The following is a 113,659-nucleotide window of genomic DNA, read 5'->3' on the forward strand; positions in this document are numbered from 1 at the left end:
CCGGAAGCGATCGTTCGACGCGGAATGCATGAACGGCAGCTCGCAGCCTGAAGCCGTCGTTCAACCGCCTGCGGTGGCCTACTACTGACGCACAGGCCTTGAACAGCTGAACTGCGAAGAAACCAAAACAGGTGAGGTTGCCCTCGCAATTCGCTGCAAAGCCCCTTATTCAACACGTCCCTGCACCCTTCATCCACCACGCCTAAGTAACCGCTTTGGGCAGCTCCCGCGCGCCCACACCTGCTACGATCCCCCCGGTGCTCAACACACCTTCATAGGCGGAAGTCACTCCCGAAAGTCAGTGGCGTTTCGTCCATACGCTTTGTCTTGCCTTGCAATCCAGGGCAAGTCTTGTTTATGGCCGGGCTGCCCGCCGCTGCATAAAGCCATTGCGGCAAAGACAGACGGGCAACCCTATGACCGTGTTGACATAGGAGGCCATCCATGGCTTTGCGATCCCTCTCCCGTGCCGTCCCTGCAGACGACATCACCCCCCAAACCCTCCACTTCGGCGACATCCCGATCCGCACGTTCCTCAGGCACGGCGTGACTTGGTTCCTTGCCAAAGATGTGTGCATCGCTCTGGGAATCTCCCGCCACAAGCTGGCGACCAGCAAACTCGACGCAGACCAGCGCTGCATAGTCCGCCTTTCCAGCGAGCCCAGGCGCGAAGCCTTGGCGGCCGTCAGCGTGGAGGGCCTGTATGCACTGATCCAGGCCAGCCCCTCACCTGAAGCCAAGCGCTTCAGGCGCTGGGTGCAACGCAAGGTGCTGGGTGGCATGGATGCATCTGCCAAAGACAACAAAACCAAGAACAAGACCAAGCCCAGGCGCGATGCCAAGCACCCGCCTCAGAGCCTGATCCCGGGGCCTGCGCCCAAGGTCTTGCGCGGCATCCGCACCTGCGATGACCTGTCTTTCACACGGCGCAATGCGAAGGGGGAGCGCATTCAGTGGTTTGTGCCGCCGCGCGTAAACAGCGGGCATGAGCACTACGGGATTGGAGAGATCTGGTTCAGCGAGGTGGTGGAGCTGGCCCGCCACAACCCCAGGCATGCCTATGACGCCATGCGGTTTGCGGGGCCTGAGATGGCGCGGTACTGGAACCATGGGCACCCTGACGGGTTCTTTGACCGCATGGCGCGTTGGGCGCTGGGGTCCATTCTCGCCAATGCGCAGGAGCCCGTGCTGCCGTTCGAGCTGCCCTGCCTGGGCTTTGCGCCGCTGGAGGGCATGGAGGCCATGCTGGCAACGGCTGCGCCGCCCCAGCCGTTGCCGGATCATGTGCAGGATGCCATCGACAGGCAGGCCTGGCAGGAGGCGGCCGAGTGCCAGCGGCACTACTACGAGCGCCGCCGCCGTGACCTGATGGCGCGGCACGACTGAGGCGGGCGCGGCGCCTAGAAACTGTCCCAGTCGTCATCGGCCGTGGAGGCCATGGCGATGGGCTTGGCGGCAGCCGGTTTTGCCGAGACAGCCGACGCGGCCGGGGTGGCAGGCTTGGCAACGGCAGGCGGGGCGGCTTGGGGCACAGATGCCTTGGCCGCGCCGGGCGCCAGCGACGGTGCACGGGGCGCCGCCTGTGCCTGGGCATTGCTGCCGCCCTGCAACCGGAAGACCGAGACCACGCGCACCAGTTGATCGGACTGGTGGCGCAGGCCTGCGGCGGCGCCGGCCATTTCCTCGACCAGGGCGGCGTTCTTCTGCGTGGTCTGGTCGATGTGGGTGATGGCCTCGGCCACCTGGGCGACGCCGCTGTTTTGCTCGGCGCTGGCGTGGCTGATGTCCGAGATGAGCTGGGTGACCTTGCGGATTTCCTCCATGGCCTGTTCCATGGTTTCCCCGGCAAACGCGGCCTCCTGGTTGCCGGTGTGGATTTCAGCGACGCTGTGGCTGATGAGCTGCTTGATTTCCTTGGCGGCCTCGGCGCTGCGGCCTGCCAGGGCGCGCACTTCCTCGGCCACCACGGCAAAGCCGCGGCCGTGCTCGCCCGCCCGGGCCGCTTCCACGGCGGCGTTGAGGGCGAGGATGTTGGTCTGGAAGGCAATGCCGTCGATGACGCCGATGATGTCGGCAATCTTCTTGCTGCTGGCGTCTATGCCCTGCATGGTCTGCACGACCTTGCGCACGGCCTGCCCGCCTTCGGTGACGACGCGCTGGGCCTCGCGCGTGATGCGGTCGGCCGATTGCGCGTGGTCTGCGTTGTGGGCCACGGTGGAGCCCAGCTCTTCCATGGCGGCGGCGGTCTGCTCCAGCGCGCTGGCTTCGCTTTCGGTGCGGGCGGCCAGGTCCTGGTTGCCCTGGGCGATTTCCGCGCTGGCCAGGGCCACGCTGTGGGCCTGTTCGTTCACGCTGCCAACCACGCGCGTCAGGCCCGTGCTGGTGGTGTTCATGGCTTCCAGCAGGTGGCCGATTTCATCCTGGCGGTCGCTGGCGATGCGCACGGTCAGGTCGCCATCGGCAATGGCGTAGGCCATGTGGCTGGCCTGCTTCAAGGGGCGCACGATCATGCGGCGGATGAGCCAGAACCATGCCGCCGACAGCAGCAGCACGGCGCCCAGGCCCATGAGGGCGAACTGCAGGACCAGGCTGCGGGTCTCGGACACGGCTTCGTCCACGTAGGCGCTGGTGGCAATGACCCAGTTCCAGGGTGCGTATTGGCTGAAGACGACCAGCTTGTCCCGGGCCTGGGTTTCGCCCGGATTGGTCCAGGGATAGGCCATGCTGCCCTGCTTGCGGTCCAGCATGTCGCGGATGAAGAAGCGGCCATCGCCGTCCTTGGAATCGCTCATGTTCTGGCCTTCCAGGGCGGGATGCACGACCAGTTGGCCGCGCTGGGGGCCGTCTTCGGCATTGAGCACGTAGTAGTAGCCGGTCTGGCCCACCTTGAGCGCGCGGATGGAGTCCTTGAAGTGCTCCAGCAGTTGCGAGAAGTCCTGGCCCACGAAGGCAATGCCCACGGTGGCGCCGGAGGCGTCCTTGAGCGGGCGGTACTGCGTCATGTACTGGCGGCCGAACAGGTGGGCCAGGCCCATGTAGCTTTGGCCGGCCTGGATGGCGGCGTAGGCGGGATGGGCGCGGTCCAGCCGGCTGCCCAGCACGGCCGCGCTCTGGTCGCCTTTCTCGTTTTTGAGCGTGGTGGCAATGCGCACGAAGTCGCCCTGCCCCTGGGCCGCAAACACGGTGGCCACGGCGCCGGTGCTGCGCGTGAAGGCCTGCAGGTGCGCATCGTTGCCGTTGAGCGGCTGGCCGTCCAGGCTCAGCACGGGTTCGCCGCCGCTGGTGTCCAGGCTGAGCGTTCCCTGCAGGCTGCGCGCCAGGCTGTCGGCCAGGAACTGGGTGCGCTGGCGCAGCTCCTTGTCGGTGGACTCGACGAAGTTGTGCAGCATCTGGACGCCCTGCTGCATCTCGTTGTGCATTTTTTTCTGCAGGGACTTGCTCACATCCCAGGCGATGCCCAGCACCAGCAGCGCCAGGATGGCGGCGACCCAGACAAAATTGGTGAGTGACAGCTTTGCGCCCAATCCTTGGCGGCGCCAGAAACGTTGACCGATGTGCATTGATGCATCTCCTGTGCGGCGTTGTGCGCCGCTGTTGTGCGCGCACAGGCGGGGAATGCCTGCGTGCCAAGCCATGCTGACCAAAGTCAAGCCCTGGTGATTCATGGGCCGAAGCGTATCGACGCTGCCGCATGCGGGATTTGAGATGGGTCAAGGAAGTAACCAAGTGTTGCAACGACAGCGTCCGGCCCATCGCGCCCGGCTTCGGCTGGGTGCGTCGACAATTCCGGTTCCACCGCTTTGTCTGCCGTGTCCCATGTCCAATGCCCGCCTCCCCTCCTTCCGGTTCCTGATCGGCTTCGAGGCCGCAGCCCGCCTGGGCAATTACTCGCGCGCGGCAGAGGAGCTGTGCATTTCCCAATCCGCCGTGAGCCACCAGATTGCGCAGCTGGAGCAGCAGTTGGGCCAGCCGCTGTTCCGCCGCAAGGGGCGCGGCGTGGAGCTGACGGTGGCGGGCCGGCTGCTGCTGGACAGCGTGGGCAAGTCGCTGGACCAGATCCGCCACGGGCTCAGCCGCATAGAGACCTACATGGACGACAGCCTGGTCACCGTCGTCTGCCCCGCCCCCGTGGCCAGCGGCTGGCTGCAGCCGCGCCTGGACGGCCTGCTGCAGCGCCACCCCCAGCTGTGCCCCATCGTCTCCACCGACGAGACAGCGCGCTACATCGACGAGCTGGATGTGGACATCGCCATTACCCGCGAGCCGCTGCGGCAGACCGATGTGCTACAGGTGCCGCTGCTGGCCGACGAGCTGGTGGCCGTGCGCGCGCCCGGGCCGCACACAGGCGCCGGCCTGCTGTGCCTGGAGGAAGACCTGACCAGTGACCGCACCGGCCCCTTCATCCGCCAACACCTGGGCCGGCTGCGCAAGACCGCCATCTACGACGACGCACGCCTGCTGCTGGACGCGGCGCTGCGCGGGCGTGGCTGCGCCGTGGTATCGCGCCTGCTGGCGGACGAGGCACTGGGCACGGGCCGGTTGCAGTTGGTGGAAGGCATTCCACCCTTTGCGCTGGGCCGCCTGTGGATGTCGCGCATCGAGGGCGAGCCGCGCATGGCGCTGGTGCGCGAGGTGTTTGACTACCTTGTGGAGCAGGCAGTGCCGCTGGCCAAAGCATGAGCTGGGTTGATTGATTACGGCAAAAGATATCAATTTTCAGAATGAATACGGGCTCGGACAATCGCAGCATTCCCCCAAGCACCTGCTGAAGACACCATGCCTTACGCCCTTTCCCGCCGCTGCCTGCTGAACTGCCTGGGCCTGTCGCCCATGGCGGCCCTGGCCGGCACCGCCGCCGCCCGCTCCACGGAAGCCCGTGCCGAAGGCAGCCGCCAGGACCCGGGCAGCCTGGAGACCTGGCACATGCCCGACGAGGGCGACCCGCACCAGTCCACCTGGATGTCCTTCGGCCCCAGCGAAAGGGTCTGGGGCCGCCGCCTGCTGGAGCCCGCGCGCGAGCACCTGGCCGGCATTGCGCGCGCCATTGCCGCCTTCGAGCCCGTGAACATGCTGGTGCGCGAGCGCGACTACGACCTGGCAGCGCGCCTGTGCGGCAACCGCGTCAAGCTGCATGTGCAGCCCGTGGATGACCTCTGGATGCGCGACACCGGGCCGGTCTTCGTGCGCCAGCTGGGCAGCGGCACTGGCAGCAGCAAGGGCGAACTGGCGGGCGTGGATTTCAACTTCAACGGCTGGGGCGACAAGCAGGCGCATGACAACGATGCCGAGGTGGCAGGCTTTGTCACCGAAGCCGCCAACGTGCGCTACCTGGAGACCGCGCTGGTGCTGGAGGGCGGCGGCATCGAGGTCGACGGCCAGGGCACGGCCCTCATCACCGAAAGCTGCGTGCTCAACCCCAACCGCAATCCAGGCCTGTCGAAAAGCGCCTGCGAGGCCGAACTCAAGCGCCTGCTGGGCCTGCGCAAGATCATCTGGCTGCCCGGCATTGCGGGCCGCGACATCACGGACGGGCACACCGACTTCTATGCGCGCTTTGCCTCGCCCGGCGTGGTGGTGGCGGGCCTGGACGACGACCCGGACTCCTACGACTACGCCGTCACGCGGCGCCATCTGGACATACTGCGCCAGGCCACCGATGCGCGCGGGCAAAAGCTCAGCGTGCAGGTGCTCAAGGGCCCCTCGTCGGTGCGCAGCAAGCTGGAGTCCAGGGAGTTCGCGGCCGGCTACATCAACTTCTATGTGTGCAACGGCGCCGTGATCGCCCCGCAGTTTGGCGATGCCCGTGCGGACGCCAACGCCCGCTCCCTGCTGCGCGAGCTGTTTCCCCGCCGCGAGGTGGTGCAGCTGGACATCGACGCGATTGCCGCCGGGGGCGGCGGCATCCACTGCACGGCGCAGCAGCAGCCACTTTGATGCGCGCCGTACGGCAATAAGAATCGTCTTAACCTTGGCTGCGCAAGGCCGGGCAAGACTGGAGAGCGGTACATCGATCCGTTTTTTCCAGAAATGCAGCCAAAGAGAACGTCCCAGAAACTGTGCGACCCATGCTACGAATTGCTGAGCAATACATCCCTGTCCAAGCCGCACCCCGGACTGAGGTTTCGCTTTTACTCGCTGGAGCAGGATGCCAATTTCGTGAACTATGGCTGCGTGCATTGCCAGGCGCCCCTGGCGATGAAGACAAGCCGGCGCGGGGCACTTCTGGGGTTTCGCCTGATGCCGTCCGAACCGCACTATCGCCTGGGCGAGGTGGACGCCGAGGGCGGCAGCCAGGCGCAAGGCCAGGCGCTGGAAGGTTGACCGGCTGGTGCAGCCCGCAGGCCGGTCAGTCGAAGAGATGGTGCTCGGCGCAGAAGGCGGCCAGGTCCTGGTTGCTGTCCACGTTCAGCTTGCGCATGGCGGAGTTCTTCTGGAGGCTGACGGTCTTGACGCTGCGCCTCAGGCGTGCGGCGATTTCCGTGATGGATTCCCCCTTGGCGAAATGCCTGAGGACTTCGAATTCGCGCGGCGAGAGGTTGTTGGCGCGTTCGCTCAGGAAAACCGTCCTCTCCTGCCTGGGCGTGCCTGCCTGGAACGACGGCGAGTAGTAGCGCGTGTTGAGGCGCACGCATTGCAGCGCCGCCATGATCTGGCTGAGCGGGTCTTCCTTGAGCAGCACGCCGGCGACGCCCGCGTCATACAGGGCCGAGATGATCATGGGGTTGGAGACGGTCGTCAGCACCAGCACTTTGATGTGCGGGAAATGGCGTATCAGGTAGTCCACGTAGCGCAGGCCGTCTCCGTAGAGGTCATCGCCCGGCATGGAGTAGTCGGTCAGAACCACGTCCAGGGGGTTCGATCTGGCGTATTCCATCAAGGACGACGGGGTATCGAACGTGGCCACGACCTGGAGGTTGGGATCCTGCTCCAGGAAGTCCTTGACGCCAAGCAGGACCACGGCGTGGTCGTCCACAACGGCAATGCGCAGTTTCAGTTTCATGGGATCGCAAGCAAAGGGTTAGGGCTGGGGCAATTGCGCCATCATGGCGCGAAGGTCGGCCAGGAGGTCGTCCAGCAGGACTGACAGCGCGGCCTGCAGGCCGGGCTCCGGGGCGCCGTTCAGGAGCCGCTCCTCCAGCGCCTGGGTGCGGGCGGCAAGCTCCTGCATCCTGGCCAGCAGCAAGGCGCCGCGCATGCGGTGCAGGGCCTGGGCGGCCAGGTCGGGCCGGCGCTCCTGCAGGCCGCGGGCCAGCATTTCTATGTCGTCGTTCATGCACTGCACGAAGACCTGCCTGTGCGTCTGCAAAACGTTGGGCTCCGACAGGGCCGGGGGCGGGGGAATGTCCGCCGCCGCAGCGCCGGCCTGGGCAGGCGCCGGACGCAGGCGTTTTCTCGGCGCGAACTTCTCCAGGGTGCGGACCAGCGTGCGCAACTGGATGGGCTTGACCAGCCAGGCATTCATGCCGGCGTTCAGGCAGCGGTTTTCCTCGTCCAGCATGGCATTGGCGGTCACGCCGACGATGGGGCAGGCAACCCCCTCCGAACGCAGCCGCTCGGCGAGTTCGTAGCCGTTGAGGTAGGGCATGTTCACATCCGTCAGCACCAGATCGTGCGGGCTGATGTCCCACAGCGCCAGCGCCTCCTCCCCGTCGTCGGCGACCGTGACTTCGCAGCCCAGGCTCTCGAGCTGGCCGCGCAGCGTCACCTGGTTGACGGGATTGTCCTCGGCGACCAGCACGCGCAGGTCGAACAGGGGCAGATCGGTGCCGGCGCTGGCAGAGCGCTGCGCACCGCCAAGCACCTGCGCAATGCCCTGGCCGATGCTCAGGACGTTGTGCCCGTCGATGCCCCGGTTGTCCGGCGAGGACAGGTTCAGGTGCCGCCCCTTCCACTGCGGCGCGGGGCTGTCCGCCGGCAGCAGGACATCCAGCAGCAGCTCATCGTCATGGGCCGCCACCGGGGCGGCTGCCGCCGCGCGGGCCTGGCCGCCCCAGCGCCGCAGCCAGGCGCAGATGTTGTCCGCCAGTTCCGGGTGGGGGGTGCGCACCGCGATCCGGGCGCCCTGCAGCGCGGGAGCCTCCTCCTGCTCCGGCCCCTGCTCCTGCGCGACGGTCTCCAGCCCCAGCTCGAACCAGAACCTGCTGCCCAGGCCGGGCTCGCTCCAGACCTCGATGGAGCTGTACATCATCCGGGCCAGGCTCCAGCAGATGGACAGGCCCAGGCCCGCTCCCCGCGCCGTGCGGCTGCTGTTCTTGACGAGATAAAAGGGCGTGAAAAGCTCGCCATGCAGGGATTTCTCTATGCCCACGCCCGTGTCGCAGACCTCGAACACCAGCCGGGCCTGCGAGGCCGGGCCCGGCATGCTGCGCAGGCGGACGATCACATGGCCGGCCTCCGTGAACTTGATGGCGTTGCTGATGAGATTGCCCAGGATCTGGCGGATGCGCACCGCGTCGCCCAGCACCGACTCGGGCACCTGCGCGTCCACGCACGAAAACAGCAGCAGGCCGTTTTGCTGCGCCATGGCGGCGTAGGAGCTGGTGCAGTTTTGCACCAGCTCCCGGGGATTGAACGGGGCCTTTTCCAGCTGCAGCTGGCCGGCCTCGATCTTGCTGGTGTCCAGGATGTCGCTGATGATCTGCAGCAAGATGGACGAGGACGCTTCGATACGGTCCACGTATTTGCTCTGCAGCTGGGTGAGCTCGGTCATGCCCAGCAGCTCCAGCGTGCCCAGCGCGCCATACAGCGGCGTGCGGATTTCGTGGCTCATGGTCGCCAGAAAGGTGGACTTGGCCTCGTTGGCCTCGTCCGCCGCGATTCTTGCCCGCTCCAGGTTGCTTTCGATCTCCGCGCGCGCGCTGACGTCGGCAAAAATGCACAGCGTCACATCCTGGCCGAGGTAGCGCGTGGGCGCATAGGCCACATGAAGCGTCCTGCCCTGCTCGGTGACCAGGCGCTCCATGGTGCCTGCGGCCCGGGCATGGACAATCTCCTCCAGCGCCGCCTTGTTCTCCGGCGAGCCGGGACGCAGGTAGCCATCGGCCGAGTGCAGCCACTCCTGCACCAGCGAGTTGCTGAAGATGATTTTCCCGCTGCCGTAGGCCACAAGGCAGATGGCCACGGGAGCGGTTTCGATCAGCGTCCTGTTGAATTCATTGCTCTCGACGATGACCCGCTGCGCCTCCTGCGCGGGCGCAATCACCTTGCGGTTGAACCACCGGGTATAGGCCACGCCGGCCAGCAGGCTGAGCAGCAGGGCCAGCACCAGGCCGGCAGAAGGGGCGAACAGCCTGCCCTGGAAAAAGGTGGCGTAGTCCACCTGGTAGTAGCCGGTCCACCGGCCGGAGGCATCCTCGGTCTTGAGGATCAGGCCATTGCGCGTGTACTGCATCCCCGTGTCGTCCACCTGCGGGACGGGGCCGGTGCCCATGAGCACGCCGAAGTCCCGGTGCTCCAGCCAGAAAAGATGCCTGGGCAGCGTATGGATGGTTCTTTCTATCGCGCTGATGCGCTGGCGGCTGAAAAGGATGGCGGCGTAGATCGGGCTTGTGGCGGCTTCGTCGCCGGCTTCGATATGGCTTGAAAAGCCGGCGGCGACCATGCCGATCATCTTCTCCGGGAACTGGGGCGACCGGAACCAGACGATTTCCTGCGCCGGCGCCGGCGCCGGCGCCGTGGAGCCGGCGCTCGGCCGGGCATCGGCGGCCCTGGCCCGCAGATGCGCCTTGACGGCGGCAATCGTGCTGTCGAACATTTCCTGCGTGACGCTCTCGTTGCCGATGGGCACGTCGATGGCTGGCACGCCGATGCTGATCGCCCCGTCCTCCTTGGTGAAGAAGGCAGCGGCTGCCGGGAAGTAGGAGCCTGCCCAGAAGGAGGAATAGCCTGCGGCCAGGGAGCTGCCCAGCGAGAAAAGCCGGTCCGGGAGCGTGTCGCAGGCCACGCGCGCAGAGCATTGCAGTGAAAAGGGAATGCCGCCGATGGCCTCGCGGCCACGGAACATGCGGTAGTCCGCCTGCGCAGGTGCGGGTACGTCGACGATGGTGGCTATCCTCTGGTCCGGCAGCGCTTTCCAGGACTCGTTGCGGCCCTTGAGCCGCCGAAGGAAGATTTCCTGCTCCTGCAGCGAGCCGACGATGGCGGAGAAGTTCAAGGCCAGGCGCCCCTGCTCCTGCTCGAAGATCCTCTCCGAGCCCCACAGCAGCACGGCGATGAGGAAGATCGCCAGGGGAAGCGCTCCAAACAGTACCCGGTTCTGCCAGCGTGTGGTGCGTGTGATCTTGCTGAACGGGGAGTCGGGCATGGACGCCTTGCGTGCTTAGGTCAGGTGGGGTTGCCTTGGTGCCGGGGTTCGGACACCAGCATAAGGGCAAATTCAACCGCAGGCACCGCGGCGGACAGCAGATAGCCCTGCACGCAATCGCATCCGATGCTGCGCAGCAACTCCAGGTCCCGGGTGGTCTCCACGCCTTCCGCCGTCACCGTCAGGCCCAGCTGCCGCCCCAGTTGCACCGACGACGTCAAGGCCGCAGTCCGCACCTCGTCACCTGCCGCACCGGCCACGAAGGCCCGGTCGATCTTCAATTCGGTGAAGGGCGTGGAGATGAGGCTGTACATCGAGCTGTATCCGCGCCCGTAGTCATCCTGGGCCAGGCCGAAGCCCTTGAGGCGCAAACGGCTCGCGCTCATGTAGTAGTTGGCGGGTATGCCGACGGCCTGGTCCTCCAGAAGCTCGAACGTGATGTTCTCCGCAGCAATGCCGCACCGGGCCGCCATGCCGTGCAACTCGTCCGGCAGGCCGATATCGTCCAGCAGCGGTACCGGCAGGTTGACGGACACAGGCACGACATGTCCGGCACTGCGCCAGGCCAGGTGCGCCGACATGGCGTCTTCCATCATCCGCACCAGCAAGGCATGATCCAGCCCATGGAACCGGATGGCGGACATGAACGAGCCCGGCATCATGAAGCCGAACTGCGGATCGTTCCAGCGCGCCAGCGCTTCCACGCCGACGATGTGGCCCGTGAGCAGGGATTTCTTGGGCTGGAACCAGGCCTGTATGGTTTTCTCCTGCAGCGCCTGCACCAGGTGGGCCTTGGCGAAAATCGGCCGCTCCCTGATGCCGGCAGCGGCTTTCCCCTCGTTTGCATGGACGGACCTGAGTTGGCTGACCAGCGCCTGGACATGGTCCGTGCCGAACGGCTTCTGGAACATCCCGATGACGGAAAAGCCGGACTCCTTGGCCATGAGACTGACGCTGTTCATCAGCCGGCGCGAGCAGGAGGTGGATATCACGAGCATGGGATGCAGGTCGCGCCGGCTCAATTCATCGATGAACTGCAGGCCGTCCATGTCAGGCATCTTCAGGTCGGTGATGACGAGATGGAATCCGCCGTCGCCCAGCTTCTCCAGGGCCTCCCGCGCGTTGCAGGCCATGTGCGTGTCCGTGAGTCCCGCCTCCATGAGCAGGCTGCGCGCGTGCTCGCAGCACAGGGGATGGTCGTCCAGGATGAGTACTTTGAATGGGGCCAGCATGGGTTCAGGTCCTGCCTTGCTTGATGTTGTTCAAGGTGGTGCGCAGCACCGCCAACGTGAATGGCTTGCACAGCAGGCTGTCGAAGCCGGCCGGCAGTCCGTCGCCCTGCCCCTGCCCCTGCCCCTGCCCCTGCCCCTGCCCTTGCGATTGCTCTTGCGCCTGCGTCTGGGTCTGCGGCTGCGGCTGCGGCTGCGGCTGCGCATTGGCCGTCAGCCCGACGATCGGGCGGACATACCCGCGCTTTCTGAGCGCACGCGCCAGGGCCGGGCCGTCCAGCAACGGCATGTGCAGGTCGGTGAGAACGGCATCGAATTCGAGCAGGCCGGGCAGGGACAGCGCGTCCTGTCCATTGCTGGCCTGCTGGACCTCGCAGCCCAGCAATTGCAGCTGCTCTCGCAGGATGATCCTGTTGATGGGGTTGTCCTCGACGATGAGCACCCTCAGCCCCAGGGGCTCGTGGACCTGGGCGGCGGCGGCATACAGGTCGGGGCGCGCACCCGGCGCAATGCCCTGCTGGGCCAGGCCCAGCGCATGGCCCACTGCCGGCACGCCAGGCGCGCTGGCCTCCCACACGCAGGCCTGCACGGTCTCGCGGGGGCTCTCGCCCGGCGCCAGCGCCAGAACGCACTTGCCCGTCCATTGCGGACGGCGCAGCGACCGCGGCCAGGCTTGCACCAGCACGGCCTGCTCATTGGGACCCTGCACCTGGTCCCGGTAGGGCTGGGCCATGGCGCCCCAATGCCGCAGCCAGGCGCACAGGTTGTGCACGACTTCCGGAATGGCGCCATCCACGTAGACGGTGTGCGGCAACAGACTGGGCACTGCCTCATAGCCTGCCGCGCTCTCGCGCGGCAGGCGCAGCTCGAATGACACGCAGGTCCCCAGTCCCGGCTGGCTGGCGGCCGTCAGCCGCCCGCCCATCTCCTGGCTGAGGCGCAGGCAGATGGACAGCCCCAGGCCCGCGCCCTGGACCTGCTGCTGGGTGGCCGCATGGGCACGGAAGTACGGGTCGAACAGGAAGGGCTGCTGCTCCGGGTCGATGCCGATGCCCGTGTCCTGCACCTGGAACCGCAGGTCGGTGCCTTCCTCGCTGTCGCCCATGACCTGCAGGCGCAGGGCCACGTGGCCGGAGAACGTGAACTTGATAGCATTGCCCACCAGGTTGTCCAGGATCTGCCGCAGCCGCAAGGCATCGCCCACCAGCAGGGGCGGCGTTTTCACATCGGAGACGGCATACAGCTGCAGGCCCTTTTGCTCGGCACGCGACAGCAGGCCTGCGGCCACGCTGTCGAGCAATTCGGTGGCCGAGAACGCCTGGGCTTCCAGCTGCAGCCGGCCCGCCTCGATGGCCGACAGGTCCAGGCTGTCGTTGACGATGCGCAGCAAGGAGGCCGATGCCTGCTGCATGGCCCCCAGGTAGCGGGTCTGTTCGGAAGGAACCCTGGACAGGGCCAGCAGCTCCAGCGTTCCCAGGATGCCAAAGAGCGGTGTGCGTATTTCGTGGCTCATGGTGGCCAGAAACTGCGTCTTGGCCTGGCTCGCCGATTCGGCGCGCTGCTTGGCATCGACCAGCGCTGCCTGCGCCTGCCTGAGCGCCGTCACATCGCTGACCAGGCAGAAAACCACCGGTTCGCCCCCGTGGGTCGTGGGCGTGGTGCGGACCTCCACCCATCGCCCGTCCCCCAGCGCCAGCTCACGCGGGCCCTGCTGCGTGCCCCCGGCCACGGCGTGCTCGAACCAGGAAGCATCACTGCACACCCACTGCCGGGCCAGCGCATTGGACAGCAGCAGGCTGCGATCGCTGCACCGCACCAGCGCCAGGCCCACGGGTGCCGTGTCCAGCAGCTTTCGGCAGAGTGCATCGCCGGCGGCGCAGGCGCCTGCCCGGCTCCAGGCCGAAGCCGGCACGCCGCGTCGCAGCCGGCGCACACACCATGCAAGTGCAGCCATGAGGGCAAGTCCCAGCGACACGGACCACAGCAGCAGCCAGGCGTGGGCCCTGACCAGTTGCCGCACGGGCTCCCAGCGGTCTGCAAGCCATGCGGCGTTGTTCACGGATTTGCGCAGCAGCAGCGATTCGGGAAGGCCCCGGCCCACATGCATCAGCGAATACAGCGGCACGAGGTGGTCCTGCGGTGCGCTGGTGCGCCACGGCCATGCCAGACCGGCCTGGGAATGGACGGCCGCGCGGGTCGCGCCCACGGCAGCGTCCAGCAGCAGGAAATACCGGTCCATGAAAAACAGCTGCATGTCCCCCACAGGCACATGCGCGCGGCTGCGGGATGGCGGCGCCGGGGCGGCATCGTCCCTGCCGCTGTGCAAGGCGCAGGCCAGCATGGCCATGATTGCCAGTGCAAATACCGTCCAATCACGCAGCGACGCCATCCAATCGCGCAGTGCCATGGACGGGCACCACCCGTGCCGAGTCGAGCGGGAAGAAAACAGAAGGTCTTGAAACTGGCGCATTGCCAAATCATAGGAATCGGATGAAGAAACAGGGCTAAGAATTTTCTTAATTCTGCAAACCCGTGCACGCCGCTTCAACCGGGAATATCGCCCGCCTCGCTTCGTCATCAAAGACCTCGTCCGATCTCTTCAGCGATTTCAGCAGTCTTGATGATTTAAGAAAATTCTTAGACCCAAACTCGGATGCCCCGGGGATCATTGCAGGCTTGATTCATCAACAAGGGCTGCTTCATTTTCTTGGGTCAGGCCCCGGGATATTCCACACAGATGCCGCACATGCGAAATCGCAGCGCCCTTTCCAGCAATTGCGCAATCAATGCCCGCAAGGCGTTTCGGCAGTCCATTTCAGGGAAAGTAAAAAGGCAATGAGCATATACAGGCAACGATTCACTCCCACGGCGGCACGCAGGCCCCTGCGCCTGCTCGCCCTGGCATTGCTGTCGCAAGGCTGCATCGCCACGGCCCACGCATGGACCGTCGTGGTGGACAGCGCCGCCGACGCAACCGGCCCGTGCGCCAGCACCGGCCTGGGACCCTGCACGCTGCGCGATGCCATCACCTACGCCAACGCCAACCGCAACCAAGGCGGCGACAACCGCATCGAGTTCCGCATCGGTGCGGGGGGAGAGCAGACCATCGTCACCCAAAGCAACTGGAATGGCAGGCTCATGCAGCCCATCGCACCGGCCACATCGCTCACCGTGGACGCCAGCACGCAGCCCGGCTATGAGGACCACTTGCCACGCCGCCCCCTGATCACGCTGCAGTCAGGCAGCCCCGAGTTCGGCATAGGGCTCGAGCTGGCAGGCGCCATCACGGTGCGCGGCCTGGCGATAGGCGGCTTCAATACGGCCCTGGCGGTGACCGGCGACGGCAACACCGTGCTGGGCTGCCATATAGGCGTTGACGCATCGGGAACGGTTGCCATGGGCAATCGCAGCAACATCCTTGTCCACTCCGGCAACCGCAACCGCATCGGGAATCTGGATATTGGCGGGCGAAATGTCATTTCCGCGGCGGAAAATTCCGGAATATGGCTTTCCTGGCCAGGCGCGGGTACAGGAAACATCATTCAGGGAAACTACATAGGCACCGATATCACCGGCAATGTGGCCCTGGGAAACCAGGGAAACGGCATCAGCGTGGCATCCGACTTTACCGGCACGCTGATCGACAGCAACCTCGTCTCCGGCAATGTCAGGGAAACAGGCGGCTCCTCCGCGATTTCCATTTCCGGCGCCCACACGCTGGTGACCCGCAACCGAGTCGGAACCAATGCAGCCGGCACGGCCATGATTCCCAACAATGGGCCAGGCATTGCCGTATTCTTTTCGTCGGAGGGCGGACATCGCATTGGCACAGGCCCTGAGGACGGCAACCTGGTTGCCGGAAACAAGGAAACGGCCATTGAATTGAATGGAAACTACGGCGCACGCAACTCGAATACCCTGATTGCCGGGAATATCGTGGGAACCAGCCTGGATGCCAGCACCATGCTGCCCAATCAATGGGGCATCGTCATCAAGGATTCGGACGAGGTGACCGTGCGCGCAAACATCGTCGGTGGCAGCAAGGCGTCCGGCATACAGTTCCAGGGCGCCAGCAAGAACAACCTCGTGCAGGGCAACTACGTGGGCGTCAGTCCCCAGGGAACCGCCCTGCCCAATGGGGAAGGCGTTTCCTTTTTCCAGAAGGCCCATGACACCCTGGTCGGCGGTGACGACGCGGCACATGCCAACGTGATTGCGCACAACAGGCTGTTCGGCGTGGGATTGCGGGGGGACGAAATCAAGGGCGTCTCCATGCTCGGCAATGCCATCTACGGCAATACCGAGGGAGGCATCGCACGAACCAGCCTGGCCAACGGAGATCCTGCCGAGCCGGTGCTGCTCACGGTGACGCCCGACGGCCTGTCCGGCACGCTGGACAGCGTCGCCAACGAGAGCATGCGCATCGAGTATTTCTCGACGCCCAGGCTGCCCGACGGGCTGGTGGAGCGCGCCGCCGGCAAGGTTCTGCTGGGCTCGCAGACCGTGACCACCGATGCCTCCGGCCATGCGCCCTTGGTGTTCAAGGGCGCCATGCCCCCGGGCGACCAGGCCGCGGTCACGGCGACCGCCACCCGGATTTCCACCGGTGACACCTCGCGCTTTTCCAACGCGATGGCGGCCAACGCCGCCCCCGTGGCCCTGCCGCAAGCCGTCACGACCCCACAGGATACGGCGCTGTCCATCACCCTCGCTGGCACGGACTTCGAGTCGGACCCGTTGCGCTTCGAGATCACCGCCGGCCCCGCCCATGGCGTCATCAGCGGCTTCGATCCCCAGACGGGTACGCTGGTCTACACGCCGGCGGCCGGCTACTCCGGGCCCGATACCTTCGCCTTCACGGTATCCGACGGGCACCAGAGCGCTGCCGCACCGGCATCCGTGACCATCGAGGTGATCGCTGCCGATCCTCCCGACCCCGGCCCGGGCACCGATCCCGACCCCGGTCCGGGCACGGACCCAGGACCCGGTCCCGGCCCCGGAAATGTCCAGGCCGTTCCCGGCCTGGGCCAGGGTGGCATGCTGGCGCTGCTGTGCGGCATGGCCTATCTGGCCAGCCGCAGGATGAGGAAAAGGCAGGCCTGAGCCCGCAGCGGGCGCAGGTGCCGCGCATACGTCAGGCCGGCAGCCAGCGCAGCCAGCTCGGCCGCCAGGTCAGGGTGAAGGCAATGGCCAGGGCGGCGGCTGCCAGCGTCATGATCCAGACCAGGGAGGCCATGGAGGCATGGTCCACCGCCAGGCACAGGCCCAGCGAGGCGGCCAGGCCTGAGGCGCCCAGCCAGCGCAGCAGCCTGACCTTGCCATCGGGCTGGGGCATGTCGCCGTGCACCTGCTCCCAGTGCACGTCCTTGGCCAGCGCAAACCAGGCCATGCCCAGCAGCGATGCCGCAAAGGCGGCGGCCAGCAGCAGTGCGTCCATCAGTCCCTCAGACATGGGCCACCTCCGCAGCGCGCGAGGGCATGGCGGGCGCGGCGCGCGTCTTGAGCTTGCGCGCCACCACCACGGCCAGCACGGCGCTGGCCAGCATGAACAGGTCCACGCCGGCCACCGGCCAGTAGCCCGCGCCCAGGGTCTTGAACAGGTGGTCGCCCGTGGTCAGCCAGTTCAGCAGCACGGCCACCACGGCCATGGCGGCCACGGCCCAGCACTGCTCGCGCCAAGCGGGGTTGGGCAGGCCCCGGGCCACGGGGGCGCTGCGCACAAAGGCATGCGCCATGGCCAGCAGCCAGGTGGCCCAGAAGAAATAGCGTTCCATGTCGCCCCGGCCCGGCCAGCCCTGGGGCATGGCCTCGGGCAGCAGGCGGTTGGCGATCAGCATGCCCAGCGTGGCCACCAGCATGCCGGTGACCGTGGTGACGGCCAGGGCATCGACCACGCGCGCGCCCTGCACACCCTGTCTGGCGTGCTGCTTCTTGCGCTTTTCCACGAAGAAGACAAAGCCGGTGGCAATGCACACGCAGCCGGCCAGGCCGCCCAGCACGTACAGCCAGCGCAGCAGCCAGTGGCGGAAGTGCTGCAGGTGCAGGCCGGTGAGGAAGGTGTTGATGCTGTCCACGGCCGTGCGCGGAGGATCTTCGCGCAGCAGGGCGCCCGTGCTGGCCTTGAAGTGGATGCCCTCGCCCGTGAGCGCGATGCGGTCGGTGCCGGCGCGGTAGACGCTGACGTAGCCGTTGGCATCGCCCACATGGGTGACGGACAGGAAGCCCACATCGCCGGCCATGCCCTTGGCGGCCCAGCGGCGCTGCGCCTCGGCCACCATGGCGTCCACCGAGGCCATGGGTGCGGCCACGCCGGCGCGGTCGTGCGGCAGGCCGGTTTCCTCGGCCTCCATCTTCTCGTGCAACTCGTGCAGGGGCTCCAGCTGGGTATGGGTGATGGGGAAGTAGATGCCCGCAAAGATCACCAGGCCCGTGAAGGCGAAGAAGAAGTGGAAGGGCAGCGCCACCACGCCGGTGAGGTTGTGCAGGTCCAGCACGCTGCGCTGCGTGGCCTTCTTCGGACGGAAGGTGAACAGCTCGCGGAAGATCTTGCGGTGCATGACCACGCCGCTGACCAGGGCCACCAGCATGATGAGCGCGGCAAAGCCCACGATCCAGTAGCCAAGGTTCATCCAGTTGAGCGTCAGGCTGTAGTGCAGCGGGTAGAAGAAGCGGCTGCCGATCTTGAGGTGGTCGTCCGGCAGGGATTCGCCATTGCGCGGGTCGATGGTGCGCATGGCCCAGATCAGGGTCTCGGGCTTCTTGGCGTTGGGTACCTCGTAGCCGGCGAACAGGCCCAGCACGGGATCGCGGTGGGTGGTGTAGGCGCCCCAGCGCTGGGGCGTGTCGAAGCGCTCGGGCAGCGGGCCGTTGACCTCGCCGCGCATGGCCTCGCGCGCCTGGGCGTTGGGCTGCATGGACTCGAAGACCGGCTTGAGGATCTGGTCGTACGAGGGCATGGGCGTGGGCTCGAAGCGCGAGGCCGGGATGGCCCAGCGGTCGATCTCGCGGTCGAACACCGACAGCGCGCCGAAGAAGAAGGCGGCCATGAGCACGAAGCCGAGCGCAAGCCCGAACCAGGTGTGCAGCCAGGCCATGGAGAGGCGGAAGTTCTGGAACATGGGGCGTTCTCCGGATTCAGGGCAGCAGCATCTGCTGGAGCAGCGATGCGCAACCGGTCATGACAATGCCGCCGCCGGCCAGCACGGCCCAGACGCGCGGGAGGCTCTGCGCCGCAAAGGCCCAGAGGAACACCGTCAGAAACACCAGGAAGCCGAGGATGTAGCCCAGATGCTCGGCATCGTGGAACTCCATTCCGGCGGCAAACATCAGCGCCACGCCCAGGGCGATGAAGCCCCAGGTGAAGGCATAGCCGCCGAAGACGGCAGCTGCAATGCGAACCAAAATAGTTTTCATTTACAAAGAAAAATACAGTCGTGGACCAAAGTGCTCGGGGCGCATTATCCCCGAGCGCCGTCAAAACCCGTGATCGGCCGTGGTGTCCCTATGCGGGCTGGCCTGCCGCCTGCGCCTTGGCCTGCGGTGCCGAAGGCTTGAGCGTGGGCGGCACGAACTGGAAGGTATCCGCGCGCGCCCCTGGCCAGTAGAGCTTGAACACGTTGTGCTGCTTGTCCAGCGGCCCCAGCAGAGCGCCGGGCTCCACGCGCAGGACCAGGTTGGCGAGCTGGCGCACCTCGGTGTCGGAGATGCGCCGCACGATGTGGTGGGCCGTGATGTCGCAGGGGTGCTCCAGGCCCGCCGCCTGCACCAGCTCCTGCAGCGCATGCAGGGTCTTGTCATGGAAGTTGGCCACGCGCGTGGCCTTGTCGGGCACGACCAGGGCCTTCTGGCGCGCCGCGTCCTGCGTGGCCACGCCCGTGGGGCAGTGGCCGGTGTGGCAGTTCTGCGCCTGGATGCAGCCCAGGGCCATCATGAAGCCGCGCCCGGCGTTGCACCAGTCGGCGCCCAGCGCCATCATGCGCGCGATGTCGAAGGCCGTGATCACCTTGCCGGCCGCGCCGATCTTGATGCGGTGGCGCAGGCCCACGCCGATCAGCGTGTTGTGCACCAGCAGCAGGCCTTCCTGCAGCGGCACGCCCACGTGGTCGGTGAACTCCACGGGCGCCGCGCCCGTGCCGCCCTCGGCGCCATCGACCACGATGAAGTCCGGCGTGATGTCCGTCTCCTGCATGGCCTTGACGATGGCGAACCACTCCCAGGGATGGCCCACGCAGAACTTGAAGCCCGTGGGCTTGCCGCCCGACTTCTCGCGCAGGCGGGCGATGAAATGCATCATCTCCACCGGCGTCCTGAAGGCGCTGTGGCTGGAGGGGCTGATGCAGTCCACGCCCACGGGCACGCCGCGCGCGGCGGCGATCTCGGGGGTGACCTTGGCGCCCAGCAGCATGCCGCCGTGGCCGGGCTTGGCGCCCTGGCTGAGCTTGATCTCGATGAGCTTGACCTGCGGGTCGGTGGCATTGGCGATGAACTTCTCTTCGCTGAACGTGCCATCGTCGTTGCGGCAGCCGAAGTAGCCCGAGGCCACCTCCCAGATCAGGTCGCCGCCGTGCACGCGGTGGTGCTGGCTGATGGAGCCCTCGCCCGTGTCGTGCGCAAATCCGCCCATCTTCGCGCCCTTGTTCAGCGCCAGGATGGCATTGGCCGACAGCGCGCCAAAGCTCATGGCCGAGATGTTGAAGATGCTGGCGCTGTAGGGCTGGGTGCAGGGCGAGACACCTTCATCGGCGCAGCCGATGGTGATGCGGAAGTCATGCGAGGCCAGCCTGGTGGGCTGCATGGAATGGTTCACCCATTCATAGCCCTGGGCCGTGACATTGAGCTGCGTGCCCAGCGGGCGGCTGTCCGGGTCGCCCTTGGCGCGCTGGTAGACCAGGGAGCGCTGGGCGCGCGAGAACGGCAGCGCCTCATGGTCGGACTCGATGAAGTACTGCCGCATCTCGGGCCGGATGAACTCCAGCAAAAACCGCAGGTGGCCGATGATGGGGTAGTTGCGCAGCACCGAATGGCGCACCTGGGTCATGTCGCGCACGCCCAGCAGCGCCAGCGCGGCGCACACGCCAAAGCCCAGCCACCACCACAGCCCTCCCCACACCAGCGCCGCCACCAGCAGCCCCGCGCTGCCGACCAGGCTCAGGCAGAACGTGGTGTAGCGCAGCGGCACCCATGCGGGCAGGCGATGAACGGGAGATGCAGACGTTGACATGGCGTGGGTCCTCGGAACGAGTTGACGATCTTGTGCATGCCGCGCCGTCGAGGGCGCGCTATGCACAAGGGTAACGCAGCGACGCCGCGAATTCCCCGGCATGGCCGGCATCCTGGGCCGGAGCCGCCGACACACCTCAATTGACAGCAGGAATCCCCATGGCGTTGAGCGTGGGCGTCGTCATCGTGCCGGTTCTCTGCAGCCCCTTGAGGTCCTGGAAGTAGCGCAGAGCCGTGCGCGTTCCCTCGTTCATTACCCCGTCAATCGGCCCGTCATAGAGACCAAGGTTCTTGAGTTTGATCTGCACCCTCATGATCTGAAGCCGCAGCTTCTCGGGGTGCGTCAATTCCTCGCGTGACGACGCTGCCCCGGTAGTGCCTGGATAGGTCTGTGGTGCTTTGCTGGCGCCCGGAGTGTCCACCAGATGATTGGAAGTGGTGCCTGAGGATGGCGCATAGCGAGAAGGAGCGGGTGCCGAGTAAGCCGGTGCAGGCACAGGGCTGGGCGCCACATACGCCGGAGCCCGGTAGCTGGAGCTGCTGCCGCCAGAGCCTGAGTAGTGCGAACTGTGGCTTGAATGGGAACGATGGCTTGAATGCGAGCGGTGGCCCGCAAAGAGATTGTCCATTTCCCTGTTCAATGGGCGCAGCGGAACAGCGCCAGGGCCTTCCAGAGGCTCCAGCTCAACCGCCGTTGCAGGCGCGGCCGACAGGCTCTTGGTTGCCAGCAGCGGCAGTCCCGCGACGAACAGCGAGATGTTGCGGATAAATTTGCTCATGCGGTTACCTCGATAGCGTCCAACGCCTTCAGCGGCGCTGGCTTCCAGCCTTTCTCATGCCATGCAAACAGACCCGCGCAGCGGGACTTCACTGCGCATTCCGTGCACTCCGGGGCATATACGTTCTTCCAGTCGGAGATGCTGCGATGCGCGAGCGGCCACAGCGGCCTTGGCAAGACACAGAGCGGCAAATTCATGAACAGTTGGGGGACGCCATGCCGGCGAAGCACACGCGACGATTGCTCAAGCGTTGCGCCCCAATCGCTTAGATCCACTTCGCACAGCTGTCGATTGGCCAATGCAAAACCTGTCGGCTCGCAGCCCATCCATGCCAGTTCATTCACGAACGGCAGGTTGCGACCGATGAAGCCTGCCAACTCGGGAAGGATCTCCAGCACGGGCTCTATCAGTACGGTTCGCAACTGCACCTGTTGTCCATGGTCTTGAAGCGCCAGCAGGCCCGCGATTGTTTCGTCGAATGCGCCAGGAGACTGCACCACGAAATCATGGACAAAGTCCGCGTGCCCATAGAGTGGAATCAACCAGCGCACGGTCGTGTCCAGGCCATCCAGGATGCTCGCTGCGGTTTGTGCATTGCTGAACAAGCGTCCATTGGTCAGGACTTCCACGCGCGTTTCGGGCAAATGGGCAGCAATGGCATCCAGAACACGCCTAAGGCCATGGCCCAGCAGCAGCGGCTCCCCTCCCGTCAGTCCCAACACCCTTGGGGCGCGGCGCAAATGGCGGATGGCGTCAATCGCCTCATCCACCAGCCAGCTGTCATCCGCTGTTGTCGGCGGCTGCGAGCACATGAGACAGTAGCTGTTGCAGCGGTTGGTCATGAACAGCGCATGGTGCGAGTCTGCCTCTCTCAACAGCACCACAAGCTCGGCTCTGCTGGCATGCGGGACCACGACATCTCCGGCCTGCAGATCGCAGGCCTGCACCCAGCAAAGATTGGACAGGCCTGACTTTCCCAAGTCATCCACGCGGCGTCGCTCCTGCTCCGACTGCACAAGGACGAGAAAGCGCAAATGCGGCAACCACTGTGCCGCCACATCGTTGAAGCTCACCACCCGGTGTACCACAGGCTCGCAGCCCGGCTGCAGCAATGCCTTTATCCGGCGCATCAGGCCGCCCCCTCGCCGACAGGCTGTGCCCAGCGGTGCAGCAGATCCTGGCATGGCTCATCGGCGCCATGCAAAAGCCTGAACATGGCGTCGAACAAACCCATGTGACGCTGGCAATGCTCGGTGTCCTCGGCCGGCACCAACAACTTGCCGAACTGCGCCTGTGCGTCCACAGGATTGGGCGCACAGAACATGCTGTAGGCGCATTCGCGGCACGCCGCCATTGCCTGTGTCTGGCTGGATTCGACAAGGCTGCGCCGCACCTCGGTCTCCAGCAATGCGCTCATTGGCGTGCCTATGCGCCCCATGCGCAACGATGTATCGCCAGTCTCTGCAAGCATGCGCGCCTCATCGCTGGGATAGACATGGCCGTCATAGTTGTAGACCAGCACACTGCTGCCTGCGCCTGTGGGACTCTGCAGATCGACGTAACCTGCGTCGAAGGTGGAAAGAATCTTGTTGAGCAGGATGCTGGCATACACCTCCCTGATCTCGACTCCTTGCGCGTTCCAATGCAGAACGCGCGACAGGCCTTGTTGATAGAAGCGGAAGAACTCGCCCATGGAGTAGCCCAGCAAGGCCTGATTGCGCTTGGCAAAGCCATAGCTGCTCAATGGCCGCAGGAAAATCTCCTTGAAACCCAGCCGCACGTACTCGTCAACAATGGCATCGGCATGTGCCAGCGATGCCTTGGTCGTGGTCATCAATGCGGATACTGAATCAGGCCCGATCAACCGTCTTGCCATCGCCACCCCGGCAAGCGTGCGCGCATGGGCGTTGCGCCCAGGAATTGGCCGATTGCGGTTGTGAATGCCAGGAGGCCCGTCGATGCTGGTGGAAAGGTATACGCCGTGCGTCTTGAAAAATTCACACATCGCCGGATCCAGCTGGTGCAGCGTCGAAGCGATGACAAACCGGATCTGGCGCCCCTCGGATGCATTGCGCTGATGGATGCGCACGATTGCGCGCTGGACCAGGTCGAAACGCAGCAGAGGATCACCCCCCTGAAACTCCACGGTCAGGACACGGGAAGGACTTTCAAATACGGTGTCGCAGGCTGCATCCAGGTCAGGCACCGACATGGTGTGGCCCTGATCGTCCAGAGCGCGGCTGACTTGGCAATAGCGGCACGAGTGAGCGCATTGCAGCGTGGGAACAATGATGTGCAGGGCGGGCCCGCTGGAAACCGTCTCGCGCTTGGCTGCCCTGCGCGAAGCCAACAGCCTGCGCATACCCTTTGCGGAGTCGTTGCTGCCCAGCAAAAATCGGGCCCGCAACTCGGCTTGGCGGCGCAAGGGCAGCGTTGATGGCCTTTGGTTAAATTGCTCGAATTCCGCTGCCGAGAAGAATGCATGGTCACCGCTATCTGCCGTAGCCACGATCACATCATCGGACAGGCGCCGGCTGCGAAACGCGAGGACTTGAGGTGCATATACTGCACCGTATGTGCCGCTATGGGACATGGCAAATTCGCATGCACGATGCCTGCTGTGCATTGGTGCTTGCCAATGACCAAAACCTTGAATTGATGCTCATCGCCACGGCGTCTCCTTGTCAGTTTCTTTTTTCACACCATGAATAAACATTTTGCAACATCCAGGTGCAAGAGGTTTTTTCTCAGGAATTGGCAACGCAATGGATTGCGTATTGCCCGATTCCCATTCATGGATTGCGAAACTGTCAGAGACCTTGATCTGCCATGTGCTGGCCTCCGGTTTCCCGGACGCAATGGCCCATCAGACAGCGCGTGGCTTTGCCGCCGGCAGCACGAACCGGAAGCTCGCCCCCTGCCCCGGCGGATCCACCAGTTCGATGCGGCAGCCGTGCAGCTCCAGCATGCGGTGGACGATGCGCAGGCCCAGGCCGCCGCCGCGGCGGGCGCCGCCCACGGTGAAGGGCCGCTCGAACAGGCCTTCGCGCAGATCGGCCGGGATGCCGGGGCCGGTGTCGGCCACGGTGACTTCGACGGCGTTGCCCGCCGCCGCCAGCGCCACCTGGATGCTGCCGCCTTCGGGGGTGTGGCGCAGCGCGTTGTCCAGCAGGTTGCCCAGCACGCGCTCGATCATCCCCAGGTCGGCCTGGACGACGGGCAGGCGGGCTGGGAAGTCGGCCCGCAGCGCCACCTGTCGCGCCTCGGCACGCAGCTCGAATTTCTGGAACACGTCCTGCACCAGGTCGGGCATGGAAAACGGCTCCGGCTCGGGCTGGACAAAGCCGTATTCCAGGCGCGCCAGCTCGAACAGGCTTTGCGCCAGCTCGCCCACCTTCTGGCTCTGGGCCAGGGCAATGCCCAGGTAGCGGCGGCGTTCGGTGGTGTCGAGCACGGCGTCCTTGAGCAGCAGCGTTTCCAGGTAGCCGTGCAGGGAGGACAACGGCGTGCGCAGGTCGTGCGAGACGTTGGCGATGAGTTCGCGCCGCTCCTGGTCCTGGCGCGTGAGGGCGCGCCACTGCTCGCCGATGCGCGCCACCATGCGGCGGTAGGCCGCGTCCAGCACGGCGATCTCGTCGCGGCTGTCCTGCGCGGCACCGGGCTGGGGGGCCGGCAGGTCCGGGGGGGTGCCATGGATGTCGAAGCCGGCCACCTCTTCGGTGAGCCGGCGCAGCGGCCGCGTGATCAGCGCAAAGGCCACCAGGCCGGCCACCAGGCACAGCAGCGCCACCAGGCCGATGGACCACAGCGCCGTGCTGAGCACCGAGTTGGCCGAGCCCTGCGCCACCAGCTGGTCATGCGCCTCGCCCTGCAGCACCACGTAGATGAAGCCCACTTCCTTGCCGTTGACGCGCAGCGGCGCCGCGCTGAAGACCTTGCGCCCTTCGGTGCTGCGCGGGTCGTCGCCCAGGATGGGCAGGGTGCCGCCTTCCAGCAGCCGGTGCACGGGCGCCAGGTCCACGCGCTCGCGGCGCACGCGGCCGTCGGGGGCGGCATGGCCGGCAATGCGGCCGTCGGCGTCCAGCAGGTAGACCTCCACGCTGGGGTTGACCAGCATGAGCTGGTTGAAGAAGCTGCGCACGGCGCCGGGCATGAGGCCGTTGGCGTCGGTCAGCTGGGCGTCGCGCGCAATGCTTTCGGCCACGTCGCGCGACAGGCCCTGCACCACTTCCAGCTCGTGCATGCGGCTGGCGCGCAGCTGCATCCAGGCCGAGGTGCCGCTGCACACCAGCAGCAGCACGGCAAAGACCAGGGACAGGCGCTGGGTCAGTGTCAGGCGCAGTTTCATGGTCATGCGCCCTCGCCCGCTTCGGCGAACTTGTAGCCGCGCCCCCAGACGGTGAGGATGCGCGCGGGCTGGGCCGGGTCGGCTTCGATCTTGGCGCGCAGGCGGTTGATGTGGGTGTTGACGGTGTGCTCGTAGCCCTCGTGCTGGTAGCCCCAGACGGCGTTGAGCAGGTCCATGCGCGAGAACACCTTGCCGGGCTGGCGCGCAAAGAAGTACAGCAGGTCGAACTCGCGCGGGGTCAGGTCCAGCCGGGCACCATGAAGCCGGGCATCGCGCGCCACGGGGTCCATGGCCAGGCCGTCAATGGACAGGCTGCCGGACTCCAGCCGCGCGTTCTGGGCCAGCGCCTCCACGCGGCGCAGCAGCGCCTTGACGCGCGCCACCAGCTCCAGCACCGAAAACGGCTTGGCCAGGTAGTCGTCCGCGCCGATCTCCAGGCCCAGGATGCGCTGCACCTCGCTGGAGCGGGCGCTGATGATGATGATGGGCGTGTAGCGCGCCATGGCGCGGGCGCGGCGGCAGATCTCCAGGCCGTCCACGCCGGGCAGCATGATGTCCAGCACCAGCGCGTCCCAGCCGCCGCGCTCCAGTTGGCGCAGGCCGTCGTCGCCACGCGCGCAGTGCATGACTTCCAGGCCTTCGTCGCGCAGGTGCAGCGTGAGCAGGTCGGCGATATGGGCGTCGTCCTCGACGAGAAGTACGCGGCGCGTGGCGGTCATCGGATGCGGTTTCCTGGAAGTGGCGGGAGTGGCTGCCATTGTGCGCAATACCGGGGCCGGGAGTTATCACGAATCTTTGAACTCTGCGTGAGGACTTCGGGAGGCCGGCGCCCTAACCTGACTGGCATCGCATCGTTTTCAGACGCACGCAACCTTCAGGAGCACACCATGACCACCAGACGCCATCTTCTGTGGACTGCAGGCGCCGGCACCACCGCCGTGCTGGCGGCCAGCCTGTTCCCGCGCCGCGCGCCAGCGGCCGCCTCCAGCGAGGTCTTCGAGGTCAGCTACACGGATGCCGAGTGGCGCGCCCGCCTCACGCCCGAGCAGTACCGGATCCTGCGCAAGGAAGGCACGGAGCGTGCAGGCTCCAGCCCGCTGAACAAGGAGCACCGCGCGGGCACCTTTGCCTGCGCAGGCTGCGCGCTGCCCCTGTTCTCGTCCAAGACCAAGTTCGACAGCGGCACGGGCTGGCCCAGCTTCTGGCAGCCGCTGGACAAGGCCGTGGCCACGCGCCAGGACCGCACCTACGGCATGCTGCGCACCGAGGTGCATTGCCGCCGCTGCGGCGGCCACCTGGGCCATGTCTTCGACGACGGCCCCAGGCCCACGGGCCTGCGCTACTGCATGAACGGGCTGTCCCTGACGTTCACGCCCCAGCCAGCCTGAACCCGGGAGCCACGCCATGCTGCTGATCGTCCTGGCCTATCTGGGCGGGGTGCTGACCATCGTCAGCCCCTGCATCCTGCCGGTGCTGCCCTTCGTCTTTGCACGCGCCGACCAGCCCTTCGCCAAAAGCGGCCTGCCGCTGCTGGCGGGCATGGCGCTGACCTTCGCCCTGGTGGCCTCGCTGGCCGCCGTGGGCGGCGGCTGGGTGGTGGCCGCCAATGAATACGGCCGCTGGCTGGCCCTGGGCCTGGTGGCCGTGTTTGCGCTGACCCTGCTGTGGCCCGGCCTGTCCGAGCGGCTGACGCGGCCGCTGGTGGCGGCGGGCTCGCGCCTTTCCGAGCGTGCCCAGGGCACGGACGGCGGCGCCCGCCCCGGCGCCTCGCTGCTGCTGGGCGTGGCCACGGGCCTGCTGTGGGCGCCCTGCGCGGGCCCCATCCTGGGCCTGATCCTCACGGGCGCCGCACTGCAGGGCGCCAACACCACCTCCAGCCTGCTGCTGCTGGCCTATGCGGCCGGTGCGGCCACCTCCATGGCGGCGGCCCTGCTGCTGGGCGGCAAGGTGTTTGCGGCGCTCAAGCGCATGCTGGGCGCGGGCGAATGGGTGCGGCGCGGGCTGGGCGCGGCCATGCTGGCGGGCGTGGGCGCGATTGCGCTGGGGCTGGACACGGGCGTGCTGGCGCAAGTGTCCACGGCCTCCACCGGCGGCCTGGAGCAAAGGCTGGTGGACCGCCTGAGCGGCAGGCCCGAGGGTGGCGCCATGGCCATGCAGGCCGGTCCCGCAATGATGGCCGCCGTGGATACGGACTCCGGTGCTGGCCCGGCCATGATGGCCGCAGGCGGCGCCATGCGCATGGCCGGCGGCCCGTCCCGCGCCGCCCTGCCGGACGAAGGGCTGGCCCCTGCGCTGGACGGCGCCACCGACTGGCTCAACTCCACCCCGCTGACGGCCGAACAACTGCGCGGCAAGGTGGTGCTGGTGGATTTCTGGACCTATTCCTGCATCAACTGCCTGCGCACCCTGCCCTATGTGAAGGCCTGGGCCGAGAAGTACCGCGACCAGGGCCTGGTGGTGGTGGGCGTGCATGCGCCGGAGTTCGCCTTCGAGCGCAAGCTGTCCAACGTGGAAAAGGCCGTCAAGGACCTGGGCATCGGCTACCCCGTGGCCGTGGACAACGGCTACAAGATCTGGCGCGCCTTCAACAACCAGTACTGGCCGGCGCACTACTTCATCGATGCCCAGGGCCGCATCCGGCACCACCACTTTGGCGAAGGCGGCTATGCCGAGTCCGAGCGCGTGATCCAGCAACTGCTGCAGGAAGCCGGATCGAAGCAGGTGGACCAGGGCCTGATCGACGTGCAGGCCAAGGGCGTGCAGCAGGCAGCCGACATGGCAGCCGTGCGCTCGCACGAGACCTACCTGGGCTATGAGCGCGCCGAGCAATTTGCCGCCACGCCTGCCGCCGTGCACAACCAGGCCACCGCCTATGCCACGCCCGAGCGCCTGCCGCTGAACGCCTGGGGCCTGAGCGGCCAATGGACTGTGGGCCCGGAAAGCGCCACGCTGGACGGCGCCACCGGCCGCATCACCTACCGCTTCCAGGCACGCGACCTGCACCTGGTGCTGGGACCCGGCAGCGATGGCAAGCCCGTGCGCTTCAAGGTGCTGATCGACGGCAAGGCGCCCGGCGCCTCACGCGGCATGGACGTGGCCGCCGACGGCAGCGGCAACGTGACCGCGCAGCGCCTGTACCAGCTGGTGCGCCAGGACGGCGGCGCAGCCGAACGCACCTTCAGCATCGAATTCCTGGATCCCGGCATCTCCGCCTATGCCTTCACCTTTGGCTGATCCCTGACCGCTTCACTTTCACCGGAGAGACACCATGACCAACGATTCCCCCCTCGCCACCGCATCCCGCCGCCGCGGCCTTCTCCAACTGCTGACCGGCAGCGCCGTGCTGCTGGGCGGCGCCCTGCTGTGGCAGGGCAGCGACCTGCAGGCGGCCGAGCAGGCCGTGCGCATTCCGCCACCCGCGCAGGACATGCCGGCCACGGGCCAGGGGCCGCAGAAAGCCATCTTTGCGGGCGGCTGCTTCTGGGGCGTGCAGGGCGTGTTCCAGCATGTCAAGGGCGTGCAGCGCGCCGTCTCGGGCTACAGCGGCGGCACGGCGGCCCAGGCCTCGTATTCGGCGGTGAGCAGCGGCCGCACCGGGCATGCGGAGTCGGTCGAGATCACCTATGACCCGGCCCAGGTCAGCTACGGGCAACTGCTGCAGATCTACTTTTCCGTGGCCCATGACCCGACCCAGCTCAACCGCCAGGGGCCGGACACGGGCCCGCAGTACCGCTCGGCCATCTTCGCCACCGACGCCGCGCAGCTCAGGACCGCCCAGGCCTATGTGGCCCAGTTGGACGCGGCCAAGGTCTTCGGCAAGCCCATCGTGACCCGGCTGGAGGACAAGCCCAGCTTCTTCCCGGCCGAGAACTACCACCAGGACTTCATGACCGAGAACGCGCGCCATCCCTACATCGTCATCAACGACCTGCCCAAGGTGCAACAGCTCAAGCGCCTGTTCCCGGACAGCTACCGGGCCGAGCCGGTGCTGGTCAAGCAGGCCGCGCGGCAGATGTAGCGCCTGCGCAGCGCGGGTGCCTTCAGGCATCGGGGGCGGCTGCCGTATGAGACATTTGCGGCATGCCCTCCAGCCTGCAGACCACACCCAACCCGCCCGCGCCCCCGCCCCCTGTGGCCCCCACCCGCGCCGAAGCCCTGCGCTACTGGCTGAAGCTGGGCTGCATCAGCTTTGGCGGGCCGGCCGGGCAGATCGCCATCATGCATGAGGACCTGGTGGAGCGGCGGCGCTGGATATCCGAGGGCCGATTCCTGCATGCGCTCAACTACTGCATGCTGCTGCCCGGCCCCGAGGCGCAGCAGCTGGCCACCTATATCGGCTGGCTGCTGCACCGCACCTGGGGCGGCATCGTGGCCGGCGGGCTGTTCGTGCTGCCCTCGCTGGTGCTGCTGATCGGCCTGTCCTGGATCTATGTGGCCTTCGGCCATGTGCCGGCCATTGCCGGCATCTTCTATGGCATCAAGCCGGCCGTGACGGCGCTGGTGGTGCAGGCGGCCTGGCGCGTGGGCTCGCGCACCCTGCGCAACGGCTGGCTGTGGGGCATTGCCGCGGCGGCCTTCGTGGCCATCTTCGCGCTGAAGCTGCCGTTTCCGCTGATCGTGCTGGCGGCCGGCGCACTGGGCTACCTGGGGGGCAGGCTGGCGCCGCGCCACTTCGCCCCTGCAGGCGGGCACGGCCACGGCGGCGGCAGCCACGGCCCGGCCGTCATCGACGATGACACGCCCGTACCGGCCCATGCACGGTTCAGCTGGCGTTTTTTCAGCCAGGTGCTGGCGGCCAGCCTGGGGCTGTGGGCCCTGGCGCTGGGCCTGCTGACCGCCGCCTTCGGCTGGCAGGGCGCGCTCACCCAGATGGGCTGGTTCTTCACCAAGGCGGCATTGCTGACCTTTGGCGGCGCCTATGCCGTGCTGCCCTACCTCTACCAGGGCGCCGTGGACCACTACCACTGGCTCACGGCCACGCAGATGATGGACGGGCTGGCCCTGGGCGAGACCACGCCGGGGCCGCTGATCATGGTGGTGTCCTTCGTGGGCTTCCTGGGCGGCTGGAGCACGCAGGTGTTCGGCCCCGATGCGCTGCTGCCTGCCGGCGCCGCCGCCGCCCTGGTCGTGACCTTCTTCACCTTTTTGCCGTCCTTTGCCTTCATCCTGCTGGGCGGCCCCTTCATCGAGTCCACCCATGGCAGGCTGGGCTTCACCGCGCCGCTGACGGGCATCACGGCCGCCGTGGTGGGCGTCATCGCCAACCTGGCCGTGTTCTTTGCCTGGCATGTGCTGTGGCCACGGGGCTGGGCGGGTCCCTTCGACTGGCCGTCCGCACTGCTGGGCCTGGCTGCGGCGGCCGCGCTGCTGCGCTGGAAGGTGGGCGTGATCCCCGTGGTGGTCGGCGCGGGGCTGGCCGGCCTGGCGATCACGCTGGCACGCCAGGGTGGGTAGGAAAGGCTGCGGCATGGTTTCGACCACGGATGGGCATTTCAGCTGGCTGCGCTGCCGCACCGCAGGCGTGGAGGCCGTGGCCGCCGACACGGCGAGGCACTTTGGGCGGCATACCCACGAGCAGTACGGCATCGGCCTGATCGAGCGTGGCGCGCAGAAGTCCGCCAGCGGGCGAGGTCTGTACGAGGCCGGGGCCGGCGACCTCATCATGGTCAACCCCGGCGAGCTGCATGACGGCATGCCCCTGGGCGATGGCGGTCGCGCCTGGCGCATGCTCTACCTGGAGCCCTGGGTCGTGGCCGGGCTCATGGCGGACATGGATGGCGCAGGGCCGGCGGCCGGCTTCGAGTTCCGCCAGCCCGCCGTGCGCGACCCGCGCCTGGCCGCGTGTTTTCAGGCTCTGTACCGCAGGATGACCGGCAGCGGCGAGGCAACGGACGCCCTGGACCTGGACGAAGCCCTGCTGCAGCTGCTGGGCGGCATGCTGCAGCGCCCTGCCCCGGCGCCCCGCGCACCGGCCCCCATCACCCTGGCCCGCGCCCGGATGGACGACGATCCCGGCGCGCCCCTGACCCTGGGCGCCCTGGCCCAAGAGGCGGGCCTGAGCCGCTACCAGTTCCTGCGTGCCTTTGCGCGCGCCACAGGCATGACGCCCCATGCCTATCTGCTGCAGCGGCGCCTGCACCAGGCGCGCGGGCTCATCGCCAGCGGCGTGCCGCTGGCCGAGGCCGCCGCGCACAGCGGCTTTGCCGACCAGAGCCATATGACGCGCCTGTTCGTGCGCAGCTTCGGCATGGCGCCCGGCTTCTATGCCAGGGCAGCAAGCGCCTGCGCTGCGTGACGCGCTGCAATTTCCTTCAAGACCACGCAAACCGGCCTGGCGAGGATGGGGATCACATCCCCTCTCCACTCACAAGGCCAGATCTTGCCGTTCTCCTACGCACCCTCCATCCCCCGCGACTTTCCTGAACTGGCCACGCAGACCTTGCTGCTGCGCGGCCTGTCGCCCGACGTGCCCGCACACGCCGTGATCGCCCCCTTCATGGCACAGGCCAGGCAGAACCTGGCCTGCACCCCGGAAAGCGAGATGCCATCCATCCAGGCCTGGCGGCGCGGCTTTGCCAGGATGGGCCTCAAGCCCACGCAATACCGCTGCGCCGCCGAGGCCCTGCTGCGCCGCCTGCGCAAGGAGGGTGATCTGCCGGGCCTGCATCCGCTGGTGGACCTGTGCAATGCGGCCTCGGTGGCCTTTGCCATTCCCGTGGCCGTCTTCGACCTGGACCGCATCAGCGGCTGCCTGCAGGTGCGCCCCGCAACCGGCAGCGAGGTCTACGAGACCTTCTCGGGCGAGATCGAATATCCCGAGCCCGGCGAAATCATCTTTGCCGACACGGCTGGCCGCGCCCACGCCCGGCGCTGGTGCAACCGCCAAAGCGGCCACTCGGCAGTGCGCGAATCCACCGTCAACGCGCTGATCGTGACCGAAGCGCTGCACGCCACCGGCAAGACGGATACGCAGCAGTTGGTGCAAGCCTTGCAGGCGGCGGCCGGTCGGCTGTGGCCCGAGGCCGTTTCACACCCAGGCAACCCCTTGCAGGCCGCCCAGGCCTGAGGCGACCGGGGCCGTTGGCGCCCCGGCACGAAGAGGGCTATCACGCTGCGCGGACTTCCCGCAAGCAAGACCGTACGCGTATCGCACCGCCCTGCACATCGACCCGCAGGTCCCTTCAAAACAAGCTTCTACGCTATCAAATTGATAACAATGCGTTGCATGCTACATACAAATGAAAAGAAAAAGAAATCATTCCCATTGTCATTCTAGAATCCGCACCCGCCATGACAGGCTGCGCTGCTGGCCCCAGGGCCGGCAGCAGCGCCGACGCACCCAGAGCACGCCCCACGGCACAGGTTTCCCAGCTCTCGACCATTGACCATGCTTACCCAAAGACTCTCGCGCACGGCAGTTGCGCATGCCGCCCTGCTTGCCCTGTGCGGCGCAGCCCACGCACAGGCCCAGCCTGACAAGGTCCCCGAGGCCACGCTCGCCCCGGTCACCGTGAACGCAGGCACCGAGAAGGAAAATCCCACCGGCCCTGTGGTGGGCTTCACCGCCAAGCGCGCCATCTCGGCCACCAAGACCGACACGCCGCTGATAGAGACGCCCCAGGCCATCAGCGTGGTCACGCGTGACCAGTTCGAGGCCCAGGGCGTGCAGACGCTGCGCCAGACCACCGCCTACAGCGCCGGCGTGGTGTCCAACTATTTCGACAGCCGGGTGGACAGCTTCTCGGCACGCGGCGGCAGCGTGAGCCAGTACCAGGACGGGCTGCTGCGCACCTACGGCACCTACAACACCAGCCGGCCCGATCCCTACACGCTGGAGCGCGTGGAATTCCTGCGCGGACCCTCTTCCGTGCTCTACGGCCAGGGCAGCGTGGGCGGCGTGCTCAACCTCACCAGCAAGCGCCCGCAGGCCGAGGCGCTGCGCGAGGTGCAGGTGCAGGTGGGCAACTACGGGCGCAAGCAGATCGCCGCCGACCTGACCGGCGCCGTCACCGAAGACGGCCAGTGGCTGTACCGCCTGGTGGCCGTGGGCCGGGAAAGCGGCACCCAGGTGGACCATGTGAACGACGACCGCCTGGTGATCGCGCCCAGCCTGACCTGGCGGCCCAGCGCCGATACCTCGCTCACGCTGCAGGCGCTCTACCAGAAGGACAAGAGCGGCTCGCTGATCGGCTTCTTCCCCTGGCAGGGCACGCGCCTGCCCAGCCCCTACGGCCAGATTCCCACCAGCACCTTCATCGGCGAGCCCGGCTGGGACTCGTTCGACACAGAGAACAAATCCTGGGGCTACCTGTTCAGCCACCGCCTGAACGCGGACTGGACCGTGCGCCAGAACCTGCGGCGCACCATCAGCGACGTGGACTACCGCTCCATCTACACCAGCTTCACCGCCATCCCCGGCCAGGGCCGCCCTGCGCGCCCGGTCTTCAACCCCGACAACCGCAGCGTCTACCGCGATGCCTCCTGGCAGGTCAACGGCGGGCGCATGCTGGTGATCGACACGCAGCTCGAAGGCAAGCTGCGCTGGGGCACGGCCGAGCACACCGTGTTGGCCGGCATGGACGCACAGCGCAACAGCACCAGCCAGTCCACCTGGCGCGGCCTGACCGCGCCGTTTGACGTCTACAACCCCGTCTACGGCAACTTCACGCCGCCCACGGCCTCGCAGCTGGTGCGCCAGCCGGGCGTGTCGCAAAAGCAATTGGGCTTCTACGCCCAGGACCAGATCAAGTGGGGCCGCTGGACCGCCACCCTGGGCCTGCGCCACGACAGCGCGCAGACGGACACCGAAGGCCGTCCCGCCTCCGCCGTGGACGAGAAGGCCTGGACCAAGCGCGCAGGCGCCACCTACCAGATGGACGGTGGCTGGGCGCCCTACCTGGGCTACTCCGAGTCCTTCCAGCCGCTGGGCGGCGTGAACGTCTACGGCACGCCCTACAAGGCGCAGCGCGGCGAGCAATGGGAAGCCGGCGTGAAATGGCAGCCGCCGGGCCAGGGCCTGTCGGCCTTTGCCGCCGTCTACACGCTGCGCGAGAAGAACCGCAAGACCACCGACCCCGCCAACCCGCTCAACAGCCTGCAGATCGGCGAGGTCAAGGTCAACGGCTTCGAGGCCGAGCTGACCGCCAGCCTGGCCCGCCACTGGGACGCCACCCTGGCCTATGCGTACACCGACGCCGTCATCTCGCGCAGCAATGGCGGCGACCAGGGCCAGCGCGTGACCAGCGTGCCGCGCCACACGGCGTCGGCCTGGCTGACGCACCGCTTTGCCAGCGAAGGACGTGGCGGCTGGAGCCTGGGCGCGGGCGTGCGCTACACGGGTTCGCAGTGGACGGGCACCAGCCTGGTAGACACGCCTTCGGCCACCCTGCTGGACGCCATGGTGTCCTATGACGCCGGCCCATGGCGCCTGGCCTTCAACGTGGTCAACCTGACCGACAAGGTGCAGATCACGCAGTGCCTGGCACGCGGCGACTGCTTCTACGGCCAGCGGCGCACCTTTGCGGTGACGGGAACGCACCGCTTCTGAGGACCGCCGCAGCGCGCCTTGCACAGCCCAGGCATTTCACGCAGCGCAGGCAGCTCAGGCAGGCAGCTGCCTGAAGCTCCTTCGGTCCGCCGTGCTGCCAAACGATGCGCAGCCTGACAGCACGGCGGGCGAAGGCGCGGTGGTCGACAGCGCCTCGCTGCACAGCCGGGGCAGTTGGCTGTGCTCGTCTTCCAGGGCCTGTGTCTGGATCATGGGGGCCATGGCCACCACGTTGCCGAAGATGGTGGCAAAGGCCACGTCGGCCGCGTCACGGCCCGTGCCAAAGCGCATGAAGCCCATGGGAATGGCCGTGCCCGACGCATCGAACAGGTACCACCTGTCGCCCAGGTAGGCTTCCACGTAGGCATGGAAATCGGGCGGGCCCAGCGCAGGGTCGGCACCGTAGTCCGTGCCGGTGGCGATGCGGGCGGGAATGTTCAGCGCGCGGCACAGCGCGATCATCAGGTGCGTGAAATCGCGGCACACGCCCACCTGCTCCACCAGGGTATCGACGGCCGAGGTGGACGAGTTGCTGGTGGCCGAAGCGAAGGTCACCAGCTCCTGCACCCACTGCTGTATGGCCAGCACGCGCGAATAGCCGGGCGCCAGGTGGCCGAAATTGCGGAAGGCCAGCTGCATCAGCCGGTCGGACTGGCAGTAGCGGCTGGGGTAGATGTAGGGCAGCACCTCCAGCGGGATGCAGCGCACCGGAACCTCGCCCAGCGCCGCCGGATCCTCGCGGTGGTGCGCGATGCAGACGGTGGCCGTGTAGGTCAGGTGCAGGGGGCCGGGGTTGGCATGCAGGCGCATGAAGCGCGTGGAGGTGGCGGGCTCGGTGGCAATGTCGGGCTCCACCGGCTGGCTGAGCACCAAACGCTCGTTCTCCACCGTCTGGTGCGAGGTGTGGGCCGCATGGATGTTGAACACGAAGTCGGCCCCGGCCGGATCGCGGATGTCATAGGCAAGATCCACCTGGATCTGCAGCCTGATTCCTGGTTGGGCCATTGTTTTTCCCTGGTTGGTCTGTCGGATCGGCATCCATGGTGGGATCAAGAGTCTCCGCCGGCCGTAGGCCCCTGCTGAAAAGCCTGTAGTGCTTGGCAGGGACAGCGCGTGCGCCCGCCCGGCGGCCCGCAGGGGATGCAAACTCGGCTAACATCGGCGCCGCCCCGCATGGCGCAATACCTGTGGCGGGGGCATCCACCAGCCAGGAACAGCCAAGGAGACCGCTAGATGGCGGAGATCATCGAGATATCGCGGGCGGCGCTGCACGAGCAGGTGGCGGACCGTTTGCGGTCCATGCTCATCGAGGGGCGCATCGCCCCGGGCGCCAAGCTCAACGAGCGCGAGCTGTGCGAGCAGTTGGGCGTCTCGCGCACGCCGCTGCGCGAGGCCATCAAGCTGCTGGCCGCCGAAGGCCTGGCCGACCTGCTGCCCAACCGCGGCGCCATCGCCGTCAAGCTGAGCGAGGCCGATGTCATGCACGCCTTCGAGGTGCTGGCCGGCATCGAGGGCCTGTCGGGCGAACTGGCCGCCCAGCGCATCACCGACCAGGAATTCGCCGAGATCCGCGCCCTGCACTACGAGATGATGGCCAGCGTGGCACGCGCCGACGTGTCCGCCTACTACCGGCTCAACGCCGCCATCCACGCGGCGCTGAACAGCGCCGCCAAGAACCCCGTGCTGACGGAGACCTTCCAGCGCATCAACAACCGCGTGCAGTCGCTGCGCTTTCGCACCAACCTGGACACGGCCAAGTGGAAGCAGGCCGTCAAGGAGCACGAAGCCATGATCGAGGCCCTGGGCGCACGCGACGCCACGGCCCTGCGCGAGCTGCTGGTCACCCACCTGCACCACAAGCGCGATGCCGTGCTGGCCATGCTGCGCGCCGAGGCCCTGCAGCCGCGCAAGGCGCGCTGAAGCCCAGGGCCGCTAACGCTGCGGCGCGGCCCCCAGCGCCGCAACGCCGGCCCGCGCCACCTCCGCATCCTCGGCCGGCTTCACCCCGCTGACGCCCACGGCGCCCAGGCAGTGGCCCTCCCTGGTGATGGGCACGCCGCCTTCCAGCAGGCCCTGCAGCGCGGGCACGCTCAGGTAGGCGGTACGGCCACCATTGATCATTTCCTCATAGAGCCGGCTTTCCTTGCGGCCCAGTGCTGCGGCGTGGGCCTTGGCCGGCGCGATGTGGGCCGAGGCCGGGGCCGCGCCATCCAGGCGCTGCAGCCACAGCAGGTGGCCGCCGTCATCGGCGATGGCGATGCTGACGGCCCAGCCGCGCGCCGTGGCATGCGCCTCGGCGGCCTGGGCGATGGTCTTGATGTCCTGGAGGTCCAGGCAGGGTTTGTGCTTCATGGGAGTGCCTTGTCTTGCGCGGGAGGGAGGATGGCAGTCAGCGGGCATCCAGCAGGCTTTCCAGCAGCCGCGCCACATGCACGGCTTCGCGCGCCGCGCCGTCGGCGATCTGGTGGCGGCAGCTGGTGCCGTCGGCCACGACGATGGCCTCGGGGCGCTGGCGTATGGCCGGCAGCAGGGCCGCCTCGGCCATGTCCATGGAGACCTGGTGGTGGCTGGCCTCGTAGCCGAAGCTGCCGGCCATGCCGCAGCAGGAGCTTTCGATCAGCTCGGGCTGGGCGCCGGGAATCAGCCGCAGCACGTCGAGGATGGGGCTGACCGCGCCAAAGGCCTTCTGGTGGCAATGGCCGTGCACGAGGATGGGCGCCTCGGCCGCACGCAGCGGCAGCGCAAAGCGGCCGGCCTTCACTTCACGGGCAATGAATTCCTCGAACAGTAGGGCCTGGGCGGCAACGGCCTGCGCAGGCTCGCCCAGACCCATGACCAGGGCTTCGTCGCGCAGGGTCAGCAGGCAGGAGGGCTCCAGGCCGACGATGGGGATGCCGGCGCGGGCCAAGGGCGCCAGGGCGTTGATCAGTGCACCGGCGCTGGCCTTGGCCTGCTCGACCATGCCGGTGGCCAGGTAGGTGCGGCCGCAGCAGTGGTGGCCGCCGCCCTCTTTGGCGGACTTGCTGGCGGTATGCAGCGCATAGCCGGCCGCCTGCAGCACGCGCGCGGCGGCCAGGGCGTTTTCGCTCTCGAAGGTGCCGTTGAAGGTGTCCACGAAGAGCACGGCCACGCGCTCGCCGGCCGCCGCGCGGGCCAGGGCCTGGTCGCGGTCAAGAAGGGTATGTGCTTCGGGCGCGCGCCAGAAGGTGTCGCTGCGCCAGGCCGGCAGCGAGCGCCTGGCGGACAGGCCCAGCAGTTTTTCGCCCAGTTGGCGCAGCACGGGCAGGCGGTTGCGCAGGTTCAGCAGCCAGGGCATGCGGCTGGCCGTGGCCGCGTAGCGCGGCAGATGGGCAACCAGCCGGTCCTTGAGCGTGTGGCCATGGCGGGCCTTGTAGTGGGCCAGGAATTCCACCTTCATGCGGGCCATGTCCACGCCCGTGGGGCAGTCGCGCCTGCAGCCCTTGCAGCCCACGCACAGGTCCATGGTGTCGTGCATGGCCTCGCTGGTGAAGGCGTCCGGGCCCAGCTGGCCCGAGATGGCCAGGCGCAGGGTGTTGGCGCGGCCCCGCGTCAGGTGCTGCTCGTCGCGCGTGACGCGGTAGCTGGGGCACATGGTGCCGGCGTCGAACTTGCGGCAGTGGCCGTTGTTGTTGCACATCTCCACGGCCTTGGCAAAGCCGCCGGTGACGTCGCCGCCCGTGCCGGGCGCCGTGGTGACCTCGGTGACCGGGTCGGCCTGCACGTTCCAGGCAGACCAGTCGAGCACGGGCGTGATGGGAATGCGCCGGTAGGGCCGGGGCGCATCGGCGGGCGCAAAGCGGAACAGCCGGCCATCGTCCATCTTCGGCGTATCGATGATCTTGCCGGGGTTGAACAGGCCCTGGGGATCGAACTCCTGCTTGATGGCGCGCAGGGCCTCGGTGATGGCGGGCCCGAACTGCCAGGCAATCCACTCGCCGCGGCACAGCCCGTCGCCGTGCTCGCCGCTGAAGGCGCCCTTGTATTTGCGCACGAGTTCGGCCGCTTCCTCGGCAATGGCGCGCATGCGCGCCGCGCCGTCGGTGCGCATGTCCAGGATGGGCCGCACATGCAGCGTGCCCACGGAGGCATGGGCGTACCAGGTGCCCCGGCTGCCGTGGCGCGCGAACACTTCGGTGAGCGCGTCGGTGTACTCGGCCAGGTGCTGCAGCGGCACGGCGCAGTCCTCGATGAAGCTCACGGGCTTGCCGTCGCCCTTGAGGCTCATCATGATGTTCAGCCCCGCCTTGCGCACTTCCCAGAGGTTTTTCTGGGCCGCTTCCTCGGGCATTTCCACCACGCTGCCGGGCAGGCCCAGCTCGCCCATCAGCTCCACCAGCTGGCGCAGCCGCGCCAGCAGCGCGGCGCGGTCGTCGCCGGCGAATTCCACCAGCAAGATGGCAGCCGGGCGGCCGATGAGCGCGGTCTCTATGGTGGGCTTGAAGGCCGGGTTGGCCAGGCCCAGCTCGATCATGGTGCGGTCCACCAGCTCCACGGCCGTGGGTCCCAGCTTCACGATGTGCTGGGCCGAGTCCATGGCCGCGTGGAAGGTGGGGAAATTGACCACGCCCAGCACCTTGGCGCGCGGCAGCGCGCTGAGCTGCAGGGTGAGCGAGCGCGTGTAGGCCAGCGTGCCCTCGGCGCCTATCAGCAGATGGGCCAGGTTGACGCTGCCGTCGGCCGTGTAGGGCCGCTCGCTCTGGTTGTCGAAGATGTCGAGGTTGTAGCCCGCCACGCGGCGCATGACCTTGGGCCAGTGGGCGTGAATGTCCTCGCGGTGCTGTTGCGCCAGCCCGTGCACGAACTGCGCAATGCGCGCCGCGCGGCCCGTGGCCTGGGCGACGGGGCCGAAGTCCAGCAGCTCGCCATCGGCCATCCAGGCGCGGGCGCCGCGCACGTTGTGGACCATGTTGCCGTAGGCAATCGAGCGCGAGCCGCAGGAGTTGTTGCCCGCCATGCCGCCCAGCGTGGCCTGGGCGCTGGTCGATACGTCCACCGGATACCACAGGCCGAGCTTCTTGAGCCGGGCGTTGAGGTGGTCCAGCACCAGGCCGGGCTCGACCTCGGCCGTGCCTGCATCGGGGTCCACCGAGAGGATGTTGCGCAAATGCTTGCTGTTGTCGATCACCAGGGCCGCGCCCGTGGTCTGCCCGCACTGGCTGGTGCCGCCGCCACGCGGCAGCACGGGCACCTTCAGCTCGCGGGCGATCTGCAGGGCCGTGGCGATGTCTTCTTCGCAGGTGGGCACGAAGACGCCCACCGGCATGATCTGGTAGATGGAGGCATCGGTGGCATAGCGCCCGCGCGAGGCGGCGTCGAACAGAACCTGGCCGCGCGTGTCCGAGCGCAGGCGGCGCGCCAGCATCTGGCTGACATCGTCGGGCGGCAGCACGGTGCCGGGGGCGGGCACGGTGTCGTCGGGGGAAGCGGCAAGGCGGTGCGTGGGTTCCATCAGCATGGCGGCTCTCATTCGTTCATGGTTCGTGGGTAGATCTGGCCTGCCTTGAGCAGGGCGATGACGGTGTCGCGCTTGTGCTCCAGGTGGGCGACCAGCACCTGGCGCAGCGCGGCGGCATCTCGCGCCTGCAGCGCTTCCAGCATGCGTTCGTGCTCCTGGACGGCGCGCTTCCACTTGGCCGCGTCCTGGTTGGTGCGAAAGCGCAGCGACTGCACGCGGGCGTTGATGCGGCCATAGGTCTCGGCCAGCACGGGGTTGGCGGCGGCGCGGTTGATGGCCGAGTGGATCAGCGCATTGAGCCGGTAGTAGCCGGACAGGTCCTGGCGCGCATGGCTGGCCAGCATCTCGAAGTGCAGGGCCCGCACCTCGGCCAGTTGCTGCTCGCTGATGCGCTGCGCGGCCAGCTCGCCCGACATGCCCTCCAGCCCCGCCAGCACCTCGAAGGTCTGCAGCACATCGGCCTCGCCCAGGCGCACGGCCACGGCGCCGCGGTTGGGCACCAGGTCCACCAGCCCTTCGGAGGCCAGCAGCTTGATGGCCTCGCGCAGCGGCGTGCGCGAGACGCGCAACTGCTCGCACAGCGCGCGCTCGTTGAGTTTGGCGCCGGGCGGTATGCGCCCTTCCACCAGCCAGGTGCGCAGCCGCGCCGCCACCTGGTCATGCAGGGCAAGCCGCGAAATCTCGATGATCTCCGCCATGGATTCTCCTGGTCGAATGAATTTTGCATTCATTTTTACGCAAGCATTTCTCAAGGCATTCATGGTTATCACCAAGGCATTTATGAATTTTGAATGCAAAAATTCGCAAACACCCTCCCCCGCAGACCGACCTGGCATTTCCTTGAAAAGGACGCACCATGCTCACGCTCGACAACCATCCCACGGGCCGCCACTTCCTCCAGATCCCCGGCCCCAGCCCGGTTCCCGACCGCATCCTGCGGGCCATGAGCCTGCCCACCATCGACCACCGGGGGCCGGAGTTCGGCCAGCTCGGCCTGAAGGTGCTGGCCGGCATCCAGCAGGTCTTCAAGACCCGGCATCCGGTGGTGATCTATCCGGCCTCCGGCACGGGCGCCTGGGAGGCGGCCCTGATCAACACGCTCAGCCCTGGCGACCATGTGCTGATGTTCGAGACCGGCCACTTCGCCTCGCTGTGGCAGAAGATGGCCACGCGCCTGGGCCTGTCCACCGAGTTCCTGTCCTATGGCGGCTCCGATGAGCACCTGCCCCAGGCGCCGGGCTGGCGCCATGGCGTGCAGGCCGGGCTGATCGAGGCGCGGCTGCGCAAGGACACGGAGCGCCGGATCCGCGCCGTGTGCGTGGTGCACAACGAGACCTCCACGGGCGTGACCTCGGACATCGCCGCCGTGCGCCGGGCCATCGACGCGGCGGGCCACCCGGCCCTGCTGCTGGTGGACACCATCTCGGGCCTGGCCAGCGCCGACTACCGCCATGACGAATGGGGCGTGGACGTGACCATCAGCGGCTCGCAAAAGGGCCTGATGCTGCCGCCCGGCATCAGCTTCAACGCGCTGTCGCCACGCGCGCTGGAGGCCGCCAAAAGCGCGAAGCTGCCCAAGTCGTTCTGGGCCTGGGACGAGATCGTGGAGATGAACCAGACCGGCTACTGGCCCTACACGCCCAACACCAACCTGCTGTACGCCCTGTCCGAATCGCTGGACATGCTGCTGGCCGAAGGGCTGGATACGGTGTTTGCGCGCCACCAGCGCTGGGCGGCCGGCGTGCGCGCCGCCGTCCAGGCCTGGGGCCTGCCCATCCAGTGCGCCGATCCACAGGTCTACTCGCCCGTGCTCACCGGCGTGATCACGCCCGAAGGCGTGGATGCCGACGCCCTGCGCCGCCTGATCCACACGCGCTTCGACCTGTCGCTGGGCGCGGGCCTGGGCAAGCTCAAGGGCCGCATGTTCCGCATGGGCCACCTGGGCGACAGCAACGACCTCACGCTGCTGGCCATGGTGGCGGGCGTGGAGATGGGCCTGAAGCTGTCCGGCATCCGGCTGGCCGGCAGCGGCGTGCAGGCGTCCATGGACTACTTCGCTGCCCACGCCGCAGCCGGGGCGCTGCGCAAGGCCGCCTGAACCCATCGGCCGCGCGCCGAAACCCCTTGGCAGAGCCGGAGCACATGGCTCGCCCCCTTGATCGTGGATTGCACCAATACCAGGAAATAACAGGAGACAAGAGACATGACATCGCCCCGCAACCGCCTGGCGGCAACTGCCGTCGCCACCCTCGCCGCCACCGCCGCCATCACCCTCGCCGCCCCTGCCGCCCGGGCGCAATGGAAGCCCGCCAAGTCCGTCGAACTCGTCGTGCCGTTCTCGGCCGGTGGCGCCTCGGACCAGATGGCGCGCGTGATCCAGGCCATCGTCACCAAGCACAAGCTGATCGAGCAGCCCGTGGTCATCCTCAACAAGGCCGGTGCCTCCGGCGCCGAGGGCATTCTGGATGTCAAGGCCTCGGCGCGCGACCCGCACAAGCTGCTGGTGGCCTCCACGGCCATCTTCACCCTGCCCATGGCCACGGCCCTGCCCTTCCAGTGGCGCGACCTGAATCCCGTGGCCATGATTGCCCAGGACCAGTTCGTGCTCTGGGTCAATGCCGAGACCGGCTACCAGACGCCCGCCGACTACCTGGCCGCCGCGCGGCAGGCCGGCGGCAAGTTCAAGATGGGCGGCACCAGTTCCAAGCGCGAGGACCAGATCATCACCGCCAACATGGAACAGGCCGCCGGCGTGAAGTTCACCTACATCCCCTACAAGGGCGGCGGCGAGGCCAGCACGCAGCTGGTGGGCAAGCACATCGACTCCAACGTCAACAACCCCAGCGAGTCCATGGCGCAGTGGCGCGCGGGCCAGGTGCGGGCGCTGTGCGTGTTCGACACGCAGCGCATCGAGTACACGGCCAAGGTCACGGGCAGCCAGGCGCTGTCGGACATCCCCACCTGCAGGGAGCAGGGCCTGGATGTGCAATACACCATGCTGCGCGGCTTCTTCCTGCCGCCCGGCACCACGCCCGAACAGGCGCAGTTCTATGCAGGCGTGATGCACAAGGTGGTGGCCACGCCCGAGTGGAAGGAGTACCTGGAGAAAAACGCGCTCAAGCCCGAGTACATGACGGGGCAGGCCTTCGTGGACTTCCTGGCCAAGGACGAGACGCGCCACCTCGACATCATGAAGAAGGCCGGTTTCCTGTCGGCCAGCGTGGCCGCCGCCGCCAAGTGAGGAGCCGCGCCATGGACACCGCCATCCACCTTGCCCCGCCCTCCTCCAATGCAGCGGCAGCGGCAGCAGCAGCCCCGGCCCAGCCCTCCAGCGCGGCCACCGAATCCATCCCCGCCACCGAAGCCCAGGCCCCCGGCCTGGCCCGCCGCCATGTGGAGTACGGCGTGGCCGCCGTGCTGCTGGCGCTGGCCGTGCTCGTGGTCTGGGACAACCAGCGCATTGGCGCGGGCTGGAGCGACACCGGCCCGCAGGCCGGCTACTTCCCGCTGCGCGTGGGCGCCGTGCTGGGCATCTGCGCCATCGCCGTCTTCGTGCAGGCGCTGCGCAGCCGCAGCCAGGAACAGTTCGCCAGCTGGCTGCAGCTCAGGCGCGTGGCGCAGGTGCTGTTGCCGCTGACGGCCTACATCGCCGTGATCGCGCCGCTGGGCATCTACGCGGCCTCGGTGCTGTTCATCACGGGCTTCATGGTGTTTGCGGGCCGCTATCCCTGGTGGAAGGCCGTGGCGCTGTCGGGCTTCACCAGCGTGCTGCTGTTCTACGTCTTCGAGATCCAGTTCAAGGTGCCCCTGCCCAAGGGTCCGCTTGAAGCCTGGCTCGGCTATTGACCCCTGTCGCCGCCACGGAGCAACACCATGGACGAACTCCAATACCTTGCGCACGGCTTCGCGGCCGTCACCACCTGGCAGAACACGGGGCTGATGCTCACGGGCATCCTGCTGGGCATCGTCGTCGGCGTGCTGCCGGGCCTGGGCGGCCCCAACGGCGTGGCCATCCTGCTGCCGCTGACCTTCGGCATGTCGCCCACCTCGGCCATCATCCTGCTGTCGTGCATCTACTGGGGGGCGCTGTTCGGCGGCGCCATCACCTCGGTGCTGTTCAACATCCCGGGCGAGGCCTGGTCGGTGGCCACCACCTTCGACGGCTATCCCATGGCCCAGCAGGGGCACGCCGGGGCGGCGCTGACCACGGCCTTCACAGGCTCGTTCATCGGCGCCATCTCGGGCGTGATGCTGATCACCTTCCTGGCGCCGGTCGTGGCCTCGTTCGCGCTGCAGTTCGGGCCGCCGGAGTTCTTTGCGGTCTTCTTCCTGACGTTCTGCTCCTTCATCGGCATGGGCAAGGAGCCCAAGGCCAAGATCGTGGCCGCCATGGCCGTGGGCCTGCTGCTGGCGGCCGTGGGCATGGACACCATCTCGGGCGACCTGCGCATGACCTTCGGCTCCACCGAGCTGCTGCGCGGCTTTGATTTCCTGGTGGTGGTGATCGGCCTGTTCGGCATCAGCGAGATCCTGATGACCATCGAGGAAGGCCTGGCCTTCAAGGGCAAGAAGGCCTCCATCGACCTCAAGATGGTGTTCAGGACCTGGGCCCGGCTGCCGCGCTACTGGCTGACCATGCTGCGCTCGGCCCTGGTGGGCTGCTGGATGGGCGTGACGCCCGGCGGCGCCGTGGCGGCCAGCTTCATGGGCTACGGGCTGGCCAAGAAGTTCTCGCGCGACCCCGACAGCTTCGGCAAGGGCAACCCCGAAGGCGTGCTCGCCCCCGAGACCGCCGCCCACGCGGCCGGCACCTCGGCCCTGCTGCCCATGCTGGCCCTGGGCATTCCGGGCTCGGCCACGGCGGCCGTGCTGCTGGGCGGGCTGATGATCTGGGGCCTGCAGCCCGGCCCGCTGCTGTTCACCGAGCAAAAGGACTTCGTCTGGGGCCTGATCGCCAGCATGTACCTGGGCAACATCGCCGGGCTGGTCATCGTCATGGCCACCGTGCCGCTGTTCGCCGCCATCCTGCGCGTGCCGTTTTCCATCGTCGCGCCCATGATCCTCATGGTCTGCGCCATCGGCGCCTTCACCGTGCACGGCAATGCCACGGACATCTGGCTCATGCTGGTCTTCGGCGTGGTCGGCTACGTGTTCAAGAAGCTCGACTATCCACTGGCGCCCATGGTCCTGGCCATCGTGCTGGGCGACCGCATGGAAGACGCCTTCCGCCAGAGCATGCTCTCCAGCCAGGGCGAGTTGGGCATCTTCTGGCACAACGGCCTGTCCGGCACCATCACCACGCTGGCCCTGCTGATGCTGGTGTGGCCGCTGCTGGGCAGGCTGCGGGCGATGGTGTTCGGGGCGAGGGCTGTGGCGGCCTGAGAGGAGCCGTCTACAGCGAGTCAGCCTCCGCTTCCGGCCAGAGGCGGGGGAAGTAAAAACGCAGGGCGTGCAGCGGCACGCCCAGGCGCACTCTTCCATACGGTGAATCCGTCTCCAGCAGGCCGCGCTTGAGCAGTGCCGATACCTGGGCGGTGGCCAGCCGGTCACCCAACCCCAGCATGGCCTTGAAGTCGGCCCGATCCATCTCCGCCTGGGCCGCAAAAAGATAGTGCAATGCGCGCAATGCCTCGCTGCGCACGCCTTGGCGCACCACCCGTTCCTCATAGGCAAGGCATGCCGCCATGCGTTCCTTCATGCCGTCCAGCGACAGAAGTCCCTCCATGAAGCTCACTTGGTCCATGCATAGTTCCAGCACGTATGCGATCCAGTCGATCAACCCCAGTTCGGTCAGATTGCCACGGCCATCAAGGTCACCACGGCGCGGCTCGTCTGCGGCGGCAAGCAAGGCGTAATAGCGCTCCTGCGACCGTGCGAACCCCCTCAGGGGGGACCACAGACCATTGCTCAGGCCCATGTGGGTTAGTACGAGATGTGAATGCAGCCGGGCCACGCGCCCGTTGCCGTCCCGGAACGGATGGATCCAGGCCAGGCGCTGGTGCGCAGCGGCCATGGCCACCAACTGCAACTCGCCACGGCGCACGCCTGAGTAGAAGCTCGACCAGCGGTCCAGAAAAAATGGCAACTGCCCCGCTGCAGGCGCCGCATGCCTGCCCACGCTAACCTCCCGCGTGCGCCATCGACCCGGCTCGATGGCATCGTCGCCAAGGGCGCCGGCCTCCAGATCGGCCTGGGGCAGACGGGCGAAGAGATCCTGGTGGATATCGGCCAGCATCTGGGGGGTCCAGACCTGCGCATTCGTCCATTGCGTGGACCTGTACTCCAGTTGCTCTTCAGTGGCCATGTGCGCCAGCGCCAATCGCTGACGGCGGGCCTGATCTTCGTCCTGCGCATAGTCGTTGTGCAGGGCGCGCTCGATATCCAGCGGAAAGGTGTGCTGCCCCTCGATCCTGTTCGAGTAATACGAGTTCATGGCCCGAAGCAGCCGGCGCAGGCCTGGCAATGTGTCTGGTCGGTAGCGGCCGGCCAGCCGCTCACCCAACCTGATCAGGTCATGGGAGAGCTCCAGCAAAGGGCCCAGCTTGTGTTCCCCCGGCAGCAGCGGCTCCATCTGGGCAGGATGGTCGTAGAGCAGGAATTTTTGCGACATTGATCACCTATATAAGCAGCTGATTTATATAGATGAAATCCGTTTGGTGCGAGATATTTTGCGAGTTCTTCTGCAAGATTCCCTGACACGTCCCCTAATCCCTGTACCGCTTCTTGCGAAACGCCAGCCAGGCGGCGATGACGGTGAAGGCGACGACGATGGACACCACGATCCAGAAGCCGTGCTCGTGCTCGGCCAGCGGTATGCCGCCCACGTTCATGCCGAACAGGCCGGCCAGGATGTTGATGGGCAGGGCCAGCACGGTGACCACCGTCAGCACGAAGAGGCTGTTGCTGTTGTCCTCGTTCACGGCGGCGGCCACCTCTTCCTGCAGCAGCTTGATGCGGTCCTGCAGGGTCTGCATGTCGCGCAGCATGAGCGAGAACTCCTCGCTCGCTGCGGCCAGGCCGCGCCGGTCTTCCTCGCCCATCCAGCCGGGGGGCTGCTGCAGCAGGCGGAACAGCGCGGCGGGCTCGGGCGCCAGCAGGCGCTGAAGGCGCACCAGCAGGCGGCGCAGCCGGCCCAGGTGGGCGCGCGGATGGTGGTAGCGCTGGGCCAGGATGGCGTCCTCGATGTCGTCCACGCGCGCCGTGGTCTCGCGCACCACCTTGACCAGCACATCGGCCTGGGTGCGCATCAGGTGCTCCAGCAGCTCGGCCGTGCTGGCGGGGCTGTCGCCGCGGCGCACGGCGTCGCGCAGGGCATCGACAGAGCGCAGCGGCTGGGTGCGCGCGGTGATGACCAGGCGCTCGTCCAGGCAGATCCACAGCGTGGCGATGTCGGCCGAATCGAAGTTGAACTCGAAGTTCACATCGTTGAGCACGGCGACCAGGCTGTCGTCGGCGCGCTCGATGCGCGTGGAGGTCAGGCCCTCGCGCAGGGCGGCATAGAACACGTCGGGCAGGCCCGCATGGCGCTGCAGCCAGCGCAGGGACTGGGTGTGGGTCAGGTTGAAGTGGAGCCACAGGAAATCGCGCCGGCCCGCATCGGACCGGGCTGCGGCATCGGCCAGCCACTGCGCGGCGGATGGCGCCGTCACGGCCTGCACGCACTGCCGTGTGTCACTGAAGAAGCGCCAGCCGCAGATCAGGCCTGCGTCTTCGTGGGCCTGTGCCAGGGGGGAGGCTGCATCGGTCATGGGGAGGAGGAAGCACCTGCGGAAGTGGCCTGCGCGGGCCGGGCAAGTGCGGGATTCTTGGCTGCGTCCATGACAGGGATGTGACAGCCGTCATCAGGGTGTCATGCTCAGGCCCTTGCGTCCCCTTCCGTCCCCTTCCGCCCCCTCACCACCCCTTCTCCGCCCCCTCCCCTTGCCGCGACCCTGCATCAGCACATCACGACGTTCTCCAGCGAGAACGAGAAGGGGCGGGAATTCGCCCCCGAGCCGCCGCCGCGCATCACGATGTCGGCACGGGAGATGCCCAGCAGGGAGATTTCGGTGTTCATCTGGGAGACGATGGCCGAGTTCATGATCTGGCCCTGCTGGATGTGCGAGGCCACGCCGATCCAGATGCTGGGCTTGAATTCGAAGACGGCCTTTTGCCGGGGGGCAATCGCGGTCTTGACGGCCAGCAGCCTGCCGTCCTTGTAGCAGCTGGCGTTGATGGCACCTTGGGGCAGCGCGTTGAGCACCTGCACTTCCTTGGAGCTGGCGCCGTAGCCTGCGGGCGCCAGGCGATCGCCGGCGGTGGACGGCGCCATCTGGAACTGCTGGCCGTACTGCGCCTCCAGCTGCGGCGTGCAGTTGCCATGGCTGTCGCTGGCGCCGACCTGCAGGCCCAGCGGAAAGGTGAACGGATGGTTGTCGCCCTGTCCGCAGTACTTGATGACGCGCCAGGCCACGGCAGGCGCATCGAGGTCGCTGGCGACGTTCTTCTGGAAGATGACGATCTGCGGGTGGTTCGCGTTGTTCGATTGGTTGAAGAAATTGAGTTGAACGCCCATGCATTCCTCCTGGTGGAACGAAAAGCGCTGCGGCATCCCCGGGCACTGCCTGCTGTCCCGCCACGCTTGCTGCGGGAGTCACTGTAGGGAACAACGGCCTTGCGGAGAATTACGCCCGATTACATCCCTGGGCTCACCCAGGCACGGCCCAGACCCGGTCCGCGCCCACGGCAAAGAGCTGGCGGCCTGGCTCGGGCGGCAGGCTGGCCATGCCGGTGAACAGGCCGAAGGCGGGCAGCAGGGTAAAGCCCGCGTGCACGGCAAAGCACGGCAGGCGCAGGGCGTCGCGGCCGGTGCCGCGCAGCACGATGGCGGGATGGACATGGCCGGCCAGCACATGCCAGGGCCGGGCCTGCTGCGCCTGCAGGTCCTGCGTTGGCGGCGGGGGGTGATGGCAGGCGGCGAACGGCCCCAGGTGCCAGGGCTCGTCCACGATGGCAAAGCCCAGCGCGGGCGGCGGATCGCCTGCGTGGCTGTCATGGTTGCCACGCACCAGCACCAGTTCCACGGCCGCATGGCGGCTGCGCCAGCGGGCCAGTGCAGCCAGTACGGCAGGATTGCGTGCCTCGGCCGCGTGCAGGAAGTCGCCCAGCACCACGAGCCGCCGCACGGGCAGGCCCAGAAGAAGGGCCGATAGCCGCTGCAGGTTGCCCTGCGTGGTGCCCGCCGGCACGGGAATGCCGCGCGCGCGGAAGGTGGCGGCCTTACCCAGGTGCAGGTCGGCGATGAACAGCGTGCCCTGGGCGGGCCACCACAGCGCATGCTGGGCCAGCAGGTGCACGGGCTCGCCGGCCAGGAACATGCCCAGGCTGCCGGCCAGGGCGTCGGGGGAAACAGGACTTGGCAACGGTGCGTGGCCTTTCATCAGCGGTGCAATGGTTCTACAGCAGCGGCAAGGGCCGCGAGGGCTTGCGCACGCGGCGCGGGCGGCGGCTGGCGGCATCGGCCTCGGGGCCGTCGGTGGCCTGCAGCGAGAAATCCAGCGTGCGGCGCACGGCGGCCGTGTCCTCGTCCACGGCGGGGGGCTGGTCTGCCTTGGGTTTTTTCCGTGGACGCAGCGGCGGATCGGGCGGGACCAGGTCCTGCGTGCGCGGCTCGCTGGCTGCACCGCCGGCGTCTGCCGCCTCGTGCAGCTGGGCCAGCATGCGCGCGATGCGGTCGGCCAGGTGCTCGTTGGTGAGCTTTTCGCGAAAGCGCTCCACCATGAGCGGGAAGGCAAACGGGCTGGGCCGGCGCAGCGCGCTCACCACCAGCGTCTGCGCCTGCATGCGGCGCAACGCGGCCAGCAGCTGGGCGACATCGAGTTCCTGGCTCAGCACTTCCTCGTCGGCCTGGCGCAGCAGCAGGTTGCTGTCGTCGTACTTGCGAAACACCTCGAAGAACAGCTGGGCCGAGGCCTGCAGCTGGCGCGCACTGCGGCGCTCGCCCGGGTGGCTCTGGAAGATCAGGCCGGACACCCGCGCTATCTCGCGGAAGCGCCGCCGCGCCATCTCGGTGGCGTTGAGACTGGCCAGCACTTCGTGCAGCAGGGCATGGCGGGCGTGATGGGCGTCCTCGCCCGCCAGGTGGGCATCGTCGGCAGCCTGGTCCCAGTGGCGGTCCGCATTGGCGGTGTTGCGCGTGGCGACCGCCTGGCTGGCGGACACGCGCCCGGGCACTGCCACGGCCTGGGCCGGCTCGGCGCGCAGCAGTTCGGGCAGCATGGCGGCCCAGTCACGCTCGGTGGCGCTCAGCAGCTCCAGCCCGTAGTCGTTGACGGCGATGGAGAAGGTGCCCGTCTCGCCCTGGGCGGCGCGCCAGGCCAGCAGGCTGGCCAGGCCCATATGGGCATGGCGGCCTGCAAACGGATAGAGAAACAGGTGCCAGCCCTCGCGCGTGCGCAGGGTTTCGGCCAGCAGCGTAGCGGGCGTGGGCAGGGCCGACCAGCGCTGCTGCACTTCCAGCAGGGGGCGCACGCAGCGCAGTTCGGGCGAGTGGTAGTCGCCCGCTGCCGCCAGCGCCAATTGCTGCACCACGAAGTCGGCCAGCACGGTGGACAGCGGCATGCGCGCGCCGGCCCAGCGCGGCACGGTGGGCCGCGTTCTGGCGGCGCGGCGCACGTAGGCGGTCATGTCCTCGATGCGCACCAGCTCCAGCACCTGGCCCGCGAAGACAAAGGCATCGCCGGGCGACAGGCGCGAGAGAAAGCTCTCCTCCATGCTGCCCAGCCGCGCGCCGTGCAGGATCTGCACGCTCATGCTGGCGTCGCTGACGATGGTGCCGATGTTGGCGCGGTGCCTGCGCGCCAGCCGCGCGTCGGGCATGCGCCAGATGCCCTCCGCGTCGGGCCGCACGCGCTGGTAGTCGGGATAGGCGGCCAGCGAGGGGCCGCCGCGGTGCACGAAGTCCAGGCACCACTGCCAGACCGCAGGCGCCAGCCCGGCATAGGCGACGGTGCGGCGCACTTCGGCATACAGCTCATCGGGCACGTAGCCGCCGCCCAGGGCCACGGTGGCCAGGTGCTGCACCAGCACGTCGGCGGGCTGGCGGGGGCTGGCGCGCATTTCCACCTGCTGCGCGCGCACGGCGGCGCGGGCGGCGGCGGCCTCCACCAGCTCCAGGCTGTGCGTGGGCACCAGGGTAATGCGCGAGGGCCGGCCCGGCGCATGGCCCGAGCGGCCCGCGCGCTGCAGCAGCCGCGCGATGCCCTTGGCCGAGCCGATCTGCAGCACGCGCTCCACGGGCAGGAAGTCCACGCCCAGGTCCAGGCTGCTGGTGCAGACCACGGCCTTGAGCGTGCCGGCCTTGAGCCCGGCCTCCACCCATTCGCGCACACCCCGGTCCAGAGAGCCATGGTGTATGGCCAGCAGGCCGGCCCAGTCGGGCCGGGCTTCCAGCAGCGCCTTGTACCAAAGCTCGGCCTGCGAGCGCACATTCACAAAGACCAGGGTGGAGCCGGCCGTGGCCTCCAGCTCGCGCACCACGGCCGGCAGCATGGCCAGGCCCAGGTGGCCGGCCCAGGAAAAGCGCTCGGGCCGGTCGGGCAGCAGGGTGTCCACCACCAGGCGCTTGTCCACCTGGCCCTGGACCAATACGCCGGGCCGCGGCTGGCCATGGTCGTCCAGGCCCAGCAGGGTCTGCATGGCCTCGTCCAGATTGCCCAGCGTGGCCGACATGCCCCAGACGCACAGCTGCGGGCTCCAGCCGCGCAGCCGCGCCAGGGCCAGCTGCAGTTGCACGCCGCGCTTGTTGCCCAGCAGCTCGTGCCATTCATCGGCCACCACCAGGCGCACGGAGCCCAGCAGCTCGCGCGCATCGGCGCGCGCCAGCAGCAGGGACAGGCTCTCGGGCGTGGTGACCAGCACGGTGGGCAGCTGGCGCGACTGCGCGCTGCGCTCGGCGCTTCCCGTATCGCCCGTGCGTGCGCCCACGGTCCAGCGCGCCAGCGCGGGATGGCCCTGGGCCAGCGCCTGCAAGGGCGTCTGCAGCGCCTTGAGCGTGTCGGCCGCCAGGGCGCGCATGGGCGTGATCCACAGCACGGTGAGCGGTGCGGAGGCCGGTTTTCGTTTTCCGGTGTGCGCCGGCATCGGGGTTTGCGGCGGACCCGCAAAGGCCTGCAGCGCGCCCAGCCAGACCGCATAGGTCTTGCCCGCGCCCGTGGTGGCATGCAGCAGGCCGCTGTGGCCCTGGGCCAGCGCCTTCCACACGGCGCGCTGGAAGGCAAAGGGCTTCCAGCCCCGTGCGGCAAGCCAGGCGGTGGCGAGGGGGTGGGGGGAACGGGTGGCCATGGCGCGGTGCGTCAAGGGTGGGTCACGGGTCGGAGTGCGGCAGCAGGGCCGCCAGCGTGTCGATGGAGTCGGCCTCCTGCACAGGCTTGTCCTCGCGCCAGCGCAGCATGCGCGGAAAGCGCACGGCGATGCCGCTCTTGTGGCGCGCGCTGCGCGCAATGCCCTCGAAGCCCAGCTCGAACACCAGGGTGGGCCGCACGCTGCGCACGGGGCCGAAGCTCTCCACCGTGGTCTTGCGGATGATGGCGTCCACGCGCGCCATTTCGGCATCGGTCAGGCCCGAGTAGGCCTTGGCGAAGGGCACGAGTGCGCGGCCCTCGGTGCCGGGCGGCGCGTTCCAGACGGCAAAGGTGTAGTCGCTGTAGAGGCTGGCGCGACGGCCGTGGCCGCGCTGTGCGTAGATGAGCACGGCGTCCACGCTCAGCGGATCGATCTTCCACTTCCACCACACGCCGCTGTCCTTGGTGCGGCCCACGCCGTAGGCGGCGTCGCGGGCCTTGAGCATCATGCCCTCCACACCCAGGGAGCGGGCCTGCTCGCGAAGTTCGGCCAGGGCCTGCCAGCTGTCGCCTGCCAGCACGGGGCTGGGCAGCAGCGCCGGGTGCGCCACCAGGGCCACCAGCCGTTCCAGCCGTGCGCGCCGTTCATGCTGGGGCAAGGCGCGCAGGTCCTGGCCGCCCTCCTCCAGCAGGTCATAGGCCAGCAGCACCACGGGCAGCTCGCGCAGCAGCTTGGGGCCCAGGGTCTTGCGGCCTATGCGCTTTTGCAGGTCGGCAAAGGGGCGCACATGGGCGGGCGCCTCGCCCTGCTGCGCAGCCCAGACGACGATCTCGCCGTCGATCACGGTGCCCGCAGGCAAGGCATCGCCCATGGCCTGCAGCTCGGGGAAGCGCTCGCTCACCAGTTCCTCGCCGCGCGACCAGATCCAGGTGCCCAGCGCGTCACCGCTGCCGCGCCGCACGATCTGGGCGCGTATGCCGTCCCATTTCCACTCCACCACCCATTGGGACGGCGGGCCGAGCACGGCGTCGAACTGCTCCAGCGGCAACTGCAGCGGATGGGCCAGGAAGAAGGGATAGGGGTGGCCACGGGCTTCGCCCGAATGCGCGTCATCGCCCTCTTCCTCGCCTGCCACCAGCCGCAGGTAGTCGGCCGCCCCGGGCCGCGCGCCGATGTGGGCGTAGCCCATGAGCCGCTGGGCGATGCGCTTGGCATCCACGCCGCTGACGGCCGCCAGCGCCTGCGTGACCTGCAGCCGCGACACGCCGACCCGGAAGGCGCCGGTGATCAGCTTGAAGTAGACCAGCCGCTCATCGGCCGCCAGCCGCGCCCATTGCATGCGCAGCGTGTCCGCCAGCGCCTCGGGCGCCATGCCGCGCAGCGGCAGCAGGTGGTCCGTGACCCAGGCGGCCAGGCCCAGGTCGTGCGCGTCACCGGGTGGCGGCAGCAGCAGCGCAATGGTCTCGGCCAGGTCGCCCACGGCCTCGTAGCTTTCGTCGAACAGCCATTCGGGCAGGCCGGCCGCCTCGCGCGCCAGCTCCTTCAAGACCTTGGTGGGTACCAGCTGGCGCGGCTTGCCGCCGGCCAGGAAATAGACGGCCCAGGCCGCATCGGCAGGCGCGGCGGCGCGCAGATAGGCCTGCAGCGCGGCCTGCTTGTCGCGGCTGGCGGTGCTGGCGTCCAGCGCGCGGTAGAGGGCGGCGAAGTCCTTCATGGGGCGGGCGCCTCATCCGGTGCAGCCTGGGCGGCGGCAGCCTCGTCCTCATCGCCGTATTCGGTCTGGAAGGCTTGCGCATCCAGGCCCTGCTCGCGCAGCCAGCGCACCAGCACGGCCACGCTGCCGTGGGTGACGAAGACCCGCTCGGCGCCCGTGGCGCCAATGGCGTACTGCAGGCCGGGCCAGTCGGCATGGTCGGACATGACGAAGCCCCGGTCCACGCCACGGCGGCGGCGCGTGCCGCGCAGCTGCATCCAGCCGCTGGCAAAGGCATCGGCATGGCCGGGAAAGCGGCGCATCCACGGCGTGCCCTGCGCCGAGGGCGGCGCCAGCACCAGGGCGGTCTTGAGCCGTTGTGCATCCACGCCGGGGTCGGTCACGCGCAGCGTGGGCGGCAGGTCCACGCCCGCTGCGCGGTACACGGCATTGAGCGGCTCCACCGCGCCGTGCACGACGATGGGGCCGATGCCGCTGTCCACCCCGTGCAGGATGCGCTGGGCCTTGCCAAAGGCATAGCACAGCAGCACCGAGGGCCGGCCCTGGGCCGCGTTGGCCTGCCACCAGGCATTGATGTCGGCCATGAGCTCGGGCTGGCGGGGCCAGCGGTAGATGGGCAGGCCGAAGGTGGATTCGGTGATGAAGGTGTCGCAGCGCACGGGCTCGAAGGGGGTGCAGGTGCCGTCGGCCTCGGTCTTGTAGTCGCCCGAGGCCACCCAGACCTGGCCGCCATGCTCCAGCCGCACCTGGGCCGATCCGAGCACATGGCCGGCCGGGTGCAGGGAGATGCGCACGCCGTGGTGATCGATGGCTTCGCCATACGGCAGGGTCTGCAGCGTGATGTCCGCGCCCAGCCGTGCGCGCAGCACGCCTGCGCTGTCGTCATGGGCCAAGTAATGGGCGTGGCCGGCGCGCGCATGGTCGGAGTGGCCATGCGTGATCACGGCCCGCTCCACGGGCCGCCAGGGGTCGATGTAGAAATCGCCGGCCGCGCAGTACAGGCCTTCGGGACGGGCCACGATCAGGTCGGCGGGCATGCGGGATCGGGGAAAGCAGTGCTCATGTCCCCATGCTAGTGGGGCAGTCGATGGGCGCGCGCTGGCCCGGAGCGCGGCAGGCTGTCAGCCTGCACCTACCCGCGCTGCCATGCTGCCGCAACTGGCCTGCGGCGCCCTGCAAATCGGGGAAGATAGCGCCCTGGCCCCTTCCTGCAGCCGGCCCGCCGGCTCCCTTTGATCCCACACGCACCGAACACGCCTCCATGAACAACTCTGTCGTCCGCATGTCCAATCTCTTCCTGCAGCTGGGCCTGGATGCCAGCGACCAGGCCATTGCCGACTTCATCCGCGCCCACCAGCTGGCCGCCGATGTGGATGTGGTGGATGCGCCCTACTGGAGCGATGCGCAGCGCCAGTTCCTGGCCGAGCAGCTCAAGGCCGATGCGTCGTGGTCCATCGTCGTGGACCAGCTCAGCGAGTCGCTGCACGAGGACGCGGTCAGGCAGCGCGCCGAAGGCCTGAGCTGAAGCGAGGCTGCCTGTCCACCCCGGTGGCCTGCATGGACGGCAGCCCCAGGCCGCGAACGGCCATGCCGCGCCAGGACGAAGGCTGTCGGCTCACAGTCCTCCAAAGAGGTGCCTGCCCCTCAGGCCCATCCGCGTCACAAAACTGAAACAGGGAGATCGTAACATTCCCTAACAATTTTGCAATGTGCATTCCATGGATGAGTCCCGCGCCTACCTGAGCGATTCCCGGCCCCGTTTCCGCCCACCCAGCGCCGCGGACCTGTGCACCCCCGTCCCCTGCATGACCGCCGACGAGACCAACGAGAAGGTGCTCGAGGTCTTCACGCGCCACCGCGATCTGGCCAGCCTGCCCGTGGTGGAGGGCGACCGCCCCATCGGCCTGATCAACCGCAGCATCTTCCTGTCGCAGTTCAGCAAGCCGTTTCGCATGGAGCTGTACGGCAAGAAGAGCTGCATCGCCTTCATGGACAAGGAGCCGCTGGTGGTCGATGCCTCCACCGACATCGACACCCTGACCGTGAAGACCGTGGAGTACGGTGAAAAGGCGCTGACCGACGGCTTCATCATCACGCGCGGCGGCCTGTTCGCGGGCGTGGGCCACGGCCTGCAGCTGATGCGTGCGGTGGCGGACATGCAGGTGGCGCGCAACCGCCAGATCATGCACAGCATCGAATACGCCAGCGTGATCCAGCAGTCGCTGCTGCGCAGCTCGCGCGAGGCCCTGGCACGCGCCTGCCCCGGCGCCGACCTGGTCTGGGAGCCGCGCGACGTGGTCGGCGGCGACTTCTACCAGTTCAGCCAGGACGGCGATGGCTGGTTTGCCACCGTGGCCGATTGCACGGGCCACGGCGTGCCCGGCGCCTTCATGACGCTGATCGCCACCAGCAGCCTGGGCCAGGCCATCAAGGAACACGGTCCGCGCGACCCGGCCGCGCTGCTGGGCCATGTGAACCGCAGCGTCAAGCAGATGCTGGGCCAGCTCGACGGCAAGGACGGCACGCCGGGCTCGGACGACGGGCTGGACGCGGCCTGCTTCTGGTTCGAGCCCGCGCACCTGCGCCTGCGCTTTGCAGGCGCGCGCCTGTCGCTGTTCCTGCTGCGCCCCGGCGCCGAGGCGGTGGAGGTGGTGGACGGCCAGCGCAAGGGCGTGGGCTATGTGGACAGCGAATTCGACTTCGCCTGGAACAACATCGGCCTGGAGCTGCCCGCAGGCACCCTGGTCTTCACCACCACCGACGGCCTGATCGACCAGGTCGGCGGCCCGCGCGGCATCACCTTCGGCAAGAAGCGCCTGCGCGAGCTGCTGCTGGAGCAGGCCGGCCGCACGCCCGCCGAGATCAACCGCGCCCTGCTGGACGCCCTGCAGGCCTGGCAAGGCGAGCACCACCGCCGTGACGACCTGACCTTCTTCTGCTTCAGAACCTGAATGCCTCCCATGCCCCAAGCACAGATCGCCGACAAGTACGGCAGCTTCTTCCACCTGGCGCGCCAGCACCAGGTGATCTTCTACTACGTGGGCTACTTCTCGCAGAACATCGTCGCGGCCATGGCCGAGGCCGTGCGGCTGCAGCTGGAAGTGGCCGGCGTGCCCGGCCCCACGCGGCGCAAGCTGTTCTCGTCCTTCGTGGAGATGGCGCAGAACATCATCCATTACTCGGCCGATGCCCTGACCCCGCCCCACCAGGACGATGGCGAGCTGCGCCACGGCGCGGTCTGCATCCGCCGCGAGGACGACGGCAGCTTCGTGCTGCTGTGCGCCAACCCCATCGAGCCCGGCATGGGCGAGGCGCTGCGCGCCAAGCTCGACGCCCTGCGCAGCATGACCCTGGACGAGATCAAGAAGGCCTGCCGCCAGTCGCTGCGCGACGACGCGCCCGAAGGCAGCAAGGGCGCGGGCATGGGTTTCCTGACCCTGGCCCGCGATGCGCGCGAGCCGCTGCAGTTCGACTTCGATCCCGCCCAGACCGTGGACGGTCGTCCCGTCTTCTACCTGAAAGCCACGCTCTGAGCCGCACCGGCCAGCCAGGAACGCTCCGGCACCGGACCTGGACAGGCCGGGCGCGCAGGCACGGACAACGCACCGAGATCACGCATGGACAACCTCTACATCGCTCCGACCCCCAGCTCCCCGGAAGTGGACTTCCGGTTCGACACGCACACGCTGCACCTGCGTGGCGAGTCCTATCCGGAGAACGCCGCCGCCTTCTATGGCGGCATCCTCACCCGCCTGCAGGACTACCTGGCCCTGGCGCAGCCCGCGCAGCAGCAGGCACCGATCCAGGTGCACATCGCGCTGGCCTACTTCAACAGCTCCAGCACCAAGATGCTGTTCAACCTCATCGAGGCGCTGAGCGAGGCCGCCGAGGCCGGCCGCACCGTGGCCCTGCACTGGTACTACGACGAGGAAGACGACACCATCTGCGAATTCGGCGAGGAGCTGCGCGACGACTTTGCCGCCATTGCCTTCACCGGCCATCCCGTGAAGGCCGCGTGATGGACACCGTGGCAGCACCCGCCGCCTGCGCCGCTCCTGCAGATCTTTTCGATGCCGAGCACCGGGCCCTGCTGGCGGCCCGCGCGGCCCACGAGCTGGGCGAGGAGGCCGGCGCCCGGGCCTGCCACCAGGCCCTGGGCGTGCTGCTGACCGCCTATGAGCGCCTGCTGCGCGAAACGCGCCGGCTGGTGCGCCGCAGCGACCGGGCCGAGCTGGAGATGACCCAGCTCAACCAGCGCCTGCAGGAGCTGGCCGGCGAGCTGGAATACCGCGCCACGCACGACCCGCTGACCGGCGTGCTCAACCGCGCGGCCATCATCGAGCGCGTGAACCGCCACTTCACCCAGCAGGGGCTGGCCCTGATCGTGCTGGACATAGACCACTTCAAGCGCGTGAACGACAGCTTCGGCCACCCCGTGGGCGACAGCGTGATCCTGGGCGTGGTGCGCTGCCTCAAGGCCGCCGTGCCGGCCACGGCCCACATCGGCCGCGTGGGCGGCGAGGAATTCACCGTGCTGCTGCCCCAGCACGACAGCGACGGCGCCGTGTGCGTGGCCGAGCAGGTGCGCGCCGCCATCGAGGCCCATCCCTTCGGCCTGCCCGACGCCAGCTGCATCACGGCCAGCTTCGGCGTGAGCTGGCGCCCGAGCGGCGGCCGCTTCGACGACGCCTACAGCCTGGCCGACGAGGCGCTGTACGCCGCCAAGCGCAGCGGGCGCAACCAGGTCGTGCGCGCGGCAGACCATGCCACGGCCTGAGCGGCGCGGACACGGACAGGGCTGAGGCATGAGTTTCGTGATGCGCGCACGGGCGCCCAGGGCGCCCGCCCCTGCTTCCGCCCTCCTGCAGCCGGCTCTGCAGCCGCCCCCGCCATCGCCCGTGCCCGGGCCTGAATGGCGGGTGCTGATCGTGGACAGCGACCCCGACGTACACGCCGCCTTCCGCCTGGCGCTGGAAGGCCACACCCTGTTCGGCCGGCCGCTGGTGTTCCTCTACGCCCGCTCCGGCACACAGGCGCGCAATCTGCTGCGCAGCGAGCAGGACCTGGCCGTGGTGGTGCTCGACGCCGTGACCGACGGCACGGGCGCCGGGCTGGATCTGGTGGATTTCATCCGCTACACGGCCGGCCTGCGCAACAGCCGCATCGTGCTGCGCACCGGCCGCCCGGGCCAGGCGCCCGATCTGGAAACCCTGCTGCGCTACGACATCAACGACTGCCGCACCAAGACCGAACTCACGCCCGACCGGCTGCTGGCCATCGTGGTGACCGCCGTGCGCTCCTACGAGCAGCTGTGCGCCATCGAGGCCAACCGCCGCAGCCTGGAGCTGATGGTGCGCTCCAGCGCCTCGCTGCTGGAGGAAACCAATCTGCACGCCTTCGCACGCGGCGTGATCACCCAGCTGGCCACCTTGCTGGGCGTGGCCAGCGAAGGCCTGGTCTGCTCGGAGGGCACGCACCCGGCCGAGCCCTACCGCGTGCTCGCGGCCACGGGGCCATTCGCCCGGCTCATCGACCAGCCCATCGCCACCGTGCTGGCCTCGCGCGGGCTGCGCCTGCTGCGCCAGGCCCTGCAGACCCGCCGCAACATCTACGGCGTGCAACGCGGCGTGGCCCTGTACATAGGCCGGGGAGACGAGCAGGACATGGCCGTCTTCATCGACGCGCCGGCCTCGCACAGCGCACTGGACCGCCAGCTGCTCGAAGTCTTCTGCGCCAACCTGCGCACGCTGCTGCACAACCGCGGCCTGCTGGAGCGCCTGCACCAGTCCGCCTACTTCGACCCCCTGGTCTGCCTGCCCAACCGCGCCCACTTCGTGGAAAAAGTGGATGAATGCGTGTGGCGCGGCACGCAGGACCATGTGCTGGCCCTGGTGGACATCGACGACTTCAGCGCCACCAACGACGTGATGGGCCACCGCTTCGGCGACCGCCTGCTCGAAGCCATGGCCCGCCGCCTGGCCGGCGCCCTGCCCGCCGGCGTGCTGCTGGCGCGCGTGGGCTCGGACACCTTCGGCATCCTGGGCCCCACAAGGGAAGTGGCCCTGGGCCAGCTGCTGGACTGCGCGCGCCAGCCCCTGGCCGTGGACGGCGTGCCGCACAAGGTCTCGCTGACCTGCGGCTACGTGCACCTGCCCCGTGAACGCCAGGCCGGCACCGACCTGGTCAAGGACGCCACCATCGCCCTCAAGCGCGCCAAGCGCGACCACCGGGGCCAGCTGCTGGAGTATTCCGAGCACATGGGCATGGAGGCGCGCGACCGCGCCCTGCTGCTGTCCGACCTGCGCGCGGCCATCGACGGCGCCCAGCTCTTCCTGGTCTACCAGCCCCAGGTGGACCTGGAAACCCATGCCCTGGTCGGCCTGGAGGCCCTGCTGCGCTGGCCACGGCAGGACGGCAGCTTCGTGCCGCCCGACCGCTTCATTCCCGTGGCCGAGCATTCGGGCCTCATCGTGCCGCTGGGCCAATGGGTGCTGGCCACGGCCTGCCGCACCATGCGCGAACTGCTGGACGCCGGCCGCGCGCCCCGGCGCATGGCCGTCAACGTCTCCACCGTGCAGCTGCAGGACCCGGGCTTCCTGCAGACGGTGCGCCATGCCCTGGCCGAGCACGGCCTGCAGGGCGCGCAGCTGGAGCTGGAGATCACCGAATCCGTCGCGGTCCTGCCCACCCAGCTGCTGCAGGCCACGCTCAGCGCCCTGCGCACGCTGGGCGTGACCATTGCCATCGACGACTTCGGCACCGGCTACTCCTCGCTGAGCTACCTGGAGCGCCTGCCGCTGGACCGCATCAAGATCGACCGCAGCTTCGTGCGCCAGCTTGGCGAATCACAGGAAGCGCGCATCGCCGAAATGATCGCCCAGCTGGGCCGCAAGCTCGGCCTGCAGGTCCTGGCCGAAGGCATAGAGGACGCCAGCGCCTGGCAGGCCCTGCGCACCATGGGCTGCCAGGAGGGACAGGGCTATCACATTGCCCGGCCGATGGACAAGGGCCAGTTGCTGGGCTGGCTGGGCCAGCGCAATGAAGCGCTTCAGCGGCAGCCTGGCACCTCTGAGTTCCCCTGAGGCGGGCAGGCCGCGCCCTGCTCCCTCCCTACCTACCTGCACACCGCAGGAAACCCATGCCGCCTGGCCGCCCACACCACGGCCAGCGATGCGCCCAGCAGCGCCAGCAGCACGGGCGTGAAGGCGCCCACGCCCATGCGCGCCAGCAGCAGGCCGCCCACGATGCCGCCGCCGGCAATCGCCATGTTCCAGGCCGTGACCAGCATGGACTGCGCCACGTCGGCGGCCTCGCCCGCCGTGTGGGCAATGGCGGTCTGCAGCAGCGTGGCGGCGCCGCCAAAGGCCAGGCCCCAGACGGCCACCGCCGCATACACCAGGGCCGGCGCATCTGCGGCCACGCCCAGCATCAGCGTGGACAAGGCGAACAGCGCAATGCTGGCCAGCGTGAGCGCACGCAGGTGGCGGTCGATCAGCACGCCGGTGATCCAGATGCCCAGCACGGAGGTGGCGCCGAACACCAGCAGCACCAGGTCCGTGCGCGCGGCCATGCCCGCCACCGCCAGGAAGGGCGCGATGTAGGTGTAGAGAATGTTGTGCGCCAGCACGAAGGCCAGCACCACGAACAGCACGGGGCGCACGCCCGCCAGGGTGAACACGCGCCGCAGCGGCAGGTGGCGGCCTGCCGCCTGCCCCGCGAAGTCGGGCAGGCGGGCGCGCACCCAGACCATGAGCGCCAGCGCCAGCACGCTCATGAGGCCGAAGCACAGCCGCCAGCCCACCCACTGGCCCAGCACGGTGCCGGCCGGCACGCCCAGCGACAGCGCCAGCGGCGTGCCCACCATGGCAATGGCGATGGCGCGGCCCTTGAGATGGCCGGGCACCATGCGTGCCGCGTAGCCGGCCAGCAGCGCCCAAAGCAGCCCGGCCGAGACCCCCGCCAGAAAGCGCGCCACCAGGGTCAGCGCAAAGTGCGTGGACAGCGCCGTGACCGTGTTGGCGACGACAAAGCCGGCGATCGCCGCCAGCAGCAGGGGGCGGCGGCGCATGCCCTGCGTGGCGGCCGTCAGCGGTATGGCGGCCACCAGGGAACCTATGGCGTAGAGGGTGACGGTCTGGCCTACCCAGGCCTCGGTCACGGCCAGGCCCTGGGCCATCTGCGGCAGCAGGCCGGCCGGCAGCGCCTCCGTCAATATGGTGATGAAGGCTGCCATGGCCAGCGCCAGCAGGGAGGCAACGGGCAGGCGGTCCTGGCTTGTTCCGTTCATTGCGGCTCTCCCGAAGCCCCGTGGACCTCACAAACCCCGTAGACCGCGTCGCGCAAATCGTTGACGAAGCGCCCCGACATGCCCTCGTACAAGGTATTGGTGAAGGCCACGACGCTGAGTTCCTGTGCCCGGTCCACGAACCAGGAATGCCCGTAGGCCCCGCCCCAGCGCCAGGTGCCCGCCGACTCGGGCGACGCGGCCAGCGCCGGATCGCGCAGCACGGAAAAGCCCAGTCCAAAGCCGAACCCGGGCGCATCGGGCAGCTCCAGCCCGCCCGTCTGGTCGCGCGCCATCTCGGCGACCAGCGCGTCGGGCAGGAGCGTTCCGCCGCCCTGGCGCAGGGCCTCCAGCAGGCGCAGGAAGTCGCCGGCCGTGCCGGCCATGCCCGCGCCGCCCGAGGCAAAGGCCCGCGCATTGAAGATGCGGGCCGGGCTGAACGGGATGCCGATGGCACCCTCGAAGGGCGACACGGTCTCGCCCTCGGCCAGCGGATGGGGCTGCGGCACATCGCTGACATAGGCCGTGGCCACGCGCCGTGCGGCCAGTGCATCGGTCACGGCAAAGCCGGTATCGGCCATGCCCAGCGGCCCGGCCACAAGGTCGCGCACGGCCTGCTCCAGCGGCCTGCCGTGCACCTGTTCGATGAGGGCGCCCAGCACATCGGTGGCCAGCGAGTAGCCCCAGGCCGTGCCGGGCTCGTACCGCAGCGGCACGCTGGCGATGCGGCGCAGGTTCTCCGCCAGGCTGATGCCCGAGCCATCCATGCCGTCCGATACACCGGCCAGCGCATAAGGGCCCTGTGCGTCGGCCTCGAAGAAGCGGTAGCCCAGCCCCGCCGTGTGGCTGAGAAGCTGCCGCGCGGTGATGCGCGCCGGCCGGCCATCGGCCAGCCGGGGCCGGAACTGCGGCAGCCAGCGGTCCACGCCCTCATCCAGACCGAGCCGGCCCTGCGCCACCAGCACCAGGGCCGCCGCCGAAACAATGGGCTTGCTCGCCGAGGCCAGGCGGAACACCGTGTCCACGGCCATGGGCAGGCCGCGCTCGCGGTCAGCCCAGCCGGCCGCCTGGCGGTGGACCAGGGCGCCGCCACGCGCCACCAGCACCACGGCGCCGACCAGGCGCTGCGCCTCAAGCGCCTGCCGGACCACGGCCTGGATGCGGTCGGTCAGGGGCGAGTTCAACGGGGCTGCAGGCAGCGCAGCGGGTGCAGCAGATGCCGCAGAAAGAGCAATCGTCATGGGAATTCCCGGGATCAATGAACAGGGTCCTGACGATAGAAAGCCCTCGATTAAAGAAAAAGTGGGGTAGATTTCCGGGTTATGCGGAGCTTTCTGTCCGCAATGAAGGAGTGGCCTTGGACAGCCTCAACGGTTTCCTGGTGTTCGTGCAGGTCGCCGAGACCCGCAGTTTCGTGGCGGCCGGCCGGCTGCTGGGCGTCTCGGCATCGGCCGTCGGCAAGAGCGTGGCAAGGCTGGAGGACCGGCTGGGCGTGCGCCTGTTCCACCGCAGCACGCGCAGCATCACGCTGACGGCCGAGGGGGCGCTGTTCCTGGAGCGCAGCCGGCGCATCCTGGCCGAGATCGAGGCCGCGCAGCTGGAGCTGTCGCAGGCCAGCACCGCGCCGCGCGGCCGGCTGCGGGTCAGCCTGCCCCTGGTCAGTTCGCTGGTGCTGCCGGTGCTGGGCGAGTTCATGCGCGCCTATCCCGAGATCGAGCTGGACCTGGACTTCACCGACCAGCTGGTCGATGTGATCGAGGACGGCTTCGACGCCGTGGTGCGCACGGGCGCACCCGCCGACTCACGCCTGTCCGCGCGCCGGCTGGGCGACTTCCGCTACCTGCTGGTGGCCTCGCCCGGCTACCTGGCGCAGCGCGGCACGCCCCGGGTGCCCGAGGATCTGCTGCAGCACAGCTGCCTGCACTACCGCTACCCCCACAGCGGCAAGCTGGAGCCCTGGGTGCTGCGGCGCGCAGCGGGCGCACCCGAGCTGCAGCTGCCCACCTCCATGATCTGCAACAACATCGAAACCCGGCTGTGCTTTGCGCTGCAGGGCCTGGGCATCGCCTACCTGCCGGAGTTCTCCATCCGCGAGCCGCTGGCCGATGGCCGGCTGCAGCCCGTGCTGGCGGACTGCATGGAGCACACCAATGTCTTCCACGTGCTGTGGCCCGCCAGCAAGCATCCCTCGCCCAAGCTGCGGGCGCTGGTGGACTTCCTGTGCGCACGGGTGTTTCCGCAGCAGGCATGAGGTGCCCGGCAGCGTTCGAATGAGCGGGCCGCCTCACTCATCGCCCGGCACTCCGTAGCTGGGCGCGGCCGTGGGATCGATGGCGCGCGTCTGGTAGTCCTGCATCTGCGGCGCGTAGGCGGCCCAGAGGCCTTGCAGCGCGCCGATGGGATCGTGCTCCGACCAGTCCACGCGCAGGTCCGCCATGGGCCAGCTGTGCTCGCCCGCCACCTTGAGCGCGGCCGAATGCACGGGCCCGGCCTCGCCGCCCGCGGCCATGGCGGCCTGCATGGCGGCCAGCAGGCGCTCGGCCAGCGGCAGCGCCGCGCTGCGCTCGAAGGCCGGCACCATGGCCTCGATGGTGCGTTCGCTGGCCAGCAGGTTGCCGGCCGCCACGCACTGCCGCCCCACGGCGCTGGTGAAGATGCCCAGGGCCTGGCTGCCGCTGAAGACGCCGGCGCGGCCCTGCGCGTCCACCACGGTGACCTGGCGGTACTGCGGCCAGCTGCCGTCGTCCAGCGCCTGGCGCAGCGCGGCCTGGGGGTCGGCGCCCTGCTCCAGAAGATCCAGCACGCGCGGGCCCAGGGCGGGCAGCGTGATGTTCTGCGTGGACACCACGCCCACGCCCGCGCGCACCCAGGGGCAGCGCGCGCCCACCGCAATGCTGGACGAGCTGATGGCCACGCCCAGCTGCCCGGTGCGCTCGCAGCGCCCCACAATCGAAAAAGTCATGGTTTCTTCCTCCTGCCGATGCGGCTGTACCAGGTGATTGCTGTGGTCGACGTTCAGGCGCTGGCCGGCGGCTGCCAGTCATCGGGGATGACCGCGATCACGTCGATCTCCATCAGCCACTGCGGCTGCCCCAGGGCCGAGATGCACAGCCCCGTGGAGATGGGAAACACGCCCTTGAGCCACTTGCCCACTTCCCGGTAGACGGGCTCGCGGTAGCGCGGGTCGATGATGTAGGTGGTGGTCTTGACGATGTGCGACAGGTCGCTGCCCGCTTCCTCCAGCAGCTGCTTGACGTTCTTCATCGCCTGCTCGGCCTGCTTTTGCGGATCGCCCAGGCCGACCAGGTTGCCCTCGAAATCGGTGCCGATCTGGCCGCGCACATAGACGGTGTTGCCGGCGCGCACGGCCTGGCACAGGTCGTTGTCCAGCGACTGGTTGGGATAGGTGTCCTTGGTGTTGAACATGCGGATGCGGGTATGGGTGGGCATGGTCTGGCTCCTGCAGGGGGTGGATGGGAAGGTGTCTCAGAGCGCGCTACCTGCTACCTGCTGCGGGCGGCGGCGTCGTAGTCGCTGTAGCGGCGCTGCTTGGCGATGTGGTCGGCCACGAACTTGGCGTCATGCCACACGCCCCAGATGAAGGACGAGCCACGGCGCGACAGCCAGGGCAGGCCCAGGAAGTAGATGCCGGGCTCATGGCCCACGCCGCGGTGGTGGCGCGGCTTGCCGCCGGGCTCGAAGCTGTCCACCTGCAGCCAGCTGAAATCCACCCTGTAGCCCGTGGCCCAGATGATGGATGTGATGCCTGCGGCAGCCAGGTCGAGTTCGCGCAGCGGATGGCGCACGCACTCGGGATCGGGCAGGCGCCTGCGCGCCTCGGGCTCCTCGGGCAGGTCCAGGCCGTTGCGGCGGATGTAGTCGTCGGCCGCATCCAGCATGGCCAGGTAGTTGGCGTCGCCGTTGGCGATGTTCTCGGCCAGGTCGTCCCGGAAGCGCACACTGCCATCGGCGAAGGACTCGGTCAGCCCCACCAGGGTGATGCCCTGGTGTCCCAGCGCGCGAAAGTCCACGGTGTGGCCGCCGCGCGCGCCGCTGACGGCAATGGTCACATGCTCGCGGCCGGGCTTGGCAATGGCCGCATCCCATTCGCCCAGCACGCCCAGCCACCAGCAGAAATCACGGCCGCGGTAGGCGCGCGGCGGCCGGTCATGGGCGCCCACCGACAGGAACACCTTGCGGCCCGCGCGCTGCAGTTCATCGGCAATCTGCACGCCCGAGGAGCCTGCGCCCACCACCAGCACGGCGCCTTCGGGCAGCTGCGCGGGGCGGTGGTAGTGCGCGGAATGGATCTGCAGCAGGCGGCCATCGGCGGGCGCAGCCGGCACTATCGGCGGGATCACCGGCACCTGGAACGGCCCCGTGGCCGCGATCACGTTGCGGGCCTCGATCACGCCCTCGGACGTTTCCACCGTGAAGCCCGGCCGGCCCTGGTTGCGCGTGACCCGCCTGACCTCCACGCCGGTGCGCACGGGCGCCTTGATCTGGCGGACATAGTCCTCGAAGTAGTCGGCCACCTCGTCCTTGCCGGGAAAGCCGTCGCGGTCGCCCTTGAACTCCAGGCCCGGAAAGCGGTCATGCCAGGCCGGCCCGTTGGCCACCAGCGAGTCCCAGCGCCCCGTGCGCCAGGCCTGGGCGATGCGCTGGCGCTCCAGCACCAGGTGCTCTACGCCAAGCTGGCTCAGGTGTTCGCTGGCCGCAATGCCAGCCTGCCCGGCGCCGACCACGAGCGTATTGATGGTTTGAATGTCAGCTGTCATGGTGTGGGTCTCTCAGGAAAAAAAGGCGCAGGCCGTCCCGCATCGGCGCGGTGCCGACTGCCTTGGTGTGGTCCGCAACAAAAAAGGAAAGGAGGTGAAGGCCGCCCGTGCGGCGCTACAGGTACAGGTGCTTCACCACGTCGTTGGCCAGCAGCTCGCTGGCCGTGCCCGAGGCCACCAGCTGGCCCTTGAGCAGCAGATAGCCGGTGTGGGCGATGGACAGCGCCGCCTCGGCGTTCTGCTCGATGAGCAGCACGGTGATGCCTTGGCTGTGGATGCGCTGCACCGTCTCGAAGTACTCCTCGATGAGCTTGGGCGACAGGCCCAGCGTGGGCTCGTCCATCACCACCAGGCGCGGCTCGCCCATGAGCACGCGGCCCAGCGCCACCATGGCCTGCTCGCCGCCGGACAGCGTTCCGGCCGCCTGCGACAGGCGCTCGCCCACCCGGGGGAACAGGGCCACCACGCGCTCCAGCGCCTGGGCAAAGCCCTGCTGCGGGCGCAGCGCGTCGTGGACGATCTTCAGGTTCTCCTGCACGGTCAGCTCGGCAAACAGGCGCCGCCCTTCGGGCACGAAGCCCACGCCCAGGCCAGCCAGGTCCTCGGTGCGCATGCGCGCCAGCGGCTGGCCCATGACGCGGATGGCGCCGTGGTGCACGGGCAGCAGGCCCGCGATCGCCTTGAAGGTGGTGGTCTTGCCCGCGCCGTTGGGGCCCAGCAGGCAGACGATGCTGTGCTCGGGCACCTGCAGCGAGACCTGGTTGAGCATGTTCACCACGCCATAGCGCGTGCTGATGGAGTCCAGTTCAAGCATGGCTGGCCTTTCTGCCCAGATAGGCTTCCTGCACGCGCGGCAGCCGGCGCACCGCCTCGAAGCTGTCGTCGCCGATCTTGCGTCCGTAGTCCAGCACCATCACGCGGTGCGGCAAGGTGGCGATGAGCCGCATGTCGTGCTCGATGATGATGAAGCCCAGCGCCGGATTGCCTTCGCGCAGGCGCTGGATGTCGGCGATCAGCGCATCGGTGTCGCGGTCGTCCATGCCGCTGGAGGGCTCGTCCAGCAGCACGATACGCGGCTCGGCGGCCAGGGCGCGCGCAATCTCCAGGCGGCGGCGGTCGGCCTGCGGCAGGCTGCTGGCCAGCACGTTGCGGCGCTGGTGCAGGTCGCTGGACACGCTTTGCAGCAGCGCGCAGGCGCGCTCGGCGCAGCGCTTCATCTCGGCGCGCGAGACGGCCGGGCGCAGCAGCGCGGTGAGCACGCCGCAGCGGGTGCGCGCGTGCATGCCGATGATCACGTTGTCCAGCACGCTCAGCGAGCCGAACAGCCGGCTGGTCTGGAAGGTGCGCGCAATGCCGGCGCCCGCAATGTCGTGCGCGGCCATGCCCTTGAGCGAGCGGCCTTGCAGCAGCACCTCGCCCTCGGTGGGCTGGTAGATGCCGGTCAGCAGGTTCAGCAAGGTGGACTTGCCCGCGCCGTTGGGCCCGATGATGCCCAGCACCTCGCCCGCCGCCAGGTGGATGTCCACGCCCTGCACCGCCGTCAGGCCGCCGAAGCGCATGGTCAGGCCACGCCCCTCAAGGACCAGCGGGCCTGCGGTCGCGGCATGGTGGGTGGGATGGGAATCAATGCTCATGGTTGCGCACCCGTTGGGGGAAGATGCCGCGCGGGCGGATGATGAGGAAGGCGATCACCACCAGGCCGTAGAACAGGATGCGGTAGTCGGAAAACGCCCGCAGCTTCTCCGGCAGCATGGTCAGCAGGAAGGCGCCGACGATCACGCCCAGCGTGTTGTCCATGCCGCCTGCAATCACCAGCGTCATGATGGTCACCGACACCAGGAAGGTGAAGTTGTCCGGCGAGATGAAGCTCACATAGAACGCATACACCGTGCCCGCGAAGCCCGCCAGGAAGGCGTCCACCGCAAAGGCCTTGACCTTGAACCAGGTGACGTTGATGCCGCAGGCGCGCGCGGCGATCTCGTCGTCGCGCAGGGCATTCCAGGCCAGTCCCACGCGCGAGCTGTGCAGGCGCTGCGCCGAGACGATGGCCAGCCCCAGCAGGGCGACGGCCACGTAGTAGAAGTTGGCCTGGCCCGGCAGGCTGTGGCCCCACAGCGTGATGGGGTCGTTGAACGAATGGCCGAACAATGTGGGCGAAGGAATGCCCACCAGGCCGTTGGCGCCGCCCGTCCACTCCAGGTTCATCAGCAGCTGGTGCACGACGATGCCGAAGGCGATCGTCACCAGCGCCTGGTAGCTGTCGCGGGTGCGCATGGACGGCAGGCCCAGCAAAAAGCCGAAGACCGTGGCCACGGCGGCGGCCACCAGCAGGCAGATCCAGAAGCTCACGCCGAAGTGGATGGCCAGCAGGGCCGACGCATAGGCGCCGATGCCGTAGGACGCGCCGGTGGCGAAGTTCGGTATGTTGGCGCTGCCCAGCTGGAAGTTCAGCGCCAGCGCCAGCACCGCGTACAGGCAGGCGATGATCATCAGGTGCATGGCGTAGCTGTCACCGCCCAGCACCCACGGAAAGACCAGCGCCAGCACCACGCCCGTGCCCGCCGCCAGCGGCCTGCACTGGCCGAAGGCAGCCACGATGCGGTCTTCCACCAGCGGGCGTTTCTGCACCGCGACCAGGGCCACGGCAAAGCAGGCCAGCAGCGCCAGCACCGTGATCCAGCTTTCGGCCAGCAGGAACTGGCGCAGCAGCACGGCGCCCGCCAGGGCCACGCCCAGCACGATGGCGGCAGAGCCCGCACTCCGTGGCGCCGCCTGCGGCGGCGCCTGTATCGTCGTTGTCTGCATCACACCTTCTCCATTTTCTGAACGCCGAACAGGCCGGCGGGACGAAAGATCAGCACCAGGATCACCAGGGCGAACACGAACACCAGGCGGTACGAGGTGCCATTGGGCACATAGCCCTGCACGATGGTCTCGATGGCCGCAATCAGCAGGCTGCCGACAATGGCGCCCCCGAGCCGCCCCAGGCCGCCGACCACCGCGGCGGAAAAGCCGATCAGCCCCGCCTGCACGCCGAAGTCAAAGCGCACCACGCCCGCATAGCTGGCCAGGAAGATGCCGCCCACCGCGCCGGTGGCCGAGGCAATGAAGAAGGTGTTGCGAAACACCGGCCCCGGCGCAATCGAGAACAGCCGCGCGGTTTCGCGGTCCTGCGACACGGCGCGTATGCGCATGCCCATGGGCGTGTGGTGCAGCACGTACAGCAGCACGCCCACCAGCGCCATGGCCACCAGCACCGAGACCACGCTGATCAGGGGCAGCGGCCCGAACGGGGTGGGAACGGCCCCCTGCGCAATCGCCGGGAACGCGTGCGGATTGCTGCCCTGCGGGTACAGGTGGCGGATCAGCTCGCGGATCACGATGCCCAGCGCCACCGTGGCCACCAGCGGCATCATGGCCGGCGCATTGCGAAAGCGGCTGATCACCAGCCGGTCCAGGGCGACGCCCAGCCCTCCCACCGCCGCAATGGCCACCAGGCAGGCCAGGCCCAGCACCAGCCAGGGGGCCGAGCCGCCCAGCGCGGCGGCCAGGGCCTGCACGGCCGCCAGGGCGATGAAGGGGGCGACCATGGCCACGTCGCCATGGGAAAAGTGAATCACCTGCAGCACGCCAAACAACAGGCTGAAACCCAGGGCAAGCAGGCTGTAGATGCAGCCCAGGGTCAGCCAGTTGATGAGTTGCTGGAACAGCGCGTCATGCATCGATAGGGTTCCTTTTGTGTCGGGTTCGGCCGGGTTGGCGGGGCTTCGCTTGTCTCCATGTCACGCAGCCATTGAAGCAAGAAACCGCGCAAAACCTGCGTCGCTTTTGCCGAGGCGCTGCTTCGGAAAACGCGATCCAGTCCCGGGCCGGTGCGGCGATACATTGATCCGGCGGCGTTGCCAGACAGCGCCGGCCAGCCCGCCATGCACCGTGGCGCCCCGCCGCCCCGGGCCCCGCCCGGGCCGCCATGGCTGCCCCTCGTCTTCACCTGAACAGGACCGACCGACCATGCAAGCCTTCACGACAACCACCGCCCTCCTGCCATCGCGCAGGCGCCTTGCCGCATCCGCCCTGGCGCTGGCCGCCGCCACGCTGGCCTGCGGCGCGGCCTGGTCCCAGTCCACCGTGAAGCTGGGCTTCATCGGCCCCGTCAGCGGCGGCAACGCACAGCAGGGCCTGGGCGCGAAGAACGGCTTCCTGCTGGCCATCGACCAGTGGAACGCCACGGCCGGCGTGCCGTTCAAGGTGGAGGGCGTGGTGCTGGACGATGCCTCCGACCCGCAGACCGGCGTGTCCGCCGCGCTCAAGCTGGTCAACGACCGCGACGTGGTGGGCGCCATAGGCCACTGGAACAGCCCCGTGGCCCTGGCCACGCTGCCGGTGTTCAACCGCGTGCAGATGCCCTTCATCGTCTGGGGCGCCATCGGCCCCAAGATCACCGACCAGAACTTCGCCAACACCACGCGCGTGACGCCCACCCTGGTCAACGAGAACAAGCCCCTGGCCGCCTGGGCCGCCACGGGCCTGGGCGCAAGAAAGATCGCCATCATTGCCGACACCAGCGACTACGGGCGTGCCAACCTGGCCTCGTTCGGCAGCTTCTACAAGGCAGAAAAAGGCAGCGTGGTGGCCGAGGAAAGCTACCCCGTGGGCACCACGGATTTCCGCTCCATCCTCACCAAGATCAAGAGCCTGAACCCCGACGCGGTCTACTTCGGCGGCGTGATCACCGAGGCCGGCATCGTGCGCAAGCAGATGGCCGAGCTGGGCATGAAGCAGCCCATGCTGGGCATCAGCGGCATCTTCGATCCGCAGCTCATCCAGATCGCCGGCCCGGCCGCGGACGGCACCATCGTCGGCACGCCCAAATCGCAGACCAACCCCCGGCTGGACGCCATGAGCCGCGCCTATGCCGCCAAGGGCTATGCCGACTCCGAGAGCCCGTACACCAAGTACGCCTACGACGCCACCGGCATCCTTTTGCAATCGCTCAAGACGGCAGGCACCAAGGACCGGCAGGCCGTGGCCAAGGCCATCCGCGCCATACGCTACGACGGCGTGACCGGTACCGTGACTTTCGATGCCAACGGCCAGACGCAGGTGCCCGTGGAGCTGCAGCTGCACGAGGTCAAAGACGGCAAGTGGGCCAGCCGCTGATGATCAGGACAGGCAGCCAGTACCGCGACTCCATCCGCGATGGCCGGCGGGTCTGGATGAACGGCGAGCGTGTCAAGGACGTGACCACCCACCCCATGTTCAAGCCGCTGGTGGACATCCGCGCGCGCATGTACGACCTGCAGCACGAGGCCGCGCTGCGCGACGCGCTCACCTACGACGAAGGCGACGGCGAGCGCCACCCCATCGCCCACAAGCTGCCGCTGACGCGCCAGGACTGGTGGGACAAGCGCCGCGCCACCGACCTGCTGCTGGAGGACATGGGCGGCGTGGTCATGCGCGTGGGCGACGAGAGCGTGGGCGAGATGTGGTCGCTGTTCGACGGCCAGGACGTGCTCAACGAGCTGGACCCGCGCTTTTCCGCCAACATCCGCACCCACATCCGCCGCGTGGTGCGTGGCGACCTGTTCCACGTATCGGCCAACACCGACCCCAAGGGCGACCGCTCGCGCCTGCCGCAGGACCAGGACCCCGACGTGCTGCTGCACGTGGTCAAGGAGACCGATGCAGGCGTCATCGTGCGCGGCGCCAAGTACGAGACCGCTGCCGCCTATGCCAACCAGGCCTTCACCAAGCCGGGGCTGGCGCACTGGGGCGACGCGGCGCAGTCCGAATACGCCATAGGCTTCATCTGCGACCTGGGCACGCCCGGCCTGCGCTTCATCTGCCGCCCAGGCCTGGCCGCCCGCGCATCGGCCCAGGACCATCCGTTGAGCCATCGCTTCGACGAAGTGGACGCCATCGTGGTCTTCGACGACGTGCTGGTTCCCTGGGAGAACGTGCTGTTCTACCGCCACACCCGGGCCGCCCATTTCCTGCGCGAGACGCTGCACCGCTACTCGGCCTTCACCTTCCTGCAGCGCAGCCTGAAGCTGGCCGACATGCTGATAGGCACGGCCCTGCACAACGCGCGCCAGACCGGCGTGGAGAAGCTGCAGGCCGTGCAGGACAGGCTGGCCGGCCTGGCCTGCTACCGCGAAGGCATCAACGCCCACCTCACGGCCGCCATCGCGCTGGCCGAGCGCAGCCCGGCCGGGCTGATGATGCCCAACCAGTCGCTGCTGTTCACCGGAAGGTCGCTGGCCACCGGCCAGCTGCACCACATGATGAACACCGTGCGCGAGCTGTGCGGCGGCCAGGTCTGCCTGACGCCGGACCACGCCAGCTTCGAGAATGAGGAAACCGGCCCCTGGCTGCGCAAGTTCTACACGCTCGGCCCGCAATCGCAGGCCGACGACCGCCGCAGGCTGCTGGCCTATGCGCGCGACCTGCTCGACTCGGACCACGCCGGCCACCGGCTCAGCTTCCAGCTGTTTGCGCAATGCCCGCCCTACGCCCAGACGGCGGCCGTGTACCGGCATTTCAACTGGGATGCGCCGCTGGACTTCGTGGGCAAGTCCGCCGGTCTGACGGACCGCGTGAAGGCCACGCAGGCGCCGGCCCAGGGCGACGGTGCGGTGGCGCAATGGTTTCGCAATCACAACGCCAGCGACTGAAGGCTGCCGGGGCCCGACCGCCGCACAATGCAGGCGCCTTGCGGGAAGGGCCTCTTGCAGCGCGGCCCGCCGCTTGGTCAACTACGCGGCGGATCACCCTGGCCGCCCTCCCCCTCTCCACCTCTTGCACACCGTGCTGACACGACTGACCTTCAGACAATTGGAATACTGCGTGGCAGCGGGCGAGTTCGGCAGCATTGCCGAGGCCGCCAACCGCATCCACGTCTCGCCCTCGTCCATCTCATCGGCCATCACCCAGGTGGAGGCCGAGCTGCAGGTGCCGCTGTTCGTGCGCCACCATGCGCAAGGCCTGTCCGTCACGCCCGCAGGCGCCGAAGTCCTGCGGGAGATCCGCAGTCTGCTCGACCAGGCCATGGCCTTGTACGACGTGGCCAGCAGCGCGCAAAGCCAGGTGCGCGGCCCCGTGCGCGTGGGCTGCTTCACCACGCTGGCGGCCATGGTCGCCCCCGAGCTGTGCCAGGGATTCGCGCGCGCCCACCCCAAGGCCACGGTCACGCAGATCGAGGACCACCAGGAAGGCCTGATCCACAAGCTGCGCACCGCGCAGATCGATGTCGCCATCACCTACGACCTGCTGGTGGCCGAATCGGACATCTGCTTCGAGCCCCTGGCCCAGCTGCCGCCCATGGTCATCGTCAGCGAACTCAATCCGCTGGCCAACCACCGCTCCACCACGCTGGAGGCGCTGGCCCAGCTGCCCATGGTCCTGCTGGACCTGCCCCTGAGCCGTGAATACTTCATGTCGCTGTTCCGCGAAGCCGGCGTCTCGCCCCTGATCGCGGCCCGCAGCGCCAGCCCCGACGTGGTGCGCTCCCTGGTCGCCAACGACGTGGGCTACTCCCTGGTCAACGTGCGCCCGCGCAACTCCCATGCGCTGGACGGCAAGAAGATCGTCAACCTGCACCTGAACGGCAACCACCGCCCCATGAAACTGGGCCTGGCCTGGGCCCGCGAACAAAAGCCCCGCCATGTGGTGGAAGCCTTCATGCACCGCTGCCGCAGCTTCATCTCCAATGAATACATTCCGGGGATGACGGCGCCTGGGCGCGGAGAGGCGAACTGAGCGGCGCGCAGACCGAATCAGGGAGCCCGTCAAGCGGTGCTCTTGCGCACCTCGTAATGCAGCACCGCCATGCCCTCGCCGATCTGCCGAACCGACAGCAGGCGCAGCACCGGATGCAGCACCCGGCGCGGGAACAGCGGCTTGCCCCGGCCCAGCGTGGCCGAGCCCACGCTCAGGATCATCTCGTCCAGCAGGCCCGCGTCGTAGAACTGCCCCGCCAGGTCTCCGCCCCCCATGATCCAGAGATTGCCCCCGCCGGCCGCAGCCTGCATCTGCGCATGCACGGCACGCACATCACCGCTGACGAACCGGATATCGGCACCCGGGATACCAGGCAGCGTGCGGCTGGAAAACACCCAGGCAGGCTGCGTATAGGGCCACGCCGCCCCGGTCTCCCTGGCCACCGTCTCCGCGTGGCGCAGCATCCATTCGTAGGTGGCGGACCCCATGGCCAGCGCGCCCACGCCGGCAATGAACTCCGGGTAGCCCGTGGCCTGCATGTCGCCCAGCGGGAACAGCCAGTCCAGGGAATCGTCCTCGGTGGCCAGGAATCCGTCGAGTGAGGTGGCGGCGAAGTATTGGGTCTTCATGGGGGAGATGGTAGCCAGGCAGGCGCGGCACGGCCATCCGCCCGGGTGTCGTGCAGGCCGCGCCCTGAGCTCATCGTCAAATTTCTTTTGAAGCCGCCTTCAGTCTTGCGGGTCTTTTTCAATTGAAACGCCCAGGTCAACATCGCTCCATGCCCAGACGACTTGCGAACCGGGTTTCCGCTCCCGCCCCAACACCTCTACAGCTCCGCCAAGGAACCGCATGACCACCGCCTCCACGCCCCTGTTTCGCCCCCTGCAGCTCGGCCCGCTCAGCCTGCCCAACCGCATGGTGATGGCCCCCATGACGCGCAGCCGTACCAGCCAGCCAGGCGACGTGCCCAACGCATTGATGGCCACCTACTACGCACAACGCGCCAGCGCCGGCCTGATCGTCTCGGAAGCCACCCAGATCTCCCGCCAGGGCCAAGGCTACAGCTTCACCCCCGGCATCTATTCAGAGGCGCAGGTGGACGGTTGGCGCCGCGTCACGGACGCGGTGCACGCCGCCGGCGGGCGCATGGTGCTGCAGCTGTGGCACGTTGGCCGCATGTCGCATGCCAGCTTTCACGCCGATGGCCTGCCGGTCGCGCCTTCGGCGCTGTCGCCGCAAGCGCAGGTCTGGGTGGTCGGCGACGACGGTGTCGGCCGCATGGTCGACTGCCCCGTACCGCGCGCACTGAGCGCACAGGACATCCAGGACGTGATCGGCGACTTCCGCAGGGGCGCGGCCAATGCGATGCGTGCCGGTTTCGATGGCGTGGAAATCCACGGCGGCAACGGCTACCTGATCGATCAGTTCCTGCGCACCACCTCCAACCACCGCACCGACGCCTACGGCGGCGGCATCGCCCAGCGCACGCGCTTCGCCGAAGAGGTCGCGGCCGCCGTGGCGGGCGAGGTCGGGGCCGAGCGCACCGGCATCCGCCTGGCGCCCTTCATCACGCAGCGCAACATGAACTGCCCGCAGATCATCGAGACCATCCTGCATCTGGCCAGCAAGCTCGACGAGATCGGCCTGGCCTACATCCACCTGTCCGAAGCCGACTGGGACGATGCGCCCGAGATTCCGCAGGACTTCCGCCACGCGCTGCGCCGCGCCTACCAGGGCAAGGTGATCGTTGCGGGCAAGTACGACGCGGAGCGCGCCCAAGCCATCCTGCACGAGGGCCTGGCAGACCTCGTCGCCTTCGGCCGCCCCTTCATTGCCAACCCGGACCTGCCGGCGCGCTACGCCGCCCAGGCGCCGCTGGCCGCATTCGATCCGAAGGCCCTGTTTGGCGGCGACGCGCGCGGCTACTCGGACTACGCAGCCCTGGCCACTGCCTGAAACCCTCCTTGCTCTCCCTCCTTGCTATCCCCTCTTCCTCAACCTTTGAAAGCACGACCATGAAAGCCGTTGGATACCAGAAGCCCCAGGCCATCAGCCAACCCGAATCGCTGATCGACATCACCCTGCCCGATCCCGTGGCCACCGGCCGCGACCTGCTGGTCGAAGTCAGGGCCGTGTCCGTCAATCCGGTGGACACCAAGGTGCGCGCCAGCGGCGCGCCCGCCGAGGGGCAAACGCACAAGGTGCTGGGCTGGGATGCCAGCGGCATCGTCAAGGCTGTGGGCCCCGAAGTCACGCTGTTCAAGCCGGGCGACCGCGTCTGGTACGCCGGCTCCATTGCGCGCCCTGGCACGAACAGCGAACTGCACCTGGTGGACGAGCGCATCGTGGGCCACGCGCCCAAGTCGCTGGACTTTGCACAGGCGGCGGCCCTGCCCCTGACCGCCATCACCGCATGGGAGATGCTGTTCGACCGCCTGGGCATCGCGCCGGGCAAGCACCCCAGCCACAAGACGCTGCTCATCATCGGCGCCTCCGGCGGCGTGGGCTCCATCCTCACGCAGCTGGCCACGCGGCTGACCAGCCTTACCGTCATCGGCACCGCATCGCGGCCCGAGACGCAGGCCTGGGTCAAGGAGCTCGGCGCCCACCACGTGATCGATCACAGCCAGCCGATTGCCGACGAACTCAAGCGCATCGGCTTTCCCACGGTGGACCTCATCGTGAGCCTCACGCAGACCGACCTGCACTTCGCACAGATCGTCGAGGCGATCGCGCCCCAGGGAAAATTCGGCCTGATCGACGATCCCGCGTCGCTGGACATCACCAAACTCAAGCGCAAGTCGGTGTCGGTGCACTGGGAATTGATGTTCACCCGCGCCCTGTTCGGCACCGACGACATGATCGGCCAGCACCGCCTGCTCAACGAGGTTGCCGCACTGGTCGATGCCGGCCTGATCCGCACCACGCTGGCCGAGCGCTTCGGCAGCATCAACGCCGACAACCTCAAGCGCGCCCATGCCCTGATCGAGTCGGGCAAGGCGCGCGGCAAGGTGGTACTGGAGAACTGGGGCTGAGCCATGAAGACAGAGACCATTTTCAACCTGGCCATCCTTGAAGCGAAGGCCGGCCAGCAAGACCAGCTGCGCGACGCCCTGCGCGCGCTGGTGCCATTCACCCGGCAAGAGGCCGGATGCCTGGACTACACGCTGTTCGAACTGGCGGACACCCCCGGCACCTTCTACATGCGGGAGTCATTCAGGGACCAGGCAGCGCTGGATGCGCATTTCAGCATGCCGTACTTCAAGGCGTTCGAGAAACGCTTCGACGAACTGCTGGCACGCCCCCTGCAACTGGTGGGCCTGAAGGAAGTGCCCTGACGGGCGGTACGGGCCTGGGCGGAACGGACCCGGCCGACGACTAGCGCGCGGCTGCAACGCGCCGCCCCCACGCTGGCGGCAGCGTGGGGGTTGCCGCCGAAAGCTCGTCCCATACGTACTGGGCGGCAAAGCCGTGGTGACGGCTGCGTGAGCGCACCAGGCAGGCTTGCCGGCCCAGATTTCTTTCGGCCAACGGGACTGCGTCCTGCACGTCCAGGCTCATTGCCGCAGCACCGTTGAGCAGCGCAACCATGCCGTTTTCACGGGCGGCATGCACCAGGTCCTCCAGCGTATCGGACTCCAGATGCACGCCCGGCTTCAGCCCCTGCGCCGCAAAGGCGTTGTCGAGCTGGCGCCGCATGGCGTATTCGCTTGGCAGCAAGGCCAGGGGGTGGTTCGCAACCTCGCTGAGCTCCAGCAGGCGTCGCCGCCGGCGGGGCTTCAATCCCACGGCCACCACGGGCTCGTCGAAGCAGGCCAGGATCTCCAGATCGGCATGCGGCTCCGGGTCGAAGCTGACGGCGAGATCGAAATCGCCACGCAACACGCCCTCCACCAAGGCCTGTGCGGTGCGCCTGCGCAGTGCGATCGCCAGCTGCGGCCACTGCGCCTGGGCCCTGCGCACCACGGGCAGTACCCAGCATCCCGCGTAGGACTGCACCAGGCCGATGCGCACCAGGCCCGCCACGGTGCTCGCACGCGCCTGCACGTCGCGCAGCGCCGCCTGCAGCTCACTGAGGCAGGCCGACACCCGGCGGTCGAGCTCATGTCCGGAGGCCGTGGCAACGGCGCGCCCGCTCGCACGGTCGAACAGCTGCACGTCCAGGGTCGATTCCAGCAAGGCGATCTGCTCCGACAGCGCCGCCTGCGAGATCGAGGCATCGCGTGATGCCGCACTGAAGCTGTGCGCCCGCATCGCCGACACGAAGTAGCGCAACTGGCGCAATGAGACGAGATCAAGGGGGTCGCGGTTGCGTGCGGGCATGGCCATCGGATTATCCGATAGGCGCGGCCAGAAAATGCGAATTGCGAAGAAACAAGGGCCTGCCGACACTACGGCCACGAGACAACTCTGGTCACGAGAGCACCGATGAAACGACGCAACTTCCTTCAGTACGCCAGCACGGCGACGGCCATTTCAGCCATGGGCGCAAGCCCCTCGGCGCGCGCACAGGCATTCCCTTCCAAGCCCATCCGCATCATCTGCCCCTATCCGGCAGGTGCGACCACCGATGCCGTCTCCCGCCTGATGGCGAATGCCTTGCAGACGGACAGCGGCAGCACGGTGATCGTCGACAACCGCAGCGGTGCGGGCGGCAACATCGGCACGGAGGCGGCGGCACGCGCAGAGGCCGACGGCTACACGCTGCTGCTGGGCGCACTCGGCCCCATGGCCGCGAACCCGGCGCTGTACTCCAGGCTCAACTTCGATCCGGCCAAGGACTTCACACCGCTGGCATGGGCCGCCTCGGTGCCCTTGATCTGGGCCGTGCATCCCTCCTTCCCGGCGACCACGGCCAAGGAGGCGCTCGAATGGCTGCGCAAGAACCCGGGCAAGTTCTCCTACGCATCCGCCGGCAACGGCACGCCGCAGCACCTGGCGGGAGAACTCGTCAAGCGCCAGACCGGCACCTCGATCCTGCACATTCCCTACCGCGGCTCCGCGCCTGCACTCAACGACGTGCTGGGCGGCACGGTGCAGATGGTGTTCGAAGCCACGCCGGCCATCCTGCAGCATGTGCAAAGCGGGCGCCTGAAGGCGCTGGCCTTGACGTCCGCCAGGCGCATTCCTGCGCTGCCCGGCGTGCCCACGCTCAAGGAATCGGGCGTGGACGCCGAGATCAGCGGCTGGTACGGCTTTCTCGCGCCCGCCGCGACCCCGGCCGACCGCAAGGCCTGGCTGATCAAGCACATGGGCGCGGCGCTGGCGGCCAAGGCCACGCAGGACAGGTTGGCCGAACTCGGCTCGGTGCCCATCGACAACTCGCCCCAGGCATTCGCACGCCTGCTGGACAGCGAGCGGGCACGCTGGCAGACGCTGATCCGCGAAGTCGGCATCAAGCTCGACTGAAGGCGCCGCCCCATGCCGCACATCGCCATCGAGGTATCGCCATCGTTGCTCCCGTCGATCCAGTGGGAGCCGGTCCTGCACGCCATGCACCTTGCGCTGGCCGAGCGCGGATGGGCACGGCTCGCGGACCTGAAGTCGCGCGTGGCCCCCATCGCCGTCGGACTGTGCGGCGACGACCCCCACGCGCAGCAACTGATCGCCACCCTGACGCTGACCAACCCGCGCCCGCCGCAGATGTGCTCGGCCATGGCCGAGGCCGTGTTCGAGCATCTCTCGCGCGCCGTCGACGCGCACCCGGAGTCAGCGGCGTGGGTGCAGTGCTGCGTGTTCCTGCAGGAGCACCCGAAGTCGCACTACCTCAAGCGGCAATGGAACGCGCCGCAGTCCGCTCCCCCAATTCCATGACAACGGGAAAAGCGCCATATGTTGCGGTTGGCGGTTGGCCGCTGATCGCTGATCGCGCGCTGCCGGCTCAGGCCGCCAGGCCTGCGGCCAGCTGCCGCACGGCCCGGGCACTGGCGCCCTTGCCGGTGATGGCCACCGCTGGAGGGTGGGCCAGCATGCGCTCGAAGACCTTGCGCACTTCCTCGGCCCCGATGCCATCGATCATCGCCAGCGTTTCGGCCACGGACGTCACGCTGCCATGGGCAAAGAGGTCCTCGACAGCCCGCTCCATGGTGGCGTAGGTCCGCTCACCCGCACGCACCCGCGAGACCGCCAGCTGGTTCTTGGCCCGCTCCAGATGCACGGGGTCGATGCCGGCAGCCTGGGCGCGCAGCAGGCCGCCTGTCGCAGCCACCAGCGCTTCGAGCTTGTCCGGCGTCGTGACGGCATGCACGATGAAATTGGCCCACACGTCACCGCCCTCCATCGCCGCATAGGCCGTATAGGCCAGTCCGAGCCGTTCACGCACGGTATCGACCAGGGGCGACGACATCCCCTCGCCCAGCAGATGGGCCGCCAGCGAGGCCACGAGACGCGCACGCTGCGGGTGCTCGCCCTGCAGCTGCTCGAACACCAGGGGATAGGCCAGGTTCACGAACACCTGGGACACCTGCGTGAAGCGTTGCGCCAGGGCCTGCCCCACATACTTTGCGGGCTGAGGGGGCAGTGCCACAGCCGGATTGGCGGAAGCAGGCATGCCGGCGAACAGCTGCGCCGCCTGCTCCAGCCAGGCCGGCACATCGAAGTTTCCGGCCGCGACGACGACGGTCTTTTCTCCCACGTAATGGGACTGCACATGGCGCACCAGATCCTGCCGCGTGAAGCCTTCGATATTGGCCACCGTGCCGATCACCGGCATGCCCATGGGGTCGTCGCCCCAGATGGCGCGGTCCAGCAGATCGCCGGCGCTGTCCTCCGGGTCCTCTTCGTACTCGATGGCCTCCTGCCGGATCACCTGCAGCTCCCTTTGCAGCTCATGCTCGGGAAACACGCTGTTCAGCACGATGTCCGCAATCATTCCCAGCAAGGCCTGCGCATGCCAGCCCAGGCCGGTCATGAAATAGCCGGTGATGTCCTTGCCGGTGAAGGCGTTGACCTCCGCACCCAGCCGCTCCGCATCCAGGTTGATCTCCTGCACGGAACGCGTGTGCGTGCCCTTGAACGCCATGTGTTCCAGCACATGGCTGATGCCGTTGCTGGTGGAGGTCTCGTCGCGGGAGCCCACGCGCAGGAACACACCCACGCTGACGCTCTGCAAGTGCGGCATGGGCAGCGCCAGCAGCCGGACCCCATTCGCAAGAGTGCGCAAGGCCATGGCAGGCCGCTCCAGTTCGGTTGCCGCCAGGGGCTTTTCTTGAATCATGGGCTATTGTCGTCGCGCTCCAGAGGATGCGCAGGGCAGCCCTCTTCAGCCCTCTTTCATGTGCCTGTGCTCAAAGCTGCGGGGAGCTCTGGCCCGGCCGACCTGCGCGTTACCCCACCAGGCGCCGGAACGACGCCCGAAAATCGATGGGCTCCAGGTGCAGCTGGTCCGCCAGCGGCCCGTTCAGGATGTAGAGCCTTGGTTCCTCCCGGAACTGAAAAACCCGGTAGAGATGGAAGGCATCCCCGGCCTCTGCTGCGAAATCCAGTTCGTTGCGGCTGATGATGAAGGACGAGGCATGCCCGCCATTGGTGGTCTTGACCTCGATGAAGCGATGCTCGCCGGGCCGCTCATGCGAGAGGATGTCGTAGCCGCTCCCGTCGCCGAGCCGGTCAGACACCCAGTCCAGCTGCTGGAAAAGCTCCGGATACCCGGCATGGACAAGTCGCCGCTGCTCGAATCCTATGACCCACTGCTCTCCGGCACGGCCAAGATGCCGGTTGGCTTCATCCCGCTGGGCCCAGTTCGTCTTGCGTGGAAATCTGACCTTGGCGCCGTCTTTCGCTAACTGCGCCACTGTCTCCAGCGCAGGCGGTTCAACCAGGCAGGCATGAAAACTCTGCTCAGCAGACGTCTTGACCTCCTCCATCGCATCCACCACACGGGAAACCAGGCCCGGCTGATTCAGGACGAACTGCTGCACCGCCTGACGCAACAGAAGCTGAGCGTTGCTCCGGGGCTTGTAGCCGCGGATGAAGGGCAGCTCCAGGTCATGCAGGACGGCGCTGATGTTCTGGAACTTCAGCTCCACCGATCCCTTGCTGCGCTCACGCAGCCGCTGGCGCAACTGCGCATTGAATTCGGTCTTGGTGTAGCGCTGCTGCTCGGCCTCCAGCAAAAGCATCTCGAAATATGACGCGACCGTGGCCTGCACCTCATCGAAGGTCCAGTCTTCACCAATGCGCACGACATCGAAGCCCAGATGCTGCAATCGAGGAACGACGGTGGCCTCTCCACCGGAGAAATCAGTCGGCTTGAGCGGTCCCTCCTGCGGGAACTGATGGCCGAACGCAGCTCCGACGATGGCCTTGGAGTCGCATAGCTGCCCGGTTCTTGCATTGCGAACCAAGAAATCGCGCGATTTTCCAAATCCGTATCGCTTCAGGAATGCCGTCCGACCAAGACGTGAAAACTCGTCCAACGCCGCCTGAACGGCCGCAGGACTTTGAAGGCGAGAGATTTCAACAGCCATCAGCGTTTGGGAGAAGTATCTTCATGCGGAATCAATACCCACGGGCTAGGTCCGCAGCAGCACACAGCAAATTGCAAAGAAATAGTACTTTACGTTACAAACGCATGCTTGGTCTGGTAGCAGCCATGTCTTTCATGGGGAACACTGGACTTCGTCTGTCTGCGCGCAAGTGCTTGCACCTGGCCTGGGAATCAGGCGGCTAGTTCTTACATCCAAGCCTCGCCCGGGCTCAGAATCTTCCTAGGCGCAGCGATACTTCAGGTCTCTGAGTCCTAGGAACTGCAGAATAGGTAACAATCCGTTCCGAAAGGGTCTGGATGTGGACAAAAGTCTGATTGACGTGACGGGCGCGGTACACGCGCTGAGGCAGTTTGCGCAAGAGCGGGAGTGGCAGCAATTCCATTCACCCAAGAATCTGGTCATGGCTCTCTCGGGCGAGGTGGGTGAGTTGACCGAAATATTCCAATGGATGACCGAGGCCGACTCTCATTCGGCCGCCTCGAATCCTAAAACCGCCTCGGCGGTACGCGACGAACTGGCCGATGTCGCCCTGTACCTCATCCGCTTGGCGGATGTGCTGGACGTGGACCTCAACGCAGCCATCGCCAGCAAGCTGGCTTCCAACGCCGCCAAATACCCTGTCGAGGCGTCGCGCGGCGTCAGCACCAAATACGACCAGCTGCCCGAGCCATGATCGTTTATCAGGCCGAGAAGACACAATTCCTGCTCGACTACGACGAACGCGATATTGAAGACGTCATCTACGCGAAGTACCAGGCAGCGACTCACCGCAAGGTAGCCAAGGCGGAGATCCGATCATGGCGCGAGTCGCTGGGCTACATTGCCCGCCTTCTGCGTGACCCGGAAATCGCACCCGACATCGGGGTCGCTGTCGAATTCATCCTGCCGCAATCGTCAAAACGCATCGATGTCATTCTTGCCGGACATGCCGACGACGGCTCTCGACGGCTGGTGGTGGTCGAACTCAAGCAATGGTCATCGGTCGGCGCCACCGACCGCGATGCCATCGTGCTTTTGCGCGGTGGAATGCGCCCTGACCAGGCGCGCATTCACCCCAGCTACCAGGCGTGGTCGTACACGGCATTTCTGGAGGGGTTCAACGAGGCCATCTATGACGGCGGGCTGCAGCTGAAGCCTTGCGCCTACCTGCACAACTATGCCGCCGATGGCATCATCGACTCCCCCCAGTACCAGCCCTATATCGAGCGGGCACCTTTGTTCCTGAAAGGTGATGAAGACCGCAAGAAACTCCGCGAGTTCATCAAACAGCACATCCGGCATGGCCGAGGCCGCCAGGTGCTGTTCGATCTTGAACGAGGAAGGATGCGGCCATCCAAAGCGCTGGCGGATGTGGTCGGCAAGCTGCTGAAGGGCAACAGCGAGTTCGCGCTAATCGACGACCAGAAGGAAGTGTTCGAGGCTGCGAAGGCCGCATGCCGCCAGGCCAGCGCCAGCGGCAGGCCTCGCGTCTTGATCATTGAGGGCGGTCCTGGAACCGGCAAGTCGGTGATCGCCGTCAACCTGCTTGCGGCTCTGCGCGAAGGCTTGACCGTCAAATACATTTCCAAGAACGCTGCCCCACGCGCTGTCTATAGCGACAAGCTGATACAGACGCGCGACAACGCACATCTGGTCAATCTTTTCGGCGGATCAGGCTCCTTCACGGAAACCGTGCAGGATGCCTTTGATGTCTTGGTCGTGGACGAAGCACATCGCCTAACCGAAAAAAGCGGCTTCTATGGGAATCTGGGCACCCATCAGGTCAAGGAGCTGATAGAAGCTGCCAAGTGCAGCATCTTTTTCATCGACGAAGACCAGCGCGTGACTCTCAAGGATGTAGGTTCCAAGGAGATCATCCGCAAGTTTGCAGCCGAGCGGAATGCTGAGGTAGAGGAATATTCGCTGACTTCCCAATTTCGGTGCGCCGGCTCCGACGGCTATCTGGCCTGGGTAGACCATACGTTGCAGATCCGAACTACCGCCAACCCTAGCCTTGCAGATATTCCGTTTGACTTTCAGGTGTTTGACGACCCCTCGGATCTGCACAAGGCCATCGAGACGAAGAACGCCAACAACCGGGCACGCGTTGTGGCTGGTTACTGCTGGCCATGGAACAGCAAGAAGAATCCCAAGCTTATGGACGTAGTCATCGGAGACTACGAGCGCCAATGGAATCTGGACCAGGACGACAGCCTCTGGATCGTGGCACCGAACTCTGTGGCACAGGTCGGCTGCATACACACCTGCCAGGGGCTGGAAGTGGACTATGTGGGAGTCATCATCGGGCCAGACCTGACCATCATGGGCGACACGCTGGTGGCAGTGCCCCGAGCCAGGGACAGACATGACAAGACCATGAAGGGATTCGTGAAGATGACGAAGGAGCAGCCTGCCGAGGCCGCACGGCTGGCGGAAAGCATCATCAAGAACACCTATCGCACCTTGATGACCCGTGGCATGAAGGGGTGCTATGTGTATGCCACGGACGCGAAGCTGAGGGCATACCTGCGCGAGCATTCGGCTATTCCAGCATCCCACTGAACAACGGCGGGCGGGCAGAAAAAAGCCCGCAGTGCCGCGGGCTTGATTCGGAAATACGGCCGGACGACCCCGGCCGTTTCCTATTGCGCAATCATTCCCACTCAATCGTCGCCGGCGGCTTCGTCGACACGTCGTAGGTCACGCGGTTGATGCCGCGCACTTCGTTGATGATCCGGCCAGACACCTTCTTGAGCAGGCCGTAGGGCAGCTCGGCCCAGTCGGCGGTCATGAAGTCGCTGGTCTGCACGGCGCGCAGGGCCACGACGTAGTCGTAGGTGCGGCCATCGCCCATGACGCCCACGCTCTTGACGGGCAGGAAGACGGTGAAGGCCTGGCTGGTGAGGTCGTACCAGTTCTTGCCGGTGGCTTCGTCCGTCCAGTTGCGCAGTTCCTCGATGAAGATGGCGTCGGCGCGGCGCAGCAGGTCGGCGTATTCCTTCTTGACTTCACCCAGGATGCGAACGCCCAGGCCCGGGCCGGGGAAGGGGTGGCGGTAGACCATTTCACGCGGCAGGCCCAGGGCCACGCCGAGTTCGCGCACTTCGTCCTTGAACAGGTCGCGCAGGGGCTCGAGCAGCTTCAGGCCGAGCTGCTCGGGCAGGCCGCCGACGTTGTGGTGGCTCTTGATGGTGACGGCCTTCTTGCTCTTGGCACCGCCCGACTCGATGACGTCGGGGTAGATGGTGCCCTGGGCCAGGAAGGTGGCGCCCTTGTGGCCTGCATCGCCGGCCTTGAGCTTGGCGGCCTCGGCCTTGAACACGTCCACGAACAGGCCGCCGATGATCTTGCGCTTGGCCTCGGGCTCGCTGACGCCGGCCAGCTTGCCCAGGAACAGGTCGCTGGCGTCCACGCGGATGACCTTGGCGTGCAGCTTGCCTTCGAACATTTCCATGACCATGTCGCCTTCATTGAGGCGCAGCAGGCCGTGGTCCACGAAGACGCAGGTCAGCTGGTCGCCGATGGCGCGGTGGATCAGGGCTGCAGCCACGGAGGAGTCCACGCCGCCCGACAGGCCCAGGATAACTTCCTCGTCGCCCACCTGCTCGCGGATCTTGGCGACGGCTTCCTCGATGTAGTCGCCCATGATCCAGTCGGCATTCGCCGCGCAGATCTCGCGCACGAAGCGGTTGAGCAGGGCCGCGCCCTGCACGGTGTGCGTGACTTCGGGGTGGAACTGGACGGCGTAGAAGCGGCGCGCCTCGTCGGCCATGCCGGCGATGGGGCAGGACGGCGTGGAGGCCATGACCTTGAAGCCCGGGGGCAGCTCGGTGACCTTGTCGCCGTGGCTCATCCAGACCTTGAGCATGCCGTGGCCTTCGGCCGTGGCGAAGTCCTGGATGCCCTTGAGCAGTTCGGTGTGGCCATGGGCGCGCACTTCGGCGTAGCCGAATTCGCGGGTGTGCGAGCCTTCGACCTTGCCGCCCAGCTGGGTGGCCATGGTCTGCATGCCGTAGCAGATGCCCAGCACGGGAATGCCCAGCTCGAACACGGCGTCGGGGGCGCGGTCGTCCACTTCATAGACGCTGGCGTGGCTGCCCGACAGGATCACGCCCTTGAGGCGGCCGTCGGCGGCGAATTCGCGCACCCAGTCGCTGCTGACGTCGCAGGGGTGGACTTCGCAGTAGACATGGGCTTCGCGCACGCGGCGGGCGATCAGCTGGGTGACTTGGGAGCCGAAGTCAAGAATGAGGATCTTGTCGTGTTGCATGGTCATCTCAGGCAAAGGTGATGGGAGGGGATCAGAAATCTTCAGGGGCCAGCAGCGCCAGCCCGCGCTTGCGGGCGGCGGCGGCCTGGGCCGCGTCAAAGGTGGCCAGCGGCAGGCGCAGCGACTGCGCCAGCCACAGGTAGGCCGCGTCATAGACCGGCAGGCGGGTGTCCAGCGCCACGTCGAGCACGGCCTTGTGCTGGGCGGGCGCCAGCTCGTGCAGTTCCACGCGGTGGCGGATGGCCTCGAGCACGCCCCACAGGCCTTCGACCGAGCTGTGCGGAATGCGGCCGCCGTGCACGCCCGAGGCGATCAGGTTGCCGCATTCCCACTGCCAGAGGTTGGGCGCCTGCGGGTCCACTTCATGGCGGCGGATGCGGGTATACAGGCGCTGGGTGTGCACGCTGGCGGCATCGGGCAGCAGCCAGGCGGCGGTGACGGAGGCATCAAGCACGAAGGAGGTCATGCCTGGCTCCGGCCTGCGTGGCGCAGTCGGGTGGTGGAGTCCGGCGCCTGTGCCGACTGTGCCGGCTGGGCCGGCCGCACCGTGGCCTGCAGCGCCTGCATCTGCTCCAGCTCGCGGGCGATCTGCTCATCGGTGATCACGGGGCGGCGGCGCACCGGCAGCATGCGCACCACTTCCTTGCCGTGGCGGGTGATGCGCACTTCCTCGCCCTGCTCGACAAGTTCGATCAGGGCGGAGAAACGGGTCTTGGCTTCGTAGATACCGACAGATTGCATGGCGGGGCTGAAAACAAAAGCAGGCCTGGTGTCCGGCCTGGCCCGAATTCTATCATTCTGGCCAGAATTTCCAAAAATTCAGACCAGAACCATGCGGATATTCGCCGGCCTTGCCTCGGGGGGCTGTCGGTGAACGCCACTCAGCGCTGTTCGCGCACGAAGCCGACAAACCGCGCCAGCGCGGGCGACATGACTCCGGCCGGCCAGGCCAGGCTGGTCTCGCAGACCGGCAGGGCAACGGCCTTGCTGCCTGCACGGGCGCTGGCGAAAACCGCCTCGCGGTAGACCACTCCGGGCCTGCAGAACTGCATCACGCTGGCGGGCACCCAGGCCAGGCCGATGCCGCCCCAGACCAGGTTCACGATGGTCTGCATCTGTATCGCCTGCTGCGCGATGCGCGGCACATGTCCGTGCCGTCGGTACAGATCCGTCACCGCGTCATGGAGCGAGGGCATGATGCGGCGCGGAAAGATCACCAGCGGCTGCTCCAGCACTTCGTCGAGCATCAGCCGGTCCGCACCGGCAAGCGCATGCTGCTGCGGCAGGGCCAGCACCATGGCTTCCCGTCCCACGGCCAGGCGCTCCAGGCCGGCCGGCGCATGCCCCGGGGCATGCAGCATGAGCCCGGCATCGATCTGCCCGCGCTCGAATGCCTCCATCTGCACATCGCTGGTGGCCTCGACCAGCTCCAGCGCCACACCGGGCGTGCCTGCCACGAAGTCCCGCACCCACAGCGGCAGCCGGGTGAAGCCGATGGTGGAGACAAAGGCCAGCCGCACGCGCCCCACTTCTCCCGCTGCCGCAGCCCGCGCAATCCCGGGCAGCGCTGCCGCCCGCGCCAGAAGCTCACGCACCTGCGGCACAAGCGCCTCGCCGGCGGGCGTCAGCGCGACTTGGCGGCTCGAGCGCTCGAACAGCGCCACGTCCAGGCTGCGCTCCAGCTGGGCGATGGCCTGGGTGAGCGGCGGCTGCGTCATGTGCAGGCGCGATGCGGCGCGGCCGAAGTGCAGCTCGTCCGCCACGGCCAGGAATTGCCGCCAGACGCGCAGATCAATGGGGGGCTCATTCATATGTGCAGCATATCAATCATGCCGATGAATAGGATTGGATCAGATGAATCAGTCGGCCCATACTCATCCAACCCCCACAACGAGAGACATGCCATGACCCCGCCGAACCAGATCAACCGCCGAAGCGCCCACATCACCGAAGGCAAGGCGCGCGCAGCCAACCGCTCCATGTTCTACGGCATGGGCTACAAGGAAGAGGATTTCAAGAAGCCCATGGTCGGCGTGGCCAACGGCCACAGCACGATCACGCCGTGCAACTCCGGCCTGCAAAGGCTGGCGGACGCGGCCATCGCAGGCATCGAGGAAGCCGGCGGCAACGCGCAGGTGTTCGGCACGCCGACCATCTCGGACGGCATGTCCATGGGCACGGAAGGCATGAAGTACTCGCTGGTCAGCCGCGAGGTGATCGCCGACTGCATAGAGACCTGCGTGGGCGGCCAGTGGATGGATGGCGTGCTGGTGGTCGGCGGCTGCGACAAGAACATGCCGGGCGGCATGATGGGCATGCTGCGCGCCAATGTGCCGGCCATCTATGTCTACGGCGGCACCATCCTGCCCGGCAGGTGGAAAGGCCGGGACCTGAACATCGTCAGCGTGTTCGAGGCCGTCGGCGAGAACGCCGCGGGAAAGATCAGCGACCAGGAGCTCAAGGACATCGAGCAGCACGCCATTCCCGGCACGGGCTCGTGCGGCGGCATGTACACCGCCAACACCATGTCCAGCGCGTTCGAGGCGCTGGGCATGAGCCTGCCCTACTCCTCCACCATGGCCAATCCCCATGATGAAAAGGAGAACTCGGCCAAGGAATCCGCCAGGGTGCTGATCGAGGCCATCAAGATGGACCTCAAGCCGCGCGATATCGTGACGCGCAAGTCCATCGAAAACGCGGTCTCGGTGATCATGGCGACCGGAGGCTCCACCAATGCCGTGCTGCACTTTCTCGCGATCGCCCATGCGGCCGGCGTGCCCTGGTCCATCGACGACTTCGAGCGCATCCGCCAGCGGGTGCCGGTGCTGTGCGATCTCAAGCCCAGCGGCAGATACCTGGCGGTGGACCTGCACCAGGCGGGCGGCATCCCGCAGGTGATGAAGATCCTGCTGAATGCGGGCCTGCTGCACGGCGACTGCATCACCATCTCGGGCAAGACCATCGCCGAGACCCTGGCCGGCGTGCCTGACGAACCGCCCAACCGCCAGGTCATCCGCCCCCTCTCGGATGCGCTCTACCCGCAGGGCCACCTGGCCATCCTCAAGGGCAACCTGAGTCCGGAAGGTGCGGTGGCCAAGATCACGGGCCTGAAGAACCCGGTCATCACCGGCCCGGCACGCGTGTTCGACGATGAGCAATCGGCACTGGCGGCCATCCTCGACGGCCGGATACAGGCCGGCGACGTGATGGTGCTGCGCTACCTGGGCCCCAAGGGCGGCCCCGGCATGCCGGAAATGCTGGCACCCACGGGCGCCCTGATCGGTGCCGGCCTGGGCGAGAGCGTGGGCCTGATCACCGATGGCCGCTTCTCCGGCGGCACCTGGGGCATGGTGGTCGGCCACGTGGCGCCGGAAGCGGCTGTGGGCGGCACCATCGCGCTGGTGCATGAGGGCGACTCGATCACCATCGACGCGCACGCATTGCAGCTGCAGCTGAACGTGCCCGAAGACTTGCTCGCCCAGCGCCGTGCGGCATGGAAGGCTCCCGCGCCCCGCTACACGCGGGGCGTGCAGGCCAAGTTCGCGTTCAACGCATCGAGCGCCAGCTCGGGCGCGGTGCTGGACAACTTCGCCATTTGAGCGTCGTCATCTGAGCTTCGCCATCTGAGCTTCGTGAGCGCACGAAAAAAAGAGGTCCGGGCAGTGGCTGCCCGGACCTCTTTTCCATCTCGCGCCAAGGCGCTGGATCGGGATCAGTCGGCGCGGTAGTTCGGCGCTTCCTTGGTGATCTGCACGTCATGCACGTGCGATTCACGGATGCCTGCGGCGGTGATCTCCACGAACTCGGCCGTGTTGTTCATCTCTTCGATGGTGGCGCAGCCGCAGTAGCCCATGGCAGCGCGCACGCCGCCGGCCATCTGGTAGACGATGGAGACCATGGAGCCCTTGTAGGGCACGCGGCCTTCGATGCCTTCGGGCACGAGCTTGTCGGCGTTGGGATTGCCGGTGCTCGATTCCTGGAAGTAGCGGTCGGCCGAGCCCTGCTGCATGGCGCCGATGGAGCCCATGCCGCGATAGCTCTTGTACGAACGGCCCTGGTACAGGATGACTTCGCCCGGAGCCTCTTCGGTGCCGGCGAACATGCCGCCCATCATGATGGTCGAGGCGCCAGCGGCCAGGGCCTTGGCGATGTCGCCCGAGAAGCGGATGCCGCCGTCGGCGATCAGCGGCACGCCCGTGCCTTGCAGGGCCTGGGCCACGCTGTCGATGGCCATGATCTGGGGCACGCCCACACCGGCGACGATGCGCGTGGTGCAGATGGAGCCGGGGCCGATGCCGACCTTCACGGCGTCGGCGCCTGCCTCGGCCAGTGCCAGCGCAGCGGCGCCGGTGGCAATGTTGCCACCGATGACGTCCACCTGCGGGTAGTTCTGCTTGACCCAGCGCACGCGGTCGATCACGCCCTTGCTGTGGCCGTGGGCCGTGTCCACCACCAGTGCATCGACGCCGGCCTTGACCAGCAGCTCCACGCGCTGCTCGGTGCCCTCGCCCACGCCCACGGCGGCGGCCACGCGCAGGCGGCCTGCGCTGTCACGCGCTGCGTTGGGGAAGGTGGTCTGCTTGGTGATGTCCTTGACGGTGATCAGGCCCTTGAGTTCAAAGGCGTCGTTCACGACCAGGATGCGTTCGAGCTTGTGCTTGTTGAGCAGGGCCTTGGCTTCCACGGGCGTGGTGCCGTCCTTCTCGTTGACGGTGATCAGGCGCTCGCGCGGCGTCATGATCTGGCTGACCTTGACGTCGTAGCGGGTCTCGAAGCGCAGGTCGCGGCTGGTGACGATGCCCACCACCTTGCCGCCGTCGCAGACGGGAAAGCCCGAGATGCCGAGGTTCTCGGACAGCTGCAGCACCTGCAGCACGGTGTGCTCGGGGGTGATGACCACGGGGTCGTGCACCACGCCGGATTCGTGGCGCTTGACCTTGGACACTTCGGCGGCCTGCTGCTCGGCCGTCATGTTCTTGTGGATGACGCCGATACCGCCCTCTTGCGCGATGGCAATGGCCAGACGCGCCTCGGTCACGGTGTCCATGGCGGCGGACACAAGGGGAATGTTCAGGGAGATGTTGCGCGAAAAGCGCGTCTTGAGCGAAGTGTCCTTGGGCAGGACCTGGGAGAAAGCGGGGACCAGAAGGACGTCGTCGAAGGTCAGGGCTTTACCGAGAAGGCGCATGTGAGAGCTCCAAAAGAAGGATTGTACCCGTGCGCCGGATCACAATGTATGCTGTAGGCCATTCGGCCCGATCCCCAACTCACCATGCACGCCATCAAGCTTGTTTTGCTAGTCACGCTTGCCGCCTGTTCGCTGCCCGCAGCCGCCCAGTGGCAATGGGTCGACGCCACAGGCCGCAAGGTCTTCAGCGACCGCGCACCGCCTCCTGACATTCCCGCCAAGAACATCCTGCGCCAGCCTGGCGGCAGCACACCGCCGCCTGCCGCCGCGCCCTCCGCCGCTGCGGCAGCTGCGGATGCAGGCACGGCGCCTGCGGCGGACGCCGGGGCACCGGCAGCACCTGCTGCAGCCGCCAAGGACACCAAGTCCGCAGGCACCGACAAGGCCCTGGAAGAGCAAAAGCGCAAGGCCGAAGCCCAGGAGGCCGCCAAGGCCAAGGCGGAAAAGGAACGGATTGCCAAGCAGCGCCAGGACAACTGCGCACGCGCCAAGCAGTCCAAGACCGCGCTGTCTTCGGGCCGCCTGCTGGGCTACACGAATGAGCAGGGCGAGCGCGGCTTCATGGACGACGCCACGCGCGATGCGGAACTCAAGCGCGCCGACGCCATCATCGCCTCCGATTGCGGCGCAATGCGCTGATCGCCGAATCCGGGCCGGCTCAGTAGCCGGCCTTGGCTCCAGGCCTCTGGCGCTGGAACAGCCCCGTGGCCCGAGCGCCCTGGCGTGCGAAACGCTCGCGGCGCGCCACCTTGGGGTCCACGGTCAAGGGCCGGTACAGCTCCACTCGGTCACCGTCGCGCAGGGCTTGCGTCAAAGGCGCGCCGCGGCCCCACAGGCCTGCCGGCCCGGCCTGCGCAAAGCCCAGCGCCTGCCAGCCGCCCGCCGCCGCCACCGCATCGGCAATCGTGGCACCGGCCGGCAATTGCAGAAACAGCTCGACGACTTCGCCGGCGCGCGCACTGCAGGCCAGCGTGATGCGCACAGCGGGCTGGGCCTCAGCCATAGACCTGCTCGGCACGCTTGATGAAGGCATCGACCATGGAGCCTGCAATGCGGTCGAACACCGGGCCGACCACGGCGGCCAGGGCCATGTTGTCGAAACCGTAGTCCAGTTGCAGTTCGACACGGCAGGCGCGCTGCGATCCGTCGCCCACGGGGCGGAACATCCAGTGGCCCTCCAGCCGCGAGAACGGCCCCTTGATCAGGCGGATGCTGACCTGGCGCCCGCCATCGTCGAGCACGCTGTGCGTGTTGCGCGTGACGAAGGACTTGCGCATGCCGCCGAATGCAATGCCCACCTCGGCCGTCATGCCCTGCTCGTCCTGCTCCAGCACCCTGGCCTGATCGCACCAGGGAAGGAAGTCGGCATAGTGGGCCACGTCCGTCACCAGGGCAAACATTTCTTGGGGGCTGTACCAGATCAGGACGGACTTGTTGACTTTTTTCATGAATGGGGCGGGCTGCACGGCATGCAAAACACCGGCAGCGCCGCCATGGCACAGCCGGCTGTCACAATGACGGCAAGGCGAAACTAAAATCCCGCACGGCGGGAAGACGGCAATCCAGTATTGTAGGGAGACCTTTCATCTCCAGGTTTTCGCCGCATCTATTACTCCATGGCCAAGAAACCTGAAACACAGTCGCGCATCGCCGACAACAAAAAAGCCGCATTCAACTACTTCTTCGAGGAACGCTTCGAGGCCGGCATCGTGCTGCACGGCTGGGAAGTGAAGGCACTGCGCAGCGGCAAGGTGCAGTTGACGGACGGCTACGTCATCGTCAAGGACGGCGAGCTGTTCCTGCTCGGCTGCCAGATCAACCCGCTCAAGACCGCCTCCACCCACGTCAACCCCGACGCGGCGCGCATCAAGAAACTGCTGCTCAAGAAGGACGACATCCTGCGCCTGATCGGCAAGGTGGAGCAAAAGGGCTTCACCCTGGTGCCCATCAACCTTCACTGGAAGAACGGCTATGTCAAATGCGACATTGCCCTGGCCAAGGGCAAGGCCGAGCACGACAAGCGCGACGTGATCAAGGACCGCGAAGGCAAGCGCGAGGTCGAGCGCGCCATGAAGAGCTTCAACCGTTGACGGGCATCCGCAGCTTTTTTTGCACTGCTGCGGAATAAACCGGCACGGCCCAGTGTTCATTGCAGTGTCCGGCCGCAATTTCGCGCGCCGGCAAGCACCGGAGACAGCGATGAAGAAGCTCGGCATGAAACTTGGTACCTGTGCCTTCACGGCAGCCCTGACATTGGCCCTGGCAGGCTGCTATTCCGCGCCTGCGGCCAACGCCTCTGGCCAGACGCCGCCCAGTGCGGTCAGCGTGCAAAACGGCATCCTGGTCGGCGCCAACGGCATGACGCTCTATACCTTCGACAAGGACACGGCCGGCAGTGGCAAGTCCGTCTGCAATGGCCCCTGCGCGACCAACTGGCCGCCCCTGATGGGCAAGCAGGCGCCCTCTGGCGGCAACTACAGCGTGATCCAGCGCGACGATGGCAGCAGCCAGATCGCCTACAAGGGCAAGCCCCTGTACTACTGGGTGAAGGACGGCAAGGCCGGCGATACCACGGGCGACGGCGTCATGGGCGTCTGGCATACCGCACGCCCCTGAGTCCGGCCCCCTGCGCGATCGGACCTGCCCATGGACCGCAGCCAGATCCTGGAGCACCTGCCCGGCCTGCGCCGCTACGCGCGGCTGCTGGCAGGCGATGCCTGGGCAGCCGACGACCTGGTGCAGGACACGCTGGAACGCGCCTGCCGCAAATGGCTGCTGTGGCGCTCCGATGGCGATCTGCGCGCCTGGCTGTTCACCCTGATGCACAACCTCTACCTGAACCAGCGGCGCTCTGCCGCACGAGGGCAGTGGCTGGACATCGACAGCCTGTCCGAGTCCCTGGCAGCGCCCGAGGACAGCAGCGACGCTGCCCTGGACCTGGAGCGCTGCCTGCAGCGCCTGCCCGCCGAGCAGCGGGCCGTGCTGCTGCTGGTCAGCGTGGAGGACATGAGCTATGCCGACACGGCGCGCGTGCTGCAGCTGCCCCTGGGCACCGTGATGTCGCGCCTGTCGCGCGCACGCTCCCGGTTGCGCGAGCTGATGGAGGCACCGCCCGCAGCTTCGCCCGCCCAGACTGCTGCACCCCAAGCCGCAGCCCCGTCGCTGCGCCGGCTCAAATGACGAGGCCGCCATGACTGCCCCCGCCCCCACCTCCCCCTCCTCCTCCTGTGTCTCGGCTGCCACGGCCATCCCCGACGAGCAGCTGCATGCCCTGGTCGATGACCGCCTGCCGGCCCCACAGGCACAGGCGCTGCGCGAGCAGCTGGATGCAGACAGCGCAGCACGCGTGGAGCAATGGCAGCGCCAGCGGCAGCTGCTGCGCGCCCTGCACGGCGCCCGCAGCGAACCGCCCATGCCCGATGAAATGCGCGCCGCCGCCGAGCAGCTGCAGGGCCTGCAACAGCGCCAGCAGCAATGGTGGCGCTGGGGCGGCATGGCCGCAGGCTGGCTGCTGGCCTTCGGCCTGGGCTGGCTGGTGCACGGGCAGCAGGCAGCGCCTGCGGCACCCTCAACGGCGGACACGCTGGCCGCTGCCGCACCTGCCCGCTTCGCCCATCAGGCAGCCGTCGCCCACGCGGTCTACCAGCCCGAGCAGCGCCACCCGGTCGAGGTCGAGGCAGCGCAACAGGCCCATTTGCTGCAATGGCTTTCCAAGCGCCTGGGCCGGCCGCTGAAGCTGCCAGCCCTCACGGAACTGGGCTATGAGCTGGTGGGCGGCCGGCTGCTGCCCGGCGACAGCGGCGCACGCGCCCAGTTCATGTACCAGGATGCGGCCGGCGAGCGCATCACCCTGTATCTGGGCGCGCTGGAGGACCCGGCCACGCGTGGCGAGACCGCCTTTCGCTTCAGCAGCGACGGCCCCGTGCCCAGCTTCTACTGGGTGGACCAGGGCTTTGGCTATGCCCTCAGCGGCGCCCTGCCGCGCAACCGACTGCTGCAGCTGGCCACGGCCGTGCACCAGCAGCTTTGAAGCCTGGGGCCACGGCTACCAGGGCAGCGGCGCCGCCTCGCCGTTGCCATGTTCGCCGTAGTACAGCGAGGGCAGAAAGCGCGACAGGTAGGTGAACTCCGTGTAGCAGTGGCGCAGCAGGCCCAGGCCCAGCGCGTCGGGCAGCTCGGCCGCCGGGTCGGCGCAGGACTGGCCCAGCAAAAAGCGGCTGCGCAGCACGCAGCCAAAAGGCGTGTCACGCGCCAGGTGCACCATCTGCCCGTCCATGGGGTCCCCGCTGGCGTCCAGCTGCACATGCTCGCCGAAGCCGATGCGCGCATACACGGCGGCCGATGCGCGTTTTTCGGCAAAGGCCAGCTCCAGCTGCGCAGGGTCGAAAAGCTCGCGCGGATCGTGGAACTTGAGCCTGGCCGCCACGGGCGGAATATCGGCCAGGGACTCCACGGCCTCGATGGAGGCGCCTATGTAGCTCTCGCCCTTCTTCCATTGCGCATCCCAGCCGCGATGTGCGATGTGGTCATGCGGATGCCACCACTTGATGTGCTGCGTGGTCTCGAAGAACTTGAACCACCAGTCCAGCATGCGGCCGCTGCAGCCGTGCAGGTCGGTGCGGCAGGCCACCACCAGACAGCCGCTGGGCAGGCGCTGGATTCCCGTCTCCAGCCGCAGCGGCGTGATGTGCAGCAGCTCGTCGATGCGGGAAATGTCGGGCTCGAAGGCATGGGAGTTCATGGGTGTTTTCCGTTCCTGGGTTGATGAGGAAAAGCCATCTTATATTAAAGAAACGAACAACGTTTCCAAACAATCGGATAATCCCAGCCGGGTAACAAAATGCTGCACAACCAGGCACGACCCTGCACAACACCGAACGGAACGACAAGAAATCCAATGGAAACCGAAATCACTCCTGTGGCCCCCAGGCCGCGCGGGCGGCCGGCCCGGCCCGAGCACGAGGCCAACGATGCCGCCCTGTCCGCCGCCACCTGGCTCTTGCTCAATGAAGGCTATGCCGCCACCACCATGGAAGCCGTGGCCAGGCGCGCGGGGCTGGCCAAGAAGACGCTCTACCGCTTTGCCGCCAACCGCGAGGATCTGGTGGCCCTGGTGGTGCGCAGCTGGACCGACGGTTTCCGCCCCACCCTGTCGGCCGATGCGCAGTCGGCCTCAGAGGTGGCTCCGGCGCTGGCCGAGATCCTGCGCGTGATTGCCGCGCGCGTGCTGTCGGCCGAGGCGGTGGGGATGTTCCGCCTGCTCACCACCGATTTCCCCGCCAAGCCCGAGTTGCTGGAGGTCTACCAGCGCAACGGCATAGAGCGCGGCCGCGGCATGCTGGTGGACTGGCTGCGGCGCCAGTGCGCGAAGGGGTTGCTCAGGGCAGAGCAGCCCGATGTCATCTGCGACCTGTTGCTGTCCATGGCCATTGCCGAGCCGCTGCGGCAGATGGCCCTGGGCCTGACGCCGCCCGTGCCCGAATGGGATCCGGGCCCGCGCATTGACGACGCGGTACGGCTGCTGGCAGGCCATTCCTGCCGCATGGAGCCCGCTGATTGCTGAACCGAAAAAAAGGCCATCCGGCGCGGTGCCGGATAGCCTTTTGAACCCTTGGAGGTTTGAGCAACCGCCGCGCGATCAGTCCAGCGCCGCCAGCGGGTGCGAGTGCACGGGCCAGGGGCTGTCGAAGAAGGCACGCCATTGCGCGTCCTGCACGTCTTCGATGCGCGCAGGGTTCCAGCGCGGTTGGTGGTCCTTGTCCACGGCCAGGGCGCGAATGCCTTCGATGGTCTCGCTCTGGCCGGGGCGCAGGTAAAAGCAGTGGCGCACCATGTCGCGCTCCATGCGCAGGTCCTGGGCCAGTGTCATGCCGCGTGCGCGGCGAATCTGCTCCAGCACCACGTGCAGCATCAGCGGCGAGCGCTTGCGCAGCGTGGCTGCCGTGTGCTGCGCCCACTCGCCATCCGCCGCTTCCAGTGCCTGCACCATGGCAGCCACCGTGGGCAGGGCAAACACGCGGTCGATCTCGGCGCGGGGCTGGGCCGCTGGCTTGGCCGGGGCCGTGAACTTCGACTTCACCAGCGCCTCGACGGCCGCTGCATCGGCAAAGCTGCCGGCGGCCAGCGCGTCCCACAGCGCAGGCTGCTGGTCCGAGGGCAGATAGCCATCGGCCAGGCCGAAGTCCAGCGCGTCGGCCGCACCGATCACGTCGCCCGTCAGCGCCAGCCACTCACCCGCATGACCGGGGCAGCGCGATAGGAAGTAGCCGCCACCCACATCGGGGAACAGGCCGATGGCCGTCTCCGGCATGGCCATCTTGGTGCGCTCGGTGACGATGCGCAGCGTGCCGCCCTGGCTGATGCCCATGCCGCCGCCCATGACGATGCCGTCCATGAAGGCGATGTAGGGCTTGCCGAAGGTGTGGATCAGGTGGTTGAGCGCGTACTCCTCGGTGAAGAAGTCCTCCAGCTGGGGATTGCCCGTGCTGCCTGCGCCGTGCAGAAAACGGATGTCGCCGCCCGCGCAGAAGGCGCCGAAGGCCCCTTCCTTGCCCATGCCGCGGATGGCCACGGCCAGCACCTGATCGTCCTTTTGCCAGGCCAGCAGGGTGGCCAGCAGATCGCGCACCATGCCCAGCGACAGCGCGTTCAGCGCCTTGGCCCGGTTCAAGGTGATCATGCCAATGCGGCCCCGCACTTCGCTGAGGACTTCGCCGGCAGCTCCCGTCATATCTTGCTCCTTGTTGCTATGCATGCCCTGCCCCGGCAGCCCGGGGCGATGAGCCGCAACCATAGCTGAAAATCCGCGCCCACCCCTGACAAACAGGTGCCAATTTGCGCAAGTGCACGACAGGGCGGGCAGCCGCCGCGCACCGCAGCGCACTCAGTCCAGAGAGACGCCCGTGCTCTTGACCACGCCGGCCCAGCGCTTGATCTCGCTGCGGATGTAGGCGCCGTATTCCTCGGGCGTGGAGCCCAGTCCTTCGGCGCCCTGCAGCTGCAGCTTCTCGACCACGCCCGGGTCCTTGAGTGCGCGCATCAGCTCCTCGTTGAGCCGCTGGATGATGGCGGCTGGCGTCTTCGCGGGCACCATCACGCCCTGCCAGGCCCCGGCCTCGAAGCCGGACATGCCGCTTTCGGCCAGCGTGGGTGCGTCGGGGAAGTTGGGCAGGCGCTTGGAGGAACTCACGGCCAGCAGCTTGAGCCGTCCCTCCTTGATGAAGGGTGCGACGGAGTTGATGGTGTCGGTCATGAAGTCGATCTGCCCGGCCACCAGATCCACGTCGGCCGGCGCGCTGCCCTTGTAGGGCACGTGGCTGGCCTCGATCTGGTAGTGCTGCACGACCTGGAAGGCCGCCAGGTGCGTGACATTGCCGTTGCCGGCCGAACCATAGGACAGCTGGCCCGCCTTGTCCCTGGCATGGCGCACGAACTCCTGCACGTTCTTCACCGGCAGCTTGGGGTTGACCACCAGGCCCAGCGGCACCACGGCCGTCAGCGCCACGGGCATCAGGTCCTTGTTCACGTCGTAGCTCATCTTCTTGTAGAGCGACGGGCTCAGCGCAATGGACGAGGTGTTGTAGAGCACGGTGTAGCCATCGGGCGCGGCCTTGGCCACCAGGGCGTTGCCGATGTTGCCGTTGGCGCCGGGCCGGTTGTCCACGATCACGGTCTGGCCCAGTTGCTGGCCGACCTGCTGGGCCAGCACGCGCGCCACCAGGTCGGTGGGCCCGCCCGGCGGGAAAGGCACGACCAGCGTGATGGGCTTGCTGGGCCAGGGCTGCTGTGCCAGGGCCGCTCCCGGCACTGCCGCTGCGGCTGCCATGCAGGCCGCCACGGCGGCCAGCACCCTGCGCCGCCCTTGTCTGCCTGCGGCCTTGTTGCCTTTCTTGTCCATGCTGTTGTCTCCTGGTGTCGTTATGGGAATTCTTTTGTCCGCCTAGCTGCGCCCTGCCAGCAGGCGCACGGCCGTGTATTCCATGACCTTCTGGTGGCCCTGGTTGAAGACCTCGATGCGCGAGGTGACGACGGCGCGGTTGCCCTTGGAGGTGGGCTTGATGGCGGTGACTTCGACCAGGGCCTCGATGGTGTCGCCCACCAGCACGGGGCCGAGGATCTTCTGGTGCAGCTCCAGCATGGCCAGGCCCGTGCCCTGGATCATGCTTTGCAGGATGAAGCCTTCGATCAGCGTATAGGTCAGCGCGCCCGGTACGGGACGGCCTGCGATGGCGCCGCCGTCATAGCCGTCCTCGATGAAGATGGCCTCCAGCATGCCGGTGGCGTTGATGAAGGCGACCAGGTCGGATTCGGTCACGGTGCGGCGGAAGGTGCGCAGTTGCTGGCCGACCTGCAGGTCCTGCCAGAAAAAGCCCTGGCCCATGCGGGGCACGGCGTTCCAGGCGGCGCCAGGGTGGGGCTGCGGGGTGTTCACTGTCATCTCATGTCTCCTGTTGCGTGGTCTGCAGGCCGGCGATGCGCTCGGCGCTCCAGCCCGCCTGGGCCAGCAGCGCCGCCGTGTGCTCACCCAGGCGCGGGGGCATGCCCATGGGCGCCTGCCGGCCATCCATGCGCACGGAGGAGCGAGGCAGGTGCACCGTGCCCATGGCGGCGTCGTGCAGCGGCACGAAGAACTCCGTGGCCTGCAGGTGTGGATCGGCAGGCAGATCGTCCATGCGTGCCACCGGGGCGGCAGGAATCTCCAGGCGCTGGCAGGTGTCCAGCCAGTGCTGGGTGCCGTGCAGGGCCACATGCTCGCCTGCGGTCTCCAGCAGCTCGGCAATGTGGGCCGTGCGGCTGGCCTGGCTGGCAAAGCGCGCATCCAGGGCCAGCTGCGGCTGGCCCACGGCGGCGAAGAAGCGCTGCCAGTGCGCATCGGTGTACGGCATCATGCAGACGTGGCCGTCCAGCGTTCGGTAGGGCTTGCGCCAGGGCGCCATCACGCGCGGGTAGCCTGCGCCGCTGAGCGCGGGGCTGAAGTGCATGCCGTAGAAATGCTCGACCAGGTTGAAGCCCACCATGGTCTCGTACATGGGCACTTCGACAAAGCAGCCGTGGCCGCTGCGCTCGCGCTGGAACAGCGCCGCCAGCACGGCATGCGCGGCCACCAGGGCGCAGGTCTTGTCGGCCGCGATGGTGGGCAGGTAGCGCGCCTCGCCCGTCTGGCGCTCCATCAGGTCGGCCAGGCCGCTCATGCCCTGGATGACGTCGTCGTAGGCGGGCATGCCCGCATAGGGGCCGTCCTCGCCAAAGCCATGCAGGCCTGCGTAGACCAGGCGCGGATAGCGCTCGCGCAGCGTGTCGGGGTCCAGGCCCAGCGGGGCCAGCTTCTGCGGGCGCATGCTGTGCATGAACACATCGGCCGTGGCCAGCAGCGCATGCAGGGCCTGGCGCGCCTCGTCCTGCTTGAGATCGAGCACCACGCTCTTCTTGCTGCGGTTGGTGCCCATGAACATGGCCGCCATGCCGGGCTCCACGGCAGGGCCGGTGTGGCGCGTGGAGTCGCCGGCCGGCGGCTCGATCTTGATGACTTCGGCGCCATAGTCGGCCAGCACCTGGCTGGCCAGCGGCCCGAACACCACGCTGGACAGATCCAGCACCCGAATCCCTGTCAACGCAGCCTGCACTGTGGTCTCCATGTTGCTTCAGGGAGCCAGTATTTGATATCTTTGAAGTCGCGTCTAAGACTTAATTCAGCATCGCTGATACACGGTGGATATCAATGGACCTGCGCCAACTGCGTCACTTCGTCACCCTGGCCCGCACGCTCAACTACCGCCAGGCGGCCGAGCAGCTGCACATGTCGCAGCCGCCGCTGTCCCAATCCATCCGCCGGCTCGAAGACAGCCTGGGCGTGCAGCTGTTCCAGCGCGACCGCCGGGGCACGGAGCTGACCGAGGCAGGCCGGGCGGCCCTGGAAAGTGCCGAGCTGGCACTGCACCATGCGCGCCAGGTGCAGGAGGTCTCGCAGGCCACGGCCAGCGGCGAGCGCGGCCGGCTGCACATAGGCTTCATAGGCTCGGCCACGTTCTCGCTGATTCCACGGCTGGTGCAGGCCTTTCGCAGCGAATATCCGCTGATCGACCTGGTGCTGACCGAATCGACCACGCGCGAGATCTGCGCGCAGGTGGCCAGCGGCGATTTCGATGCCGGCCTGCTGCGCTACCCGGTGACGCAGGCCACCGAGCTGTCCATCACGCCCGTGGAAAAGGACGAACTGGTGGCCGTGCTGCCCGAAGGCAACCCGCTGCTGCAGCGGCCCGCCTTGCGGCTGCGGGATCTGGCCGACCAGCCCTTCATCAACTACCGTCCCAGCGAAGTGCCCGGCCTGCATGCGCTGGTGGTACTGGCCTGCCAGAACGCGGGCTTCATGCCCCAGGTCAAGCAGCATGCGGTGCAGGCCCAGACCCTGGTCAGCCTGGTGGGCGCGGGCCTGGGCGTGGCCCTGGTGCCGGCCGTCGTGGCCAAGGGCAGCACGCCGGGCGTGGTGTTCCGCACGCTGCAAGACGCCGGGACCCTGCCCTCCATCGGCCTGGCCCTGGCGCTCAACCCGCACCAGAGCGCAGCGGCCGGCCAGCGCCTGCGCGAATTGCTGCTGCGGCTGAATGCCTGACTGACGGCCTGGCGGACGGCGTGGCAGAAGCCGCCGCAGAAAAGACAAAGGCCGCGGATGCGGCCTTTGACAATCAGGGCGGCGAAGCCGGCTGGCTTGCGCGCGCCCTCGGCGCCACGGCGCTTATGCGCCTGCGCGCGAAGCGCGCTTGCGCTCGTTCTCGGACAGGTGGCGCTTGCGCACGCGGATGCTCTTGGGGGTGATTTCCACCAGCTCGTCGTCCTCGATGAATTCCACCGCGTATTCCAGCGACAGGTCGATCGGGGGCGTGATCTTGATGGCATCTTCCTTGCCGGACACGCGGAAGTTGGTCAGCTGCTTGGTACGCGTGGCGTTGACCACCAGGTCGTTGTCACGGCTGTGGATGCCGATGATCATGCCTTCGTACACGGGATCGTTGGCCTTGACGAACATGCGGCCACGGTCGTCCAGCTTGCCCAGGGCGTAGGTGAAGATTTCGCCTTCGTCCATGGAGATCAGCACACCGTTCTTGCGGCCGCCGATTTCGCCCTTGTGCGGCTCGTAGCTGTCGAAGATGTTGGAGATCAGGCCGGAACCACGGGTCAGGTTCAGGAATTCGTTGGTGAAGCCGATCAGGCCACGCGCAGGAATGCGGTATTCCAGGCGCACGCGGCCGCGGCCATCGGGTTCCATGTTGACCAGCTCGCCCTTGCGCTCGCCCAGGGCCTGCATCACGCCACCCTGGTGGCCTTCCTCGATGTCGGCCGTCACCAGCTCGATGGGCTCGTGGCGCACGCCGTCCACGTCGCGGTAGACCACGCGGGGCTTGGACACGGCCAGCTCGTAGCCTTCACGGCGCATTTCTTCCAGCAGGATGGTCAGGTGCAGTTCGCCGCGGCCCGACACTTCGAAGATGCCGTCTTCGTCGGTTTCCTTGACGCGCAGGGCCACGTTGGAACGCAGTTCCTTTTGCAGGCGGTCCCAGATCTGGCGGCTGGTCACGAACTTGCCTTCACGACCTGCCAGCGGCGAGGTGTTGACGCAGAAGTTCATGGTCAGCGTGGGCTCGTCGATCTTGAGCATCGGCAGCGGCCGGGGGTTCAGCGGGTCGGTCAGCGTGACGCCCATGCCCAGGTCGGCGATACCGTTGACCAGCACGATGTCGCTGGGGCCGGCTTCGGTCACCTGCACGCGGTCGATGCCCTGGAACTTCAGCACCTGGTTGATGCGGCCCTTGTAGCTCTTGCCGTCAGGACCTTCCATGACCAGCACGTCGGTCGAAGGCTTGAGCGTGCCGGAAGTGATGCGGCCCACGCCGATGCGGCCCACGAAGGTGGAGTAGTCCAGCGCCGAGATCTGCATTTGCAGCGGAGCGGCGGGATCGCCCTTGACCGAAGGCACGTGCTTCAGGATGGTGTCGAACAGGGCCGACATGTCGGGGCCCCACTGCTCGCCCGGAGCGCCTTCTTCCAGCGAGGTCCAGCCGTTGATGCCCGAGGCGTACACCACGGGGAAGTCCAGCTGCTCGTCGGTGGCACCCAGCTTGTCGAACAGGTCGAACGCGGCGTTGACCACGTAGTCGGGACGCGCGCCGGGCTTGTCCACCTTGTTGACCACGAGGATGGGCTTCAGGCCCAGGGCCAGCGCCTTCTTGGTCACGAAGCGCGTCTGGGGCATGGGGCCTTCCTGCGCGTCGATCAGCAGCACCACGCCGTCGACCATGGACAGGGCACGCTCCACTTCACCGCCGAAGTCCGCGTGGCCGGGTGTGTCGAGGATGTTGATGTGCGTGTCGTTCCAGCTCACGGCGCAGTTCTTGGCCAGGATGGTGATGCCACGCTCGCGTTCGATGGCGTTGTTGTCCATCACCGTGTCCACGACTTTCTCGTGCTCGGCGAAGGTTCCGGATTGGCGCAGCAGCTGGTCCACCATGGTGGTTTTGCCGTGGTCCACGTGGGCGATGATCGCGATATTGCGGATTTGTTTGCTCATAGTGTTTTCCCATTGCCGCTGCGTCATGGGCGCGGCGTGTCTTCCAAAATCTGTTGAATTTCCAGTGAACTGAGCAGGCGGGCGGGGATGAGTTCCCCACGCACCACGCGCCCCACTCCCAGCAGAGCCTGGGGGTTTTCGCCATACACAGCCACCGCCTCGGCATCGGCCCAAGCGCCCTTGCGGGGCAGGCCCGTGAGAAAACGGGCCGCATCTTGCTCGCCCAGCGTGACAGCCGTGTGGCTGGCCAGCAAGGCATCGACAGGCTGCAACTGCTGCAGACGCTCGTCCTCGCCCATGGCGGCCAGCGCCTCCAGCGAGATACAGCGCTCGACACCCAGCCCGCCGGTGTCGATACGGCGCAGCGCGCGCAGGTGCGCGCCGCAGCCCAGGGCCTCTCCCACGTCCTCCGCCAGCGTGCGGATATAGGTGCCCTTGCTGCAGGTCACCAGCATCCGGATCGCCGGCTGGCCTTGGCTGTCTTGCGTCAGCGAAAGCTCCAGTGCGTGGATTGTCACTTCGCGCGCCGGACGCTCGACTTCGATGCCGGCACGCGCATATTCATAAAGAGCCTTGCCGTCCTTCTTGAGCGCGCTGTACATGGGCGGCACCTGGCGGATGGGGCCCGTGAACTGCGCCTGCACGGCGGCAAGCCGCTCGGCCGTGAGGGCGGCGGGATCGATGGCGCGCTCGCGCAGCACCTCGCCCTCGGCATCGGCCGTGGTCGTGGTCTGGCCCAGGCGCGCAATCGCCTCGTAGGTCTTGGCAGCTTCGAGCTGCAACTGGCTGAACTTGGTCGCCGCACCGAAGCACAGCGGCAGCACGCCGGTGGCCAACGGGTCCAGCGTGCCGGTGTGTCCGGCCTTTTCGGCGCGCAGCAACCACTTGACCTTCTGCAAGGCGTCGTTGCTGGACAGCTCCAGCGGTTTGTCGAGCAGCAACACCCCATGCACAGGGCGCCGCTGCACCCTTGTGCGTGGCGCGTTCATGGGGCTACTCTTCCTTCCCGCGCGAGGAGACGGCCTTGGCGATCAAGGCGTTCATGTCGGCCGCACGCTCGGTGGTGCGGTCGTAGATGAAGTGCAGCGTGGGCACGGTATGGATGTGCAGGCGCTTGAACAGGCCGTTGCGCAGGAAGCCTGCGGCCTGGTTCAGGGCGTCCTGCGTCTCCTGCGGATCGCCGATCAGCAGGCTGAAGTAGACCTTGGCGTGGGCATAGTCCGGAGTCACCTCCACGCTTTGCAGCGTCACCATGCCCACGCGCGGGTCCTTCAACTCGCGTGCGATCAGCTCCGCCAGATCCCGCTGGATCTGGTCGGAGACTTTGAAGCTGCGGTTCGGCGCAGCGGACTTGCGTGTTGCCATGTCGAATTACAGCGAGCGCGCGATTTCCTTGATCTCGAACACTTCGAGCACGTCGCCTTCGCGAATGTCGTTGTAGTTCTTGAGCTTGATACCGCACTCGAAGCCTTCCTTGACTTCCTTGACGTCGTCCTTCAGGCGCTTGAGCGATTCGATCTCGCCCGTGTAGATGACCACGTTCTCGCGCAGCAGGCGGAAATGCGCGTTGCGCGTAACCTGGCCTTGCGTGATGTACGAGCCGGCCACGGTGCCGATCTTCGACGCCACGAACACGGTACGGATCTCGGCCATGCCGATGATCTCTTCCTTGCGCTCGGGAGCCAGCATGCCGGACATCGCTGCCTTCACCTCTTCGACGGCGTCGTAGATGATGTTGTAGTAGCGCAGGTCCACATCGTTGCTCTCGGCCGTCTTGCGCGCCTGGGCATCGGCCCGGACGTTGAAGCCGATGATGATGGCCTTGGAGGCCAGCGCCAGGTTCACGTCGGACTCGCTGATGCCGCCCACGCCCGAGTAGACCAGCTGCACGCGGATCTCTTCGGTGGAGAGCTTGAGCAGCGATGCGCCCAGTGCTTCCTGCGAGCCCTGCATGTCGGCCTTGACGATGATGGGCAGGGTCTGGACCTCGCCCGCACCCATTTCGGCGAACATGTTCTCGAGCTTGGCAGCCTGCTGGCGGGCCAGCTTGGTGTTGCGGAACTTGCCGGCGCGGTAGGTCGCGATTTCGCGGGCGCGGCGCTCGTCCTGCAGCACCATGAAGTCGTCGCCGGCCTGGGGCACGTCGGACAGACCCTGGATTTCCACCGGGATGGAGGGGCCAGCGGACTTGGTCTGCTTGCCGTCTTCGTCCAGCATGGCGCGCACGCGGCCGTAGGTCTGGCCTGCCAGCACCACGTCGCCCACCTTCAGCGTGCCGGACTGCACCAGCACCGTGGCCACGGGGCCGCGGCCCTTGTCCAGTTGCGCTTCGATGACCAGACCCTTGGCAGCGGCTTCCACGGGAGCGGTCAGCTCCAGCACTTCGGCCTGCAGCAGGACCTGCTCCAGCAGCTCGTCGATGCCCTGGCCGGTCTTGGACGACACGGCGATGAACGGGGACTCGCCGCCGTACTCTTCAGGCACCACCTGCTCGGCCACCAGGCCTTGCTTGACGCGGTCGAGGTTGGCATCGGGCTTGTCGGCCTTGGTGATGGCAACCACGATGGGCACACCCGCCGCCTTCGCGTGCTTGATGGCTTCCTTGGTCTGGGGCATCACGCCGTCGTCGGCAGCGCACACCAGGATGACGATGTCGGTGGCCTGTGCACCACGGGCACGCATGGCCGTGAAGGCCTCGTGGCCCGGGGTGTCCAGGAAGGTGACGATGCCGCGGGGCGTCGTCACATGGTAGGCACCGATGTGCTGGGTGATGCCGCCGGCTTCGCCCGACGCAACCTTGGTGCGGCGGATGTAGTCCAGCAGCGAGGTCTTGCCGTGGTCCACGTGGCCCATGACGGTGACCACGGGGGCGCGCGACTCCTGGGCAGCTTCCTGCTGGGACACTTCCTCGGCCGTGAAGGCTTCGGGATCGTCCAGCGCAGCGACCTTGGCGGTGTGGCCCATTTCCTCGACCACGATCATGGCCGTGTCCTGGTCCAGGGGCTGGTTGATGGTGACCATCTGGCCCATCTTCATCAGCACCTTGATCAGCTCGGATGCCTTGACCGACATCTTGTGCGCCAGCTCGGCCACGGTGATGGTCTCGGGCACGTGTACTTCGATGGCGCGGAATTCCGTTGCCGCGCTCTGGTGCTGTCCGTCATTGCGGTCATTGCCACGACGCCCGCCACGCGGGCCGCCGCGCCAGTTGGAACGGCCGCCCACGCCACCGGAGCTGTCGCCACGGGTCTTGATTTCCTTCTTCTTGCCATCGCCGGCCCAGCTCGAGGAGAGCTTGGCGGACTTGACTTCCTTGCCGGCGCCGGCAGGCGCGCGCGCACCGGCTCCGCCGGCGGTCGTGCCAGCGGGCTTGTGCAGCGTGGTCTTCTTGGCATCGGCGGCAGCAGGCGCTGCAGGCTTTGCCACGGGCTTGGGCTCTTCGGGCTTCTTGGCCACGAGCACCTTCTTGGGCGCGGCCATCATGGCGCGAATGGCTTCGGCTTCGGCCAGCGCCTTGCGGCGGCGGTCTTCCAGATCCTTGGCGCGTTCGGCTTCCTCGGCCGCACGGGCCTTGGACTCTTCCTCGGCCTTGGCGCGTGCCGCGAGCTGGGCTTCAGCGCGCGCTATCTGGCCGGCAGCCTGCTCGCGCGAGGCTTCCTGCTTAGCGCGGTTGGCCTCGACAATCTTTGCGGCTTCGGCAGCCGCATAGGCGGCTGCGCGCTCTTCGGCTTCGCGCTCGCGCTGTTGGACTAGCTCGCGCTCTTCGCGCTCACGGCGTTGCTGTGCCAATTCTTCCTCCTCCCGGCCGATCATTTCGGCCTGGCGACGTGCTTCCCCTTCGCGGCGCACCAATTCCTGAGATTCGCGCTCCGACGCCGCGCGCTGCTCCTGGGCAGCCGCAACGGCAGCGGGATCGGAGGCGCCTTCGGCGGCCTCGTCGCGCTTGACGAAGGTGCGCTTCTTGCGCACTTCCACCTGGATGGTGCGGGCGCGGCCCGACGAATCGGCCTGCTTGATCTCGCTGGTGGACCGTTTGGTCAGCGTGATCTTCTTGGCGCCACTTCCGTGGCTGGCCTGCAGATGGCTGAGCAGTTGCTGCTTGTCGCCGTCGGTCAACGCATCCGATGCGTTGTCCTTGGCGACGCCTGCAGCCTTGAGCTGCTGCAGCAACGTGTCAGGGGTCTTGTTGAGCTCTTTTGCAAACTCGGCAACCGTATTACTGGACATAAATGCTCTGAACCTCCCTGACCTTACTCTTGCCCTTCGGTGAACCAGTGCTCACGCGCCTTCATGATCAAAGCCTTCGCTTCTTCCTCGGTCTGCCCGGTCAGCTCGGTCAACTCATCGATGGCCAGATCGGCCAGATCGTCGCGAGTGTGCACATTGGCCTCGGCCAGCTTGTCCACGATCTCCGGAGTCATTCCCTCGAGCGTCAGCAGATCCTGCGACACCTTGCCCACGTTTTCCTCGTGCGCGATTTCCTGCGTCAGCAGGGCATCCTTCGCACGGGTGCGCAGCTCGTTCACCGTCTCTTCGTCGAACGCCTCGATTTCGAGCATTTCCTGCAGCGGCACGTAGGCCACTTCTTCCAGGGTCTCGAAACCTTCCTCGATGAGGATGTTGGCGATTTCCTCGTCCACATCGAGCTTTTCCATGAACAGCTGGCGCGCAACGGCAGACTCGTCCGCCTGCTTTTGCGCAGACTCAGCCGCGTCCATGATGTTGATCTTCCAGCCGGTAAGCTCGGAAGCCAGGCGAACGTTCTGGCCGCCACGGCCGATGGCGATGGCGAGGTTTTCCTCGTCAACCACCACGTCCATGGCGTGCTTTTCCTCGTCCACAACGATGGACGACACATTGGCCGGAGCCAGCGCACCGATCACGAACTGTGCGGGGTCCTCGGACCACAGCACGATGTCCACGCGCTCGCCAGCCAATTCATTGGTGACGGCGTTGACGCGGGTGCCCCGCACGCCGACACAGGTGCCGATGGGATCGACACGCTTGTCATGGCTGAGCACGGCGATCTTGGCGCGGCTGCCGGCATCGCGAGCACAGCTCTTGATCTCCAGCAGGCCCTGCTCGATCTCGGGCACTTCGTTGCGGAACAGCTCGACCATGAACTCCGGCGCCGAACGCGACAGGATGATGGGCGCGCCGCGCAGCGTGGCGTCCACTTCCATGATCATGGCCCGCACGCGGTCGCCGTTGCGCAGGTTTTCCTTGGGGATCATTTCGCTGCGGCGCAGGCGTCCTTCGACACGGCCGGCCTCGACGATGATGTCGCCCTTGTCCATGCGCTTGACCGTGCCCGTGAAGATCCGGTCGCCGCGCGAAAGGAACTCGTTGAGCAGCATTTCACGCTCGGCATCGCGGATCTTTTGCAGGATGACCTGCTTGGCCGCCATCGCACCGATGCGGCCGATGGGCACCGACTCGATCTCTTCCTCGATGTACTCGCCTTCGGAGATGCCGGGGACGCGGTCCTGTGCGTCCATCAGCATTTCTTCGGCATCGGGGTTTTGCAGGCCCGCATCATCGGGCACCACCAGCCAGCGGCGGAAGGTGTCGTAGTTACCGCTGTCGCGATCGATGGCCACGCGGATGTCCACTTCACCTTGGTACAGCTTCTTCGTGGCTTGGGCCAGGGCCGATTCCACTGCACCGAACACCAAATCGCGCTCCACGTTCTTTTCGCGCGAAATGGCTTCTACCAACATCAACAATTCGCGATTCATGCGACGACTCTCCTATTTCAATCACGCAGAAAGGGGATGGCAATGCCCTTCTGCCCCAATGATTCGACGTACCCTGCCCGCTCCGATCAGACCGGCTTGGCAGAACGCCCCTTGAAATCCACAAGGGGAGCCAGACGCGCCTCGCGCAGCTCCTCCAGCGTGAAACCCAGCGCCTGCAGGGGCGCGGGAACACGCTTCTTGCTGACCCTCTGGCCAGGCTTGACGGGTGGCTCGTCGCTCCAGACGATCTGCCAGCCACCACCTTCGGCACGCTCCAGCGTGCCGCGGAATTTCTTGCGATTGGCGCTGACCTGCCCTTCAGCGGCAGCGCCGATGGGCTCCTTGAGGGTCAGGTCGATGACTTCCCCGACAAAGCGGATGAAGTCCTGCTCATGCCGCAGGGGGCGGTCGATGCCCGGGGAGGAGACCTCGAGGCGCGTGTAATCCGTGCCATCGACCTCCAGCGCGAACTGCAGCTGGCGCGTGATCTTCTCGCAGTCCTCGACTGTCACGAACTGCTCCGGCACCACCGGCTCGCCCTCCACCGGGGGCTGCCAAGGCAAATCAATTGTGACGCGCAACAGCCCGCCTGCCGAGCGTTCTATTTCCACCAGGTCATAGCCCAGACCTGTCACGGTTTGTTCAACGATTTGCTGTAGTGCCACGTGTAATTAAATTCAATCCTGCAAACACAAAAGACCCGGAACGCCCCTGGAACCTTGGCAGCAGCCATGTCCCAACAGCGCCGAGCCCCATGGCAATCCCTAAGGTCGCCCGAAGATCGCCCAAAAAAAAGGGCGGTTGGTACCCGCCCGTTTGGTCGTGAATATGCCATTGTATCCGCAAACGACCTCCAGGCCAAGTTCGCGCCGTACAAAAACAGGCGCTGGCAGGCACTGCGCAAGGCAGCCCAGGCCAGGGCGGACACCCCTCCGCCGGATGCTCAGGCGCCCACGCGCTCAAGCGCCTGCGCCGACTGAAGCCGCCGCAAAAGGGCCTGCGCTTCGGCGGGGTCGGCCGGGGCCGCGCCAGGGTCCTGGGCCAATGACTGCAGCATGCGCGCCACAACGCCCGGCTGGGGCAGCACCGGCCCCAGAAAGCGCGCGCGCTCGCCGTCAGCGATCAGCACAGAGGGAAAGGTTTCGATGTCCAGGTCCCCGGCCACATCCTCGCGGTCCTCGACATCAAGCCAGACGAAGTGCATCTGCGGGAACTGGGTGGCCAGCTCCGCAAACGCGCTCCGGTACTGGTTGCAAACGCCGCACCATTGCGCACACAGGCAAACCACCCACCAGGGGCTGGCTGCCGCGCTGTCGTCCGGCAGCTTGCCGGCCATTGAATCCATGGAAAACCTCTCAGAAACCACGCCCTTCCCGGGCGCGATAAACCTCCATGGTACCGATTTCCGCCGCCTTGTTGCCCCAGGCATTGCGCACATAGCTGGCCACGGCGGCCACCTGTGCGTCAGACAGCACATGGCCAAAGGGCGGCATGCCATGCGGCTGCGGCTGTTGCCGCGTGGACGGGGGATAGCCACCGTCCAGCAGCACCAGCAGCAGGTTGCGCGGCTCGGCCATGGTCACGGAGGCATTGCCGGCCAGCGCAGGAAACGCGCCCGGTGTTCCCTGGCCCTGCGCACCATGGCAGACCGCGCACTGCCGTTCGTACACGGCCCGCCCCAAGGCCATCTGCCCAGGCTGCACAGCCTTGATGGCG

The 113,659-nt window shown here is 67.4% G+C and carries 100 protein-coding genes (1 of these 100 cut by a window edge); 42 read left to right on the top strand and 58 right to left on the bottom strand.

The genetic code is table 11. From position 1 onward, the window contains the following. The first annotated feature begins 444 nt into the window (after nt 1-444). Complete coding sequence (locus ACF8ML_RS06390) at nt 445-1,386, top strand: Bro-N domain-containing protein (RefSeq protein ID WP_392406669.1); 942 nt, start codon at nt 445-447, stop codon at nt 1,384-1,386. A 14-nt stretch (nt 1,387-1,400) separates the two neighbouring features. On the opposite strand, the gene ACF8ML_RS06395 is transcribed toward ACF8ML_RS06390, so the two are convergent. Beyond that, nucleotides 1,401-3,560, bottom strand: a complete 2,160-nt coding sequence (locus ACF8ML_RS06395) for a Cache 3/Cache 2 fusion domain-containing protein (RefSeq protein WP_392406671.1) — start codon at nt 3,558-3,560, stop codon at nt 1,401-1,403. A 256-nt stretch (nt 3,561-3,816) separates the two neighbouring features. Here ACF8ML_RS06395 and ACF8ML_RS06400 point away from each other — a divergent pair, with 256 nt between their 5' ends. From ACF8ML_RS06400 to ACF8ML_RS06410, 3 genes are all read left to right on the top strand, one after another. Then, nucleotides 3,817-4,680, top strand: coding sequence for a LysR family transcriptional regulator (locus ACF8ML_RS06400; protein ID WP_392406673.1), 864 nt, complete (start codon nt 3,817-3,819; stop codon nt 4,678-4,680). A 96-nt stretch (nt 4,681-4,776) separates the two neighbouring features. After that, on the top strand, nt 4,777-5,934 hold the full coding sequence (locus ACF8ML_RS06405; RefSeq protein ID WP_392406675.1) for an agmatine/peptidylarginine deiminase: 1,158 nt from the start codon (nt 4,777-4,779) through the stop codon (nt 5,932-5,934). Between the two features lie 141 nt (nt 5,935-6,075). Continuing rightward, on the top strand, nt 6,076-6,321 hold the full coding sequence (locus ACF8ML_RS06410) for a hypothetical protein (RefSeq protein WP_223275363.1): 246 nt from the start codon (nt 6,076-6,078) through the stop codon (nt 6,319-6,321). Between the two features lie 25 nt (nt 6,322-6,346). Here ACF8ML_RS06410 and ACF8ML_RS06415 read toward each other — a convergent pair whose 3' ends face one another. Genes ACF8ML_RS06415 through ACF8ML_RS06430 form a run of 4 tightly spaced genes read right to left on the bottom strand, consistent with a single transcriptional unit; the run spans nt 6,347 to nt 13,939 of the window. Further along, entirely contained in the window at nt 6,347-7,000 is a 654-nt protein-coding gene (locus ACF8ML_RS06415; protein WP_016448158.1) for a response regulator transcription factor, read from the bottom strand. Nucleotides 7,001-7,018: 18 nt separating this feature from the next. Continuing rightward, nucleotides 7,019-10,303 carry a response regulator gene (locus ACF8ML_RS06420; protein ID WP_392406677.1) on the bottom strand — a complete coding sequence of 1,095 codons (3,285 nt, stop codon included), beginning with the start codon at nt 10,301-10,303 and terminating at the stop codon, nt 7,019-7,021. 20 nt (nt 10,304-10,323) lie between these two features. Continuing rightward, complete coding sequence (locus ACF8ML_RS06425; RefSeq protein ID WP_392406679.1) at nt 10,324-11,535, bottom strand: EAL domain-containing protein; 1,212 nt, start codon at nt 11,533-11,535, stop codon at nt 10,324-10,326. A 4-nt stretch (nt 11,536-11,539) separates the two neighbouring features. Continuing rightward, the gene (locus tag ACF8ML_RS06430; RefSeq protein WP_392406681.1) at nt 11,540-13,939 is read right to left on the bottom strand and encodes an ATP-binding protein; all 2,400 of its coding nucleotides are present in this window, start codon (nt 13,937-13,939) and stop codon (nt 11,540-11,542) included. 125 nt (nt 13,940-14,064) lie between these two features. Here ACF8ML_RS06430 and ACF8ML_RS06435 point away from each other — a divergent pair, with 125 nt between their 5' ends. Then, nucleotides 14,065-16,635, top strand: coding sequence for an Ig-like domain-containing protein (locus ACF8ML_RS06435; RefSeq protein ID WP_392406683.1), 2,571 nt, complete (start codon nt 14,065-14,067; stop codon nt 16,633-16,635). Nucleotides 16,636-16,666: 31 nt separating this feature from the next. Here the strand turns inward: ACF8ML_RS06435 and ACF8ML_RS06440 are convergent, their stop codons facing one another. From ACF8ML_RS06440 to ACF8ML_RS06480, 9 genes are all read right to left on the bottom strand, one after another. After that, nucleotides 16,667-16,984 (bottom strand): DUF3325 domain-containing protein, encoded by a 318-nt coding sequence (locus ACF8ML_RS06440; RefSeq protein ID WP_047327262.1) that lies wholly within the window; start codon nt 16,982-16,984, stop codon nt 16,667-16,669. Next, nucleotides 16,977-18,650, bottom strand: coding sequence for a PepSY-associated TM helix domain-containing protein (locus ACF8ML_RS06445; RefSeq protein WP_392406685.1), 1,674 nt, complete (start codon nt 18,648-18,650; stop codon nt 16,977-16,979). Before ACF8ML_RS06445 ends, ACF8ML_RS06440 begins: the two co-directional genes overlap by 8 nt. Nucleotides 18,651-18,666: 16 nt before the next feature. Then, entirely contained in the window at nt 18,667-18,945 is a 279-nt protein-coding gene (locus tag ACF8ML_RS06450) for a hypothetical protein (RefSeq protein ID WP_016448165.1), read from the bottom strand. An 88-nt stretch (nt 18,946-19,033) separates the two neighbouring features. Next, nucleotides 19,034-20,752, bottom strand: coding sequence for an FMN-binding glutamate synthase family protein (locus ACF8ML_RS06455; protein ID WP_392406687.1), 1,719 nt, complete (start codon nt 20,750-20,752; stop codon nt 19,034-19,036). A 136-nt stretch (nt 20,753-20,888) separates the two neighbouring features. Then, complete coding sequence (gene hxsA, locus ACF8ML_RS06460) at nt 20,889-21,530, bottom strand: His-Xaa-Ser repeat protein HxsA (RefSeq protein ID WP_013802946.1); 642 nt, start codon at nt 21,528-21,530, stop codon at nt 20,889-20,891. Beyond that, complete coding sequence (gene hxsC / locus ACF8ML_RS06465) at nt 21,527-22,660, bottom strand: His-Xaa-Ser system radical SAM maturase HxsC (RefSeq protein WP_047327259.1); 1,134 nt, start codon at nt 22,658-22,660, stop codon at nt 21,527-21,529. The genes hxsA and hxsC overlap by 4 nt, the downstream gene beginning before the upstream one ends. Beyond that, the gene (gene hxsB, locus ACF8ML_RS06470) at nt 22,660-24,123 is read right to left on the bottom strand and encodes a His-Xaa-Ser system radical SAM maturase HxsB (RefSeq protein WP_392406692.1); all 1,464 of its coding nucleotides are present in this window, start codon (nt 24,121-24,123) and stop codon (nt 22,660-22,662) included. The genes hxsC and hxsB overlap by 1 nt, the downstream gene beginning before the upstream one ends. A 273-nt stretch (nt 24,124-24,396) precedes the next feature. Further along, complete coding sequence (locus ACF8ML_RS06475) at nt 24,397-25,878, bottom strand: HAMP domain-containing sensor histidine kinase (protein ID WP_047327257.1); 1,482 nt, start codon at nt 25,876-25,878, stop codon at nt 24,397-24,399. A 2-nt stretch (nt 25,879-25,880) separates the two neighbouring features. Then, nucleotides 25,881-26,597: a response regulator transcription factor gene (locus tag ACF8ML_RS06480; protein WP_016448168.1), complete on the bottom strand. Its 717-nt coding sequence runs from the start codon at nt 26,595-26,597 to the stop codon at nt 25,881-25,883. Nucleotides 26,598-26,765: 168 nt separating this feature from the next. Between ACF8ML_RS06480 and msrB the strand changes: the two genes are divergently transcribed. From msrB to ACF8ML_RS06515, 7 genes are all read left to right on the top strand, one after another. Next, entirely contained in the window at nt 26,766-27,266 is a 501-nt protein-coding gene (gene msrB / locus ACF8ML_RS06485; protein ID WP_016448169.1) for a peptide-methionine (R)-S-oxide reductase MsrB, read from the top strand. A 16-nt stretch (nt 27,267-27,282) separates the two neighbouring features. After that, on the top strand, nt 27,283-29,112 hold the full coding sequence (locus ACF8ML_RS06490) for a cytochrome c biogenesis protein DipZ (protein ID WP_392406694.1): 1,830 nt from the start codon (nt 27,283-27,285) through the stop codon (nt 29,110-29,112). Between the two features lie 34 nt (nt 29,113-29,146). Then, on the top strand, nt 29,147-29,896 hold the full coding sequence (msrA, locus tag ACF8ML_RS06495; protein WP_392406696.1) for a peptide-methionine (S)-S-oxide reductase MsrA: 750 nt from the start codon (nt 29,147-29,149) through the stop codon (nt 29,894-29,896). Nucleotides 29,897-29,958: 62 nt separating this feature from the next. After that, nucleotides 29,959-31,332, top strand: coding sequence for a chromate efflux transporter (chrA, locus tag ACF8ML_RS06500; RefSeq protein WP_392406698.1), 1,374 nt, complete (start codon nt 29,959-29,961; stop codon nt 31,330-31,332). Between the two features lie 13 nt (nt 31,333-31,345). Next, nucleotides 31,346-32,173, top strand: a complete 828-nt coding sequence (locus tag ACF8ML_RS06505; RefSeq protein ID WP_392406699.1) for an AraC family transcriptional regulator — start codon at nt 31,346-31,348, stop codon at nt 32,171-32,173. A gap of 84 nt (nt 32,174-32,257) precedes the next feature. Then, the gene (locus ACF8ML_RS06510) at nt 32,258-32,944 is read left to right on the top strand and encodes a B3/4 domain-containing protein (RefSeq protein ID WP_034364393.1); all 687 of its coding nucleotides are present in this window, start codon (nt 32,258-32,260) and stop codon (nt 32,942-32,944) included. Between the two features lie 321 nt (nt 32,945-33,265). Then, nucleotides 33,266-35,425, top strand: a complete 2,160-nt coding sequence (locus tag ACF8ML_RS06515; RefSeq protein ID WP_392406701.1) for a TonB-dependent siderophore receptor — start codon at nt 33,266-33,268, stop codon at nt 35,423-35,425. A 54-nt stretch (nt 35,426-35,479) separates the two neighbouring features. Here ACF8ML_RS06515 and ACF8ML_RS06520 read toward each other — a convergent pair whose 3' ends face one another. Further along, nucleotides 35,480-36,430, bottom strand: coding sequence for a transglutaminase family protein (locus ACF8ML_RS06520; protein WP_016448176.1), 951 nt, complete (start codon nt 36,428-36,430; stop codon nt 35,480-35,482). 228 nt (nt 36,431-36,658) lie between these two features. Here ACF8ML_RS06520 and ACF8ML_RS06525 point away from each other — a divergent pair, with 228 nt between their 5' ends. Beyond that, a complete protein-coding gene (locus ACF8ML_RS06525) occupies nt 36,659-37,345 on the top strand; it encodes a GntR family transcriptional regulator (protein WP_012204906.1) in 687 nt (228 codons plus the stop codon). Between the two features lie 12 nt (nt 37,346-37,357). Here the strand turns inward: ACF8ML_RS06525 and ACF8ML_RS06530 are convergent, their stop codons facing one another. From ACF8ML_RS06530 to ACF8ML_RS06540, 3 genes are read right to left on the bottom strand one after another with little or no spacing between them, the layout of a single operon-like run. After that, nucleotides 37,358-37,777 (bottom strand): heme-binding protein, encoded by a 420-nt coding sequence (locus ACF8ML_RS06530; RefSeq protein WP_197943091.1) that lies wholly within the window; start codon nt 37,775-37,777, stop codon nt 37,358-37,360. Between the two features lie 37 nt (nt 37,778-37,814). Further along, the gene (locus ACF8ML_RS06535) at nt 37,815-40,901 is read right to left on the bottom strand and encodes an FAD-binding and (Fe-S)-binding domain-containing protein (protein ID WP_392406704.1); all 3,087 of its coding nucleotides are present in this window, start codon (nt 40,899-40,901) and stop codon (nt 37,815-37,817) included. An 8-nt stretch (nt 40,902-40,909) separates the two neighbouring features. Beyond that, nucleotides 40,910-41,599 carry a GntR family transcriptional regulator gene (locus tag ACF8ML_RS06540; protein WP_012204897.1) on the bottom strand — a complete coding sequence of 230 codons (690 nt, stop codon included), beginning with the start codon at nt 41,597-41,599 and terminating at the stop codon, nt 40,910-40,912. Between the two features lie 158 nt (nt 41,600-41,757). Here ACF8ML_RS06540 and ACF8ML_RS06545 point away from each other — a divergent pair, with 158 nt between their 5' ends. The 4 genes from ACF8ML_RS06545 (at nt 41,758) to ACF8ML_RS06560 (ending at nt 46,283) form a co-directional block, all read left to right on the top strand. Further along, the gene (locus ACF8ML_RS06545) at nt 41,758-42,999 is read left to right on the top strand and encodes an alanine--glyoxylate aminotransferase family protein (RefSeq protein ID WP_012204896.1); all 1,242 of its coding nucleotides are present in this window, start codon (nt 41,758-41,760) and stop codon (nt 42,997-42,999) included. 105 nt (nt 43,000-43,104) lie between these two features. Next, nucleotides 43,105-44,142 (top strand): tripartite tricarboxylate transporter substrate binding protein, encoded by a 1,038-nt coding sequence (locus tag ACF8ML_RS06550; RefSeq protein ID WP_209800402.1) that lies wholly within the window; start codon nt 43,105-43,107, stop codon nt 44,140-44,142. A gap of 11 nt (nt 44,143-44,153) precedes the next feature. Then, the gene (locus ACF8ML_RS06555) at nt 44,154-44,747 is read left to right on the top strand and encodes a tripartite tricarboxylate transporter TctB family protein (RefSeq protein ID WP_083281166.1); all 594 of its coding nucleotides are present in this window, start codon (nt 44,154-44,156) and stop codon (nt 44,745-44,747) included. Between the two features lie 27 nt (nt 44,748-44,774). Then, nucleotides 44,775-46,283: a tripartite tricarboxylate transporter permease gene (locus ACF8ML_RS06560; RefSeq protein WP_392406706.1), complete on the top strand. Its 1,509-nt coding sequence runs from the start codon at nt 44,775-44,777 to the stop codon at nt 46,281-46,283. 10 nt (nt 46,284-46,293) lie between these two features. Here ACF8ML_RS06560 and ACF8ML_RS06565 read toward each other — a convergent pair whose 3' ends face one another. The 7 genes from ACF8ML_RS06565 to ACF8ML_RS06595 form a co-directional block, all read right to left on the bottom strand. Continuing rightward, complete coding sequence (locus ACF8ML_RS06565) at nt 46,294-47,511, bottom strand: Fic family protein (protein ID WP_016453711.1); 1,218 nt, start codon at nt 47,509-47,511, stop codon at nt 46,294-46,296. Between the two features lie 94 nt (nt 47,512-47,605). Then, entirely contained in the window at nt 47,606-48,649 is a 1,044-nt protein-coding gene (locus ACF8ML_RS06570; protein ID WP_016448182.1) for a transporter, read from the bottom strand. A 188-nt stretch (nt 48,650-48,837) separates the two neighbouring features. Then, nucleotides 48,838-49,455: a hypothetical protein gene (locus ACF8ML_RS06575; protein WP_392406707.1), complete on the bottom strand. Its 618-nt coding sequence runs from the start codon at nt 49,453-49,455 to the stop codon at nt 48,838-48,840. A gap of 133 nt (nt 49,456-49,588) precedes the next feature. After that, the gene (pdeM, locus tag ACF8ML_RS06580; protein ID WP_370690591.1) at nt 49,589-50,320 is read right to left on the bottom strand and encodes a ligase-associated DNA damage response endonuclease PdeM; all 732 of its coding nucleotides are present in this window, start codon (nt 50,318-50,320) and stop codon (nt 49,589-49,591) included. A 16-nt stretch (nt 50,321-50,336) separates the two neighbouring features. Next, on the bottom strand, nt 50,337-53,222 hold the full coding sequence (locus ACF8ML_RS06585; protein ID WP_392406709.1) for a ligase-associated DNA damage response DEXH box helicase: 2,886 nt from the start codon (nt 53,220-53,222) through the stop codon (nt 50,337-50,339). 22 nt (nt 53,223-53,244) lie between these two features. Continuing rightward, nucleotides 53,245-54,936, bottom strand: coding sequence for an ATP-dependent DNA ligase (locus ACF8ML_RS06590; RefSeq protein ID WP_392406710.1), 1,692 nt, complete (start codon nt 54,934-54,936; stop codon nt 53,245-53,247). Continuing rightward, nucleotides 54,933-55,973: a ligase-associated DNA damage response exonuclease gene (locus ACF8ML_RS06595; RefSeq protein ID WP_017404396.1), complete on the bottom strand. Its 1,041-nt coding sequence runs from the start codon at nt 55,971-55,973 to the stop codon at nt 54,933-54,935. The genes ACF8ML_RS06590 and ACF8ML_RS06595 overlap by 4 nt, the downstream gene beginning before the upstream one ends. A 224-nt stretch (nt 55,974-56,197) precedes the next feature. On the opposite strand from ACF8ML_RS06595, the gene ACF8ML_RS06600 reads away from it, so the two are divergent. The 6 genes from ACF8ML_RS06600 (at nt 56,198) to ACF8ML_RS06625 (ending at nt 62,018) form a co-directional block, all read left to right on the top strand. After that, complete coding sequence (locus ACF8ML_RS06600; protein WP_016448188.1) at nt 56,198-56,461, top strand: DUF2789 domain-containing protein; 264 nt, start codon at nt 56,198-56,200, stop codon at nt 56,459-56,461. A gap of 193 nt (nt 56,462-56,654) precedes the next feature. Next, nucleotides 56,655-57,887, top strand: a complete 1,233-nt coding sequence (locus ACF8ML_RS06605; protein ID WP_392406713.1) for a SpoIIE family protein phosphatase — start codon at nt 56,655-56,657, stop codon at nt 57,885-57,887. Nucleotides 57,888-57,896: 9 nt separating this feature from the next. Next, on the top strand, nt 57,897-58,469 hold the full coding sequence (locus tag ACF8ML_RS06610; RefSeq protein WP_016448190.1) for a SiaB family protein kinase: 573 nt from the start codon (nt 57,897-57,899) through the stop codon (nt 58,467-58,469). Nucleotides 58,470-58,553: 84 nt separating this feature from the next. Next, nucleotides 58,554-58,955 carry a DUF1987 domain-containing protein gene (locus ACF8ML_RS06615; protein WP_016448191.1) on the top strand — a complete coding sequence of 134 codons (402 nt, stop codon included), beginning with the start codon at nt 58,554-58,556 and terminating at the stop codon, nt 58,953-58,955. Further along, nucleotides 58,955-59,713: a GGDEF domain-containing protein gene (locus ACF8ML_RS06620; protein WP_392406716.1), complete on the top strand. Its 759-nt coding sequence runs from the start codon at nt 58,955-58,957 to the stop codon at nt 59,711-59,713. The genes ACF8ML_RS06615 and ACF8ML_RS06620 overlap by 1 nt, the downstream gene beginning before the upstream one ends. A gap of 28 nt (nt 59,714-59,741) precedes the next feature. Then, nucleotides 59,742-62,018, top strand: a complete 2,277-nt coding sequence (locus ACF8ML_RS06625) for a putative bifunctional diguanylate cyclase/phosphodiesterase (protein ID WP_392406718.1) — start codon at nt 59,742-59,744, stop codon at nt 62,016-62,018. 32 nt (nt 62,019-62,050) lie between these two features. On the opposite strand, the gene ACF8ML_RS06630 is transcribed toward ACF8ML_RS06625, so the two are convergent. Continuing rightward, nucleotides 62,051-63,223: an MFS transporter gene (locus tag ACF8ML_RS06630; protein ID WP_202760039.1), complete on the bottom strand. Its 1,173-nt coding sequence runs from the start codon at nt 63,221-63,223 to the stop codon at nt 62,051-62,053. Next, nucleotides 63,220-64,461 carry a serine hydrolase gene (locus ACF8ML_RS06635; protein ID WP_209800388.1) on the bottom strand — a complete coding sequence of 414 codons (1,242 nt, stop codon included), beginning with the start codon at nt 64,459-64,461 and terminating at the stop codon, nt 63,220-63,222. Before ACF8ML_RS06635 ends, ACF8ML_RS06630 begins: the two co-directional genes overlap by 4 nt. Before the next feature lie 116 nt (nt 64,462-64,577). Between ACF8ML_RS06635 and ACF8ML_RS06640 the strand changes: the two genes are divergently transcribed. Then, nucleotides 64,578-65,471 (top strand): LysR family transcriptional regulator, encoded by an 894-nt coding sequence (locus ACF8ML_RS06640; protein ID WP_392406720.1) that lies wholly within the window; start codon nt 64,578-64,580, stop codon nt 65,469-65,471. 33 nt (nt 65,472-65,504) lie between these two features. Here the strand turns inward: ACF8ML_RS06640 and ACF8ML_RS06645 are convergent, their stop codons facing one another. The 7 genes from ACF8ML_RS06645 to ACF8ML_RS06675 form a co-directional block, all read right to left on the bottom strand. After that, a complete protein-coding gene (locus tag ACF8ML_RS06645) occupies nt 65,505-66,182 on the bottom strand; it encodes a DUF1028 domain-containing protein (protein ID WP_034364380.1) in 678 nt (225 codons plus the stop codon). Nucleotides 66,183-66,235: 53 nt separating this feature from the next. Further along, nucleotides 66,236-66,670 carry a RidA family protein gene (locus tag ACF8ML_RS06650; protein WP_012204875.1) on the bottom strand — a complete coding sequence of 145 codons (435 nt, stop codon included), beginning with the start codon at nt 66,668-66,670 and terminating at the stop codon, nt 66,236-66,238. Nucleotides 66,671-66,723: 53 nt separating this feature from the next. Continuing rightward, nucleotides 66,724-67,998 carry a flavin-containing monooxygenase gene (locus ACF8ML_RS06655; RefSeq protein ID WP_392406723.1) on the bottom strand — a complete coding sequence of 425 codons (1,275 nt, stop codon included), beginning with the start codon at nt 67,996-67,998 and terminating at the stop codon, nt 66,724-66,726. 115 nt (nt 67,999-68,113) lie between these two features. Continuing rightward, nucleotides 68,114-68,812, bottom strand: coding sequence for an ABC transporter ATP-binding protein (locus ACF8ML_RS06660; protein ID WP_392406725.1), 699 nt, complete (start codon nt 68,810-68,812; stop codon nt 68,114-68,116). Beyond that, entirely contained in the window at nt 68,805-69,632 is an 828-nt protein-coding gene (locus ACF8ML_RS06665; protein WP_154834632.1) for an ABC transporter ATP-binding protein, read from the bottom strand. Before ACF8ML_RS06665 ends, ACF8ML_RS06660 begins: the two co-directional genes overlap by 8 nt. Beyond that, the gene (locus tag ACF8ML_RS06670; RefSeq protein ID WP_016448202.1) at nt 69,622-70,803 is read right to left on the bottom strand and encodes a branched-chain amino acid ABC transporter permease; all 1,182 of its coding nucleotides are present in this window, start codon (nt 70,801-70,803) and stop codon (nt 69,622-69,624) included. The genes ACF8ML_RS06665 and ACF8ML_RS06670 overlap by 11 nt, the downstream gene beginning before the upstream one ends. Continuing rightward, entirely contained in the window at nt 70,803-71,720 is a 918-nt protein-coding gene (locus tag ACF8ML_RS06675) for a branched-chain amino acid ABC transporter permease (RefSeq protein WP_047327224.1), read from the bottom strand. Before ACF8ML_RS06675 ends, ACF8ML_RS06670 begins: the two co-directional genes overlap by 1 nt. Before the next feature lie 289 nt (nt 71,721-72,009). Here ACF8ML_RS06675 and ACF8ML_RS06680 point away from each other — a divergent pair, with 289 nt between their 5' ends. From ACF8ML_RS06680 to ACF8ML_RS06690, 3 genes are all read left to right on the top strand, one after another. Beyond that, on the top strand, nt 72,010-73,158 hold the full coding sequence (locus tag ACF8ML_RS06680) for a branched-chain amino acid ABC transporter substrate-binding protein (RefSeq protein WP_013802993.1): 1,149 nt from the start codon (nt 72,010-72,012) through the stop codon (nt 73,156-73,158). Then, nucleotides 73,158-74,672, top strand: coding sequence for a 4-hydroxyphenylacetate 3-hydroxylase family protein (locus ACF8ML_RS06685; protein WP_392406728.1), 1,515 nt, complete (start codon nt 73,158-73,160; stop codon nt 74,670-74,672). The genes ACF8ML_RS06680 and ACF8ML_RS06685 overlap by 1 nt, the downstream gene beginning before the upstream one ends. A gap of 133 nt (nt 74,673-74,805) precedes the next feature. Further along, a complete protein-coding gene (locus ACF8ML_RS06690) occupies nt 74,806-75,756 on the top strand; it encodes a LysR family transcriptional regulator (RefSeq protein WP_016448205.1) in 951 nt (316 codons plus the stop codon). Nucleotides 75,757-75,785: 29 nt separating this feature from the next. On the opposite strand, the gene ACF8ML_RS06695 is transcribed toward ACF8ML_RS06690, so the two are convergent. Continuing rightward, the gene (locus ACF8ML_RS06695; protein ID WP_392406730.1) at nt 75,786-76,346 is read right to left on the bottom strand and encodes a dihydrofolate reductase family protein; all 561 of its coding nucleotides are present in this window, start codon (nt 76,344-76,346) and stop codon (nt 75,786-75,788) included. Between the two features lie 220 nt (nt 76,347-76,566). Here ACF8ML_RS06695 and ACF8ML_RS06700 point away from each other — a divergent pair, with 220 nt between their 5' ends. From ACF8ML_RS06700 to ACF8ML_RS06710, 3 genes are read left to right on the top strand one after another with little or no spacing between them, the layout of a single operon-like run. Next, complete coding sequence (locus tag ACF8ML_RS06700) at nt 76,567-77,673, top strand: alkene reductase (RefSeq protein WP_061287783.1); 1,107 nt, start codon at nt 76,567-76,569, stop codon at nt 77,671-77,673. Between the two features lie 59 nt (nt 77,674-77,732). Beyond that, nucleotides 77,733-78,752 (top strand): zinc-binding alcohol dehydrogenase family protein, encoded by a 1,020-nt coding sequence (locus tag ACF8ML_RS06705; RefSeq protein WP_047327221.1) that lies wholly within the window; start codon nt 77,733-77,735, stop codon nt 78,750-78,752. Nucleotides 78,753-78,755: 3 nt separating this feature from the next. Beyond that, nucleotides 78,756-79,055, top strand: a complete 300-nt coding sequence (locus tag ACF8ML_RS06710) for a putative quinol monooxygenase (RefSeq protein WP_012204863.1) — start codon at nt 78,756-78,758, stop codon at nt 79,053-79,055. A gap of 40 nt (nt 79,056-79,095) precedes the next feature. Here the strand turns inward: ACF8ML_RS06710 and ACF8ML_RS06715 are convergent, their stop codons facing one another. Further along, the gene (locus ACF8ML_RS06715) at nt 79,096-80,040 is read right to left on the bottom strand and encodes a LysR family transcriptional regulator (protein ID WP_338496709.1); all 945 of its coding nucleotides are present in this window, start codon (nt 80,038-80,040) and stop codon (nt 79,096-79,098) included. Between the two features lie 105 nt (nt 80,041-80,145). On the opposite strand from ACF8ML_RS06715, the gene ACF8ML_RS06720 reads away from it, so the two are divergent. Further along, nucleotides 80,146-81,126 carry a Bug family tripartite tricarboxylate transporter substrate binding protein gene (locus ACF8ML_RS06720; RefSeq protein ID WP_392406732.1) on the top strand — a complete coding sequence of 327 codons (981 nt, stop codon included), beginning with the start codon at nt 80,146-80,148 and terminating at the stop codon, nt 81,124-81,126. Nucleotides 81,127-81,138: 12 nt separating this feature from the next. Continuing rightward, nucleotides 81,139-81,531 (top strand): 5-carboxymethyl-2-hydroxymuconate Delta-isomerase, encoded by a 393-nt coding sequence (locus ACF8ML_RS06725; RefSeq protein ID WP_154834639.1) that lies wholly within the window; start codon nt 81,139-81,141, stop codon nt 81,529-81,531. Between the two features lie 67 nt (nt 81,532-81,598). Here ACF8ML_RS06725 and ACF8ML_RS06730 read toward each other — a convergent pair whose 3' ends face one another. Next, nucleotides 81,599-82,885 (bottom strand): pitrilysin family protein, encoded by a 1,287-nt coding sequence (locus ACF8ML_RS06730; protein WP_065347254.1) that lies wholly within the window; start codon nt 82,883-82,885, stop codon nt 81,599-81,601. A 157-nt stretch (nt 82,886-83,042) separates the two neighbouring features. After that, nucleotides 83,043-84,185, bottom strand: coding sequence for a DUF3883 domain-containing protein (locus ACF8ML_RS06735; RefSeq protein WP_016448214.1), 1,143 nt, complete (start codon nt 84,183-84,185; stop codon nt 83,043-83,045). 319 nt (nt 84,186-84,504) lie between these two features. On the opposite strand from ACF8ML_RS06735, the gene ACF8ML_RS06740 reads away from it, so the two are divergent. Beyond that, the gene (locus tag ACF8ML_RS06740) at nt 84,505-84,879 is read left to right on the top strand and encodes a nucleotide pyrophosphohydrolase (RefSeq protein ID WP_016448215.1); all 375 of its coding nucleotides are present in this window, start codon (nt 84,505-84,507) and stop codon (nt 84,877-84,879) included. After that, a complete protein-coding gene (locus tag ACF8ML_RS06745) occupies nt 84,876-86,747 on the top strand; it encodes a DNA/RNA helicase domain-containing protein (RefSeq protein WP_392406735.1) in 1,872 nt (623 codons plus the stop codon). The genes ACF8ML_RS06740 and ACF8ML_RS06745 overlap by 4 nt, the downstream gene beginning before the upstream one ends. Before the next feature lie 91 nt (nt 86,748-86,838). Here the strand turns inward: ACF8ML_RS06745 and guaA are convergent, their stop codons facing one another. The 4 genes from guaA to ACF8ML_RS06765 all read right to left on the bottom strand — a co-directional run bounded on the left by guaA (nt 86,839) and on the right by ACF8ML_RS06765 (nt 90,266). Next, entirely contained in the window at nt 86,839-88,455 is a 1,617-nt protein-coding gene (guaA, locus tag ACF8ML_RS06750; protein ID WP_026062747.1) for a glutamine-hydrolyzing GMP synthase, read from the bottom strand. Between the two features lie 31 nt (nt 88,456-88,486). Beyond that, nucleotides 88,487-88,921, bottom strand: a complete 435-nt coding sequence (locus tag ACF8ML_RS06755) for a type II toxin-antitoxin system VapC family toxin (protein WP_012204856.1) — start codon at nt 88,919-88,921, stop codon at nt 88,487-88,489. Then, nucleotides 88,918-89,196, bottom strand: coding sequence for a type II toxin-antitoxin system Phd/YefM family antitoxin (locus ACF8ML_RS06760; RefSeq protein WP_012204855.1), 279 nt, complete (start codon nt 89,194-89,196; stop codon nt 88,918-88,920). Before ACF8ML_RS06760 ends, ACF8ML_RS06755 begins: the two co-directional genes overlap by 4 nt. A 140-nt stretch (nt 89,197-89,336) precedes the next feature. Further along, complete coding sequence (locus tag ACF8ML_RS06765; protein ID WP_392406738.1) at nt 89,337-90,266, bottom strand: LysR family transcriptional regulator; 930 nt, start codon at nt 90,264-90,266, stop codon at nt 89,337-89,339. Between the two features lie 93 nt (nt 90,267-90,359). Between ACF8ML_RS06765 and ilvD the strand changes: the two genes are divergently transcribed. After that, the gene (gene ilvD, locus ACF8ML_RS06770; protein ID WP_392406740.1) at nt 90,360-92,054 is read left to right on the top strand and encodes a dihydroxy-acid dehydratase; all 1,695 of its coding nucleotides are present in this window, start codon (nt 90,360-90,362) and stop codon (nt 92,052-92,054) included. Nucleotides 92,055-92,167: 113 nt separating this feature from the next. On the opposite strand, the gene guaB is transcribed toward ilvD, so the two are convergent. Beyond that, on the bottom strand, nt 92,168-93,643 hold the full coding sequence (guaB, locus tag ACF8ML_RS06775; RefSeq protein WP_013803023.1) for an IMP dehydrogenase: 1,476 nt from the start codon (nt 93,641-93,643) through the stop codon (nt 92,168-92,170). A gap of 84 nt (nt 93,644-93,727) precedes the next feature. On the opposite strand from guaB, the gene ACF8ML_RS06780 reads away from it, so the two are divergent. Continuing rightward, entirely contained in the window at nt 93,728-94,282 is a 555-nt protein-coding gene (locus ACF8ML_RS06780; protein ID WP_272206216.1) for a DUF4124 domain-containing protein, read from the top strand. Nucleotides 94,283-94,301: 19 nt separating this feature from the next. On the opposite strand, the gene ACF8ML_RS06785 is transcribed toward ACF8ML_RS06780, so the two are convergent. Further along, entirely contained in the window at nt 94,302-94,646 is a 345-nt protein-coding gene (locus tag ACF8ML_RS06785) for an RnfH family protein (RefSeq protein WP_212645939.1), read from the bottom strand. Then, entirely contained in the window at nt 94,639-95,091 is a 453-nt protein-coding gene (locus tag ACF8ML_RS06790; protein WP_016452375.1) for a type II toxin-antitoxin system RatA family toxin, read from the bottom strand. Before ACF8ML_RS06790 ends, ACF8ML_RS06785 begins: the two co-directional genes overlap by 8 nt. Nucleotides 95,092-95,259: 168 nt before the next feature. On the opposite strand from ACF8ML_RS06790, the gene smpB reads away from it, so the two are divergent. From smpB to ACF8ML_RS06810, 4 genes are all read left to right on the top strand, one after another. After that, nucleotides 95,260-95,733 (top strand): SsrA-binding protein SmpB, encoded by a 474-nt coding sequence (smpB, locus tag ACF8ML_RS06795; protein ID WP_016448870.1) that lies wholly within the window; start codon nt 95,260-95,262, stop codon nt 95,731-95,733. A 109-nt stretch (nt 95,734-95,842) separates the two neighbouring features. Next, on the top strand, nt 95,843-96,259 hold the full coding sequence (locus ACF8ML_RS06800; protein WP_016448871.1) for a hypothetical protein: 417 nt from the start codon (nt 95,843-95,845) through the stop codon (nt 96,257-96,259). A gap of 30 nt (nt 96,260-96,289) precedes the next feature. Beyond that, nucleotides 96,290-96,823: an RNA polymerase sigma factor gene (locus ACF8ML_RS06805; RefSeq protein WP_016448872.1), complete on the top strand. Its 534-nt coding sequence runs from the start codon at nt 96,290-96,292 to the stop codon at nt 96,821-96,823. Nucleotides 96,824-96,833: 10 nt separating this feature from the next. Beyond that, nucleotides 96,834-97,673 carry an anti-sigma factor gene (locus ACF8ML_RS06810; protein ID WP_047327213.1) on the top strand — a complete coding sequence of 280 codons (840 nt, stop codon included), beginning with the start codon at nt 96,834-96,836 and terminating at the stop codon, nt 97,671-97,673. Between the two features lie 15 nt (nt 97,674-97,688). Here the strand turns inward: ACF8ML_RS06810 and ACF8ML_RS06815 are convergent, their stop codons facing one another. After that, nucleotides 97,689-98,384, bottom strand: a complete 696-nt coding sequence (locus tag ACF8ML_RS06815; RefSeq protein WP_012204844.1) for a DAPG hydrolase family protein — start codon at nt 98,382-98,384, stop codon at nt 97,689-97,691. A 156-nt stretch (nt 98,385-98,540) separates the two neighbouring features. On the opposite strand from ACF8ML_RS06815, the gene ACF8ML_RS06820 reads away from it, so the two are divergent. Next, nucleotides 98,541-99,206: a TetR/AcrR family transcriptional regulator gene (locus tag ACF8ML_RS06820; RefSeq protein WP_392406742.1), complete on the top strand. Its 666-nt coding sequence runs from the start codon at nt 98,541-98,543 to the stop codon at nt 99,204-99,206. Between the two features lie 75 nt (nt 99,207-99,281). Here ACF8ML_RS06820 and ACF8ML_RS06825 read toward each other — a convergent pair whose 3' ends face one another. The 4 genes from ACF8ML_RS06825 to ACF8ML_RS06840 form a co-directional block, all read right to left on the bottom strand. Then, nucleotides 99,282-100,373 (bottom strand): enoyl-CoA hydratase/isomerase family protein, encoded by a 1,092-nt coding sequence (locus tag ACF8ML_RS06825; RefSeq protein ID WP_016448876.1) that lies wholly within the window; start codon nt 100,371-100,373, stop codon nt 99,282-99,284. A 153-nt stretch (nt 100,374-100,526) separates the two neighbouring features. After that, on the bottom strand, nt 100,527-101,540 hold the full coding sequence (locus ACF8ML_RS06830; protein ID WP_392406744.1) for a Bug family tripartite tricarboxylate transporter substrate binding protein: 1,014 nt from the start codon (nt 101,538-101,540) through the stop codon (nt 100,527-100,529). A gap of 42 nt (nt 101,541-101,582) precedes the next feature. Beyond that, nucleotides 101,583-102,080: a MaoC family dehydratase gene (locus ACF8ML_RS06835; RefSeq protein ID WP_047327210.1), complete on the bottom strand. Its 498-nt coding sequence runs from the start codon at nt 102,078-102,080 to the stop codon at nt 101,583-101,585. A 1-nt stretch (nt 102,081) separates the two neighbouring features. Then, nucleotides 102,082-103,278, bottom strand: a complete 1,197-nt coding sequence (locus ACF8ML_RS06840) for a CaiB/BaiF CoA-transferase family protein (RefSeq protein WP_047217234.1) — start codon at nt 103,276-103,278, stop codon at nt 102,082-102,084. Between the two features lie 83 nt (nt 103,279-103,361). Between ACF8ML_RS06840 and ACF8ML_RS06845 the strand changes: the two genes are divergently transcribed. Next, complete coding sequence (locus ACF8ML_RS06845; protein WP_034364354.1) at nt 103,362-104,252, top strand: LysR family transcriptional regulator; 891 nt, start codon at nt 103,362-103,364, stop codon at nt 104,250-104,252. Nucleotides 104,253-104,375: 123 nt separating this feature from the next. Here the strand turns inward: ACF8ML_RS06845 and typA are convergent, their stop codons facing one another. The 8 genes from typA to ACF8ML_RS06885 all read right to left on the bottom strand — a co-directional run. After that, nucleotides 104,376-106,205 carry a translational GTPase TypA gene (gene typA / locus ACF8ML_RS06850; protein WP_026062109.1) on the bottom strand — a complete coding sequence of 610 codons (1,830 nt, stop codon included), beginning with the start codon at nt 106,203-106,205 and terminating at the stop codon, nt 104,376-104,378. 23 nt (nt 106,206-106,228) lie between these two features. After that, entirely contained in the window at nt 106,229-107,194 is a 966-nt protein-coding gene (truB, locus tag ACF8ML_RS06855) for a tRNA pseudouridine(55) synthase TruB (RefSeq protein ID WP_016448882.1), read from the bottom strand. A 4-nt stretch (nt 107,195-107,198) separates the two neighbouring features. Further along, nucleotides 107,199-107,570: a 30S ribosome-binding factor RbfA gene (gene rbfA / locus ACF8ML_RS06860; protein ID WP_016448883.1), complete on the bottom strand. Its 372-nt coding sequence runs from the start codon at nt 107,568-107,570 to the stop codon at nt 107,199-107,201. 6 nt (nt 107,571-107,576) lie between these two features. Continuing rightward, the gene (gene infB, locus ACF8ML_RS06865; RefSeq protein WP_016448884.1) at nt 107,577-110,432 is read right to left on the bottom strand and encodes a translation initiation factor IF-2; all 2,856 of its coding nucleotides are present in this window, start codon (nt 110,430-110,432) and stop codon (nt 107,577-107,579) included. A 23-nt stretch (nt 110,433-110,455) separates the two neighbouring features. After that, entirely contained in the window at nt 110,456-111,943 is a 1,488-nt protein-coding gene (gene nusA / locus ACF8ML_RS06870; RefSeq protein WP_016448885.1) for a transcription termination factor NusA, read from the bottom strand. 86 nt (nt 111,944-112,029) lie between these two features. Next, nucleotides 112,030-112,608, bottom strand: a complete 579-nt coding sequence (rimP, locus tag ACF8ML_RS06875; protein ID WP_026062108.1) for a ribosome maturation factor RimP — start codon at nt 112,606-112,608, stop codon at nt 112,030-112,032. 278 nt (nt 112,609-112,886) lie between these two features. Continuing rightward, nucleotides 112,887-113,288 carry a thioredoxin family protein gene (locus tag ACF8ML_RS06880; protein WP_016452383.1) on the bottom strand — a complete coding sequence of 134 codons (402 nt, stop codon included), beginning with the start codon at nt 113,286-113,288 and terminating at the stop codon, nt 112,887-112,889. A gap of 10 nt (nt 113,289-113,298) precedes the next feature. Then, nucleotides 113,299-113,659, bottom strand: the 3' portion of a protein-coding gene (locus ACF8ML_RS06885; RefSeq protein WP_154834651.1) for a cytochrome c. Its footprint extends 980 nt past the window's final position; 361 of the gene's 1,341 nt are visible here — the last part of the coding sequence; the start codon falls outside the window, past its right edge — the gene reads right to left on this strand; it ends in the stop codon at nt 113,299-113,301.

Origin of the sequence: Delftia sp. WSY_10, assembly GCF_043104705.1 — a bacterium.
GTDB lineage: Bacteria > Pseudomonadota > Gammaproteobacteria > Burkholderiales > Burkholderiaceae_C > Comamonas > Comamonas tsuruhatensis.

Coding starts and splice junctions, on each gene's coding strand:
- ACF8ML_RS06590 (WP_392406710.1), bottom strand. CDS start 54,936: ATGAAGGACTTCGCCGCCCTCTACCGCGCGCTGGACGCCAGCACCGCC.
- ACF8ML_RS06550 (WP_209800402.1), top strand. CDS start 43,105: ATGACATCGCCCCGCAACCGCCTGGCGGCAACTGCCGTCGCCACCCTC.
- ACF8ML_RS06840 (WP_047217234.1), bottom strand. CDS start 103,278: ATGGAGACCACAGTGCAGGCTGCGTTGACAGGGATTCGGGTGCTGGAT.
- ACF8ML_RS06595 (WP_017404396.1), bottom strand. CDS start 55,973: ATGCCCGCCGACCTGATCGTGGCCCGTCCCGAAGGCCTGTACTGCGCG.
- ACF8ML_RS06685 (WP_392406728.1), top strand. CDS start 73,158: ATGATCAGGACAGGCAGCCAGTACCGCGACTCCATCCGCGATGGCCGG.
- ACF8ML_RS06540 (WP_012204897.1), bottom strand. CDS start 41,599: ATGGCGGAGATCATCGAGATTTCGCGGCTTGCCCTGCATGACCAGGTG.
- ACF8ML_RS06695 (WP_392406730.1), bottom strand. CDS start 76,346: ATGAAGACCCAATACTTCGCCGCCACCTCACTCGACGGATTCCTGGCC.
- ACF8ML_RS06570 (WP_016448182.1), bottom strand. CDS start 48,649: ATGACCGATGCAGCCTCCCCCCTGGCACAGGCCCACGAAGACGCAGGC.
- ACF8ML_RS06620 (WP_392406716.1), top strand. CDS start 58,955: ATGGACACCGTGGCAGCACCCGCCGCCTGCGCCGCTCCTGCAGATCTT.
- ACF8ML_RS06700 (WP_061287783.1), top strand. CDS start 76,567: ATGACCACCGCCTCCACGCCCCTGTTTCGCCCCCTGCAGCTCGGCCCG.
- ACF8ML_RS06825 (WP_016448876.1), bottom strand. CDS start 100,373: ATGACGGGAGCTGCCGGCGAAGTCCTCAGCGAAGTGCGGGGCCGCATT.
- ACF8ML_RS06670 (WP_016448202.1), bottom strand. CDS start 70,803: ATGCAGACAACGACGATACAGGCGCCGCCGCAGGCGGCGCCACGGAGT.
- ACF8ML_RS06845 (WP_034364354.1), top strand. CDS start 103,362: ATGGACCTGCGCCAACTGCGTCACTTCGTCACCCTGGCCCGCACGCTC.
- smpB (WP_016448870.1), top strand. CDS start 95,260: ATGGCCAAGAAACCTGAAACACAGTCGCGCATCGCCGACAACAAAAAA.
- ACF8ML_RS06475 (WP_047327257.1), bottom strand. CDS start 25,878: ATGAAACTGCGCCTGACACTGACCCAGCGCCTGTCCCTGGTCTTTGCC.
- ilvD (WP_392406740.1), top strand. CDS start 90,360: ATGACCCCGCCGAACCAGATCAACCGCCGAAGCGCCCACATCACCGAA.
- ACF8ML_RS06645 (WP_034364380.1), bottom strand. CDS start 66,182: ATGACTTTTTCGATTGTGGGGCGCTGCGAGCGCACCGGGCAGCTGGGC.
- ACF8ML_RS06415 (WP_016448158.1), bottom strand. CDS start 7,000: ATGAAACTGAAACTGCGCATTGCCGTTGTGGACGACCACGCCGTGGTC.
- ACF8ML_RS06705 (WP_047327221.1), top strand. CDS start 77,733: ATGAAAGCCGTTGGATACCAGAAGCCCCAGGCCATCAGCCAACCCGAA.
- ACF8ML_RS06585 (WP_392406709.1), bottom strand. CDS start 53,222: ATGGCCACCCGTTCCCCCCACCCCCTCGCCACCGCCTGGCTTGCCGCA.
- ACF8ML_RS06405 (WP_392406675.1), top strand. CDS start 4,777: ATGCCTTACGCCCTTTCCCGCCGCTGCCTGCTGAACTGCCTGGGCCTG.
- ACF8ML_RS06745 (WP_392406735.1), top strand. CDS start 84,876: ATGATCGTTTATCAGGCCGAGAAGACACAATTCCTGCTCGACTACGAC.
- ACF8ML_RS06530 (WP_197943091.1), bottom strand. CDS start 37,777: ATGAAGCACAAACCCTGCCTGGACCTCCAGGACATCAAGACCATCGCC.
- ACF8ML_RS06655 (WP_392406723.1), bottom strand. CDS start 67,998: ATGACAGCTGACATTCAAACCATCAATACGCTCGTGGTCGGCGCCGGG.
- truB (WP_016448882.1), bottom strand. CDS start 107,194: ATGAACGCGCCACGCACAAGGGTGCAGCGGCGCCCTGTGCATGGGGTG.
- ACF8ML_RS06665 (WP_154834632.1), bottom strand. CDS start 69,632: ATGAGCATTGATTCCCATCCCACCCACCATGCCGCGACCGCAGGCCCG.
- rbfA (WP_016448883.1), bottom strand. CDS start 107,570: ATGGCAACACGCAAGTCCGCTGCGCCGAACCGCAGCTTCAAAGTCTCC.
- ACF8ML_RS06675 (WP_047327224.1), bottom strand. CDS start 71,720: ATGCATGACGCGCTGTTCCAGCAACTCATCAACTGGCTGACCCTGGGC.
- ACF8ML_RS06600 (WP_016448188.1), top strand. CDS start 56,198: ATGAACAACTCTGTCGTCCGCATGTCCAATCTCTTCCTGCAGCTGGGC.
- ACF8ML_RS06440 (WP_047327262.1), bottom strand. CDS start 16,984: ATGTCTGAGGGACTGATGGACGCACTGCTGCTGGCCGCCGCCTTTGCG.
- ACF8ML_RS06555 (WP_083281166.1), top strand. CDS start 44,154: ATGGACACCGCCATCCACCTTGCCCCGCCCTCCTCCAATGCAGCGGCA.
- ACF8ML_RS06785 (WP_212645939.1), bottom strand. CDS start 94,646: ATGGCTGAGGCCCAGCCCGCTGTGCGCATCACGCTGGCCTGCAGTGCG.
- hxsC (WP_047327259.1), bottom strand. CDS start 22,660: ATGCGCCGGATAAAGGCATTGCTGCAGCCGGGCTGCGAGCCTGTGGTA.
- ACF8ML_RS06820 (WP_392406742.1), top strand. CDS start 98,541: ATGGAAACCGAAATCACTCCTGTGGCCCCCAGGCCGCGCGGGCGGCCG.
- chrA (WP_392406698.1), top strand. CDS start 29,959: ATGCCCTCCAGCCTGCAGACCACACCCAACCCGCCCGCGCCCCCGCCC.
- ACF8ML_RS06630 (WP_202760039.1), bottom strand. CDS start 63,223: ATGAACGGAACAAGCCAGGACCGCCTGCCCGTTGCCTCCCTGCTGGCG.
- ACF8ML_RS06480 (WP_016448168.1), bottom strand. CDS start 26,597: ATGACCGCCACGCGCCGCGTACTTCTCGTCGAGGACGACGCCCATATC.
- guaA (WP_026062747.1), bottom strand. CDS start 88,455: ATGCAACACGACAAGATCCTCATTCTTGACTTCGGCTCCCAAGTCACC.
- ACF8ML_RS06605 (WP_392406713.1), top strand. CDS start 56,655: ATGGATGAGTCCCGCGCCTACCTGAGCGATTCCCGGCCCCGTTTCCGC.
- ACF8ML_RS06730 (WP_065347254.1), bottom strand. CDS start 82,885: ATGGCCTTGCGCACTCTTGCGAATGGGGTCCGGCTGCTGGCGCTGCCC.
- ACF8ML_RS06420 (WP_392406677.1), bottom strand. CDS start 10,303: ATGCCCGACTCCCCGTTCAGCAAGATCACACGCACCACACGCTGGCAG.
- ACF8ML_RS06525 (WP_012204906.1), top strand. CDS start 36,659: ATGGCGGAGATCATCGAGATATCGCGGGCGGCGCTGCACGAGCAGGTG.
- ACF8ML_RS06615 (WP_016448191.1), top strand. CDS start 58,554: ATGGACAACCTCTACATCGCTCCGACCCCCAGCTCCCCGGAAGTGGAC.
- ACF8ML_RS06635 (WP_209800388.1), bottom strand. CDS start 64,461: ATGACGATTGCTCTTTCTGCGGCATCTGCTGCACCCGCTGCGCTGCCT.
- hxsB (WP_392406692.1), bottom strand. CDS start 24,123: ATGTCCCATAGCGGCACATACGGTGCAGTATATGCACCTCAAGTCCTC.
- ACF8ML_RS06830 (WP_392406744.1), bottom strand. CDS start 101,540: ATGGACAAGAAAGGCAACAAGGCCGCAGGCAGACAAGGGCGGCGCAGG.
- ACF8ML_RS06565 (WP_016453711.1), bottom strand. CDS start 47,511: ATGTCGCAAAAATTCCTGCTCTACGACCATCCTGCCCAGATGGAGCCG.
- msrB (WP_016448169.1), top strand. CDS start 26,766: ATGACCACCAGACGCCATCTTCTGTGGACTGCAGGCGCCGGCACCACC.
- ACF8ML_RS06450 (WP_016448165.1), bottom strand. CDS start 18,945: ATGAAAACTATTTTGGTTCGCATTGCAGCTGCCGTCTTCGGCGGCTAT.
- ACF8ML_RS06625 (WP_392406718.1), top strand. CDS start 59,742: ATGAGTTTCGTGATGCGCGCACGGGCGCCCAGGGCGCCCGCCCCTGCT.
- guaB (WP_013803023.1), bottom strand. CDS start 93,643: ATGCGCCTTCTCGGTAAAGCCCTGACCTTCGACGACGTCCTTCTGGTC.
- ACF8ML_RS06490 (WP_392406694.1), top strand. CDS start 27,283: ATGCTGCTGATCGTCCTGGCCTATCTGGGCGGGGTGCTGACCATCGTC.
- ACF8ML_RS06815 (WP_012204844.1), bottom strand. CDS start 98,384: ATGAACTCCCATGCCTTCGAGCCCGACATTTCCCGCATCGACGAGCTG.
- ACF8ML_RS06765 (WP_392406738.1), bottom strand. CDS start 90,266: ATGAATGAGCCCCCCATTGATCTGCGCGTCTGGCGGCAATTCCTGGCC.
- ACF8ML_RS06725 (WP_154834639.1), top strand. CDS start 81,139: ATGCCGCACATCGCCATCGAGGTATCGCCATCGTTGCTCCCGTCGATC.
- ACF8ML_RS06880 (WP_016452383.1), bottom strand. CDS start 113,288: ATGGATTCAATGGCCGGCAAGCTGCCGGACGACAGCGCGGCAGCCAGC.
- ACF8ML_RS06835 (WP_047327210.1), bottom strand. CDS start 102,080: ATGACAGTGAACACCCCGCAGCCCCACCCTGGCGCCGCCTGGAACGCC.
- ACF8ML_RS06720 (WP_392406732.1), top strand. CDS start 80,146: ATGAAACGACGCAACTTCCTTCAGTACGCCAGCACGGCGACGGCCATT.
- nusA (WP_016448885.1), bottom strand. CDS start 111,943: ATGAATCGCGAATTGTTGATGTTGGTAGAAGCCATTTCGCGCGAAAAG.
- ACF8ML_RS06760 (WP_012204855.1), bottom strand. CDS start 89,196: ATGCAATCTGTCGGTATCTACGAAGCCAAGACCCGTTTCTCCGCCCTG.
- ACF8ML_RS06735 (WP_016448214.1), bottom strand. CDS start 84,185: ATGGCTGTTGAAATCTCTCGCCTTCAAAGTCCTGCGGCCGTTCAGGCG.
- ACF8ML_RS06445 (WP_392406685.1), bottom strand. CDS start 18,650: ATGTTCCAGAACTTCCGCCTCTCCATGGCCTGGCTGCACACCTGGTTC.
- ACF8ML_RS06390 (WP_392406669.1), top strand. CDS start 445: ATGGCTTTGCGATCCCTCTCCCGTGCCGTCCCTGCAGACGACATCACC.
- ACF8ML_RS06790 (WP_016452375.1), bottom strand. CDS start 95,091: ATGAAAAAAGTCAACAAGTCCGTCCTGATCTGGTACAGCCCCCAAGAA.
- msrA (WP_392406696.1), top strand. CDS start 29,147: ATGACCAACGATTCCCCCCTCGCCACCGCATCCCGCCGCCGCGGCCTT.
- ACF8ML_RS06680 (WP_013802993.1), top strand. CDS start 72,010: ATGCAAGCCTTCACGACAACCACCGCCCTCCTGCCATCGCGCAGGCGC.
- ACF8ML_RS06650 (WP_012204875.1), bottom strand. CDS start 66,670: ATGCCCACCCATACCCGCATCCGCATGTTCAACACCAAGGACACCTAT.
- ACF8ML_RS06710 (WP_012204863.1), top strand. CDS start 78,756: ATGAAGACAGAGACCATTTTCAACCTGGCCATCCTTGAAGCGAAGGCC.
- ACF8ML_RS06395 (WP_392406671.1), bottom strand. CDS start 3,560: ATGCACATCGGTCAACGTTTCTGGCGCCGCCAAGGATTGGGCGCAAAG.
- ACF8ML_RS06535 (WP_392406704.1), bottom strand. CDS start 40,901: ATGCTGATGGAACCCACGCACCGCCTTGCCGCTTCCCCCGACGACACC.
- ACF8ML_RS06520 (WP_016448176.1), bottom strand. CDS start 36,430: ATGGCCCAACCAGGAATCAGGCTGCAGATCCAGGTGGATCTTGCCTAT.
- infB (WP_016448884.1), bottom strand. CDS start 110,432: ATGTCCAGTAATACGGTTGCCGAGTTTGCAAAAGAGCTCAACAAGACC.
- ACF8ML_RS06805 (WP_016448872.1), top strand. CDS start 96,290: ATGGACCGCAGCCAGATCCTGGAGCACCTGCCCGGCCTGCGCCGCTAC.
- ACF8ML_RS06400 (WP_392406673.1), top strand. CDS start 3,817: ATGTCCAATGCCCGCCTCCCCTCCTTCCGGTTCCTGATCGGCTTCGAG.
- ACF8ML_RS06545 (WP_012204896.1), top strand. CDS start 41,758: ATGCTCACGCTCGACAACCATCCCACGGGCCGCCACTTCCTCCAGATC.
- hxsA (WP_013802946.1), bottom strand. CDS start 21,530: ATGAGCAAATTTATCCGCAACATCTCGCTGTTCGTCGCGGGACTGCCG.
- ACF8ML_RS06455 (WP_392406687.1), bottom strand. CDS start 20,752: ATGTCAACGTCTGCATCTCCCGTTCATCGCCTGCCCGCATGGGTGCCG.
- ACF8ML_RS06430 (WP_392406681.1), bottom strand. CDS start 13,939: ATGGCACTGCGCGATTGGATGGCGTCGCTGCGTGATTGGACGGTATTT.
- ACF8ML_RS06610 (WP_016448190.1), top strand. CDS start 57,897: ATGCCCCAAGCACAGATCGCCGACAAGTACGGCAGCTTCTTCCACCTG.
- ACF8ML_RS06755 (WP_012204856.1), bottom strand. CDS start 88,921: ATGACCTCCTTCGTGCTTGATGCCTCCGTCACCGCCGCCTGGCTGCTG.
- ACF8ML_RS06560 (WP_392406706.1), top strand. CDS start 44,775: ATGGACGAACTCCAATACCTTGCGCACGGCTTCGCGGCCGTCACCACC.
- ACF8ML_RS06780 (WP_272206216.1), top strand. CDS start 93,728: ATGCACGCCATCAAGCTTGTTTTGCTAGTCACGCTTGCCGCCTGTTCG.
- ACF8ML_RS06800 (WP_016448871.1), top strand. CDS start 95,843: ATGAAGAAGCTCGGCATGAAACTTGGTACCTGTGCCTTCACGGCAGCC.
- ACF8ML_RS06505 (WP_392406699.1), top strand. CDS start 31,346: ATGGTTTCGACCACGGATGGGCATTTCAGCTGGCTGCGCTGCCGCACC.
- ACF8ML_RS06810 (WP_047327213.1), top strand. CDS start 96,834: ATGACTGCCCCCGCCCCCACCTCCCCCTCCTCCTCCTGTGTCTCGGCT.
- typA (WP_026062109.1), bottom strand. CDS start 106,205: ATGAGCAAACAAATCCGCAATATCGCGATCATCGCCCACGTGGACCAC.
- ACF8ML_RS06515 (WP_392406701.1), top strand. CDS start 33,266: ATGCTTACCCAAAGACTCTCGCGCACGGCAGTTGCGCATGCCGCCCTG.
- ACF8ML_RS06425 (WP_392406679.1), bottom strand. CDS start 11,535: ATGCTGGCCCCATTCAAAGTACTCATCCTGGACGACCATCCCCTGTGC.
- ACF8ML_RS06660 (WP_392406725.1), bottom strand. CDS start 68,812: ATGCTTGAACTGGACTCCATCAGCACGCGCTATGGCGTGGTGAACATG.
- pdeM (WP_370690591.1), bottom strand. CDS start 50,320: ATGAAAGGCCACGCACCGTTGCCAAGTCCTGTTTCCCCCGACGCCCTG.
- ACF8ML_RS06715 (WP_338496709.1), bottom strand. CDS start 80,040: ATGCCCGCACGCAACCGCGACCCCCTTGATCTCGTCTCATTGCGCCAG.
- ACF8ML_RS06575 (WP_392406707.1), bottom strand. CDS start 49,455: ATGGGCGTTCAACTCAATTTCTTCAACCAATCGAACAACGCGAACCAC.